The following is a 115343-nucleotide window of genomic DNA, read 5'->3' as shown; positions in this document are numbered from 1 at the left end:
CCGCGCGCAGAACGGCCAGAGCGAGAACCCGGCGATGGTGGCGAAGACGGTGACGCCGGACGTGTTGTTCCAGGCGCACTCGGCCTCGCTGGGCCTCACCTTCTACCGGGGCACCGCCTTCCCCGCGCGCTACCGCAACGGCGCCTTCGCCGCGTTCCGGGGGAGCTGGAACCGGTCGAAGGGCACGGGCTTCAAGGTGGTGTTCATCCCCTTCAACGCCCAGAACCGCCCCACGGGCGTCTACGAGGACTTCCTCACCGGCTTCCTCACCGACCCGAACGTGCCCACGACGTGGGCGCGCCCGGTGGGGCTGCTGGAGCTGCCGGACGGGAGCCTGCTGGTGACGGACGACAACCGCAATCGCATCTACCGCATCCGCTGGGTGGGCACGTCGTCCACCGGGGCCCCCGAGGAGGGGGCCACGCCGGCCGACACCGCGCCCGCGGACGCGAAGCCCTCCACGCCGGACGCGCCGGGGAAGGACGGGGACACGCCCTCGAGGTGACTCAGTCGTCCCAGGAGAGCGTGTACTCGCTGTCGAGCAGCGAGGTCTGCCGGCCCTCGACGCGGATGTCCTGGGCGCCCACGGCCTGGAGGGCGCCCTCGAGCATGCCCTCGTTGTAGGAGACGGGCGTGAAGATGCGGCGCATGTGGATGAGGCCGGCGCGGGAGCCGGTCCACTCCACCTGCAGCTCGCCGAAGTCGATGGCCATGCGGTACGCCTCCGGCAGCATGTTGACGAGCTGCTTCGGGTCGCCGCCCACCTGCTGGCGGACCTCCGTGCCGAACATGGAGCGCACGAAGGCGAGCGTGCCCTGCACGCCAATCTGGCGCATGGCCTCCTCGGCGCCGCCCAGCTGCGGGGACAGCAGCTTCACCGCGGCGAAGAACACCCGCAGGAAGGGGGGCACGGGATACAGCTCCGTCGGGTCCAGGTCCGCGGGGAAGTCTCCCTCGGCCAGGATGCTCTGCACGGCCTGCTCACCGCCGAGGAAGCGCACGGTGTCGAGCACCGCGGCGTAGTGCATGCCGCGGATGTGCTCGGACGACTGCACGAGGGCGAGCCGCGCCTCCAGCTCCCGCTGCACGTCTGCTGGCGAGTTCCACGTCCCACGGTCCATGAGCCACCTGTCGCCTGGAAATTCGCGCGACATGCTCTCACAGCTCGGCCACTCGCGCGAGCTTGTGGCGGGTCCTGCGTGACACGACCTACTGAGTGTCCTTGCGCAACTTCGCGTCGAGCAGAAAGTTGCCGAAGGGGACCAGCGACGCGCCGAAGGCCACCGCCACGCGGCCGAAGGACCAACGCAGCGCGATAGCCACCTCCATCAGCGCGAAGAGGTACAGGACGAACAGCAGGCCATGGGCCATGCCCGTGAAGCGCACCGCGAGGGGCATCTCCGCCGCGTACTTCAGCGGCATCGCGATGAAGAGGAGCACGACGAAGGACAGGCCCTCCGCGAGGGCGACGGCACGGAAGCGTCCGAGGGGGGTCTTCAACATGGGAGTCTCCACGGCCTGTCTCCCATCCCCGCCGCGCCGCGTCCATGCGTCAGGGTGACGCACCCGGTCGCGCGTGCCCGCCCGGCCGCTGACCACCGCGCCCGAAAAGTCGGCGGCACGGGCGCGGGCATGAGCCGCCCCGAGGCGACGGCGCGTCCCCCGCCTCGACGGCCCGCGAGCCCGAACCCCAGACCCGGGCCCGCTTGGAGCACCGTCGCTCGATGACCTGCTGGACCGCGAGTCCCAATCCCACACCCGGGCCCGCTTGGAGCACCGTCGCTCGATGACCTGATGGACCGCGAGCCCGAACCCCAGACCCGGGCCCGCTTGGAGCACCGTCGCTCGATGACCTGATGGACCGCGAGCCCGAACCCCACACCCAGGCCCGCTTGGAGCACCGTCGCTCGATGACCTGCTGGACCGCGAGTCCCAATCCCACTCCCGAGCCCGCTTGAAGCACCGTCGCTCGATGACCTGATGGACCGCGAGTCCCACCCCCGAGCAGGCGTCCGCCGCGGCGCGCCGCCGGTGCCCACGCGTCCTCGCTCCATCGCAATGGGCGCTCATGGCGTTCGCGTCCGCGCACGCACCACCCCGGGTCCTCCTCGGGAACACCTGCTCGTCGAGACACCGGGGCGCGACACCGCAGGCATCGCGAACGGGTCGGCCCTCAGCTCACCGGGGCAGCGACACCCCGTGCCGCGCGAGGTCCTCCGGCGTGTTCACGTTCGTCAGCGAGCGGAGCGTCGGATCCACCGCGCGCAGCGCCGCCTCGGGCAGCACCCGCGCGCGGCCGAGCGACAACAACTGGCGCAACGACGGGTCCTCGCGCAGCCGCGCCTCCCACGCCGGCGCCAACGACGCGCGATGGACCGCCAGCAGCGGCTCCACCCGTCCCGCGACCTCGAAGCACACCGAGTCCACCGCGTCGCCGCGCGCGTCGAGCAGCACGCGCAGCGCCTCGAACGAGACGAAGGGCATGTCGCACGCCACCGTCACCACCCACGGCGTGCGCGAGGAGACGAGCGCCGCGTGCACGCCTCCGGGAGCCCCCTTCTCCGGCACCACGTCCGCGACGGTGCGCAACCCGAAGCGGGCATACGGCGCGGGCACGTTGGCCACCAGCAACACGTCCCCGAGCGGCCGCGCGAGGTCGAGCAGGCGCGCCACCACCGGGCGCCCCTCCACCTCCAGCAGCCCCTTCGGCACGCCCGACAGACGCCGCCCCTGTCCGCCCGCGATGACCGCGAGCGTGACCTCCGGGTACACCGCGTCCTCGTACTCAGGTCCAAGAGGGCCCATCCGCGGCACACCGTAACCGCGTCCTCGCGCCGCGACGAGTCACTCGCCTTCTTGGAAGCGAAGACTCGAACACGGACCGGACAGGCGGAGGTCGCCCGAGCCGACAGAGAGCGGACAGACGGCCGGCGGCACCATGGACAACCTCCAGGGCTCGCGGCGTAGTCTGCGCGACCACGATGCCGCTCGTCCCCCTCGCCGCGGCTCGGGAAGCCGCGCTCGAGGCGATTGTTCCCGCGGCTCCCGAGTCCCTTCCATTGCTCGACGCCCACGGCCGCTTCCTCGCCGTGGACGTGAGGGCGTCGCGCTCGCTGCCCGGCTGCGACAACTCCGCGATGGACGGCTGGGCGGTGCGCGCCGAGGAGACCCGCGGCGCCAACCGCGACCGACCGACCCGCCTGCGCGTCGTCGACACCGTCTACGCCGGCAGCCTCCCTTCCCGCGCCCTGGCGCCGGGCGAGGCCGCCCGCGTCTTCACCGGCGCTCCCATCCCCACCGGCGCCGACGCCGTCGTCCGCCAGGAGGCCGCGCGCGCGGCCGACGACGGGCGGCACGTGGACCTCTTCATCGGCGTCGAGCCCGGCCACGACATCCGCCGCGCCGGAGAAGAGGTCCTCGCCGGCGCGCCCCTGTTCACCGCGGGACAGCGCGTGAGCGCCTCCGTGCTCGGCGTGCTCGCGTCGCTGGGCGAGACGACGGCCCGCGTGCGGCCCGCGCCGCGCGTGGCGGTGCTCGCCACCGGCGACGAGCTGGTCGCGCCGGGACGACCCGCCCAGCCACACCAGGTCTACGAGAGCAACCTCATGCTGGTGGCGGCGCTCGCGCGCGAGGCCGGCGCGGACGTGCGCCACCTGACGCGCGCGCGTGACGACGCCGAGGCCCTGCGCGAAGCGGTGCGCCAACTCTCACCCGAAGTTGACGTGCTCGTCACCACGGGCGGTGCCTCCGTGGGTGACAAGGACCTCGTGAAGCAGGTGCTCACCACGCTGGGCGCGCGGTTCTTCGTGGACGGCGTGGCACTCAAGCCGGGAAAGCCCGTCGCCGTGGCCAGGTTGGCAGACACAGCCATCGTCGTGCTGCCCGGCAACCCGGGCGCGGCGAGCGTCGCCTTCGACCAGTTCGCGCGCCCGCTGCTGCTCAAGCACCAGGGGGTCCTCGAGACGCGCCGCCGCGTGCGCGCGCGCCTGTCCGAGCCCCGCCACAAGCAGGCGGGCCTGACGTACCTCATTACCACCACGCTGGAGCCCGGCGACGACGGCGTGGTCGCGCGGCTGCGTCCCCAGGGCGCCGGGCAGATCCTCCAGAACGTGCACGGCGAGGGCTGGGCCCTCCTCCCTCCCGGCCGCGCCGACTTCGCCCAGGGCGACTGGGTGGACGTCGAGCTGTTCGACCGGCCCCGCCACGACGCGGTGGAGGCTCGCGCATGAGCCCCGTCCCCGCGTTCTCCATCATCGGCTGGTCCGGCGCCGGGAAGACGACGCTGCTCTCCCGCCTCGTCGCGGAGCTGACCTCGCGCGGGGTGCGCGTCGCGGCGGTGAAGCACTCGTCGGATCCCCACCCGCTCCACCGCCCCGGCAGCGACACCGCCCGCTTCCAGCAGGCCGGCGCCGCCCCCACCGGCTTCTCCACCCCCGACGGCACCCAGCTCACCTACACCCGCGACGCCCTGCCCGCGCTGCTCTCCCGGCTCGCGGGCACCGTGGACCTGGTCCTCGTCGAGGGCTGGAAGGACGGGCCCCTCCCCAAGCTCGAGGTCTGGCGCGAGGGCCTGGGTCCGCCCCTCGCCCCCACCCGCCCGGACGTGCTCGCCGTCGTCACCGACGCACCCGCACTCCCGGCAGAATTCGCGCAAGCAGCGCAATCCCTGCGCAAGCTCCCTTCCGGGGACGTCCCCGCGGTGGCGGACTTCGTGCTCGCCCTGTCGCGCCCGCGTCCCCCCGCACCCGCCGACACGCGGGGTGTGGGCACGCGCGGGGTCCGCCGCTGGGACGGGGACACGCTCGGGCCCGAACAGGAGGACGCGCTCGCCGTCGAGGAGCCGTTGGAGATCCGCGTCAGCGGTGAGCCCCTGGCCATCACCATGCGGACCCCCGGCCACGACCGCGAGCTGGCGGTGGGCTTCCTCCTGGCCGAGGGCCTCATCCAGCGCGCGGACGACCTGGGCGGGCTCGCCCACTGCGGGCGCCCCGGCGAGGAAGGCTGGGGCAATGTGATGGAGGTAACCCCAGCCCCAGGGGTCATCCTCGACCTGGAACGCCTGAGCGCCACGAGGCGGGGCACGCTCACCACCTCCGCGTGTGGCGTCTGCGGGCGACGCACCGTGGACGACCTGCTCGCCGTCCGGCGGCCGCTGCCACCCGGGCCGGTGCTGTCCGCGCGCGCCGTGGCCCGCGCCACCGAGCGGCTGCGCGACGCACAGCGCGCCTTCGCGCGGACCGGAGGCACCCACGCCGCCGCCGCGCTCGACGCCCGGGGCGAGGTGCTGGCCGCCTTCGAGGACGTGGGCCGCCACAACGCCGTGGACAAGGTGGTGGGGGCGCTCGAGCTCGCCCGCGCGCGCGCCACCGGGTCCGGCCTGACGCGTCAGGCCGTGGTGCTCGCCGTCAGCGGACGCGTCAGCTTCGAAATCGTCCAGAAGGCCGTCGCCGCCAGAATCCCAGTCGTTGCGGGGGTTTCCGCGGCCAGCACGCTCGCGGTCGACCTGGCCCTGCGTTCCAATCTGACGCTCGCCACGTTCGTCCGCGCCGGCCGCTTCAACGTCCATGCGGGCTCCGAGCGCCTCGCGCGAACGCAACCCCTTGAAACTCCAGCCTCGGCCCCGGATGAATCCGCGCCTCCGGGGACCGCCGTAGACCTCGGGTCAGACCGGCACCGTAGATGCAATGCTGTCGCGGCCTCGGATTTCCAGGACGGGAAGTATGGGGACTTCACGTGATGTTCGCTGGAACTCCGAGAGATGGGACGTCAGTTCGATGATCGCAAGATTTCACAGCATGTCCCGTCTTACTCAGCGTGCGGGGGTTGCAACGCACCGCACAACCGTGGCAAAAAGCAGTTCTTTCCGACTTGAAGATTTGCAGCCTCAACGGCATCCTCTGTCGAAACTGAACACTTGGGTTGGCAGAGGGGGGTGGACACGATGAGCAGCGCAAGTTCTGGTGCGGCGGTCGGGGCTCCTGGGTCGACATCTGCTCAGGGGAGTGGGGTGTTGGCGGAGGAGATGGTGTCGGCGCCCAAGCTGGCGCCCGGGTTCGCGGCGAAGCTGAACCTGTCGGTAGACCTGGTCCTGATGAGCGTGGTGCTGACGGCGTCGGCCTGGCTGGACGGGCTGCTGACGGCGTCGCCGGGCTGGCTGCTGCCGGCGCTCGTCGCCACGTCGCTGGTGGTGTGGATCATCACCGGCACCGCGCTGTGTCTGTATGACTCGCGCTTCGCGGAGCGCAGCAAGCTGGACCACGTGGCGCTCGTGTCGGTCACGACGCTGGCGGTGGTGACGGTGCTGGCGGTGGTGGACCTGGTCCTGCCGGACGCGCTGAAGGTGCCGAGCGTGGCGCCGCTGCTCATCCTGTTCTGGCCGGTGGCGCTGCTGCTGCGGCTGTTCGTGTTCCGTCCGGTGGCCTCGCAGGAGCGCCCCACGGACGCGGTGCTCATCGTCGGCACGGGGGCCATGGGCCGTTATTCGGGCGAGGACCTGGCCCGCAAGGGCCGCCGGCAGCTGCTGGGCTACGTGCGCTTCCACGACGACACGGGCTCCATCGGCGAGCTGCCCGCGAAGGTGCTGGGCACGGTGGACGACCTGGAGCACATCCTGCGCAACACCGCGGTGGACGAGGTCTACATCGCCGGCAACACGCTCAAGCAGGGCGAGGCGATGCAGGCGTCCATCAAGCTGGCGGAGCGCTTCGGCGTGCCCTTCGCGCTGCCGGCGCACACCTTCCGCCTGGACCGCGCGCGCCCGGTGGACACCCGCGCGGTGTCCGACGGCTTCCTGCACTTCGCCGCGGTGACGCCCAAGCCGCACCAGATGGCGATGAAGCGCCTGTTCGACATCTGCGTGTCCGCGGTGGCGCTGTGGATGCTGCTGCCGCTGCTGGGCACGGTGGCGCTCATCGTGAAGCTCACGTCGAAGGGGCCCATCTTCTTCAAGCAGTACCGCGTGGGCCTCAACGGCAAGCCGTTCTACATGCTGAAGTTCCGCTCCATGGTCGTGAACGCGGAGGAGCTGAAGGAGAAGCTCGCCGCGCTCAACGAGCAGACGGGGCCGGTCTTCAAGATGAAGAACGACCCGCGCATCACCGGCATCGGCCGGTTCATCCGCAAGTTCTCCATCGACGAGCTGCCGCAGTTCATCAACGTGCTGCGCGGGGAGATGAGCATCGTGGGGCCGCGCCCGCCGGTGCCCACGGAGGTGGCCAAGTACGAGACGTGGCAGCGCCGCCGGCTGTCGGTGCGCCCGGGCCTCACCTGCATCTGGCAGGTCTCCGGCCGCAACCAGATCTCCTTCGAGGAGTGGATGTACCTCGACATGCAGTACATCGACCACTGGACGCTCACCAGCGACCTGCGCCTGCTGCTCCAGACGGTGCCGGTGGTCATCACCGGTCGCGGGGCCAGCTAGGCACCCAGGCGGCCTGACACCTTCCTCGGGGGCGGCATTGACGTGCCGCCCCCGCTCGTCTTCTATGCACACGGGCACTCCGGCCGGGGCCGGGCGCCGCTCTCCCTCCCCACCACCGTGACCCACCCGAGCGAATCCACTCAGCAGGACGCCCAGGCGCGCGAGCGCTCCAGCGAGGCGATGGGCGCGGTGCGCAACGGGCTCCAGCTCGGCGGCTCGTTGCTGGTCACGTACGCCATCGCGTTCGGCATCCGGCCGCTGCTGACGCACTACCTGTCGCCGGAGGACTTCGGTCGCTTCAACTGGGCGGACAGCTTCTCCGCCATCTTCTTCATCGCCACCAACCTCGGCCTGGAGATGTACATCCGCAAGGAGGTGTCGCGCCGGCCCGAGCACGCCAGCGACTTCTTCGGCACCTCGCTGCTGCTGCGGTTGGGCCTCACGGTGGTGTTGATGGGCGCGCTGGCGCTCGTCATGGAGTACCGGGGTGACGCGCCCCAGATGCGCCACCTGGTCTACGTCTTCGCGGTGGCGCAGCTGCTCGTGATGACCAACGCGTCCATGGCCGCGCTGCTGCACGCCAAGGGCAAGGTCGCGGGGCTGTCCATCTCCAACGTCGTCACCAAGGTGGTGTGGGGCGGCGGGCTGTTCGCGGTGGGCGTGCTGCGGATGCCGCTGCCGTGGCTCGCGGTGCCGGTGGTCGCGTCGGAGGCCATCAAGTTCGCGGTGAGCTGGTACCTGGCGAAGCAGCACATGGGCCTGGCCTTCCGCGTGGACTTCCCGGCGACGTGGAGGGTGCTCAAGGCGGGCCTGCCCTACTTCCTCACCGCCGCGGCGCTCGCCACCAACGGGCGGCTGGACATCATGATCCTCGGGATGCTCGGCAGCCACGAGGAGGTCGGCTGGTACAGCGCCGCGTGGAGCATCTCCAACGTCACCTTCGCGCTCAACCCGGTGATGGGCTGGGTGCTCCTGCCGCTGATGTCCCGCGCGGCCGCGCGCTCCGAGGACGAGGTGAGCACCATCGCCCGCCGCGCGCTGGAGGGCACGCTCGCCGTCACCGTCCCCATGATGATGCTCATCGTCATGGGCGCGCCGCTCTGGATTGGCCTGCTCGGCAAGGACTACGCGCTCGCGGTCAACCTGCTGCGGCTGCAGTCGCCGCTGTTCGTGCTGGCCTTCGTGACGATGACGTGTGGCTCCTGGCTCACCATGACCAACCGCGAGTGGTGGGTGACGGGCACCAGCATCTTCGGCAGCCTGATGCTCAACCCGCTGCTCAACCTGTACCTGGTGCCGCGGCTGCACGACGCCTACGGCGACGGCGGTGGCGCGGCGGGCACGGCGCTGTCCATGCTGCTCATGGAGGTGGTCATCACCGTGGTGATGCTCGGCCGCATGGGCCGCGCCGCCGTGGACAAGCGCCTGCTGGTCATGATGGCGAAGACGGTGGTGGTCTGCGCGGCGGTGGTGGCGCTGGACCAGACGGTGTTCGCGCCGCTGGCGGCCTGGCCCCGGCTGGGCGTGGAGGCCTTCGTCTACGTCGTCGGCGTGCTGATGCTCGGCGCGGTGCGCCCCGGCGAGGTGCTGGCCGTGGTGAAGCTGGCGCGCCGCCGTGGGAACCCGGAGCCCGAAGCCGCCCCCGTCGCCGTCGCCCCCTCGCCGTAGAGGAAATCGCACGAGCATGTCGTCCACCACGTCCCGCGCCCGCCGCCCCGTCCTCGCCGCCCTGCCCCGCGCGCTCGCCTGCGCCGCGCTGCTCATGGCCTCCGCCTGTGGCGGGCTGGGCAAGTACGTCTGGGTGGACGAGTACCAGGAGAAGCCCCCGCCGCAGGACACCAGCTACCGCATCGCCACGGGGGACCTGCTCAACATCCGCGTGTGGAACCAGGAGTCGCTCACCACGCAGGCGCGCGTGCGCGACGACGGCCGCATCAGCCTGCTCTTCCTGGACGACGTGGAGGCCGCCGGCCACTCCCCGGCCATGCTGTCGCAGCAAATCCAGACGCGGCTGAAGGACTACATCAACCACCCCGTCGTCACCGTGGCGTTGGAGATGGCGCGCCCCATCAAGGTGACCATGGTGGGCGAGGTCAACCGCATCGGCCCGCTGGAAATCGACGTGGGCGCCAGCCTCCTCCAGGCGCTGGCCGGCGCGGGCGGCTTCACCGAGTACGCGCACAACGACCGCATCTTCGTCATGCGCCACGAGGACGGCACGCCGCAGCGCATCCGCTTCCGCTACCAGGACCTCATCCACGCCGAGGGGCGCGCGCCGGGCTTCCGCCTGCGCCCTGGTGACGTGGTGGTGGTGGAGTGAGCGGTGCTGGGGGCGGCGCTCACGTGCCTCGTGCTGGAGACGTCCGGCGCCGCCGTCACGTACAACGTGTCGGTGCGCGTGGACTCGCGCGTGCGCTCCAACGAGGCCGTCACCGAGGACGCCCCCACGCTCGCCGGTGACACGGACTTCACCCCCATCCTCGGCCTGGAGCGCCGCGACGGGAACACCACCCTCCAGCTGGACTACGCGCCGCGCATCAGCCTGCGCGAGCTGACGTCGCAGCCCCGGACGGAAATCCAGCACATCGGCCGCTTCGCCGCGAACTGGCGCCCCCAGCGGGGCCTGTCCTTCCGGCTGGGCGAGGAGCTGGTGCTGGGCCACGTCAACCTGCTCACCACGGACCCGCTGCCCTCGCTCGACCCGACCGACCCCACGGACCCGGACGGCCCGCTGCGCCCGCCGCAGGACGGCGGCCCGCTGCAGCCCCTGCCCCAGACGGACACCGTCTACTTCCTCTCCTCCGCCACCACGCTCACGGCGGAGTCCGGCCTGCTCGGGCGGCGCTGGCAGCTGTCCGGCTCCGCGGGCTTCTCCGTGAGCGGCGGCCTGGACGGCCCGGCGCGCCAGGCGGTGCCGCTGCAGTACGGCCCGCGCTTCGACACGTCCCTCAGCCACGCGCTGTCCTCGCTCAGCGCCATCACCACCTCCGCCGCCGTCACCCACGCGCGCTTCTCCACCGGCGCCAACAACACCGTGGTGACGCTGACGGAGAGCTGGACGCGCCGGGTGAGCCGCCGCACCTCGCTGGAGGCCGGCGCGGGCGCCAGCATCGTCCGCTCGCTCGAGGCCCCCGCCGCCACCCCCGACCCGCAGGCGCCCGAGGACGCGCCGCGCACGGAGCTGCTGCCCAACCTCACCCTCGCGGTGGGTCACCGCGTGCCGTCACGGACGGCGGACTTCGACGGCCGGCTGGGGCTGCGCGTGTCCCCCTTCACGGACCGGCTGACGGGCCGCGTGTATCCCCGCGCGGACCTCACGGCGACGGGCACCTGGGCGCTGGGCCCGCGCGTGCGCCTGTCCACCACCGCGGGCACGGCCTTCGCGGTGGGCGGGGCCGCCGGGGACCGGCTCGTCAACGGCGGCGTGACGGCCTCCTGGATTCTCAACGACTGGATGTCGGTGGATGCCGACACCCGGGGGACGTGGAGCCGCTCGCCCGAGCTGCCGGCGGCCCGGTTCCAATGGGCGGCGGCGCTCGGCCTGTCCTTGCGCCAAACTGGTATCCTCTGAGGACCGAAAGATGGCGAAGCTCATCCTGATGTCCGTCCTCATCCTCACCATCACCCTCCCCGCCATGGCGGCGAGGGATCCGCACCCGATGCGAGGACTGAAGAAGGCCATCCTGTGGGTGATCCTCTTCAACGCGGCATACACCTACGGCGTCATCGTCTGGGTGCCACGGCTCGGGTTCGGCTGAGCGCGACTCTCGAAGAAAGGCTGACGACGGATGGAGCCCCAACTGCACACGGTCCTCCTGGTGGAGGACGCGCCCTTCTTTCGGAAGATGCTGGGCGACTACCTGCGTGCCATGGGTTTCGCGAACGTGGTGGAGCTGCCCAACGGGCAGGCCGCGCTCAAGCACCTGGCGACCGCGGCGCGGCCGGACCTGGTGTGCCTGGACCTGACGCTGCCGGACATCTCCGGTTACGACCTGTGCGAGCACATCCGCCGGACGGCGGGCATGGCGGACGTGCCGGTGCTGGTGGTGAGCGCGCGTGATTTGCCGGAGGACAAGGCGCACGCCGAGGAGGCGGGGGCCAACGGCTACCTGGGCAAGCCCTTCACGCAGGACGAGTTCTCGCGGCGGGTGGAGCAGCTGCTCAAGAACAGCGCGGTGAGGAGCAGGTCGTGACGATGTCGGCCCCCGGGCCTCGTGGCCCGGCCCCAACACCCAGGCCGCAGTTCACGCCGGAGCGGGTGGAGACGAATGCCCCGTCGGACCTCATCGACTGGGGCTTCGCCATCGACGCGGTCTTCTATCTGAAGAACGCGGTGCTCCGGCATTGGTTCCTGGCGTTGGTGGTGATGGGGGTCGTGTCGGGGCTGGCCGCGGGGGTCAGCAAAATCATCCCCCGCAAGTACCACGTCGAGACGCGGATGCTCACGCAGCGCAACTTCATCATCGCCTCGCTGGCGAACCCGGGCCGCTCCATCCCGGTGGACGCGGACCAGCCCACGCGCGCGGCGTGGGAGATGGTGATGAAGAGCGACAACCTCAAGGCCATCATCCGCGACGCGAAGCTGGTGGAGTACTGGGACCTGCAGCGCTCGCCCATCAGCCACCTGAAGGAGAAGCTGCTGCACAAGCCGCCGGCGCCCATGTCGGACGTCGACAAGCGCGACGCGCTCACCGCCATGCTGGAGCAGGCGATGCTCGTCATGGTGGAGGGCGGCACGGGGACGGTGACCATCGGCGTGGACTGGGGCGACCCGCAGCTGGCGCTCAACATCGTCGAGGCGGCGCAGAAGAACTTCCTGGAGATGCGGCAGGCGGCGGAGATGGGCGCGGTGTCGGAGGCCATCACCATCCTCGACAAGCAGGTGACGGAGGAGGGCGAGGGCATCAAGAAGGCCATCGCGGACCTGGACGCGACGGTGAAGCGCGTGGAGGCCAGGCGCAAGCGCGAGGAGGCGCGGCAGGCGGCGAAGAACGGGCGCAACAACGGCGCGGCGGCGGCCAAGAACGCGGCCCTGGGCATCAACACCAACCACCTGCTGGCGCAGATGCGGTTCATGGTGCAGACCAAGCGCCGGGCCATCTCCGACGTGGAGGAGTTCCGCGCGCGGCGGCTGACGGAGCTGCGCAACCAGTTGGCCGAGCAGCGCGTCATCTACTCGCCGCAGCACCCCATGATCACCGACCTGGAGCAGCGCATCGTGGCGCTCCAGGAGGACTCGCCGCAGCTGGTGGCGCTGCGCTCGGAGCTCAACGAGCTCATCAACGAGTACATCCGCAGCGGCGGCGACCCGGGCGAATTGGAGCAGGGCACGACGGGGCCGCTGCTGGGCACAGGCACGCTGGGTGGGCCGGCGACGTCGGACAACCCGGAGGTGTCGGTGGCGGCGGACCGGGTGCGCATGCTGGTGATGCGGCACCAGGAGAAGATGCGACGGCTGGACCAGGCGAAGACGGAGCTGGAGATTTCGCGCGCGTCGATGAAGCACCGCTTCAGCGTGCTGGCGCCGCCGACGTTCCCGGAGAAGCCGTCCAAGCCGAAGGTGCAGCTCATCCTCGCGGCGGGCGTGGTGGGCGGGGTGTTCATGGGCATCTTCGCGGCGGTGGCGCTGGACATCATCCGCCGGCGCATCCTGGAGAAGTGGCAGGTGGAGCGAATCCTGAAGCTCCCGGTGCTGGCGGAGCTGGAGCGGCGCTAGCGCGCGCTCGGGGGAGGCAGTCGTGACGGTGTGGACCTGGGTGGACCTGGCGCTGTGCGTGGTGCTCGTCCCCGTGGCGGTGGCGTGTGGCTACCTGCTGCTCCTGACGCTGCTGTCGTGGCGGCGGGCGGCGCCGGTGCCTCCCGCGCCGACGCGGAAGTTCGACGTGGTGATTCCGGCGCACAACGAGGAGCTGGGCATCGCGCGCACGGTGGCGAACCTCTCCGCGGTGGACTACCCGGGGACGCTGCGGCGCATCCTCGTCATCGCGGACAACTGCTCGGACGCGACGGCGCAGAAGGCGCGCGAGGCGGGCGCCACGGTGCTGGAGCGGCAGGACGCGGAGAAGCGCGGCAAGGGCTATGCGCTCGCGCACGCGTTCGAGTTCAGCCAGAAGGACGGCTTCGCGGACGCGGTGGTGGTGGTGGACGCGGACACGGTGGTGTCGCCCAACCTGCTGCACGCGTACGGGCGGCGGCTGGAGGACGGGGCGCACGCGGTGCAGGCGCACTACGGCGTCATGAACCCCACGGCGTCGTGGCGCACGCGGCTGATGACCATCGCCCTGGGCATGTTCCACAAGGTGCGCTCGCTGGGGCGCGAGGCGCTGGGAGTGTCGTGTGGCCTGCGCGGCAACGGCATGTGCTTCACCCACGCGGTGCTGCGCGAGGTGCCGCACGACGCGTTCAGCGTGGTGGAGGATTTGGAGTACGGCATCCGCCTGGGCCGCAAGGGGCACCGCGTGCACTACGCCTGGGAGGCGGAGGTGCAGGGCGAGATGGTGTCGGCGGAGAAGCAGAGCCGCTCGCAGCGTCAGCGCTGGGAGGGCGGGCGCGCGCAGATGCGCAAGCTGCACGGGTGGCCGCTGCTGAGCGACGCGCTGAAGCAGCGCAGCGGGCTGCTGCTGGACCTGTCGATGGACGTGCTGGTGCCGCCCTTGAGCCAGTTGGTGCTGGCCACGGTGGGAGGCGCGGTGGCGGCGGCGGTGGTGGCGTGGCTGTCCGGGGGCACGGCGGTGGCGGCCAGCGCGATGGCGGGCTTCGGGATGATGTGCCTGGGCGCGTACGTGCTGCGCGGCTGGTGGGTGTCGGGCGTGGGGCCTCGCGGGCTGTTGGACCTGGCGTGGGCGCCCGTCTACGTGGTGTGGAAGGTGTGGCTGATGCTGCGCGGCCCCGGCGCGGAGAAGCGCGGCGAGTGGGTGCGCACCTCCCGCGAGGCCGAGCGGCCGTGACGTGCGGGGCGCCCTGATGCGGCGCCCGGTCGTGATGGAACGGTGACGGAACCGCGAGCCGCGGGTGAGGCTCGCGGCGGGTCGCGCCTCCGAGGCTGGGCATCTCGGCTCGGACGGAGGTGGACCTCGTGAAGACACGCATTCCTGGAGGGATGTTGCTGGCCTGTGGGTTGGTGGCGTCCGGCGCGGGAGCGCAGTCCTCGGACGGCGGCGGCCTGATGGGCACCGTCACCGTGGAGCGCGCCGACAGGCCGCTCGCGGACGTGGCCGTCCGCATCGTCTCGCAGGAACTCTCGGGGGAGCTGCGCGTCTGGACGGACGCGAACGGTCACTTCCATGTCCCGCGCCTGGCGCCCGGCCTGTACACCGTGCACTTCGAGAAGGAGGGCTTCTGGGATTGGGTCCCGGTTCGCGCAGGGGTCCGAGTCCAACTCGGGCGGACCACTCGCGCGGACATGGTGCTGCCTCCCGAGTATGCGTGCACCTGGCTCGACCTCTCGACCGAGGGCCTCGACACGATGTCCACCGCCACGGGCCTCCATGTGGGCCCGGACTTCTTCCGGCGCATCGCGGTCCGGTAGCGGCGCTCGCCGCGAAGCCCTCCGCGGAGAGGACATCCACCCCGTCACGCCCCACGCATCGACCCATCCTCCCGGGTAGGGCTCCCTGCCCGGGAGACGGGATGGAGGCCCGCCCCCCGTCACGGACCTGGACGGGTTCGCCGGAGGCCCCTCCGACACGCACTTGATGTGTGGGATTGACGCGACTGGAGGTTTGGGCGTCTCCTGACTCCAGAAGGCCGTGGTGACAACGCGACACGCAGCAGGGGGACTGCCGTGGACTTCGCTCGCGCCAAGAAGCCAGAGGTGAAGCCGGCGCCACGGACCGACAGGGCGCCCCGGGCGCAACCGGAGGTCGGCGCCACGGACACAGGCGTGCCGCGCTACCTGCGCGGGCTCCAGGGGGCCACGACGCCAGCGCCCGCCGGGCCCTCGGCCCCGGAGGCCGCCACCGACGAGAAGGCTCCGGACGTCCTCCCCCTGTACCTGCGCGGGGCGATGGGACCCGGCGCGGTGCCACCGGTGCAGGCCAAGCTGGCGGTCGCGCCCGCGAAGAGCACCTTGGAGGAGCAGGCGGACCAGGTGGCGCGCACCGCGTCCGCGCCACCCTCCAGCGCCCAGCCATCCACGGCGCCTCCCCGCGCGTCCGCGACCCCCAACCGCCTCACGGGCACCTCTGGCGAGCCGCTGAGTTCCCGGGTCCGCGAGCGCGTCGAGCCAGTCCTCGGGCGCGACCTCGCCGACGTGCGCGTCCATCAGGCATCGGACGACCGCGACGCCGCCGAGAGCATCCGGGCCCGCGCCTTCACCCACAAGGAGCACGTCTTCCTCGGCCGGGGCGAGAGCCCCGAGGACGTGGAGCTGCTCGCCCACGAGATGACCCACGTCGTCCAGCAGACCGAGGGCGACGCGCCCACGGTGCAGCGCAAGCCGGCTGACTACCGCCAACCCGGGGATGGCGCGGGGCCCGCCGCCCGGATGCAGGCGCGCATCGACGAGGAGCTGGGCGACGAGGACGTCCCGTCGGAGCGGCCCGACATCGACCGGGGTGACGTCTCCTCCAAGGGCCGCGTGCTCCAGCCGCAGGCGCGCCCGGACGTGGACAGGGCCGCGCAGGAGCGCCCGGGGGTGCAGGCCGCCGCGGGCGAGGCGGAGCAGACGGTCGACGCACCAGCCCAGGCCGAGGGTGAAGGCAAGGACGGCAAGCGCGAAGGCGGCGAGGCGGGCGGCGGCGAGGCCGCGGTGGGAGACGCGGAGCAGTCCGCGGCGCAGGACGCCTTCGCCACCGCGGCGGCGGCGCCGCAGGTCACCGTCCCCGACGCGGTCTCACCCGTTCCCCAGGTGACGCCCGTCGACGCGGGCGGCAAGCCGCTGACGCCGGTGGACAACGTGGACGCGGCCATCACGGAGATCGCCGAAGCCACCCAGGGCATGCGCGACGAGGGCACGAGCCTGCAGGAGGTCGCATCCACCGAGCGCGCCAACGCGCGCATCCTCGAGGGCAACCTCAACCTGGTCCGCAAGGGGGTGGCGCAGTCGGACCTCGGCGTCGCGACGTCGCAGGGCCACGCCGCGTACCGGCGCGGCGTGCTGGAGCAGGGACGCACCGCGCTGGGCGTGTCGCGCCAGAAGACCGCGTGGGTGGCGGAGCAGGCGCCCCAGCACCAGGGCAAGGCGGACGCGGGCCGCGAGGACTCCGAGGGGATGGCGCAGGAGTCCTCCGAGCTGTCGGCCGAGAGCGAGGCCAACACGCCGGACGACTCCGAGGCCGCCGAGAAGTCCGGCGAGCAGCGCGGCGAAATCGACCGGGCCGGCGGAGACGTCAACAACCTGGACCGCGCCTTCTCCGGCAGCCAGGAGCGGGCGCGCGGGCTGTCCGCCGACGCCGCGCAGGCCACGGGCCTCAACACCCAGGCCGAAGCGAAGCTCACCGAGAGCACCAGCGTCCTCCAGCGCACGGACGAGAAGCTGGGGCAGATGCGCGAGCAGACCGACGGGGCCCGCGCCCAGGTCGAGGCACTCGCCAGCCGGCCCGCGGAGATGGTCGCCCAGGCGGACGAGACCGAGGCCGAGGGGCGCTCCGTCGTCGAGACGTCCGTCGCCGTCGAGGAGCGCCTGCGCGCCGAGCAGGACACCCACCGCGAGAACGCGGCGGCCATCCCGGAGGAGACACCCCTCGAGCGGGCCATGCGCGAGGCGGAGGGCATCGAGGCGCCTCGCGTCGTCACGGCGCCGCCCGCGTCGCCCGTGCCCGCGACGGCCGAAGAGGGCGAGGCGCCGCCCGGCGCGGGCGGAGGACGGGCCGCAGCGGGGGCTCGCGAGCCGGCCCAGGGGGAGGAGGCGCAGGGAGGAGAGGCGCAGGCGGCGGCGCGGCAGGCACAGGACACCGCGGCGCAGGGAGGAGCGTTGCAACCCGTCGCGCCGCAACCGCCCGGCGGAGAGGGCGCGGAGACGGTGGTCCAGCGACAGCCCCAGGCGGGCTACGAGGACCGGTGGGACGTCGACCCGGCGGGGGCCATCGCGGGTCACATCCCGCAGGTGCTCGGCGGCTCGGCGCCGGGCGAGGGCGAGCAGCGGGAGGGCCACGAGGAGCACGAGGCACGGGAGCAGGAGCGGCACAGGACGGAGGTGCTCGAAATCCAGGAGATGGCGGGCAAGCCGTTCGAGCAGACCACGTCCTGGGAGCGCAGGCGCATCGCCCTGCGGATGGCCGGGCGGCACCTGTGGTCGGGGCTCTCCGGCATCCGCTGGCCGGGCTGGGGCACGCTGGCGCTCGGGCTGGTGAACCCGGTGACGCCGCTGCTGGGGGTGGTGTCGGGCTTCGGGATGATCGCCTCGGGGGCGGCGAACCTGGTGAACATCCAGGCCTGGAAGCGCGACCCCATCGGCAACCTGCTCAAGACCGCGGCCGACATCGCGACGGGCCTCACCATCATCCTGGGCTCCATCACCGCGCTGGCGGCCGTCATCGCCGCGCTGTGCACGGCGCTCATCCTGGTCAGCTTCGGGTTCCTGGGGCCCGCGCTGGGCCCAGTGGTCGCCTTCTGCGGCAGCGTCATGGTGACGACGGGGGGCTGGACCATCGCCGTCGGCAAGTGGGCGCTGCTCCTGCAGTTCCTCTGCTTCCTCAAGAACCTGTACGAGGCGGGCGTCGCACGGAACGCCACCGAGCTACAACAGTCTTCGGACCGCATCTCCAGCGACGTCTCGGCCGCGGGCAACGTCGTGCTGCAGATGGGCATGGCGAAGCTGGCCCAGGTCGGCGGCCGAGGGATGCAGCGGAGCATCCTCCGCGCCGGTGGAGGCGCGCGCTGGGGAGGCGGGCTGACCACGCGCTTCGGGACGGCGATCCGGAGCGCGGGGCGGAGTATCGGGCGGGGAGGCAACTTCGCGAGGATGGGCGCGGCCATCCGTCGGGGCCTGCCGCAGGTGCCCGGGGTGATGGGGCGTGGCGTCCGGAGCATCGGCGCGGGGATCCGCAACATGCCGGCGCAGGCGGTGGCGGCCGCTCGGGCACTGCCGGGCGTCATCCGCTCGCCGCTCCAGAGCATGCGGGGTGCGTTCGGCTGGGGGATGTCACGCGGCTATCTCCTGGGCCGCGGTGTGGCGCCCGGCCTCGCGGGGCTGCGCGCGGCGGGGGCGGAGGGCGCGCTGCTCGCCCGACTCGAGGCTGGGGGTGTGAGCGCCTCGGCCGCGCAACATGCCCTCCGGGTGTGGGAGCGTGAGGGCCTCGAGATGCTGCTCGCGGAGGGGCTGTCCGCCACGGAGATCCAGCTCCTCTCCCGAGTCTCCGAAGATGCCCTGCGGCGACTGCTCTTCCGGTACTCCGCGCGGGAACTCGTGGACACCGCGGCGCATGTCGGGCCACGAGGAATCGAGGTCCTGGCACGGCTCGACGAGGCGGTGACGCGGCCCCAGTTGGTCTGGGCGATGCAACTTCCTGCGACGGAAGCCGAGGCGTTGCTGCGTCAGCTCTCCGTGGCGGCGCGTACGGCCATCCTGGACATCTCCGCAACCGAGGCGCGCGACGTGATTGCGACCATCGGCATCGGGCGAGTGAACACCGCACTCGGCCAGGGAAGCGCGGGGGCGATGCGTGGGTCCCACCTGCGCGCCTTGCTCCAGCGGGTCCCGGTGCGCATGGCGGAGGACTTGCTCGACTCGGCGGGGGCCTCCACCGGTCGACTCGCACGCCTGGCGCGAGTCGCGGATGGCCTCGAGCCAGCAGAGGCGCTCCTACCGGGCGCGCCGGTGACCGCCGACACGACCATCCTGGACAGCAACGCGCGCATCGCCATCGACAGCTTGTTGACGCGCTTGAACTCGAAGACGGGGACACCCATCCTCCGATTCGCGGACCTGGACGCCAACTATCGGGACGCCATCAACGCCCTCCGGACCTCTCGGGGTCTCGGGCCTTATGTCGACCCTCCGGGCGGCGCGGCGCCAACCCTCGAATACATCGTCGGGCCCGCCGCGGACCTCCGCCTCTCACCCCTGGCGGGAGCAGAGGCCGTCGGTGGCCAGACACTGTCCGGTCGCCCGTCGCCCTCTCTCTCGAGCATCCAAGGAATCACGCCTGATCGCGCCAACCCCCGTTATCTCGCGGCCCTCGAAGACCTGATCACCGCGAAGATAGGAAAAGGAAAGGGCGGCGTGGACCGCGCGATCATCGCGGACGCGTTGTTCGCCGACACCACACCCGGCGCGATGCCGACCATCATCTCCGTGGACGAGGATCTCGCCGTACCCCTGGCTCGGCAATTCGGAGTGTCTCCCAGGACGTTCTCCCCCCGCTCCGGCGCCGAGTTCGCGGACCAGTTGGTCCAACGCTACCCCGAGGGCTACTTTGTCATCCAAGTCCAGGGCCGGAGCTTGAAGGTCGTCTTCGGCCCTCCAACAGGGCGTCCCCCTGTGCCTGCCAACTAGGAGTCCGTGATGGCCCACATCGTCTGGTTCCTGGCCCCGTTGACCTGCCTGCATTGTGGCGCGCATGCAGGCGAGCAGGAGACGCGACTGCATACCTCGGATCTCCATCGCGACCCGGAGAGCATCAGCGTCCGGCCGGGAGAGCTCCTGGAAGTAGGACTCCAGGAGTTCGACGACGCATATCTCAAGCTTCGAGCCCCCGTCGGAACAGAGGACGTTCGCGCGCTCGAACAGTGGGGTTGCCGGGTATGTCACTGGGCTCAGTGGGCGCGCATCGTCTTCCGATACGTGGACTCGGAGCACTATCGATTCATCTCGGCGGAGACGGTTGCCTTGACTCCGGAGGTGGTGCGCGATGCGCACTTCATCTCTCGCCACCTCGACTGGTGGGTGGAGACGCATCCTGGGGAGGAGCTGGAGCGCGTCCGCCCACTCATCAAGCACCTGCTCTCCTGAAACGAGTCGGCGCACGTGCCAGCGGAAACACGGCCCCTGGAGCTCGACGGATTCGTGTTCAAGTTTCCCGGCCACTCCCTCCGTCTCCGGAACGTCGTGGCCGCAGCCGATGTCACCGGCTTCGCGACGGCCCTGGATGCCATCGACGTGCTGCGCGCGGGATGGGAGCCACTCTCCGCCGAGACCGTCTTGACGTGTGTCGCCCCGGAGGGCACCGAGGACTGGCTCTCCGGTGCGCTCGCGTGCTGTGGTTGCGAGAAGCCTGACTGGAAGCCTGAGTGGCGGGAGCTTCGCTTCGATGCCCCTGGAGCGCGACGAGCAAGGCACCTGGCTCAGTGGCCCTCGCGACCCTGCCTTCGACCAGCCTCCATTGGCCGTCCACCTCTTGCAGCGCTGGCAGGCACTCACTCTCATCCTCACCGCGAACTACAGCTACTGGCTCGAGGATGGAGAGCCGTCCGCCCTCCGCTTCAAGGCGGCGCTGGAGCGACTGAAGGAGCTGGGCTGGGAAGAAGGCTGAACCCCGTGTTCGTCGAGCGCGCCCCGCATCACGCGGGGCGCGGTTCGTCGTCGCCATGGGCATCGAGCGGGAGTTGCCGTCACCGCATCAGTGGCGTGCTGAAACGATGACGGAGTCCGGAAGCACGCGTGCGATTCGCGCGGCGGGACTTCCAGAGGATGGCGTCCTCTCCTCACACGGAGGTCGCCGTCATGCCCCCCACCCTTCCTCGCATCCTGTGCGCCGTGCTGGCCCTGTCGGCCCCACGAGCACTTGCCCAGAGCAGCACCTTCGTCGGCACCGTCATCAATGCCGTGAGCCGTCATCCCGTCCCGGACGTCGTCATCACCGCGACCTCGCCCAACCTCGAGGGTGAGCAGACCGTGGTGACGGACGCACAGGGCAACTACCGCATCCCCCGGCTCCCACCCGGGGTCTACACGCTGCGGTTCGAGAAGGAGCAGTACAAGCCCTACGGTCGCTCCGACATCCAACTGCGCCTGAACCGCACCCGCCGCGTCGACGTGGAGCTGATTCCCGAGGGAATGCTCGGCGAGGTGGCGGCGCCTTTCGGCACGACACCGGAGCTCCACGCGAGTTCGACGGCCACGGGTGTCACCGTGGACCAGGAGTTCGTCAAGCGCATCGCGGTGTCCCGTTCCAGCGCCTCCTCGCCTGGCTCCGTGGGCAATGCGTCCGGTGCGGCCACGAGCGGGTCGACCTCGCCGGAGAACGGCTACGTGGTGGACGGCCTCTCGTTCGCCTCGGCATCACCATCCCTGGAGCAGGCCGCCCGCGTCCACGGCATCTACTCCAGCGTTCCACCGATGCAGCCCATGTCTCCGGCCCCGTGGCCCCAACCCGTGTCCGTGCCTTCGTACTCACCGCCTCCGCCACGGCTCATGCCCATCAACGGGGCCCGCTTCTTCGACATGTACTTCAAGGGCTACGGCGTGAACCCCACGGTGAACACCGAGGAAGAGCCCTTCTCCACCTTCTCCGTCGACACCGACACCGCCTCGTACGCCATGACGCGTGCCTACCTGGAACGCTCGGCGTTGCCGGACGAGGCCGCCGTGCGCGTGGAGGAGTTCGTCAACACGTTCGACTACGGCTACACGCACCCAGGCAACGCGCCCTTCGGGCTCCACGTCGAGGGCTTCCCGTCTCCGGTCCGCAAGGGCTACCAGGTGCTGCGCATCGGCATGAAGACGCAGGAGGTGGCTCAGTCCCGACGAAAGCCAAGCCACCTCGTCTTCGTCATCGACACCTCCGGCTCCATGGGAGGTGAGTCGCGGCTCGGGTTGGTGAAGCGCGCGCTGCGGCTGCTGGTGGATGCGCTGGATGAAAGAGACCGCGTCTCCCTCGTCGACTACGGCACCGACGCCCGACAGGTGCTCCCGCCCACGAGCATCGCGGACAAGTCCCGCCTCCTGTCCGCCATCGATGGGCTCGAGGTCGATGGGTCCACCAACGCGCAGGCCGGCATGGAGCTGGGTTACCGCATCGCCGCGAAGCACCTGATTCCGGGCGGCATCAACCGCGTCATCCTCTGCTCGGACGGCGTGGCCAACAACGGCGTCACCAGCGCGGACGGCATCTGGGCCCGTGTGAAGGAGCACGCGTCCCGAGGCATCACCCTGTCCACCGTCGGCTTCGGCATGGGCAACTACAACGACGTGCTGATGGAGCGGCTCGCGCAGGTGGGCGAGGGCCAATACGCCTATGTCGACCGACTCAAGGAGGCCCAGCGCATCTTCGTGGAGAACCTCGGCGGGACGCTCCAGGTGGTCGCCAAGGACGTGAAGCTCCAGGTGGAGTTCGACGAGAAGTCCGTCTCGCTCTACCGCCTGCTCGGCTACGAGAACCGGATGCTGACGAAGGAGCAGTTCCGCGACGACGCGGTGGACGCGGGTGAGGTGGGCGCGGGCCACGCCGTCACCGCGCTCTACGAGGTGAAGCTGCGCCCGTCGGCGGAGCGCGTCGGCACGCTGCGCATCCGCTACAAGGCGCCCGAGGGGGGCGACTCGAAGGAGCTGGAGCTGCCACTGCCGCTCACCTCGCTGCGCCCCAGCTTCGCGAAGGCAGCACCCGCCACGCGCCTGGCCTATGTGGCGGCGGCCTTCGCGGAGAAGCTCCGCGGCTCGTACTGGACGCGTCCGCTCACCTACGAAGCCCTGGCCGAACTCTGGGACGGCGTGGGCGCGCCGCTCGCGAAGCGCGAGGACGTCCAGGAGCTGGGCCAGCTCATCCGCAAGGCCGCCGACCTCGACAAGCGCAAGGACCGCTTCGAGGAGTTCGCGCCGCGGGACGCCATGGACTTCGACCGTCCCCCCGCGCCCCCCGAGTCGAAGACCGCCGATACACCGGAGACGCCCCCCACGCCGTAGCGTCAGCGCGCCCCCTCCTCCCCTGGGAGTTGGGGCTGCGCGTGCCCCGAGCGCAGCTCCAGGTAGCGACGGATGAGGCGCAGTCGGGCGCGCTCGAACCGCGCGCCGTCATCCGGCACCGCCCACGCATGCGGAATCAACTCCGTGGCCACGCGCCTGGCGAAGGCCGGGTCTCCCGCGTCGCTCACGCGCTTCAGCCACTCGTAGTCCTGGAGCCCCTGCCGGATGAGCTTGAGGCGGATGGACGGCAGGGGAATCGCCGTCGTCCCTCCGATGACCGAGGGCAACCCGGGATAGAAGAGCGTGCCGTCGCCGTTGCCGTTGAAGCGGAACTGCGTCGTCCAGGCGGTCGAGAGCAGGCCCACCGTCTGGTAGTACAGCTCGCCCCGCGCGCCCATGATGAAGTCCAGCCACTGCATGCCGCGCGCCTTCGCAGCGGAGCGGTCGACCATGTACGAGGGCCAGCCCTGCCCCGGTCGATTCTCCGGAGGCGGTGGCTCTCCAGCGGCACAGCCGTGGCTCATGCAGCTCTGGTACAGCCAGAGCTCGCGGTTCGGACGCGAGAGGAAGGCGTCGTACTTCGGCCGCTGGTTGCCCTCGTAGGGGGGCTGGGTGCCGTCGATGAAGTTCACCAGCACCGTGAGGACGTCGATGTCGTCCAGGGGGCCATGGGCCTCCACCTCCGTCACCGTGGCGGTGAGGAACGTGCGCAGGTCCGGGGCCGCCGAGCGCGTCAGCCGTGCCCGCTCGGCCACGGCCTCCCACGAGGTTCCATAGGGCGGCTCGTCGCCCACGTAGTCGAAGGCGCGGCCCAACCAGCCGCGCGCCCGGGCCTCCAGCTCGAAGGTCGAGAGGTCCGGCGCGGTGGCGGGCCCGAGGTACTGGAGGCTCGTCATCCGTGCGCCAGGCAGCCGGTTCGGCGCCGAGCCCTCCAGGAACGGGCCCCAGCGCTCGGCGAAGGTGTCGTAGTCCGGCAGGTCCCAGGTGGGCTGGTCCGGGAGCCGGGGGAACGCGCTCGCCAGGGTGATGCGGTGCTCCAAGGCCAGCCGGTGGAACTGCTTCAGCAGGTACACCTGCGTCTGTGCGGGACAGCTCGGGTCCCCCGTGAAGGCCCGACACACATGCGGCGGCCAGAGGAGGAAGGCCGTGCGCAGCGACGAGGTGCTCGGCAGCTCCGCGTCGACCACGGTGAGCGTGACGAGCACGTGCTCCCGGAGCCCCTGCCCCATCACCTCCACCACGCCCAGGTACAGGCCCGGGGATGCGTCCGAGGGGACTCGCACGTCCACCCAGATGGCGCGCGACTCACCCGCGGGCACGTCGAAGGGGAAGGCCGCGCGTTGCTCGCCCACGACCTCGTCCACGTCGGGGATGAGGCCATCGGGCCAACGCCCCGGCTCCGTCCCCGGTGGCGTGGGTTGGGTGATGTCCAGCAGCGCCTCGCGATAGAGGAGGAGGTTTCGCGCGTCGATGCGGCGGTGGAGTCCTCCGACCAGGGCGGGGAAACGGGCCGACACGTTGCGCAGCCCCTGGGCACCACCGTGGAGGGCCACCTGGAAGGAGAGCCACTCTCCCCTGGCGCCGACGAGCGGCACGACGGAGTCCCTCCGGGGTGTTGTCTGGGGACGGACCTTCACCATCGCGCTCTCCGCCCAGACCGCATGGGAGAGGGATTGGGCCGAGGCAGACACACTCGACAGCAGCAGCAACAGGACCGCGCCACGCGTGAGCAGACTCATGGCGACGAGGGTAATGACGCACTCGCGACTGTCTGCCATTCCGGCGGCGAGCAGACGGCCTCACGTTGAGAAGCCATCACATGCGGCCGCGGTGGAAGCGGGGCGTCATGCGGAAACCGTGATGAAGCGACGAGGCCCGCGTGACGTTCGCGGCATGGACCTCCAGGAGGATGGCGTCATCTCGTGACTCCACCGGGGTGGTCCATGTCGAAGCTCGTCGCGTCCTTCCTCCTCTGCCTGCTCGTGATGTTCGTCACCGTGCCCATCCTGGCCCAGGCAGAGGCGCCCCAAGCCACGCCCCCCGGCGTGTTCATCGGGACCATCATCGACGTGGCGACCCAGCAGCCCATCTCGGACGTGGCCGTCATCGCGACCTCACCGGAGTTCCAGGGCGAGCGCGCGGCCGTCGCGGATGCGCTGGGCCGCTACCGCCTGCCCCTGCTCCCCGCCGGCACGTACACGCTGCGCTTCGAGCACCCGGATTACGACACGTACTCGCGCTCGGACATCCTGTTGCGCGCCAACCGGACCGTGCGCGTCAAGGTGCAGATGCGCCACCTGCCGAAGCCCGTGGAGCAGGTCGCGAGGTAGCTCGCTCGCGGCGTGGGCCTCGTGATGAATCCATGATGGAACCACGAGGCCCTCATGTGACGGAGGAGGTGCTCCTCGGGGGACGCTCCGTCGTGACGAGGTGACCCTCCCGATGCGCTTTGCACGAACCGCACGCTGCTACGCCCTCTGGTTGTCCGCGGTCCCGGTCCTGGCACGGTCGGACGGAGGAGCCGGGAGCGGCATCCTCATCGGCACAGTCATCGATGCACTGAGTCGACAGCCTGTCGGCGACGTGGTCATCACCGCGACCTCTCCCGCGTTGATGGGGGAGCAGGTCGTGGTGACGGACGCGGCTGGGCGCTATCGGCTGCCGCGACGACCTCCTGGCCTCTACACACTCCGGTTCGAGAAGGAGCAATATGACCCGCTCGTTCGCGCCGACATCCTGTTGCCCGTCAGCCGCACGGTTCACGTGGACATCGAGCTGCCCCCCGGCAGCATTGGAGAGGTCTACGACTTTCACTGCGGCCGCGAATCCACCATCGATGTCTCCTCCAGTGGCACGAGCCTCTACGTGGACCACGAGTTCATCAAACGAATCGCGGTCCGGTGACACGGTGATTCATGTGTACGCGGGATGCCGCATCACACCTTGCCCGAAGGAGCCTCCCATGAAGCACCTCTTCGCCGTCGCACTGTGCATCACGACCCTCTCCGCCTCCGCGCAGGCATACGAGCCATCCGGAGACGAGGTCCCCAAGACTGGGACTCTCTTCGGTACCGTCATCGACTCACAGAGTCGACAACCCGTGGCGGATGTCATCGTCACGCTGAACCAGACGCGGTCCTCGGAGGCCGTGTACGCACGAACCGATGCTCAGGGAAGCTTCCGTTTTCCCCAGGCACCTGCGGGCACCTACGTCCTCCGCTTCGAGAAGGAGGAATACAAACCCTACGCCCGCTCCGACATCCTGCTCCGCGCCCACCGCACGGTCCGCGTCAACGTCGAGTTCCTCCCCGAATATCTCGGGCAGGTGGTCCTCCTCAGAGGGGATCCACCCGTCGTCGACCTGGGGTCCACCACCCAGGGAATCAAGCTGGACACCGAGTTCATGCGCCGCATCCCCATCCGCTGACACTGCGGCACGAAGAGAGCCCCGCCAGGGTCTCCCTCTTCCACGTCACCACGTGCATCACCCTGGCGCTGTGGGCCACCTCCGCCTCCGCGCAGCCGGACACGAGCGCCGAGCCCCGGAAGACCCCTCGTCCCGGCGCCATCGTGGGCACCGTCATCGACGTCAGGACCCGAGAACCCGTGGTGGACGTCGTCGTCTCCGCGCGCGCCCCAGGGAGCGACCGGCAATGGATGGCCGTCACGGACGCCAAGGGGGATTACCGCCTCCAGGACGTTCCCCCGGGCCACTACACACTCCACTGGGAGAAGGAGGTGTACGAGCCGCATGTCCTCTCGGACGTCCAGCTCCGCCCAGGGAGGAACCTCCGCATCCAGACCCGGCTCTACACCCGCTTTCGCTACCCACCCCGCGTGGAGCTGTTCACCGACTCACGCGTCGTGGACATGTCTTCCAGCAGCACGGGCATCCGCGTGGAAGCGAACTTCATCCGGCGCGTCCCCCTGCGCTGAAGGAGACGCGCCTGGCCCCGCTCAGTCCGCCAGGGGCATGCCCCAGTCGGGCTGGCCGCGCTCGCCCGTCACCCAGCGATACACCTCCACCACCTGCTCCGCCTTCGCCTTCCAGGTGAAGTGCTTGAAGATGCGCTCCCGCGCGCGCTCACCCATGGGGCGGATGACGGACGGGTCCGCCGCCAGCTTCGTCAACACGTCGCGCACGCCCGCGACAATCTGCTCCGGCGTCCCGATGGGAACCGTGAACCCCGTCGCGGGGCTGACGATCTCCCCCGGCCCGCCGTAGTCCATCACGATGGGCACCAACCCCAGCGCCATCGCCTCGCACACCACCGCGCCGCCGAACTCGCGCACGCTGGGGAAGCCGAACACGTGGTTCTTCGCCAGCCGCCCCTGCAGCTCCTGGTGCTTCACCCACCCGGCGAACGTCACCCCGGACTCGATGCCCTCCCGCGCCGCCTGCGCCCGGAGGTTCGGCATCTCCTGCCCGTCGCCGATGTACTCCAGCACCACCTTGCCCTCGCGGATGAGCGGCGCCGCCGCCTCCATCAGCATGGCCATGCCCTTGTACGGCACGAAGCGCCCCACGAACGCCACCCGCAGCGGCAGCTCCACCGGCCCCTCCGACTTCGCCGAGCCGAAGCGCTTCGGGTCGATGGCGTTCTCCGGCACGTACACCGTCTTGTGCTGCCACGGCTCCGCCACCTGCCCCCGCGTCGCCCGCGAGCCCGTGATGATGGCCGACGCGTTGTCCCGCGTGGACTTGTAGAAGGGCATCAGCTTGTACGCGTCCCGCACGTAGCTCAGCCACTCCTTCTCCCGCCGCCGCGCGCCCCCGAAGCCCTTGGGCCACGGCAACCCGCCGTTCAACGGCCCCATCACGAAGGGCACCCCGGCCGCCTTGCAGCGCGCCGCCAGCGTGCTCGGCGTCGTCGGGCTGATGGGCGTGTAGCGGTGCACCAGGTCGAACTCGCGCGCCTTGATGCGCTCACCGAAGCGGCGCCACAGCACCTCCTCGAAGTAGTAGTACGGCAGCACGCTCAGCGCCGTGGCCGTCGTCCAGCCGACACCCGCCGTGCCCCGCAGCAACTGCCCCACCTTGTCGAGCGGCTTCTCCACCGGCGTCGAATCCAGCGCCGTGAACTGCGAGCCCTCCTGCACCCCCTGCTTGAGGATGTTCTCCCGGTTGCGGACCTGGGTGACCAGGTGGACGTCCGCCACCTCGGCCAGCGCCCGGTAGAGCGACCAGCCCTCCAGCGGGACGCTGACCCAGTCGGGGTTGCACAGCTCGGCAATCAGGAGGACGCGGGGTCTGTGAGCAGGCATACGTGTGCCTTCACATCTATCCCAACCCGCCGTCCAGATGTAGCCTCCACCCGCCGTGACGTACGCCCCGGACCGCCCTCCCTATCTGCGCTTCGTGGCGCTCCTCGGCTTCCTGGTGCTGGCCACCGTGGGTGGGGCCGCCATCCATCCCGTGGTCGCGATTGCCCCAGTCCTGGCCGTCGCGGTGGTGTGGTTGGTGACCAAGGTCCCCGTCCGCTACCCGGTCATGGCCGTCACCTACCTGGTGCTCGCGGTGGACTACGTCCCGGAACGGCCCCAGTCCGGCTTCTGGCCCTCCCCGCTGTTTCCCCTGGGCGAGCTGATGTTCGCCCAGCTCAGCTACATCACCAAGATCGGCGCCCTGCGCTTCCCCCTGGTCGACGTGCTCATCGTGGGCCTGCTGGGCCTGGCCATCTACCGGCGGGTGACGAAGTCCCCCATCGACCCGCCCACGCTGCCCATGCCCCGGCCGCTGGTGGGCGTGGTGGCGCTGTCGCTCATCGCCATCCTGTTCATGGAGGTGCGCGGGGTGCTGCGCGGCGGGGACGTGAAGAACTCCCTGTGGCAGTGGCACCAGGCCGCGATGATGCCGTTCATCGTGGCCATGTTCCATTACGCCCTGCGCGGGCCCCAGGACTGGCCCCTCTTCGCGCGCACCGTCATCGCCGCGGGCCTCACCAAGTCCGCCGTCAGCGTCTACTTCGGCGCCGTCGTCGTGCCGTCCATGGGCGTGTTCGTCGAGTACACGACCTGTCACTCGGACTCGATGACGTTCAACTTCGCGCTGCTCGTCGCCACCATGCGCTTCCTGGAGACGCCCAAGAGCGCCCACGCGGTGCGCGGGTTGGTGCTCATCCTCCTCATCTTCCTGGGCATGATGTACAACGACCGGCGCCTGGCCTACGTCAGCTTCGTGGGCTGCCTGCTGGCCGGCTACCTCATCACCCCGTGGCCCGCCCTCAAGCGCACCTTCACCCGCAGCATGGTGCTGATGGCCCCGCTGGTGGTCGTCTACTTCGCCGTGGGCTGGAACTCCCACAGCGGCGCCTTCGCCCCCGTCCACAAGGTGCGCACGCTCATCGACGGCGAGGGCGGCGAGGGCAACCTGGACTACCGCGACATCGAGAACCTGGACGTCATCGCCACGTGGACGCAGTTCCCGCTGCTGGGCACCGGCTACGGCCACGAGTTCCTGGAGCCGATTCCGCTGCCCAACATCGCCTTCGTGTTCCCGCAGTACCGCTACCACCCGCACAACTCGCTGCTGGGGTTGTTCGCCTTCGGCGGGATGCTGGGCTACACGGGCGTGTGGATGTACCTGGTGGTCACCGTGTACCTCGCGGTGCGCTCGTACCACCGCTCGAACGTCAACGAGTACCGGGCGGCGGCGCTCATCATCGTGGGCTCCGTCATCTGCTACATCAACCAGGTGTTCGGGGACATGGGCATCATCTCGTACATCTGCACGTTCATCACGTCGCTGTGCGTGGTGGGCTCCGGGAAGCTGGCCGTGGCCACGGGCGCCTGGCCCATGCCGAGCACCACGCTGGTGCACGGCGCGCCCACCGCCCCCGTGCCGCCGCCCGGCGCCATCGTCTACCCCAACGAGGACGACGTCCCCGCGCGGGCGAAGCAGGCCTGAGCCGGGTTAGAGCAGCGTGCCGCGGAGGATGAGCTCGGCGGTGGTGAAGTAGATGACCAGGCCGCTGACGTCCACGAGCGTGGCGACGAAGGGCGCGGACGCGCTCGCCGGGTCGAAGCCGAGCCTGCGCAGGATGAACGGCAGCATGGAGCCGGACAGCGTGCCCCACGTCACCACGCCGAGCACCGCGAAGCCCACGGTGAAGGCCACCAGCGTGGCGTGCTCGCCGTAGCTGTGGAACAGGTGCTCCCACAGGAGGATGCGCATCAGGCCCACGCTCCCGAGCACCGCGCCGAGCACCAGCCCGGAGGCCAGCTCCCGCCGCAACACGCGCCACCAGTCGCGCAGGCGCACCTCCGCCAGCGCGAGCGAGCGGACGATGAGCGTGGAGGCCTGGCTGCCGGAGTTGCCGCCGGAGGAGATGATGAGCGGGACGAAGAGGCTGAGCACCACCGCGCGGGCGATCTCCGCCTCGTAGCGGGACATGGCGGTGGCGGTGAGCATCTCCGACACGAAGAGGATGAGCAGCCACCCGGCGCGCTTCTTCACCATGGTGAGGAAGCCCACCTCGAAGTAGGGCGCGTCGAGCGCCTCCATGCCGCCCACCTTCTGGATGTCCTCGGTGGCCTCCTCCTGGACGACGCTGACGATGTCGTCCACGGTGACGATGCCCTTCATCCGCCCCTGCGCGTCCACCACGGGGATGGCCGCGAGCGCGTGCTCGGAGAACAGGCGGCTGACGGCCTCCTGGTCGGTGTCCTCGGACACGGTGACCAGGTCCGTGCGCATCAGGTCGCGCACCAGCTTCCCGGGCGCGGCCTGGAACAGCTGGCGCAGCGAGACGACGCCCAGCAGGCGCTGCTCCGAGTCCAGCACGTAGCCGTAGTAGACGGTCTCCACCTGCTCGCGGGCCTGCTTGCGCAGGTAGCCGAGCGCCTCGTCGATGGTCGCCTCGGGCCGCACGCGCGCGAAGCGCGGGTTCATCAACCCGCCGGCGGCGTCCTCGGCGTAGGCCATGAGGACGAGGACCTCGCGGCGGAAGGTGTCGTCGAGCAGGGCGAGGTAGGCCTCGCGCTCGTGCGTGGGCAGCCACTGGATGACGTCCGCCGCGTCGTCCGGGGGGAGCAGGCGCATCCAGGTGCGGCGCTCGCCCGGCGTGAGCGTCTGGAGCAGGCCCGACTGGTCCATGGAGGACAGGGACAGGAAGAAGTCGTCCGCGCTGGCGGCGGGCAGGAGGCGGAAACCTTCCACGCGGTCACGCGGCTCGAGCACGGGCCACGCGTCCCGCAGTTCGTCCTCCTGGATGCGCTCCGACTCGGGGACCATGCCGCGCCCCTCCACGCCCGCGGGCCGGTCAGCGGCCTCGCCTGTGCCGCGCGTTCAATCACGGCGCCCGGCGGCGGGAAACCTCAAAAGGCACCCCCGCACGTCACGGCCGCGGGAACGTGGACTGCCGGGCAGGGAAGGCCGGGAAGGCGGCGCTCCCTGCATGGAAGCGGACGGCTCAGGGGAGGACGCCATCGCCGATGCGAGACGGCTTCACGAATCGAAGGGGCCTTCTCTCACGGCAACCGGTCCCGCAGCTTCAACCACTCCTGGAGCGCGCTGTCGTCGCGAACTCTCGGAGTCTCGGTGATGTTGCTCAGGACGCTGAGCGAGTTCTTGATGTTGCGGAGCTCGCGCACCGTCTCGATGGGAACCCCACGAAGGTCCATCGACGCAAGGCGAGAGGCTTCGTCGAAGGAGATGCGAGCGCACTTGCGGACCCACTGCACGAGGACCTCAGGGTCCAACACGGGGTCGCCGCGCTGCGCACCGAGTTCACGAATCATCCATGCACGCAGGTTCATTGCCGAGAACCAGAACGTATTGGCGGGGTCCGCGGAGTCGTGACTCGCCAGCGCTTCGTAGACGTGCAGGGCGATGTTGGCCCATGGGAGGTCTCGCTCCTTGCGCGCACGCGCGGCCGCGGTGAATGCGAATCCGTCCCAGTTGAAGGGCTCGCCATCCACCAGGGCACCGACTTCCCGACCTTCCAGCCAAAGAGCGACGTCTTTGGCTGGCCACGTCACGAGGACTCGCGAAGCATCGATTGAAGCGCCCATGGCCCCTCGAGTCTACGTCACGGGAAGATGATGCCTACCTTCGCGAAGGCCTGGCGACCGATCTCCAGCGCCTTGGCGCTCACGGCAGGCGGTGCGCGAAACAGGTAGTGCCCGCTTCGAGGGGTGATGAGGGTGCCCATGCGCATGGAACCATGAATCGCAACATCCGCTTCACCAGCAGCCAGAACGGGGTTACCTCCGCTCCCAGGGGCTCGTTGAGCCACCCCTGTGAGCCCGGAAGCGAGCCCACGGCGCCACGGGGTCCGGATCCAGCCTCTGGGCCCCTCAGCACCCGTGGGCGACGACGCACACTCGACGCGAGGACGCGGCCGGGCGGCGAGCTGCGCTCGTGCTTCGAGTCACGGACGCATCAGGGCACGTGGGCGACGACGCCCACCGGACGGGCCGCGGCGGGTGGGGGATTCGCGGCGACGTGCTCCAGCTCCAGGTCGATGTGCTTCGCCTCGGGGATGGCGCGGCGGATGTCGGCCTCGATGGCGTCGACCTCCTCGCTGAGGGCGCGGATGAGGTGGGCAGCGAGGCCATGGAGTGCCTGGGGCTCGCGCGTGGGCGGCAGGCCCGAGGCGGGCAGGGCCTCCGCGAGCCGCGTGGCGACGAAGGCCTCGCTGAAGCGGATCTCCGCCTTGAAGGTGAAGGTCTCCGGGGTGAGCTGGCGGGTCTTCACGTCGTGCACGTCGGCGACGCTGCCCCGGGCGAGGACGACCTCGACGAAGCGGCGCTCGGCCGTCTCCGGCGCGGCGCGGCCCAGCAGCAGGGTGCGGTTCTCGACGACGAGGTAGATGGCGACGAAGCCGAGCAACAGGCCCACGGTGATGGAGGCGACGGCGTCCCAGACGGGGTTGCCGGTGACGTGGGCCAGGAGGATGCCAGTGGTGGCGAGCACGAGGCCGAGCACCGCGGCGCCGTCCTCCAGGAGGATGGCCACGGCGGCGGGGTCGGCCTTCTCGCGCACGTAGCGGGCGAAGGGCATGCCCTGGGCGGACTTCAGCATCCCGCGCACGGCGAACAGGAGCACGCCGCCCTCCACGAGGAAGGAGAAGCCGAGCACCGCGAAGGTGACGACGCCGACCTCCGCCACGTGCGGGTGCAGGAGCGACTGGATGCCGTGGTAGACGGTGACGCCGCAACCGACGAAGAAGATGCCGGAGGCGGAGAGGATGCCGAAGATGAAGCGCTCTCCGCCGTAGCCGTAGTGGAAGCCCGCGTCGCGCTCGCGTGAGCCGCGCTTGAGGCCCAGGAACAAGAGCACCTGGTTGCCCGTGTCGGCCGCCGAGTGGATGGCCTCCGACAACATCGCCCCCGAGCCGGACAGCAGGAAGGCGACGAACTTCACGAGGGTGACGAGGAGGTTGCCGCCCAACGCGGCGATGACGGCACTGACGGACGAAGCAGGCGCGGCCATGGGTCCTGATGGAGTGGGTGTGGACCGGACGGTATCACGCGCAGGACGCATGAGCGGGCCGGCGAGCCCTAGACCTCCGTGAACTTCATGCCCGTGGCGCCCAGGCGCTCCAGCGCCTGCTTGAGGTCCTCGGAGACGATGAGCGGTCCGAGCCATCCCTCCACCCGAAAGACGTGGGCCTGACCGACGCGGCTCGGGTCGAGGTGCAGGTCACGGACGGACGCGTACTGGCCGACCTTCTCACCTCCGGCAGCCAGAACCGTACTCGCGAGGCGGACTCGTCGAGACAGGGGAAACGACGGGTCGCAACCAGGATGCAGTACTGGTCGGGCTGGCCATCGATGCTCACGGGCAGGAGTTGCACCTCGTCAGGCGCCAGTCCCAGGAACACGGGAACCGCTCGAACATGAATGACGGGGATGCTTGTTCCCGCCAACGTGAAGTCGAGAGGCCGCCCTGGCTCGTCGATGGGGATGCGCAATCCCTGGGTCTCGGAGATGGGACGGCCCTCCGTGAACTGCCATACGTCGCTCAGTTCGCGCGCCCCGCCATCCCTGGGGTCGGCGAGGTGCCACCGCCCCGGGGCATCGACATCGTCGTGCAGTTCGAAGTACCGGCGGTGCATGAGCAGGTTCTCTAGCGCAGCGGAGTCTGGGCGACGAGCAGGTTGAGCTCCGTCCCTGGGGTCGAGACCTCCCGCCCCAGCTTGGCGAGCATCGCTCGAAGCGCCCTGCGACAGTTCTCGACGGTCCGGCATCCACGCGTCGCCGCTTCCAACTCCTGGTAGATGATGCGGTGATATCGCTCGGGATGCGGCCCCGCGTGCCCCTTCACCGGCACGATGTCCTCCGGGTCCTTCAGCTCCATCCCCGCCTTCTTGAACAGGTTCCGGAACCTCGGCGTCCACGGCCCTCCCCTCGCCGTCGACACGCTGTTCTTGTCCGTCGCCAGGTGGTTCGCGTCGTCGAACAGCCCGTGGCCATCACGGGCACGCCGGGCATTCCAGCAGCGGACTCCGACACGTCACCTCGTCAGGAGGGGACCCACAGAGGATGAGGTGAAGGCCCCGCGTGCGGGCGACCTCAGGCTGTGGTTGTCGCGCCGCGAGGCCGCGGGCCCTTCCACAGGGCAAGCGCCAATACCGTCAACACGAGCCCGCCCGTGCAGACCACGGAGGCCTCGAGGCCATAGTCGCCACCCGTGAGCCACACCGGCATCCCGTTGAACACCGGCTTCCACATGCCGCCGAGGTCATTGCCGCTGACGCCGAACCCCAGGCAGTTCATCAACCAGTTCCATCCCAGATGGACACCGACCGGCAGCGCGAGGCTCGTCGTGCGCACGTAGCACAGCCCCAGCATCAGCCCCGCCAGGAACGTGTTCACCATCGCCAGGGTCCGCATGAGCGCGGACATCTCCCCGCCGAACGGATGCGCGAGGCAGAAGACCAGCGCCATCAAGCCCTGCGCCCACCAGCTCCCGACGCCCCGGATGAGCCGCTGGAAGAGGTAGCCACGGAACAGCAGCTCCTCGAACAGCGCGACACCGATCATCATCCACGCCGCACGCCCGATGACACCCAGTCCCGCGTTCGGAGTGCGCGCCAGCGAGAACCCTCCCGCGAGCCACACCGCGCCCACCACGAGCCCCAGCAACACCACGCCGCCCAGCGTCCCCACCGACACCTCGCGGCCCCACCGCCCATCCAACTTCAACCCCAGCGACGCCAGCGGCTCCCGCTCCAACCGCACGCACACCCAGCTCGCGAACAGCGTCCCGATGAAGGCCCAATGCGGCTGCGGCAACGCCCGCCGGACCTCCACGGGCAGCAGGCTTCGCACGAAGAACGCCCCCGCGACCATCGCCACGGTGAGCACGAAGCAGCCCAGCATCTTCCAACCGTTGCGCACACCACCGCTCGCGTCACGAAACACGGACCGCATGAGGATTCCTCTCAATGTCTTTCGGAGACCCGCGGCAGGAAGTCACCGCACCTGGCACACTGCGCCATCACCGCGTCGATTGCTTGCGCGCTTTCTTTCGCGATTTCTCCAGACGTTCCCGCGACTCCGCGATGCGCGCGCCGAAGGACTTCGTCTCCAACGCGTGAATGGCGGCGTCGAGCACCTCCGACAAGGGCGCCGGCAGCTCCGCGTCCAGACGCTCCGCCGCGTCCGCCGTCGCCGCCCACCGCACCCGCAGCCAGGGCACCAGCGCCCGTCCCGAGTCCGTGAGTCGAATCAAGCGCTGGCGCGCGTCGGAGGGCCCCGGCTCCGAGGAGAGCAGCCCCTCCTGAACCATCAACGCCACCGTCTGCGTCGCCGCGGGCTGCGTGATTCCCGCCGCCATGGCGATCTGCCCGACCGTCGACGGCTCCTGCTCCAACAACGCCCGCATCACCGGCGTGAAGCGCGGCCGATAGTCGTTCCCATCCGCCGCGTACGTCGCCTCCACCGCGCCATCCAACAGCTCCAACAGATGCCGGAGTCGCGTCCCCAACCCTCTCTCCATCCAGCACTTATATAAGCACGAATATAAAGTGTCAAAGGAGTGGGTTCCCGGAGGCCTTACGCCCCAGGCCCACGTCATGATGAAGGCTTCACCCGACGCCCGAGGTCGATGGAGCGAGGTTCCCGCCCTCACACCCAACCCACCAAACCCGAGGACGCGGGCACCCCGCGCCCCCCGCCCTGGAGGCACCTCCCGCCGCGCGCCGCTCAGACCACCGCGCGCTGGAGCATCCGCGCCAGCATGTCCGCGCTGCGCTCGCTGCTGAACGTCGTCTCCACCTTGCGACGCCCCGCCTCGCCCAGCCGCGCGGCCTCCTTCGCGTCCTTGGCCACCAGCTCCAGCTTCTCCGCGAGCACCTGCGGCTGCTGCGGCGGCACCAGGATGCCGTCCACGCCGTCGTCCACCAGCTCCGGCACGCCGCCCGCGCCCGTCACCACCACCGGCACGCGCATGGCCATGGCCTCCATGATGGCCACACCCAGCGGCTCCTGGAGGCTCGCCAGCGAGAAGATGTGCGCGCGCTCGATTTCGCCCCGCACCTTGTCCTCGCCCACCGCCCCCAGCAGCGTCACCGCGTCGCCCAGCTTCGTCTCCGCGAGCTTCGCCTCCAGCACCTTGCGGTACGTCGTCCCGCCCGCCTCGTCCTCGCCCGCGATGGCCAGCCGCGCGTCGATGCCCTTCTGCCGCAGCAGCCCCACCGCGTCGATGAGGTCCGCGTGCCCCTTGCACGGGTTCAGCCGCCCACACGCGAAGATGCGCAGCGGCCCCTCCCCCGTCCACGCCGAGTACGGCACCGAACGGTTGAACTTCGCCAGCTCCACGCCCATGGGCGCCAGCTCGATGCTCGACGGCAGGCTCCCCGCCAGCTCGTGGTTCACCTCGCCCAGCAGCTTCTTCGTGATGACGAACGCGAACTTCGCGTGCCGCCACTTCTCCCGCTGGTTCGGCCCGTAGTCGTCCAGCGGCCCGTGCAGCGTCATGCTGTACGACAGCCCCGACAACAGGTTCGCGAACATCGCCACGTGCGCCGCGTTCGCACACGAGTGCACGTGCACGTGCGTCCACCCGCGCTCCCGCGCCAGCGACGCCAACCGCCCCCCCATCACCGCGAAGGCCAACAGCTGCGCCCGCCCCTTGGCGTCCAGCCCCTCCGCCCGCGCGATGGAGAGCAGGCACCGCGCCCACCCCGTGGGCATCGCCCGCGCCACCTCCGCCGCCGCCTTCACCATGCCCAGCGGCCCCGGCGGCGCCAGATATTCAGTACGCGACATCGCCTCCCGCGCCCAACTGTGGGAGATGATGCGCGCCGGCGGCGGTCGCGTGGACACCAGCTCCGGCGTCACACCCTTCCCCGGCAGCGCCTGCAACTCGCGCCAGAAGAAGATGTGCGTCTGTCCGGGGAACTCGGGGATGAGATAGCCAATCTTCTGCACACCCCTCCCATAACACGCCCGACCCCACGCCCCCACGCTCGGGGGCCGTCTCTCGGCGGGCGCGAAAAGCAGGTCGAGAACCACCCGCTCCCCCGCCCGCCCGGGGAGGTCATTGGGCCAGCACCACGCGTTGCGCTATACCGGGCGCCGCTCCATGGCCGACTCCAGCGCACCTCCCACCCCCCCGGAAACAGACGTGGTCGACGGCACCGTGCCCTCCCCCGCGCTGCAACGGCTGTGGTTCGCGCTGGAGCGCTCCGGCTGGGCCTTCCTCACCGTGGTCCCCGCGCACCCAGGCGCCCCGGCCCTGGAGGCCGCCATGGCCATCCTGGAGGCCGGCGCCCCCTACGTGGCCACGCAGAAGATCCACCTCGAGGACGCCACCGACATCTCCCCCGCCGAGGCCCCCCGCCGCGTCCTCGCCCTGCGCGAGCGCGTCGCGCGGGGTGAGCGCGTCGTGGCCGTCATCGACTCGGTCCTCACCCGCCCCGCCAGCCTGCCGCTCGCGCTCGCCGCCGACGGCGTCCTGCTGTGTGTCACCCTGGGTGAGACGGACTTCGGCGCCGCGCGCAAGACGCTGGAGTTCATCGGCTCCGAGCGCTTCGTGGGCAGCGTCACCTTTCCCCGGCTGAAGAAGAAGGGCCGGGCCTCGTCGTCCAGGAAGAAGAAGCCATGAGCCCTCCTTCGCCCTCCGACGCACCCTCCCCCCGCCTCAGCGTCGTCATCGCGACCTACAACCGGCTCCCCCTCATCACCCGCCTGCTGGAGCTGCTCGGCGCCCAGACGCTGCCTGCGGACCGGTTCGAGGTCGTCGTGGTGGACGACGGCTCCAAGGAGCCCGTCCGCGAGCCGCTCTCCGCCCTGAAGACGCCCTACGCCCTGCGCGTGGAGGTCCAGGCCAACGCGGGCGCCGCCGCCGCGCGCCACCGGGGCGTGCTCGCCGCGCGGGGTGACATCGTGCTCGTCACCGACGACGACATGCAGGTGGCGCCCGACTTCCTGGAGCGCCACCTGGCGCACCACCCGGAGGGCTCGCGCCACGTGGTGCTCGGCCGCATCCGGCCGGATCCGTCCATCGGCGACATGCCGCTGTTCGAGCGCTGGTACGCCTACCTCAACCACCGCATGGCCGAGGAGCTGTCCACCCCCGGCGCCCGCGTCCGCGGCAACCACCTGTTCACCGGCAACGTGTCCTTCCACCGCGCGGACTACGTGGGCGTGGGCGGCTTCGACAAGTCCCTGGGCCAGTCCGAGGACGTGGAGCTGGGCGTGCGCCTGGAGAAGGCCGGCTGCGCGTTCGTCTTCGCCAGCGACGCGTACGTGTTGCACGGCAGCGACCACGTCTCCTTCGAGCGCTGGCTCAAGCGCGCGCACCGCTACGGCATGTTCGACACGCAGGTGGCGCGCAAGCACCCGGAGGTGCGCGGCCTCAACCCGTGGCGCCTGCTGTTCGAGACCAATCCGCTGGCGCGCCCGCTGCTCGCCGCCACCCTCGTCGCGCCCGAGGCCACGCGCGTGCTGACGCGCACGGTGATGCGCGCCGCCCAGGCCGCGGACAAGCTGGGCCTGGAGAAGGCCGCCTTCGCCGGCACCTCCGTGGTGTACGGCATGGAGTACCTGCGCGGCGCGCGCAACGAGGCCGGGGGTTGGACGGGCATCGCGCGCGAGGTCGCCCGCTATCTGCAGGGGGGAAGCCGGTGAACATCATGAAGAACAAGCGGTCGATGATTGGCGCGCTCGTGTCGGACGCGCTGGAGCTGGCGCGGGCCGCCAACGGGGACGCGGGCGCGAAGTCCATCGCGCAGGTGGTGCTCACCAGCGACTCGTACCGCATCACCGCGCTCAACCGCGCCCGCGAGGCCGCGCTCGACTACCGCATCCCCCTGGTCAACCACGTGCTGCGCGTGGCGCAGACGGCGGTGATGGGGATTGAAATCGGCAAGGACGTGACGCTGGGCCGGGGCGTGTACTTCGTGCACAGCCTGGGCATCGTCATCGGCGGGGACGCGCGCATCGGCGACCGCGTGCGCTTCTACGGCAACAACACCGTGGGCACCGCCAAGGACAACGGCTACCCCGTCATCGAGGACGACGTGTGGATCGGCGCGGGCGCGCGCATCCTCGGGCCGGTGCGCATCGGCGCCCGCTCGCGCATCGGCGCCAACGCCGTGGTCCTCCAGGACGTCCCGCCGGACAGCGTGGCCGTGGGCATCCCCGCCCGCATCTTCCCTCGCAAGGACACGGACGACGTGGTGCTGTGACGCGGCAGCGGGGGTCCTCATCCTCAGGGAGGTCGGTGTGATGCGTGCGCGGAGGAAGGCTGGCGCGGCGGTGGCGACGTGCGCGCTGCTCGCCGGTGGCTCGATGGCGGTGGCCGGGGGGCTCGCGGAGGAGACACCCGCGCAGGCGCCGGCTTCGGACAAGGGCGCGGAGAAGAGCACCGCGCCGGTGGCGCTCTACGACGGGGGCCTGGCGGCCGGGTGGAACGACATCGGCTGGGCGCCGCGCGAGCTGCCCCGGGGCGCACCCGCGCGCATGCGCCTGTTCAACTACGGCGGCTGGATTCTGTACCGGCCCAAGCTGGAGGGCACCTTCGGCGCGCTGTCCTTGCGCTTCAGCGCGCCGGAGTCCTACGGCGAGTTCCTCGAGGTGCGGCTGGACGCGCAGGGCGCGGTGTCCTTCCCGCGCATCCCCGTGACGGCCGACCTGCAGGTCCGCAAGGACGGCGAGTGGACGGAGGTGCTCATCCCCATGGAGCAGCTCAACCCGCGCGGCGAGGTGTTCGACCGCGTGGTGCTGCGCGCGTCCAAGGACGTGGGGCGGGACTGGGTGCTCTTCGACAAGGTGGCGCTGGTGCCGCTGCCGCCGGACGTCGCCGCCGCGCTCGCCGCGGGTGGCGGGCGCACGGGCCGGGGCAGCGGGCGCGAGACGTCGATGACCATCGACTGCACCGCGCCGGGCCACCGCATCAGCCCGCTCATCTACGGCATCGCGATGGACGGCCTTCGCGAGAAGAAGGACCAGCACCAGTTCAAGATGGGCGCCACCACGCGCCGCTGGGGCGGCAACCCCACGTCCCGCTACAACTGGAAGCTGGGCGGCGCGTGGAACACGGCCAACGACTGGTTCTACCAGAACGTGGACATCGGGCTGAGCTACACGGACTTCCTCGACGCCAACACGAAGCACGGCATGCAGTCCGCGCTCACCGTGCCGCTGCTCGGCTGGGTGGCGAAGGACACGTCCTCCGTGGGCTTCCCGGTGTCGCGCTTCGGGCAGCAGAAGGGCGAGGACCGGGACGCGGGCAACGGCCTGACGCGTGACGGGACGCCGCTCAAGCCGCTGCCGCCGTCGCAGACCAGCACCGAGGCCCCGCCCGAGTTCGTCGCCGAGTGGGTCCGCGCCATCCGCGCGCGGGACAAGGCCCGGGGCGGCGAGCGCAGCGTGCACATGTACATCCTGGACAACGAGCCCATGCTCTGGAACTCGACCCACCGGGACGTGTTCCCCGAGCCGCTCGGCTACGACGGCCTGATGTCGCGGACCATCGCGTACGGCTCCGTGGTCCGGAAGGAGGACCCGGACGCGCTCATCGCGGGTCCCGCCGAGTGGGGCTGGACGAACTTCATGTGGTCCGCCGCGGACTTCGCCGCGGGCAAGTCGCCGCACTCGGACCGGCGCGCGCACGGCGACCTGCCGCTCCTGGCGTGGTACCTGCGACAGCTTCGCGACCACGAGAAGAAGACGGGCGTGCGCATCCTCGACGTGCTGGACGTGCACTTCTACCCGCAGTCCAACGTGGGCGTGGGGTTGGAGGGCAACACCGACCCGGACACGAACGCGCGGCGCATCCGCTCCACGCGCGCGCTGTGGGACCCCTCATACAAGGACGAGTCCTGGATTGGCGAGCCCGTGCGGCTGCTGCCCCGCCTCAAGGAGTGGATCGCCCAGAACTACCCGGGCCGGCGCATCTCCATCGGCGAGTACAACTTCGGCGCCTTCGGACACATGAGCGGCGGGCTCGCGCAGGCCGAGGCGCTGGGGCGCTTCGCGCAGGAAGACCTCTACTCCGCCTACTTCTGGCAGTACCCCACGAACGGCAGCCCGGTGTTCTGGGCGTTCCGAGCGTTCCGTGACTTCGACGGGCGCGGTGGGCACTTCCAGGACTACTGGGTGCCGGCGAAGGCGCAGGAGGGCACCAGCGTGTTCGCCTCGCGCGACGAGTCGGGGAAGAAGCTGGTGGCGGTGCTCTTGAACTTCGACCCGGACCAGGCCGCGCAGGCGCGGGTCGAATTGAAGGGGTGTGGGACGCTCGAGGGTGCGCGCGTGCTGGGGTACTCGGGCGCGCCGGGTGGTTTCCTCGAGCAGACGCCCGGAACGAAGACGGCGGGGACGCTGACGCAGCGGCTGCCGCCCTACTCCATGACAGTGCTTGATTTGACGGTGAAGAAGCCATGAGCGTTGCGACTCCGCAGACTCCCTCGTCGTCTTTCTCCACCGGCCGACCGCGCCTGCACATCGGCCAGCTCGCCATCGACCAGCTCTCCTTCGAGGACGCCGTGCAGCAGATCGGCCTCCTCGTGGACTCGCGCCAGGGGGGCTACGTGTTCACGGCCAACGTGGACCACGTGGTGCTCGCCGAGGACAACGTCCCGTTCCGCGAGGCGTATTCGCGGGCGAAGATTTCGGTGGTGGATGGGATGCCCATCGTCTGGGCGTCGCGGGCGCTGGACGTGCCGCTGCCCGAGCGCATCGCGGGCTCGGATTTGATCCTCCCGCTGATGAAGCTGGGCGCGGAGCGCAAGTGGCGCGTGTACCTGCTCGGCGCGGGCCCTGGCGTGGCGGAGAAGGTGGGGCGCATCGTCTCGGAGAAGTACGGCATCGAGGTGGTGGGCTGGGATTCGCCCATGGTGCGCACGGACGGAGGGGACGCGCAGAACGACCCCATCGTCGCGCGCATCCGAGAGAAGGACCCGCACCTGCTGCTCGTCGCGCTGGGCAGCCCGAAGCAGGAGGTGTGGATCGCGCAGGTGTCCGAGAAGCTGGGGCCCACGGTGGCCATCGGCATCGGCGCGGGGCTCGACTTCATCGCCGGGACGGTGAAGCGCGCGCCGCAGTGGATCTCCAACGCGGGCTTCGAGTGGCTCTACCGGTTGGCGAACGAACCCAAGCGCCTGTGGCGCCGGTACATCCTGAACGACTCGCGCTTCGCCACGATCCTCGCTCGCGAGTTCTGGCAGCGGACGGGTGGCAAGGGCGGGTAGCCACGGAGGGACGTCGGCCCCAAGGTGGATCCGCTCGGCCGACCCTCGCGGTCCATGCCCCCCGTCCTCGGCACTCCACGTCGTGGCGCGTGGGCCTACAGTCGGACCTGGAGGCGCACGCCTGGCTGGAGCCAGAAGTGCAAGGTCGTCTCTTCGACGCTCCCAGAGAAGATGTCCTGGCCGTTCAGTCGCAACGCAGACCAGAAGTACATCCCCACGGCCCCCGAGAAACAGGGGCCGACCCTCACCCTGTCGGCGAGCACGAGGTCGATGCCCGCCTGGAGGTTCAGGAGTTCGAGGCCGGACTCGGTCACGACGGACTTCCCGACATGGCCCTCGGACGTCGTCCTCAACCGCTCGTAGCCGACGCCCGCGCCCACCCAGGGAGACCAGAACGTCGCTGTGGGGAAGTGGTAGCCGAAGCCCACCCCCAACCTCAGCACTCCACCCCGGCAGTCCTCGTCCGTGCAGAGGGACGAATACCGACCCACGCCGTACTGTCCCTGGAGCTCCACCGCGAGGTTGGGCGTGAAGAAATAGGAGAGGTCCAGCTGGGGCGCGATGACACCGTCGATGCGACCCGCCATCGGGATGTCCATGCGAGCGTCGCCGCGAGGATGGCCGTACGAGAGCCGGGCACCCACGGCGAAGCCCGTGGCCTCGGGTGAAGCGTCAGGGGGCGAGGTCTCCTGCGCGGAGGCTGGCAACGCCAGGAGCGCGAGCAGCGGGAGCAGGAAACGGAAGGACTGGAGACGCCGGGGATTCAGGAGGAGTTCGGGCATGGATTGCCGCCGCAATGTGAAGCGCCCCCGACCAGGCATTCGCATTTCAGCCGATGACACAGCCATGCACAAGACCTCAATGGTCAGGTGAACACCGGCCAAAGAGATACGGGTGAGGCCTTGGAAGCGAGATCGCCCGAGGCCGCCTCAGAGCACCTTGCCCGGATTCAGGATGCCGAGCGGGTCCAGCGCGCTCTTGATGCTCCGGTGCAGCCGCATCCCTTCTTCACCGAGCTGACTCGCCATGAAGGGCTGCTTCAACGCGCCCACGCCGTGCTCGCCCGTAATCGTCCCGCCCAACGCCAGCGCCGCGCGCAGGATGTCGTCGAAGGCCGCCTGGGCCTTCTCACGCGCCGCCGCGTCGCTCCGGTCGAAGACCACCGTGGGGTGCATGTTCCCATCACCCGCGTGACCGAACGTGCCCACCAGCACGCCCCGCTCCGCGGCGATGCGCTCCACCGCCTCCAGCAACTCCGGGATGCGTGACAGCGGCACCCCCACGTCGTCCAACAACGTCGCCCCCTGCTTCTCCAGCGCCGGATACGCCAACCGTCGCGCCGTCAGCAGCAGCTCCCCCTCCGCCTCGTCCCCCGTGTGCGTGACGAACGTCGCGCCCGCCGCCTCGCACGCCGCCGCCATCGCTTCGATCTCCGCCACGCCCTGCTCGCCCCCCGCGTCCGAGCGCGCCAACAGGAACGCCGCCGCCTCCACGTCCAACCCCAGCGGCTTGTAGGCCTCCACCGCTCGGCACGTCGCCCGATCCATCAGCTCCAACATCGACGGCCGCGTGCGCGCCATGATGGACGTCACCGCCGCCCCCGCCCCCGTCAGCGTCGGAAACGTCGCCACCAGCGTCGTCGCCTTCGGCGGCCGGGGACGCAGCTTCAGCGTCGCCTCGGTGATGACGCCCAACGTGCCTTCCGACCCCACGAACAGCCGCGTCAGGTCGTAGCCCGCCACGTTCTTCACCGTGCGCCCGCCCGTCCGCACCACCGCCCCGTCCGCCAGCACCACCTCCAACCCCAACACCGCGTCCCCCGTGACGCCGTACTTCACGCAGCACAACCCGCCCGCGTTCGTCGCCAGGTTGCCTCCCAGGCTCGAGAACTCCCAGCTCGCCGGGTCCGGCGCGTACCAGAGCCCCTGCTCCGCCGCCGCCGCCTTCAACTCCGCGTTCAACACCCCGGGCTGCACCACCGCCAACATCCCCCGCGCATCCACCTCCAACACCCGGTTCATCCGCATCAGCGACAACACGATGCAGCCGTCCAGCGCGTTCGCCCCACCCGACAACCCCGACCCCGCCCCTCGCGCCACCACCGGGACCCGTCGCGCGGACGCGACGCGCAGCACCGCGCGCACGTCCTCCGTCGACGTCGCGCGCACCAGCGCCGAGGGCCGCCCGGACGGCGCCCACTCCGCCTGGTCCCTCCGGTGCGCCTCCAGCACATCCCCGTCCGTGACGAGCGCACCTTCCGGCAACACCGCCGCCAGCTCCCGCAACAGCGCTTCCGTCGTGCTCATCGCGGCTCCCTCCCCCACGGGCCTCGGACGTCTTCCCCAGCGACCACGACCGCGGGCCTGCTCATCCGCCGTCCACCCGCTACCGCCTCGCGCCGCACGGGTGCCCGCCCCACCGTCCGGCTCCGGTACGAAGTGGCTCCCGTGAGCGGGCCATCCGCCCGAGCCTCCGAAACCCTCCCACCGGCATGCGCTGCCTCTCCCCGTGACGCCCAGTCCGCGGAGGAGGCCAGCGCTCGCTGCGCCACGCTCGAGGCGTCCACGTCCACGTGAGGGACATCCACGCGGGGCTCCGGAGTCATCCTCACTGGCTGCGCCATGCTCAGCGCAGCCGCGTCAGCGCATGGCCCCTCCACCCGCGACTCCGACACCGGAGCATCGCGATGCACCGGGCGCGCCTCTTCCGCGTCGGCTCGCAGGGTGTCGGCCGGCGACTCCGACACCGCACCGGCACGCGGCACACCCTCCGCCGCTTCGTGCCCGTCGCTCACCGCCCCACCGCCGCGGCCGGAGCCACCACCGACCCCTCGTAGAAACCCTGGATGTGCTCGCGCAACCGCTGCGACACACCCTCCGCGTCGCCTCGCTCCACCGCGTCCAGCAGCGCCACGTGCTCCTCCGCGAGCCGGCGCATCACGCCAGGCCCCGCCGCACGCAGCGCCTCCAACAGGTGCCTCGACATCGCGTCGCGCATCGCCAGCATCACCAGGTGCATCGCCCGGTTGCCCGACGCCGCCACCAGCTCGATGTGGAAGCGCACGTCCGCCTCGTGGAACGCCTCCACCGTCACGTCCGGCCGGCACATCGCCTCCAGCGCCTGCCTCGCCGCGTCCAGCCGCCCCGGAGCCCCGCGCCGCGCCGCCCGCTCCAACGCCGCCGCCTCCACCACGCACCGCAGCTCCACCAGGTCCTCCAACGACGCCAGCCGCAGCCGCACCACGTGCGTCAGCGCCTCGCTCAGCAGCCCGCTCGCCGCCCGGGCCACCAGCCCCTTTCCCTTCCCCTCCACCAGCCCCTGCGCCTGCAACGCCCGCAGCGCCTCCCGGATGGAGGCCCGGCTCACCCCGAACTGCTCCGCCAGCTCCCGCTCCGGCGGCAACGCGTCCCCCACCGCCAACCCACCACTCAGGATGGCCTCGCGGATCCGCTCCGCCACCTGGAGATACAAGGGGTTACGAACCACCGCCTGGAAGGGTCGCGCTGAAACCATGCCTCACAGACTACCTGATTGACTGATGGTCAGACCAGGGATGACGATAGCCGGGCTGTCGATGGAGACCCGATTGGGAGGCAACCGACCATGGCGAAAATCCTGATTCTAGCGGGCGATGCGGCCGAATCCCTGGAGGTGATGTACCCGTACCAGCGACTCCTCGAGGAGGGCTACGAGGTCCACATCGCCGCGCCGTCGAAGAAGAAGCTCCAGTTCGTGGTGCACGACTTCGTCGACGGCTTCGACACCTACACCGAGAAGCCCGGCTACACGTGGCAGGCGGACCTCGCCTTCTCCCAGGTGAAGCCCTCCGACTACGTCGCGCTCGTCATCCCCGGCGGCCGCGCCCCCGAGTACATCCGCAACGACGCCGACTGTCAGCGCATCGTCCGGCACTTCTTCGAGAAGAACCAACCCGTGGCCCACATCTGCCACGGCCCGCTGCTGCTCACCGCCGCGGGGGTCCTCAAGGGCCGCAAGAGCGCCGCCTACCCCGCCCTGAAGCTCGACGTCCAAGGCTCCGGCGCGGAGTTCATCGACTCGGCCGCCGTCGTCGACGGGCAGATGGTCTCCGCCCGCGCCTGGCCCGACCATCCGGCCTGGATGCGCGAGTTCATGAAGATCCTCCGCGCCAAGGCCCCCGCGACCTGAGCGGCGCGACGTCACCGCGACGCCGAGGCGCTCACTTCCGAGCGCTCGGCGTCTTCCCCGCGTGAGCCGCGAGCTGCTGGCCGGAGGCCGCGCCCCGCCAGCCCTCCTCCAGCAGCCGCGCGAGCACGCTCCGCTCCACCTTCGCCAGCCGGACGAGCAGGTACTCCGGATAGCCGGCGTAGTGGTCCGTGATGAAGAAGGTCTCCGGCTCCGCGCGCGTGAGCACCTCGCGCGCCTCCGGGTCCACCTTCACCACGAGCGTCTCGCCGTCCTCCTTCAGCCGCGCGATGAACTTCTTGCGCACGCGGAAGGACGGCGTCCCGTAGGAGGACCCCTCCTCCATCCCCGGCAACGCGAGCGCGAGCGCCCTCACGTCCTCGAAGGTGAGGCCTCGCGAGGAGCCACCCGCCGCGCCGGAGTGGGAAGGCGCGGAGCCCTGCCTGTTCGCGCCGCCCCCGCTCTCCGCGGAACGCTTTCCGCGTCTCGTAGCGACATGCGCCGCACCGGGGCTCACGTTCCGATTCAGGCGCGTGGCGCCGGTTCGAGGCGCCTCACCGCTCTCGCCCCGCTTTGCGCTCGCGGCGAGACCGCCTCGCTTCACGCCCGTGGCACCCGTACGAGCCACCTTGCCACCCTGGCCGCGAGGCCGCGCTCCTGCACCACCGCCTCGCTTCACGCCCGACCGCTTCGTCTCACGCGGACTCATTCACCCCCCCGTCGCCCACCCGAGCGTGACGCGCATCGCATCCGACGCCAGGCCCACGAGACTTCCACGCATGACAGCGCCCCCCTTCGCGGGAACGCCGCGCATGCTAGCGCGCCCCCGCGCTCAGCGCGTCTGGCCGTCGTGCTTCTGCCGGGCGATGCGCCGGCTGAGCTGGTTCTGCTCGCGGTTGATCTGCGCCCGCTCCTGCGCGTCCAGGTGGCCGTCGTCGCGGCGCGCCTGACGGATGTCCCGCTGGATTTCGCGGTGCTTGCGCTCCAGCCGCAGCGCCTCGCGGCCCGTGAGTTCCCCGCTCTTCACGCCGTCGACGATGCGCGCCTGCTGGCTCACCTGCCGCCGATCCGCCTCCGCCGCGCTCGCCGGCATCGCCGTCATCAGCCCGAACCCCATCATCGCCACCGCCAGGATGTTCTTCTTCATGTCCGCCTCCGGTTCGCGCCGGCCACCGCCGGTCATCGCGTCTGGAGACATGAACCCGGGCCCCGCCCGGAAGTTGCGGGCCCGTGTTGTCGCGGGGTTGCGCACCCCACTGCTATCCTCCCACCCACACTCCATGGCCGAGGACGCCCCCACCCCACCCGCGAGGACGCCCCGCGACGAGGATGACGACTACGCCGTCTCCCTCCCCCGCCTCGTCGTCATCCGGCTGAGCATCCTCGTCATCGAGTTCGTGACACGCCTGGGCGACCTCGCCGTGCTCGCCCTCCGCCCCCGCCTGCTCGGCCCCTACCTGGGCCTGTGGCTGCGCGAGGTGCTCGTCTCCCCCTATCGCCTGAGGCGCTCCTTCGAGCTGATCCGCCTCCTCCAGGCCAGCGGCCAACGCTTCAACGAGCTGATGTATGGCGAAACGCCCGTGCACACCGCCCTCTGGCTCTTCCGCAAGGCCGGACTCGGCCCCGGCGGCAAGCTGCTGGACCTGGGCGCCGGACGCGGACGCACCCTGCTCGCCGCGCGCTGGCTGGGCGCCGAGGCCACCGGTATCGAGCTGCTCGACTTCCACGTCGCGCTCGCCGCGAAGCCCCTGGCGAAGACCGGCGCCCGGCTCGTCGCGGGGGACGCAAATTGCGTCGTTCTCCCGGACGCGACCCACGTCTTCCTCAACTGGACCGCCCTCTCCCCCGAGACCCGCGCGCGCCTCGTCACCCGCCTGCGCGCCTGTCCCCCCGGCACCCGCGTGCTCACCGTCACCCGCCCCATCCAGTTGGAGAGCTTCGTCGTCCTCTCGCGCCACCACGTCCTCTTCACCTGGGGCCTCGAACACGTGTGGCTCCACGAGCACCAGCCCCACCCCGATACCAAGGTTTGAGATTTGAGAAGCAATCACACCTGCCCGGGGCACGAGCACATCCGACTCCGCGGTGGCTTCCGCTCACGGCGGCTCCATGCCTACGCTCGACGGCGCATGCCGGTCGCGCGCGTGGCCTCGGAGGAAGGGGCTCGGCGCGTCGCCGGAAGATTCCAGCGCCTGGCCCCCCCGGGCCCGGGCACACACAGGAGCGGTTTCAGATGAAGGCTTGGATGGCGGCGGCAGTGCTTGCGGTGTCCCTGGTCGGCTGTGGCAACTCGCGTGAGCTGACCCGCGCCAAGGCGGAGGCGAACATCGCGCGCTCGGACACCAAGAAGCTGCAGTCGGAGAACGAGGCCCTGAAGGAGAAGGTCACCGGGCTCGAGCTCGAGCTGGCCTCCATGACGAAGGAGCGCGACGAGCTGAAGGCCGCCGCCGAGGAGGCCGCGCAGCAGCCGGCCGTCGTCCCCGCCTCCGGCAAGAAGCGCAAGAAGTAGGTCCGGTCCCACGGGAAGCACGCCGATGACCGGGACGCGCACGACGGCGGTCCATGTCCACGAAGGCTGTGACGTGTACGTGGGCCGCGCCTTCCGCGCGTGGGCGAAGCCGAGCCCCACCAACCCCGTGCCCGGTCGCTTCGGCAACCCGTTCAAGCCCGGGGGCGTGGGCACCCCCGGCGCCATGCTGAAGGCCTACTTCGCCCCCTGGCTCACCGCGCTCCCCGAGCCCGAGCAGCAGCGCGTCCGCGACGAGGCCCTGCGCCGCATGGGGCCGGACGTGGACGCCTTCGAGTCCTACCGCTGGTACCTGGAGCTGCGCGCGCGCCACGACCCGACCTGGCGCGACGCCGTGCTGTCCCTGCGCGGCAAGCGCCTGGGCTGCTGGTGCAAGCCGGGCCCCTGCCACGCGGACGTGCTGGCCACCTGGGTGGACGCGCACGCCGCATAGCCGGGCGCCACGTCGCGCCTCACCCCGACCGGGACCAGGCGTCGCGGCCCACCCGCTCGCGGATCCGCGCCACCGCGTCCCGGTAGGCCCGCTGGGCCAGCCCGTTCGAGCGCAGGTCACCTCCCGCCGCCTCCGCCCGGCGCAGCGCCGCCCGCGCCTCCTGCGCGCCCGACACCCGCGCGGCGCGCATCGCCTCCGCCAGGCCCTTCAGCAGCTTCAACAGCGGCTCGTCGGGCGGAGCCTCCAGCCCCTCCAGCGCCTCGTCCAGCGCCCGCTGGGAGCCGCCCAGCGCCAGCAGGAAGGCACCCCACACGCGCAGGCTCGGCCGGGCGTGGTCCTCCGGCAGGCCCAGCCCGCGCTCCACGGCGTCCTCGGCCTCCTGCGTGTTGCCCAGCAGGTAGCCCAGCACCGTGACGTTGAGCAGCATCCACGGGCGCAGCTCGCGCACCGGGTACTCCCGCCAGTCGCTCATCCAGCGCCACGCCCAGCCCATCCACCCCATCTGCATCAGCGCGTAGCCCATGGCGCCCCAGAGGCGGACGTGGCGCCGCAGCAGGCCGCCGTGCATCCAGAGGAACAGCGGCATCAGGAAGACGCGGTGGAGCTCACCCAGCCGCTCCACGTACGCGCCCACCGCCTCCACCGCGCTGGCGCGCGAATCGAGCAACCCCCGCAGGCGGCCCCACACCCGCCACGCCAACGGCCGCTCCGCCTGACGCGTCCCCCAGTGCCGGGCCAGGGACTGGGGCAGCTCGCCCTCGCGCTCGTGGACCGCCAGCTCCACCGCCGAGTCCAGCGCGGACGTCCACCCCCGCTCCTTCACCACCTGCTTCGCGACGGAGAGCGGCCACCCGTTGTCGTCATCGAGCGTGAACACCATCCGCTTCAGGTGCACGCCCGCGGCCCGGGCATCTCCGCGCGCGGCGGCCAGTTGCAGGTGGCGCGCCTCGAACAGGGCCTCGTCGCAGAGCCCCTTCGCGCGCTCCAGCTCGGTGGCCGCCTCGTCCAGCCGGCGGTGCTTCAACAGCAGGTCGAAGGCCTTCAGCGACGGGATGCCACGCCGGGGCGCCAGCTCCCGCGCGAGCGCCCAGGCGGCCAGCGCGCCCTCCACGTCGCCCGCCCGCGCCCGCGCGTCTCCCATCCGCTCGCGCAGCGACGGGGACTCCGGACGCTGCGCCACCAGCGCCTCCAGCGCCCGGAGGTTCACCGCCGCGTCCTGGAGGGACTCGCCCCACTCCGCCAGCTGCGACCAGCCCCAGAGATAATCCGGGGACAGCTCGACCACCGTCGTCATGTCGCGGATGGCGGCGCGCAGGTCGCCGCGCTGGGCCAGCACCCAGGCCGCGCGGCCTCGCAGCGACGGCGGTGGGTTGCCGCCGTAGATGGCCGGCGAGCACGCCGCCAGCGCCTCCTCGTGACGCCCCGCCGCACACAACATCCGGGCCCGCGAGTCATGCGCGTCCGCCATGCGCGGCGCCGACTCCAGGACGGAGTCCAGCAGCGACAACCGCTCCGCCAGCGAGTCCTCGCCCTCCTGCAACTCCAGCAGCTCCGCCAGCTTCCACCGCGCCGCGACGGGGTTGTCGGGGCGCGCCGTCAGCTCGCGCGCCAGCGCCACGGCCTCCGGGAGCCGCCCCGCCTCCTCCGACCACTCCACCATCCGCTCCCAGCCCCAGCCATAGGCCACGTCCAGGCGCAGCGCCTGGGTGAGGTACGCGAGCGCCTCGTCCGGCGCGTCGGAGCGCCACATCAGCTCCGCCAGGAAGCCCAGCACCGTGCCGTCCAGCGGGTTCTCCCGCCGCAGCCGCTCCAGCACCGCGCGCGCCTCGTCCTTCTCGCCCTGGCGCTCCAGCAGCTCCGACAGCTCGCACGTCGGCCGCGCCCACCCGGGCGACAGCCGACACGCCCGCTCCAGCGCCGCGCGCTCCCCGGCGGCCTCCTTGCGCGCCCGGTGCACCAACGCCCGCTCCAGCCACAGCTGCCCCAGCAGCGGGAAGTGCGCGGTGGCCCGCTCCGCCAACGCCAGGGCCTCGTCCTTGCGGCCCTCCCTCGGCAGGTGACGCAGCCGCGCCACCCACACGTCCTTCGACTCGGGCCTGCGCGTCAGCAGCGCCTCGAGCCACGCCCCCAGCTCCTCCGGCGAATAGACCTGGCGGCCGTACTCCTCCACCACGAGCACCGTCTCGTCGATGACGGGCGCGTGCGCCAGCGTCTCCCGCACGAAGTCGAGCGACGCCCTGCGCTCGGCGGCCGTGGTCGCCAGCTCCAGCAGCGCCGCCGTCGCCGGGGGCGAGGGCAGCAGCGTCAGCGACTGGCGATAGGCCGCCGCGGCCTCGTCGCCCCGGCCCTCCGCTTCGAGCACCCGGCCCCGCGCGAAGGAGAGCGACGCGCTGCGCGGCTCCAGCAGCGCCACGCGGTCCAGCACCGCCAGCGCCTCCTCCCGGCGCCCCTCGCCCACCAGCAGCCGGGAGTGCTCGCGCAGCGCCCAGGGGTCGTCCGGGTGGACGGCCAGCATCGCCGCCACCGCGGCCGGGAGCGTCCCCGCGTCGTACTCCCGCGCCCACTGGACGCGCAGGCGCAAGAGGCCGTGGTGGTGCGGAAAGCGCGCGCAGGCCGTCTCCAGCCGCGCGCGCGCCGCCGGCACGCCCTTCAGCGCGGTGAGCAGGCGCACCCGCTCGGCGTGCGCGTCCTGCGCCAGCGGCTCCAGGATGAGCAGCAACTCCCATTCGATCAGCGCCGCCTCGAGCTCCCCTCGCGACGAGGCCAGCATGGCCGACGCGCGGAGCCAGGCCCCTTCCCGGACGTGGCGGGACGACTCCAGGAGCCGCTTCGCCTCCTCCGCCTGACCGAAGCGCGCGTGGAGCTGCGCCGTGAAGAGGGTCAGCTCCCCATCCTCGGGTCTCAGCGCGCGGGCGCGCTCCAGCACGGCGAACGCCTCCGCCGTCTGGTCCAGCTCCTCTCGCGCGCGGCACAGCGTCTGGGCGGGCCCCGCGTTGAGCGCCCCCAGCCGCTGGAAGCGGTCCGTCAGGAAGGCCAGCGCCCGCGCCGTGTCCCCCTGCGACTGGGCCGCGAGGAAGTAGCTCCAGGCGTGGCCCTCGTTCGTGTCCTCCAGGCAGGCCGCGGCGCGGTAGAGCCCGAGCGCCTCCGCGCGGCGCTGCTGCGTCCAGCGCAGGTTGGCCAGGGAGCGGTACGCGGGCGCGAAGGTGGAGTGGACGCGCAGGGTGCGCAGCAGCAGCCACTCGGCCTCCGCCTCGTGACGCGCGTCCGACAACAGGTCCGCCGCGAGCGAGTGCCAGATGAGCGGATGTGTCCGGGGCCCCCGCGCGCGCTCGCGCAGCACCGACAGGCGCTCCTCGCCCCGCCCCAGCTCCCCCAGGTGGCCCAGCCACGCGAGCAGGTAGTTGAGGTCGTCGGGATGGGCCGCGCGCAGGCCCTCGAGGGCGGCCAGCGCGTCCGGCGAGCTGTCGTCGTACGCGGCCACCGCGCGGCGGGACTCCCACACCAGCCGGTGGTCCGGCGCGACGCGCGCCATGGACTCGACGATGGCCAGCGCCTCCGCGCGCTCGTTGTCCACGAGCGCCGCGTCCATCCGGTGCACGTCGTCGTAGAGCGCGGCCTCCGGCAGCTCGATGGCGTCCAGCCGCGCCGCCTCCGCCAGGGGCACCATGGCCATGCCGCGCGGCCCACAGGACGCGAAGTGCACGAGCGACGCGTCGGTGTCGAACTCCACCAGGTGCGGCGTGGAGGGGTCCCTCACGAGCAGCGTCCCGCGCCGCTCGTCGTAGCCCACCACGGCCTGGAGGTGCGCGCTGCCCGGGGCGCGCGTGGTGAGGGTGAACGCGATGCCGGCGTCCAGCAGGGCGCGGGCGCTCTCCCAGGTGACGCGGAACTCGCGCACGTGCCAGCCCGTCGTCGCCGCCCAGTGGCGCTCCTGGTAGGCCGGGGTGCCGTCGTAGCAGATGGCCTCCGCCACCTGCAGGTGCGCCACGGGCACGTTCCACAGCGCCGCCACGGAGACGAGCGTCGCGGGCGCGCACGTCTTGTGGTGCTGGCGCACGAAGCGCACGGGCAGCAGGACGCGGCGGCCCTCCGGACGGGCCTCCAGCCGACGGGCCACGTTCGCGTGGAAGGGAGAGCCGCTCACCCACGCCAGGTCCAGGGCCAGCGCCACGTCGCCCCGGAGGTACGCCGTGTCGGAGCGCATCGCGGCCAGCATCCCGAAGGTCTTCGCGTCCAGCATCGGGGCCAGCACGAGCGCCCGCTCCCACTGCGCCCAGGCCTCGTCGTGCAGCCCCCGCTCACCCAGCATCAGCGCGAGCCGCCCCGACACCGAGGACACCTCCAGCGTCGCCGACGCCTCCCGCAGGAACGCCAGCGCCTCCTCGTCGCGGCCCAGCTCCGTCAGCAGGTCCGCCAGCGTCTGCACCGCCGGGCGGTACCACGGCCGCAGCGCCAGGGCCCGCCGACAGGCCTCCAGCGCCTCCTCGCGCCGGTCCTGCTCCTCCAACAGGTGGGAGTGCATGACGTGGCACCAGGGATGACGGGGCGCGAGCGCCAGCGCCTCCCTCACCCACCGCCCCGCGTCCTCGAAGTCGCGCAGGGCGATGAGGCACTCGGCCCGGCAGAGCAGCAGGTCCGCGCGCAGCTCCACGGACGCCGTCTCCAGGTCCACCGGGCCGTCGAGGAACGCCAGCGTCGGCAGCGGCCCGCGGCGCTTGAGCATCAGCGACGCGAAGTAGTACCGGACCTCCGGATCCCGAGGAGCCTCGCGCCAGGCGAGGGTCCACTGCAGCCGCGACGCGCGCACCGCGCCCAGGTGGTGCAGGAGCCGCCCCGCGAGGACCCGCGCCCGCGTCCCCGTCCACCGCGCCATGGGCACGCCCCCCTGCGTCCGCTGGAACGCCTGGAGGTACAGCCCCCGCTCGTAGAGGTCTCGCACCGCGTCGAGCAGTTCGGGGGTCGGCGAAGAAGCGGTCGGGGAGGGCGCGAGCGGGAGGAGCACGGAGGAGGAGTCAGCGGCCGGAACCTGGAGGCGCATGGCTCAAGGCGGACGCCACGCGAGATGCCCCCTGACAGTGACACGCCGGGGTCCCCGCCTCCACCCACCCCGCGCCTGGATCCGACGTGTCGACGTCGGCGGACCGACGTGTCGACACGGTGTGTCCCGCCCTTCGACGACGGGGTTCCCCCTCGGAGACCCAGGAGGTTCCCTCACGGCACGCTCGCTGCACTGACCCTCCGACGACGCGCGAGGCCATCCAGGCCTCGCACCGAACCCCCGTACCCGAGGAGCCCACCATGCCGAACGTTTCCCTCGACAAGCCCACCCAGCAGACGAAGGCCCCGCAGGACACGGAGAGCCTCACCGCCACCCTCGTCAACCAGACGTCGGGGGACCTGGTGCTGGTCAACTCCTCCACCGACGAGCAGTGGTCCATCCCCCCGCCGAGCGTCATCGCCTCGGGCCAGTCCGGCCAGTTCAGCAGCCCCGGGGACTTCAGCAACCCCTCCGCGGGCTCCGTCACCTACAAGGCCGTCGCGGTGAACGACACCACCTTCACCCTCCAGTGGACCATCCCCTCCGTGGGCCCCAACAACATCAACTGGCAGACGAGCCCGGGGCTGACCGCGAAGGAGTCCGGCTCGCTGAGCGGCTGGAACCTCTCCGCCTCGTGGTTCATCAGCGCAGGCTGAGCGCTCGACGGTGGGGACACCGTCCCGCGCTCCGGGCTGGACTAGAGTCGCCGACAGGCTCGCCATGTCCCCCTCGCTCGCCGATGTCTCCACCGCCGCCGTGCCGCCGAAGCGGACGGGGGGCCCCCAGGGGCCTCGCCTCGTCCCGGCCCTGACCGTCATCTCCCATCCGCTGCCCCGGCGCGTGGGGGAACGGCTGATGCTCGACGCGCTGCCCGCGGGCCGCGAGGTGGCCCTGTCGCGCAACGGGCCGGACTTCACCCGCCCCGGCGCCGCGCTGGGCCAACCCCTGAACGACCCGTTCATCAGCCGCAAGCCCCTGGTGCTCTCCCAGGGTTCGCGGCCCGGCGCGGTGCGACTGGCGAACACCGACGGGGGCACGCAGGTCTCCGTCGCGGGCTCGGCGCTCCAGGGCGTCTGGGAGTTGTCGGAGGACGAGGTGGTCTCCGGCGTGCCCCTCGAACTGGGCGAGCGCGTGGTGGTGCTGCTGCACACGCTGGAGCCGGACGCGACGACCCCCACGCACGACGCGCTGGGCATGGTGGGCGAGAGCACCGCCGTGCGGCGCCTGCGACAACACCTCGAGCGCGTGGCGGACCTCGACGTGTCCGTGCTCATCCGGGGCGAGACGGGCACGGGCAAGGAGCGCGTGGCCCAGGCCATCCACCAGCGCAGCCGGCGCCGCGCCGGCCCCTTCGTCAGCGTCAACCTGGGCGCCATCCCCAAGGAGCTCGCCGCCGCGGAGCTGTTCGGTTCACAGAAGGGCGCGTACACGGGCGCCACGCAGAGCCGCGAGGGCTTCTTCCGCGCCGCGCACGGCGGCACGTTGTTCCTCGACGAGGTCGGCGAGGCGCCGCCCGAGGTGCAGGTCATGCTGCTGCGCGTGCTGGAGACGGCGGAGGTGTACCCCGTCGGAGGCACCGCGCCCGTGAAGGTGGACGTGCGGCTGCTGGCCGCGACGGACGCGGACCTCGAGGAGCGCATCCGCGACGAGCGCTTCCGGGCGCCACTGCTGCACCGGCTCGCGGGCTACGACCTGCGCGTCCCGCCCCTGCGCGAGCGACGGGAGGACATCGGCCGCCTCTTCTTCCACTTCGCCCGCGAGGAGCTGTCCGCCCTGGGCGAGGCCCACCACCTGGACAACGACGACGCCTGGGCGGAGCCCTGGTTGCCCGCGTCGCTCGCGGTGCGCCTCGTGCGCTTCGGGTGGCCCGGCAACGTCCGCCAACTGCGCAACCTGGCGCGGCAGCTGGTCATCGGCAGCCGGGGACAGCCCCGACTGCACGCGGAGCCCCGACTCGAGCAGGAGCTGGCCGTGGCCGCGGGCCCACCGGGGCAGCCCGTGTCCGGCGCCACGCCCACGAGCCCCGTCACGACCTCCGTCGCCGAGCACGGGACCGAGACGCACGGTGGTCCGACGCCCCGACGCAAGGCCTCGCAGGTGACGGAGCAGGAGCTGCTCGCCGCGCTGCGCGCCAACGACTGGGACTTGAAGGCCTCCGCGGACGCGCTGGGGATTCCGCGACCGTCGCTCTACGACCTCATCGAGAGGAGCCCCCACCTGCGCACCGCGGGCGACCTGAGCCCGGAGGAGATTGCGCGCGCCTTCGAGGTCCACGCGGGCGACCTGGAGGCCATGTCCCGCCAGCTCGAGGTGTCACGGCGCGCGCTCGGGCGGCGGCTGAAGGAGCTGGGGCTGACGCCTCGCGAGTAGCACGCGGGCATCGGGTCCCACGGGTGCGTGCGCGGATGCTCGCGTGGCACGAGCCGTGCTCTACCCCGAGGGTCATTCGAGCCGTTCGGAGGGTGTGCACATGCGGAATGGAATCAGGGTCGTGGGGATGTTGCTCGTGGCGGGCGCGGTGGCCTGTGCGACGCGGGTGCGCGAGACGCCAGCCGCCGAGGTCGCGCAGGACGACCCCTGCGCGGTGGGGACCTGTCCAGGTGACGCGGGCACCTGCCTGGACCTGTCCGTCAACGCCGACGACCAGGGCAAGCACTTCAGCCCCGCGCCCGGCAAGAAGGGCTGGACGATGTGCTCGGGACAGGGCCTCGCGCTGAACTCGCTGGTGGACAAGGGCCTGTGCGTCGACCTGCGCGCCGTCCAGCACCTCGCGGATGGAGGCACCACGCTCACCGGGAGCATCGCGAGCAACGGCAACTGGCAGGACCTGGGCCTCCCCTCGGGCATGTACTGCCTCAGCGTCTGCACGAACAAGGACGGGGACTGCTCGCAGGGCTGCAAGGAGGCGGACTGCTCCGAGCAGGACGAGGAGACCATCCGCGGCAACCTCGACGTCGTCACCAAGGTCCCCGACCCGCACGAGGCACGCCGCTGACGGATGGGCGTCCGTGTCATCGCATTGGAGGGCCTCCGGCGGGCTCGCGGTGACTGGAGCGGTCCTCGAACGGTCCGTTCAGCTCCAGGAAGAGGGCCGCTCGGACAGCCCGTGCGCGGGGCCAGGCCGCTCGCCGTGACAGCGCCATGTCCGCGAAGTCCAGCCCGCGCCGCCACGTCTCCTCGGTCTTCTCCGGAGCCTGGCGCTTCCCCCACTTCAGCAGGAGGCGCGCAATCGCCAGGGGATGCTCGGGCTGGGCGGGCTCCAGCTCCATCGCCCGGCGATAGGCGGTCATCGCCTCACCGAAGACCTCTGGACGTGTCTCCCGGGAGGTGAGCGCCCGGAGCGCGTGGAGGTCCCCCAACAGGTGCCAGACCTGCGCGGAGTTCGGATTCAGGGAGTCCGCATGGAGGGCGTGGCGGAGGGCCTCGGCCAGCGTGGGGCCGGGCGTCCCCGTCCGCGCCGCCACGGCCTCCGCCTCCGCGAGGAGCGCGGCCGACAGGTTCACCCAGGGCTGCGCCAGGCCAGGGATGTGCACCAGCGCCTCCTCCAGGGCGGTCCGGGCCGCTCGCACCTCCGCGCTCGGAGACTCGCCTTGCACCACGAGCACGCTCGCATGCCACGCGTGGACCTCGCCCAGGTTGTTCTGCGCGAAGCCCTGCGCCGGCGCGATGCGGGCGGCCTCCCGGAAGGACTGGAGCGCGGACGTCAGCAGCGGTTCGGGGGATACGCCTCGCTCCCAGTTCGCCTTCGCCTGCTCGAACAACGCCGTCCCCACGCCGTTGTGGAGCGGAGGCAGCGCCGGATTCAGCGCGAGCCCCTGACGATAGGCGGCCAGCGCCGCCTCCAGCACCGGGCGCGGATCCTCCCCCGAGTCCCGCAGCCTCGCCCCCCGCGCCAGGTGCGCCTCGCCCAGGTAGAACCACGCCGCGACGTGGCCCGGGTTGATGGAGCGGGCGCGCTCCAGCGCCTCCACCGCGCGCGTCAGGTCCGCGTCCGCTTCCGGTGCCTGGGGATGCCCGGCGCGGGACAGCAGGTCGGTGCCCAGGTTGAGCCAGCCCTCCAACCGGGTGGCATCCAGCGCGATGGCCCGCTCACTGGCCTCGATGGCGCGCCCCCGGAGCGCGAGCGATTCACCACCGGTGCCCTCCTCGTGGTCGGCCCCGATGCGGAAGACCTGCCCGGAGTCCGAGTGGAAGTCGTAGTCACGGGCGTCCTCGGGGACGCGCGCGAAGGACTTCTCGGCCTCGAGCAACAGGTCGCGTGGATTCAGCCCCTCCTCCTGCCGGTGCCGGGCGGCCTGCGACGCGATGACGGCGCGCTCGTGGTGGAGGCGGGGCATGTCGGGCGCCAGCAGCAGCGCGCGGTCCACCGACGCCATCGCCTGTTCCAACAGTGACGAGACCTCGCTTCCCCGTCGGGACCGGTGCTCCGCCTGACGACGGAGGAAGCCCGCCTGGAGTTCGAGCGCCTCCGCGTCGTCCGAGGACAACTCGAGCGCCATGGCCACGGCCCGCATGCCGCGCTCCAGGGGCGCCTCCGCGTCGCCCTGGCCATAGAGGGCGATGAGCGACGCCCAGGCCTCCAGGCGCGCCAGCGCCCGGTACACGGCGGGCACGCTGCGGCCCACGTCCGTCGCCTGGGCATACGCGGCGCGTCCCGCGTCGAGGTCCACGAGCGCCCCTTCTCGGTCCCCGGTGTTCCAGCGGCGAGCGCCTCGCGCCACCAGGATGTCGCCGAGCAACAGCGGCGCCTCGTGGAACCAGGGACGCCGTGTCTTCAGGGCGGTCAGCCTCGCTCGCGCCTCCTCGGGTCGGTCCTCCAGGAAGTCGAGCAGCGCGGCGACGTACTCCGGGTCGGACACTTCCGCGTGCCCGACCCGGCGGAGGAAATCCCGAGCCGGGTCCCGGTAGAGCCGGACCACCTCTGCGAGATGAGCGTCGCGCGCCTTCGCGTCCCGCTGTCGCTCCGCGACCAGTCGCTCTCGCTGGTAGAGCTGCCCCAGCGAGAGGCCCAGCGCATACGCGACGCGAGGCGATGTGTCACCCGCGCGCCACGCCACCTCCAGATGTCCTCTCGCCGCGTCCACGTCATCCAACGCGAGGAAGCCTCGGCCCAGGGCGTACTGGCCAGGCCCCTCCGCCTCCGGGCCCACCTCGCGCATGGCTGCCTCGATGTCGCGCATGCGCGCGCGCAAGGACTCACGGTCCTCGCGCAGGTCGTGACGAGGTGCCGCGCCGGACAGACGGGCCTGCGCGTCCATTCGCTCCACCTGCTCGGTGAAGCGCCGAGCGAGGGCCTCGCGCGCGGCGACCTCGCGACGCGCGTGGACGGCCTGCCCCATCGCGAGCCCCACCACGAGCAACCCCGCCGTGCCCACGACCACGGGACGACGGTGCCGCCGCAGCCACCTGCGCGCGCGGTAGCCGAACCCGGTGCGCGCGAGCACGGGCGCGCCGTCGAGGAAGCGCGAGAGGTCCTCCGCCAGCTCCCTCGCAGAGCCGTAGCGCGCGGAGCGGTCCTTCTCGAGGCACTTGAGGGTGATGGCCTCCAGGTCCACGGGGATGTCGCGGTCGAGAGCGCGCGGCGGCCGGGGCTCCACCGTGGCGATGTTGCCGAGCACCTCCAGGCCATTGCCTCCGGGAATCGGAGGCTGTCCGGTGAGCAGGGCATAGAGCGTGGCGCCGAGGCTGTAGACATCCGCGCGTCGGTCCAGCCGGGCCACCTCACCTCGGGCCTGCTCGGGCGACATGTAGTGAGGCGTCCCGAGCACCGTGCCGGTGGCCGTGACGCCCTCCTTCCAGTCGCGCGCCAGACCGAAGTCCATGACGAAGGGTGACAGCACGCCCTCCGCTGAACGCTCCACGAGGATGTTGGCGGGCTTGATGTCGCGATGGACGAGCCCCGCGCGGTGGGCGGCGTGTACGCCCTCCGCCGCCTCGCGAACCAGGAGGACCTTCTGCTCCAGGCTGAGCGAGGCGGCCAGCGCCCCGAGCGACACCCCGTCCACGTAGCGCATGGCGATGAAGGCGCGCCCCTGGACCTCGCCCACCTCGTACACCTCGCAGACACGCGGGTGCGCCACCCGGGCCTGCGCGCGGGCCTCGGCGACGAAGCGCCGGCTCAACTCCGGCTCGTCGCCGCGCACGAACTTGAGCGCCACGTGACGACGCAGACCTGGGTCCCACGTGAGGAACACGCGCCCCATGCCCCCCTGCCCGAGGAAGCGCACCGGCTGGTAGCGCTCCCAACCTGGGACGGGGAACGGAGGTTCGGCGGTGGCGGCCTCGCCCGCGTCCGATACCGGGGGTGGACGCACGACACCTGTCTCGTGGTCCGGAGACGCCTCGCGAGGCAGAGTGCCGGGCTCCCGCCCACGCTGGAGCTTCGCGTCGGCGTTATCGACTTCGTCCGTCGCTTGCGCCGGAGCAGCCTCGCGAGGCAGAGTGCCGGGCTCCCGCCCACGTTGGAGCTTCGCGTCGGCGTTATCGACTTCGTCCGTCGCTTGCGCCGGAGCAGCCTCGCGAGGCGACGCGCCGGACGCTTGCCTGCGTCGGGCTTTCGCGTCGGCGTTATCGACTTCATCCGGCTCCTGCGCCGGAGAAGCCTCGCGAGGCGGCGCGCCGGGCTTCTGCTCGCGTCGGGCTTTCGCGCTGGCACGAGCGGCCCCCTCCTCCGTCACGCCCACCCCACGCGCGCCCCGGTGCACATCCACCTCGGGAGGGGACATCACCGCGTCCCCCGGCCTCAACAACCGGAGCGCCGACACATACGTGTCTTCGGACAACCGCCCCCGCGCGCGCAGCAAGTCGAGCGGACGGAGCCCCATGCGCGCCGCGTCCTCGCGAAGCGCCTGCGCCTCCTCGCGGGACACCAGCCCTTCGGCCAGCGCGTGACGCAGCTCGTTCTCGTCTTGCTCGCTCAACGAGGGGCGCTCCTCTCCACGTCAGCCACGCACGGAGCGTAGCCAGCCCCCCGGCCCCACCGGAACCCCACCCCGCCTCACACCGGGATGTCCTGCCACGGACGGATGCGCAGCTCCTGGCGGAACAGCTCGATGACCGCGTCCATCTCCCAGTGCGTCTTCGTGTCCCGCAGCGCATCCAGGTACAGGCACCGCCGCGCCACCGCCCCCAGGTCGAAGGCCCAGTACATGCTCATCAACGGGTTGATCCACAGCGTGCTGCCCCGCGTGCGCTCCGTGCGGTGCACGTCGCCATATGCCCCCTCCAGCGCCGACACCACCGACAGCGACACGATGCTGGGCGCGTGCGGCATCCGCTGGCACACGTACGTCACCGCTTCCTTGAACAGCGCCGCCTCCGGCATGGGCTCCAACAGCGCCGTGACGCCCAGGTACGCCCCCGCCTGGCTCAGCGCCGCGACGGACTCCAGGAAGTGCGCGTGGCACACGCCATGGTACCGGTCCACGCCGAACCCCAGGCACACCACCAGCTTGTCGCGCACCTTCAACGAATGCACCGCGCCCAGGCTCGCGATGTCCTCGTGCGGCGTGCCCAGCCCCGCCTCGTCCCCACGCATCAGGATGTCCGTGCCACCGTCCACCAACACCACCGTGTCGAAGTCCAGGAGCGCGCGCAGCGCCGCGTAGGCCTTGCGCACCGGCGCCATCCCCGTGCGCTCGAGGCAATACACCGGCACCTGCTCGCCACGAGACGCGAACCACTGGGACAAGAGTCCCTCCGGGAAGTAGTTCGCGGGCCCCGCCGTCGTCGCGTCCACACGCACCACGCCCGGCGCCACCGGCTCCGCGTCCACCCGCCCCAGGTCCGTGAAGCTCAGGTTGGCCAGCGACACCTTCTTCCCCTGCTCACGCAGCCGGAAGTACAGCGGCAGGCCGCTGAACACGTCGAAGCCACCACCTCCTCCGGCGATGAGCACATGGCGAGCCGGCGCGAGCCGCTCGAACAAGGGGGACGTAGACAAGTCCACGCTGCAGTCCTTTCACACGACGCCGGGACACGGCGGCACCCGGCCATCCGGGTATATAGCGTCGCCATGCCCACCCTCATCCTGACCGCCCGCGACATGCGCGGCCTCTACACCGTCGACCTCGGCCTGGAGGCCGTCGAGCGCGCCTTCCGCGCCCACGGCCGCGGCGAGTCGCTCATGCCGCCCAAGGTCTACCTGTCCCTCCCCAAGTACGACGGCGACTTCCGCGCAATGCCCGCCTACCTGGACGGCGCCGCGGGCGTGAAGTGGGTCAACGCCCATCCCCAGAACCCCAAGAAGCACCAGCTGCCCACCGTCCGCGCGCTCTACATCCTCAGCGACCCGGACACCGCCTCGCCCCTGGCCATCCTCGACGGCACCCTGCTCACCGCGTGGCGCACCGGCTGCGCCGGCGGCGTCGCCTCCCGGTTCCTCGCCCGGCCCCAGCCGCGCACGCTCGGCCTCGTCGGCTGCGGCGTCCAGGCCCGCGTCCTCATCGACGCGCACCGCGCCATCTACGGCGAGCTGGAGCTGCTCCTCGCCGACACCTCCGAGGCCGCCGCCAAGGCCCTCCAGGCCGAGAAGGGCGGCCGCGTCGTCAGCCTCCAGGAGGCCTCCGGCGCGGACATCGTCTGCACCTCCACCCCCTCGCGCACCCCCGTCGTGAAGCGCGAGTGGCTCACGGCCGGCGCCCACATCAACGCCATGGGCGCGGACGCCCCCGGCAAGCAGGAGCTGGACGCGCGCATCCTCACCGAGGGCCGCGTCTTCATCGACGACACCGAACAGGCCCACCACTCCGGCGAGGTCAACGTCCCCCTCCACGACGGGCTGCTGCGCGCGGACCAGATTGCCGGCACGCTCGGCGAGGTCGTCGCCGGCCTCCAGCCCGGCCGCACGGGCAACGAGGTCACCGTCTTCGATTCGACCGGACTCGCCGTGCAGGACCTCGCACTCGCGCGCGCCCTGTACGACAGGGCTCGCGCCCAGAGTGTTGGACAGACACTCGACATCGTCGGCGGATGAGCCATCCCCGCTTCCAGCCGCAACGGACGCGTCACGCGCGTGGGGGTCACATAAAACCCCGTTATCACTGAATCTGTCCGAATTTCGGCTACTGGACAGTTTCAATGAGATCGGAGTATTTCATCTCCACGCGCTGCCTGGGGGGACGCTTTTCATCACGTGGAAACACCCTTTCGGACCGGGAACCCTGGATTTCCCCGGCCCAAGAGGGCCGTCTTGCATCCCGACGAGTCCCCGGAGGTGTCGCGAGCACGCCCATGAAGGGCGCCTGCATCCACCCAAGGGAGTTCCATGCTTCGTCCCACCCAGACCCGGCACTGGCCGCGGCATTCCGCCCTCGCGGCGGTGATGGCGCTGCTGGTGTCCGTCCTGTCTTCGCCGGCGTCGGCGCAGACGCAGACCAATACCCAGGCCACCCAGCGCGCCATCAACTTCCTCAGTGGCGACGTGGCCACGTGGACGGCGGAGAACGGCTGCGTGGCGTGCCACCGCGCCGGCGCTTCGGCGTTCGGCCTGGCCGCGGCGCGCGCCAACGGCTACGACATGAACGCCGTCTCCAGCAACGGCCAGTCGAACGCGGCCAACCTGGAGTACCTGGGCGCGCGCATCAAGGCGCAGCAGCTGGCCAACGGCTCGTGGATCCACGACAACAACACGTTCCGCAACGAGAAGACGTCGTACGCGACGTTCGGCCTGGCCGGGTACGACCAGAACGTGTCCACGCAGTACAGCAGCTCGCTGGTGGCGGCGGCCAACTGGGCCGTGGCCAACCAGGAGGCCAGCGGCCGGTGGGCGTCCGACCACGCCAGCTTCCCGGTGGACCACGGCAGCGTGCCCACCACCGCGCGCATCATGACGGGCCTGTCGCAGGCCAAGCAGCGCGTGGACCCGGCGCGCGCCGCGCAGTACCAGACGGCGCTGGACCGCGCCGCGGCGTACCTGCGCGCCAACCTGGACAACAACGACACCACCGCCACCGGCAACGGCATGCCCTACACCTTCCAGGTGGCCTGGGCCGTGGTGGGCCTGAAGGCCGCGGGCCCCGGCCCCAGCGGGGAGAACACCGCCGCCATCACCACGCTGGCGAACCGGCTGCTCGCGCGCACCTCGCCGGGCAACCCGGGCTGGGGTGACCTGGCCAACGCCGCCGCCAACGACGTGGCGACGGGCAGCGCCATCTACGCGCTGTGCCTGGCCGGCCGCGAGCCCGCCACGGACACGCGCGTGCGCAGCAGCATCGAGTGGCTGAAGACGCGCCAGTCCGCGGACGGAAGCTGGCGCACGGGCTCCGCGACGTTCGACATCCCCACCACCTTCGCGTCGCTGGGCCTGTCGTGCTTCGGCGACTTCAGCGTGCAGGTCACCGTGGTGGGCGAGAACCGCAAGGAGCTGGTCATCGGCAGCGCGACCGCGCAGCAGGTCACCTTCACCTTCCGCGTGAAGAACCACGGCTACCAGGCGGACACGTACACGCTGAGCACCTCCGGCGGCATGCCCGGCTGGGCGTCCTTCCCCAACCCGGTGAGCCTGTTCCTGCCCGCCGGCGGCGAGGGCAACGTCACCGTCACCGTGCTGGCGCCCCCCAACCTGCTGCCCGCGCTCACGGGTGAAATCACGCTCACCGCGGCCTCCGGTGGCGCGCCCGGCGTGTCCGGCGCCGCCCGCGTCAACGCGTACACCCCGCCGCTGCCGCCCGTCACGGGCCTGGCCACGGTCACCACCATCCAGGCGCCCGCGGTCAACGCGCACATCACCATCGGCCTGGGCAACACGCTGTCGGCGCGCGTGCGCGACGCGAACAACAACCCCGTCGTCGGCCCCACCAACGGCGTGGTCACCTTCTTCGTGGCGGGCGTGCCCGTGGGCGCGGACGCGGACGTGGACGGCGACGGCCTGTTCACCTTCTCCTGGATTCCGCCCACCGACGCCTGGACCGTGACGGGCACGCAGGACTTCCGCGCGGTGTACTCCGGCATCGAGCGCCCGCCGCCCATGGCCAACCTGCTGGGCAGCACCGACTCGCGCACCGTCATCATCGACCCGTTCCCGCACCTGACGCCCATGGTGACCATCGGCAACCCGCCGGCGTTCACCCGCGAGACGACGCTCGACATCTGGGGCTACGCCACGCCGCGCGCGCCGGGCGCCACCGTCATCTACGCCGCGTTCATCATCAATGGCGGGGACCCCATCGTCCTGACGCCGGGCAACGGCGGCCTCATCTTCACCACCATCACCCTCTCCGAGGGCCCGAACATCATCCAGATGACGGCGCGCGACAGCTTCGGCGGCGTCACCACCAAGCAGGTGAACCTCACGGTGGACCGCGTGCCGCCGGTGCTCACCATCCTGGCGCCGGTCAACGGCGCGGCGCTCGGCTCGCTCCAGGTGCAGGTGACGTCGTCCGTGCAGGACACCACGCCGGTGCGCGTGGAGACGCAGTGGGTGGCCTCGTCCATCCTCGAGTTCGGCAACGGCACGGTGGAGCACACGGTGCCGGTGAACTACGGCGACCAGGTCATCCTGGTGCGCGCCACCGACAGCGCCTTCAACGTGACGGAGAAGCTCGTCTTCCTGTGGGTGGACCCCGGCACGCCGGTGGTGAGCACCAACCCGGGTGACAACCAGCTCTTCGGCCCGCTGCCGGGCCACTCGCTCAACTACACCATCAACGTGCAGTCGCTGTCCGCGACCACGGTGCGCATCAACAGCGGCGCGCCCTTCCAGTTGCCGCGCGGCGGCGGCGCGGTGCAGACGGCGCTGACGCTCACCCCGGGCGTCAACAACCTCTCCATCGTCACCACCTCCGAGACGGGCGTCTCCACCACCACCACGCGCCGCATCAACTACGACACGCAGGCGCCCAGCGCGACGATGGTGACCCCCGCCGTGGGCGCCACGGTGAGCGGCACCATCACCCTGCGCGCGCGCGTCACGGACAACTTCGGGCCGCTGAACAACATCGGCTTCAGCCGTGACATGTCCGGCATCCGCGCCGGCACGCTGCAGGCGGACGGCACGTACACCGCGTCGCTCGACACCCGCGAGCTGCTCAACGGCGCGCACACCGTCGACGTGTGGATGACGGACGGCGTGGGCAACTTCACCGTCCAGAGCTTCAACTTCTTCGTCAGCAACTGATGCCTTCCGGCTCCGGGGTGGCCGCGTCATGGGGCCACCCCGGTCCGCCGGAGGTGTCGCGGGCCGGATTCGCGGCCCGCGACGTAGCGTGGGGTTCGCGCGGCCGCCGCCCCTGAACGGGCGACGCCGGCACGGGACCTCGGGCCGCTGGGAGGTTCAGCGCGCGGTCGGCGCCCCGACGTGCGGCGCCAGCACTCCACCCCGGCCTTGCTTCGAGAGGGCTCGCGGGGGCGCCGCCCCGGACCTCAGGCCAGCTTCGCGGCGAGCTCCGCGTGGTCGGCCTTCCGGGCGCGGTCCGCGGCCGTCTCGCCGTTCGCGTTGCGCAGGGCGCGGTCGGCCCCCTTCTCCAGCAACAGGCCGACGATCCTGTCGAACCCATTGCGCGCCGCCGTGTGCATGGGCGTATTGCCATCCACGTCCGGGATGTTCGGGTCGGCGCCCTGCGCCAGCAGGTGGCCGACCGCGCCCTCGATGCCCTTCCACGCGGCGAGGAACAGCGGCGTGGCCCCGGACTCGTCGCGGGCGTTCAGGTCCAGCCCCGGCTGGTGCTGGAGGATGAGCTGCAGCGACGCGAAGCGCTTCATGGCCGCGTAGTGCAGCAGCGACTGGCCCTCGTGCTCGGTGAGCTTCGACGCATCGACGCCTCGCGCGAGCATCCGGGTGAGGACCTCGTTGGGCTGCTGGAGTCCGATGGCCATGGCCACGGGCGTGAAGAAGATGGGCTGCTTCGCGTCGCCCAACTGCACCCGCTCGTCGAGCGGCGAGCCCGCGTCGACCAGCGCGAGCACCAGCTCCGCCGGCAGGTGACCGATGAGCGCCTTCGCGAGCGCCGTCTCCCCCGCCGTGTCCCGCCCACCCGCGTCCGCGCCATGCGCCAGCAGGAGCTTCACCGCGTCCGTGGCCATCGCCTCGCGCGCGTCCTCCTCGTAGCCACCGTCCTTGCGCTGCTTGAACAGCGCGACGACGTGGTGCAGCGGCGTGTTCCCACCGGCCACGGGGGCGTTGGGGTTGGCGCCGGCCTTCAGCAGCGCCTCGACGATGCCCAGGTGGTGGGCGGAGAGCGCCAGCATCAGCGGGGTGATGCCGCGGTCCTGGCCGCTCCCATCCGGCTTCGCGCCGTGGGCCAGCAGCACCCGCACCGCGCCGAGCGCGTCCGGGAACGTGCCGCGCAGACACGCGTGGTGCAGCGCGGTCCAGCCCACCTCCTCGTCGTCCTCGGCGCCCTGCGCGGCGTCGACCGGCGCACCCGCCTCGACCAGGGCCGTGAGCACCTCCGCCGGGATGCTGCCCGCGCGAGAAGCCGCGACGCCCAAGGGCAGCCGACCGAACTCGCCCTTCTTCTGGAGGTCGGCGGGGGTGGCCAGCGAGCGGACGGCCGCGACATCTCCCTGGACGATGGCTTCGTGCAAGGTCGTGGACATGGAGTTCCTTCATCACCAGCGGGTGTGCGCGCCTCTTTGCCACGCTCCCCCGACGGCTGTCAGCGTGAAGCAGGCGAGCATCGGCCATGACGCGGCAGGCCGAGGAGGAAGTCGCGGATTGCGCGTGCGCCCACGGCCTTCCGTGTATCGGCCTCTCGGAGACCGAGAGCTGGGCGGCCGAGGGAGCACGTGCCAGACCTCGGGACGTCGCGGGTGTTGAACCCGTGTGAGCACTCGGCGGGCGGACACGGAGGGGGGGCTTCCGGGCGTGAGCGTCGCGCGGCGCTTCCACCACTCGGTGGGGGACTTCCTCCGCGGCCTCACGGCGGTGGAGAAGCGCTTCTGGGTGCTGGTGGTGCTGGTGGGCCTCATCGCCGGGCTGGGGGCCGTGGCCCTGCTCAAGGTGCTGCGCTTCACCCAGGGGGCGTTCTGGAGGAGCGGCTCGGAGGACTTCCTGGCGGGCGTGGCGGCGGCCCCCTCCTGGCGGCGCGTGCTCATCCCGGTGCTGGGCGGCGCGCTGGTGACGCTGCTGTCGCTCATCGTCGGCCAGCCGCTGCGAGGCCACGGCACCGCGGGCATCATCGAGTCCATCTGGGTGCGCTCCGGCCGGCTCCCGCTGCCCCGGGCGCTGCTGCGGGGGCTCGTCTCCATCCTCGCGGTGGCCATGGGGGCGCCGCTCGGCCGCGAGGGCGCGCTCCTGTCCACCGGCGCGGCGAGCGGCTCGTCGCTCGCCCGGGTGCTGCGGCTGGGGCCGGGCCAGGCGCGCCTGCTCGTCGCCTGCGGCGCGTCCGCGGGCATGGCCTCCGCGTACAACGTCCCCGTCGGCGCGGCCCTCTTCGGGCTGGAGGTGCTGCTGGGCAGCTTCGCGCTCGACCTGTTCGGCCCCATCGTCGTGTCGTGCGTGGTGTCGACGCTCGTCTCGCGGCTGCTCATCGCGGACCACCCCAGCTACGTCATCCCCGACTACGCGCTGACGCACCCGCGCGAGCTGGTGCTGGCCCTGGTGCTGGGCGCGGTGATGGGCGTGGCCTCGGCGCTCTACGTGCGCGGCATCAACGTCATGTCGGACCTGCTGGACCGGGCCGCCGGCTGGCTCGCGCCCTTCCTGCCGCTGCTGGCGATGACCGGGGTCGGCCTCATCTCGCTGTGGCTGCCGCAGCTGCTGGGCAACGGCTACGACGCCGTGAACAGCGCCCTGCTGGGCCACACGCCGCTGGTGCTGCTGCTCATCCTGCCCCTGGCCAAGCTCCTGATGACGTCGCTGTGCGCGGGCGCGGGGGTGCCGGGCGGGCTCTTCACGCCGTCCCTGTTCTACGGCGCGCTCCTGGGCGGCGCGTTCGGCATGCTCGCGGAGAGGCTGCTGCCGGGCAGCGCGCCGAGCGGGGCCTACGCGCTGTTGGGCATGGGCGCGGTGCTGGCGGGGACGACGCACGCCTCCGTGTCCGCCGTGCTGCTCATCTTCGAGCTGACGGGTGACTACCCGCTGGTGCTGCCGTTGATGCTCAGCGCCGTGGTGTCCGCCGCCATCAGCCGGCGCCTGGAGCCCGAGTCGCTCTACACGTCCGTGCTCAACCGCCGCAACGTGCGCATGCCGGCCACCATCCCCCACTGGCTGCGGCAGGAGGGGGCCCGCGCGCTGCTCAAGCCCATCCACCAGCGCGTGTCGCCGTCCGCGCCCTTCCAGGAGGTGGTGGCGGTGCTGCTGGAGCTGCGGCCCGGCGAGGACCTCTACGTCACGGACGACGCGGGGCGCTACCGCGGGGTGCTGGTGCTCGACGACCTCAAGGGGCACCTGCCGGACCACTCGCTGCTCCAGGCCACCATCGCCGAGGACATCATGGACACCGCCGTGAAGCCCATCACCCCGGAGCTGTCCCTGGGCGAGGTGGCGGCCACCTTCTCCGAGACGGCGCTGGAGCGGCTGCCCGTGGTGGACGGGTCGCGCCGCCTGCTGGGCACCATCTCCAAGGGAGACCTGCTGCGGCAGGGGACCTTCTGAGGCAACCACCATGGCCACCACGACACGACGGCCGACACTCGAAGGACCCGCGCGGACCTGGAGCATCGCGGCCTTGCTGCTGATGTGTGTCGTGCTGGGCTCCGTGCTGCTGTACCGGCCGGGCCCGTCCGTGCCCCACGACCGCCGCGCCCCGTCCCACCCCGCGCGCGCCGAGCCACGCGAAGCCCCGGGCGAGCGCCCCCTCTCCCCGGAGGAGCGCCGCTCCATGTACCGCGCCTGGCCCATGTTCGAGGGTTGGCCCCTGCCCCAACCTCCCGCCGGGGAACAGCAGCCCCCCGACGAGGGCACCCCCACGGAGCAGGGCTCCCAGCCAACACAGCGCCGCTGAGCGCATCACCCCCACGGATTCCGAGAGGTTGCACGGCGCCGTGACACCTGGGAGCCCCGACGGGGGCTCCTACCTCCCTGGTCACGGGATGTGGGCCCCTCCTGCTAGGGTGCCGACCCAGGAGGTCACAAGCCCTTGCTCCAACCTATTACTCGGGTCATGCTGGTGATTGCCACCTTGTCAGGTATGGCAGCGGTCGCGGGAGAAGCAGCGCTGGAGCCGAAGATGCGCAAGCGTCACATCACCCTGGCGGCGGACACGCCCGAGCGCACGCACGTGGTGGCGGTGGCCGGGGACACCGCCACGGTGCTGCTGTTCGACTCGCCCCTGGTGCCCTCCAGCGTGGAGGTGGGCGCGTCGCGCGAGCGCTTCGAGCGGCTGGAGGTCACCGAGCGCGCCCTCGTCCTCATGCCTCGCGAGGACCTCGCGCCCCGCGAGCGCGTGCTCGTCTCCGTGCGCTTCGCGGATGGCCTCATGCCCCAGCGCCTGCAACTGGCGCTCGTCAGCGACCCGGCCACGCTGGACCTCCAGTTGCGCGTCTCCCGCACCCCGCTCGCGCCGGAGGCCCTCCAGCAGCGCGTGCTCGACCTGGCCCGGCGCTGCGAGGAGACGGGCGGCTTCGGCGCCGTCCTCCACACCCAGGACCTGGGGGGAGCCCTCACGCAGGGGAGCTTCATCGTCGAGTCGTTCGACGGCGTCGCCACCCTCCAGCCCCAGGTCTCGGGTGGGCGCGTCTTCCGCTCCACCAGCTTCGCCGCGCTCGAGGTCCACCTGACACAGCCCTCGGACGCGGCGCCCTGGCGACTGGAGCGCATCGAGCTGGAGCACCGGGGAGCCCGCCTCCGGATCCACCCCCTCCAGGAGGAGGTGCCCATGCATCGCCCCCGGGCCGCGGGACGGATCCTCCTGGAGGTCCCCGCCCCAGAGGCCCTGGCCGACGGCGCGCAGCTCGTCCTCCACCTGTTCGACGGGGAGACCTCCCGACACGTCACGGTGAGGGGCCGGGTGGAGGTGTCGACCCGATGAACACGGACCATCCGCTCGGGCTCCGCCCCGGAATGCAGGTGGGCCCCTGGCGCATCCAGCGACAGCTGGGCGCCGGGTCCTTCGGCGCCGTGTTCCAGGTGGAGCACGCGGGTCAGCGTCACGCCCTCAAGTTCGCGCTGCGAGGCCCCGGCAGCGAGGACCTGAACCAGACGGACGCGCGCGCGGCGCGGGAGCTGGCGTGCCTGCTCCAGGCGGCCCACCCCAACGTGGTGCGCGTCTGGGCCCACGGCCGGTGGCCGGACGCGCGCACCGGCTACCACTACGTCGTCCTCGACTACGTCGAGGGCACCACGCTCGCCACCTGGGTGGAGCGCTCCGCGCCCTCCGCCCGCCGGGTGGCGCGCCTGTTCTCGAGGCTGGCGTGGACGCTCGGCGAGCTGCACGCGCGCACCGTCTTCCACCGCGACCTCAAGCCGTCCAACATCCTGGTGCGCGCCGACGACGAGGAGCCGGTGCTGGTGGACTTCGGCAGCGCGGACCACGCCGAATCGCGCCCCCTCACCGAGGGGCCGCTGCCGCCGGGCACGCCCCAGTACCGCAGCCCGGAGGCCCTGCGCTTCCAGCGCGAACACCACGCGCGCCCGGACGCGCGCTACCCGTTCCGCGCCACGGACGACCTGTACGCCCTGGGCGTGACGCTCCACGAGGTGCTGACCGGTGCGCCCGCGTACTCGCGCACCCTGCCGCGCGAGCTGCTCGTCGAGTACATCGAGACGCGCGACCCCGCGCCCGCGTCCTCCCTGAATCCGCGCGTCCCCCAGGCGCTGGAGGCCCTCGCGCGGCGGTTGATGCACAAGCAGTCCGAGGCGCGCTTCCCGGACGGCGCCGCGCTCCACGAAGCCCTCGAGGCGGCGCTGCGGGGAGCCACCGCGGAGTGGGACGTCCCGCTCCATCCCCGAGTCCCCGCCGCGACGGGGACCGTGCCCTCCTCGCCCCCGGAGTCCACGCCGCGCCACGAGACGCCCCCGACGCGCTCGCGGGGGGCCTGGGGCCTCTTGGGCGCGGTCGCCCTCATCGGCCTGTCGGGCCTCGTGGGCTGGAGCACCTCGGCGCGCCACCCAGGCCCCCCCTCCGCGTCCCCTCCGAGCCCGCGCGTCGCCGCCGTGGGCCCGGCGGGCGGTCCAGCCGGCACCACGCCCCTCGGGCCGAGCCTCACCGCGGCCCCCGTCGCCGCGACGAAAGCCCCGCCGTCACCCCCGGCCCCCCAGCCCTCCGTAGCGCCCACCCCACCCCCGAAGGAGCAGACCGTGAAGCCCTCCGCCAACACGCCCGCACACCCCAGGTCCCCTCCAGCCCCTCGCCGGCTGCGTGACACGCTGGCCCGCTGCACCGTGGGCATGGCCGCCGCCGCCAGCCTCCAGTGCGCGGGAGCGCCCGGCGCCGGTCCCGGCCCGGGAGAGCGGCCCCGCAGGGGTCCATGCCCGCCCGAGGTCCTGGAACGACAGACCGAGTGGCTCAGCGAGAACCAGTACTCGGGCTACCCCAAGGTCTTCTACCCGAACCAGCAGGACTGGCTCTTCGTCGACGCCTCCTGGGACGAGCGCAAGGGCTTCGACATCCCGCAGCCTCCCTACAAGCCGGGCCCCATCACCAGCCGGGTCTACGGCGGGCGGACCTTCCCCAAGGGCAGCCTGCTCACGGGCTGGGTGTACGCGGACGCCGCGGGGTTGGAGGTCCAATACACGGAGATCCAGGTCGTCCCGGACGCGCCCAACTCCACCCGGCTCCCCCGCGAGCTGTATCTCAAGAAGGGCTTCACCCTGCCCATCTGCGCGCGGCTGGGGACGCATACCCAGCGCAGGCTGCGCCCCCTGGACGACTCCGTCCCCGCGTCCGAGTTCATGTACTCGGTCAAGGCGGGGTTGTTCGTGGTCGACCACTGGTGAGGGGGTCGAGGCCTGGGAGGCGGGCTACTTCTTCTTCTGCTGCATCGCGGAGGCGACCAGGTTCATCAGCTTGAGCTGCACCGGGGACAGCTTGCGCAGGTTGCGCATCAGCCGGCGCATCTCCGGGGTGTCGTCCTCGCGGCCCTTCGGCCCGCCCTTGTCCTTCGCCGGCGGGGGCGCCGCCAGGTCGTCTCCCAGGCCGAGCAGCTCGTGGGGCGGGACGCTGAGCACCACACACAGCCGCCGCAGGTTCTGCACGCTGGGCAGCATGTGGCCACGCTCCAGGCGCCCGTAGACCTCCGACGCCATGCCGATGCGCTCGGCCACATCCGCTTGCGTCAGCCCCATCCGCACCCGGGCGGCCCTTGCCGCCGCTCCCAGCATGCTCGCCAGTTCTGTGTCCATGCGTGTGTCAGTCGTCCACGAGAGGAGGGCCCTGGCTCCAGGCACCTCGGTGGCCCCTAGATAACCCTGAAGGTCGGGTACTTTCACCATACCTTCAGCGTTTTTTCAAACGCGCGCGACGCAGCGCGACACCCTCGCGCGCACCTCCGCCGTGCCCCTCGCGAGGGCCTCGGGACACGACGCCGTGGACGGTCTGCCTCCTCGGGATTGGACGGTGGCGGGCCTCGCGGCGTTCCCTCCGCGCGCTCACGCCAGGGGCGTGTCTCCGCCCTCGCCCTCCATCACGTCCAGCAGCGCGCGACGGCGCTCCGCGGCGGTGAAGAACAGGGACAGCGGCAGGCCGAAGAAGACGGCGTGCACCACGATTTGGGGGAACTGGGGCACGTCGAGGAACCAGGGGAAGTAGCCGCGCGCCACGAACTGGAAGCCCACGAACCACACGGCGATGCCGAACAGCATCCCCACCGCGGCCTGGAACTCCCAGCGGCCACGGCCATCCGGCGGCAGCATCGCGTCCAGGAACGAGTAGAAGACGCCGGCGATGGCGGACAGGGCCAGGTGGACGAGCACGGCGGGGAGCACCAGGCGCCCCACCGGGTAGTCCGCGCCGAAGGCCGGCGGGCCCAGCACCATGCCCGCGGCCATGCGCACCGGCCGCGCCAGGCTCTCCCCCGCGGCGAGCGCCAGCACCACCTCCGACAGGGCCAGCACCACGCCCGCGACGATGCCGAACAAAAGCCCGTTGGTGGCAGACCAGGGGGTGTACCTCCGCCGTGCCATGGCTTCTCCTTGTCCGGGGCCACGCTCGCCCCCATGGAGCAACGTGGCCACGCGGGACGCGGGCGGGCAGCCGGGGCGCGGCGGCGGCTCGGGGCGCCGGCCCCTCCACGGCCGCGCGACCAATCCCCCACGCCCGCTCGCCTGTCGTTTCTTCCGGCCGCTCGCCTGCCCTGCTGTAACTCCTTCAGCCTGGCGCCGCCCCCGCCCGCACCTCCAGGCGAGTCCTCGCGCACTCAGGCGTGGGCACGCGACTGGCATGGGAGAACGGCTGATCATGCCGCAGCACGCCCGCCAGCGCCCACCGGGGCCCCACCGCATCCACTACTCGCCCCAGGCGTGGCGGGAGGTGGGGCGCATGCCCTCGGAGGCCTTCGTCGACCTCCAGGCGACGCTGGAGCGGCTGGGCGAGGCGTCCGTGCGCGGCGCCATCCCCACGGAGCCCGGCACCTTCCGGCACGTGCTCGCCCGGCACGGGCTGGTGCTGGACTACGCCTGGGACGAGCGCTCGCGCACGCTGACGCTGCTGGCGGTGGCGCGCGGGCCGTGAGGCGGGCGCGCGCGCGCCTCACGCGGCCATGGGCAGGAGCTGCCGCACGGCGTCCAGCAGCTCCTCCACGGAGAAGGGCTTGCGCAGGAGGCCGTTGGCGCCGGAGGGGATGTCCGTGGTGACGGCGGTGAGCACCATGACGGGCACGTCGCGCAGCCGCGCCTGGCCCTGGCGGTACGCGAGGAACTCGTGCCCGTTCATCTCCGGCATCATCAGGTCGAGCAGGATGAGGCTGGGCGCGTAGCGCGGGTCCTCCAGCTCCTCCAGCGCCTCGCGGCCGTTGGTGGCGATGGTGACGTCGTAGCCCTCGCCCTCGAGAATCTCCGCGATGGCCGCGCGGATGTCGTCTTCGTCTTCCACGACGAGCACACGGCTGTGCTTCTCGGCGCTGGCCATGGTCGGAGCATAAGGGCGCCCTCCCCCGGCCGCGACCGGCGCCCGGGCGGACACGGCGAAAGTGGACAGATAAGGCGGCCCTCCCGCGAGCGCGACGCGCGCCCTCCGGGGTCGACTCGCGCGCGCGCCGGCCCCGCGCCCCGCGTCGCGCGGCGGAGCGGACGTCACGGGTGCCGCGCGAGCGGACCGACGCGGCACCCGCCAAGTCGGCCTCCCGCCTGGGAAACGTACATTCCCGCACGGCGGCCTCCGGCCGTGGACGGCGGGGACTTACCTCCGCGCCGGAGCGCGCCCACCCTACGGACCGACATGTCCCTCATCGCGGATGAATGGAGCAGCGCGCCTCGCGCGGGCGTCGGAGCGGAGCCGGGGTGGAAGGCGCGCGCCTGGCGGGAGCTGTGCGCCGCGCGCGCCCGGCTGCTGGGCATGCTCGCGGGCCTCCCCGAGTCGACGCTGCTGCGGCAGCACTCGCCGCTGATGTCGCCGCTCATCTGGGACGTGGCGCACGTCGCCAACTACGAGGAGCAGTGGCTGCTGCGCGCCCTGGGAGCGCCGGCCCTCACCGACCCCGCGTTCGACCGCATCTACGACGCGTTCCAGCACCCGCGTGGCACGCGCGCCGCCCTGCCGCTGCTGCCGCCAGAGGACGCCTTCGCCTACGCCGCGCGCGTGCGCGAGGCCGTGCGCGAGCACCTGGCGGACGGCGTGCCCGAGCGCGGCGACACGCCCCTGCTCCGCGGCGGCTACGTCTTCGGCATGGTGGCGCAGCACGAGCAGCAGCACGTGGAGACGCTGGCCGCCACGCTCCAGCTCATGACGGAGGTGGAGTACCGCCTCCCGCCCACGAGCCCGCGGCCCCACCCGGGCCCGGTGCCGCGCCACGAGGTCTTCATCCCCGGCGGCGTGGCGCGCCTGGGCAGCGAACACCCGTGGGCCTACGACAACGAGCGGCCCGCGCACACGCGCGCGCTGTCGCCCTTCTTCCTCGACGCGCACCCCGTGACGAACGGCGAGTACCGCGGCTTCGTCGAGTCCGGCGGCTACGACGACGCGCGCTGGTGGCACCCGGAGGGCTGGGACTTCGTCCAGGCCGAGCGCCTGCGCCACCCGCAGTTCTGGATGGCCCAGGAGGGCTCGCGCTGGCTGCGCCGGCGCTTCGGCCAGGTGGAGCGGCTGCCGTGGGACGAACCCGTGCAGCACGTGTGCTGGTACGAGGCGGACGCGTACGCGCGCTGGGCCGGCAAGCGGCTGCCCACGGAGGCCGAGTGGGAGCGGGCCGCGCACGGGGGGGACGGCGTGGCGCGCGCGCACCCGTGGGGCGACGCGCCGCCCACCGCCGGGCACGCCAACCTGGGCGGAGACGCGTGGGGCCCGCGCCCCGTGGGCAGTCACCCGGAGGGCCGCAGCGCGGAGGGCGTCTGGGGCCTGCTGGGCGACGTCTGGGAGTGGACCGCGAGCGACTTCACGCCCTACGCCGGCTTCGAGGCGTTCCCGTATCGGGAGTACTCGGAGGTGTTCTTCGGCGACGGATACAAGGTGCTTCGAGGGGGGGCCTGGGCCAGCGCGCCGGTGGCGGTGCGCAATGGCTTCCGCAACTGGGACTTCCCCATCCGCCGGCAGATCTTCGCCGGCTTCCGGTGTGCACGCGACGGGAGGTGACGGGATGAGGGTGACGGTGCAGCCAGAGGAGATGCCGGGGAACGAGGTGCGCGGGGTCCCCGGGGTGAGGGTGGACGTCCACGTCCGGCCCGGCGACGCGAAGCGCGCGCTGCGGCAGGAGGTGCTGCGGGGGTTGTGCGGCTCGCCCAAGGAGCTGTCGCCCCGGTGGCTCTACGACGAGCGGGGCAGCCAGCTCTTCGACGACATCACCCGGCTGCCGGAGTACTACCCCACGCGGCGCGAGCGCGAAATCCTGCTCGCCCACGCGGGGGACGTGGCGCGGCTGAGCGGCGCGACGACGCTCATCGAGCTGGGCAGCGGCACCAGCGAGAAGACGCGCCTGCTGCTCGACGCCATGCTGGAGGCGGGGCAGTTGTCGCGCATCGTCCCCTTCGACGTGAGCGAGGGCTTCCTGCGCCGCGCGGCGGCGTCCCTGGCGCGCGAATATCCGGGCGTCGCGGTGCACGCGGTGGTGGGCGACTTCCACCACCACCTGGACCGCCTCCCGGAGGGAGGCCGCCGGCTGGTGGCCTTCCTGGGTGGCACCATCGGCAACCTCAAGCCGCCCGAGCGCGCGCGCTTCCTCGGGGAGCTGTCCGCGGGGCTGCGGCCGGGGGACGGGCTGCTGCTGGGCACGGACCTCATCAAGGACCGCGAGCGGCTGTACGCGGCCTACAACGACAGCGCGGGCGTGACGGCGGAGTTCAACCGCAACGTGCTGCGCGTGCTCAACCGCGAGCTGGGCGGGAACTTCGACCCGGACGCCTTCGAGCACTTCGCGCCCTTCGACGAGCACCACCACTGGGTGGAGATGCGGCTGGTGTCGCGGCGCACGCAGTCGGTGTGGCTGACCACGCTCCGCCGCCGCGTGGAGTTCGCGGAGGGCGAGGTGCTGCGCACCGAGGTGAGCTGCAAGTTCCAGCAGCCGCGCGTGGAGCAGGAGCTGGCGGAGGCGGGCCTGCGCCTGGCGGCGTGGTGGACGGACGAGGCGGGTGACTTCGCCTTGTCCCTGGCGCTGAAGGAGTGAGGAGGACCGGGCGCGTGGGCGGGCCGCCTTCCAGCGGCCACCGCTTCGCGCCTGCGTGTCCTGGCTCCGCGGTGCGGCATGAGGCGATGGCCCTTCCACCGGGCCATCGCGGTCTTCACGACGACGGGACTAGCGCCTGGGCTGGCGGCGCGAGGAGACGCGCACCGGCACCGGCTGGGCCACGGGGCGGGTCCACGCGTACCAGAGCGCGGCGAGGACGGTGACGGCCAGCCCCCCGGCGGCCAGCATCCGCTCCCCCACGGGGCTGAGGTCCACGGTGGCAAGGTGAAGGGGGAGCATTCCGGTGAACGACATGCGGGGACTCCTTGCGGGGCACTGCGTGGAGGTCCTGGATGGGAGGGAGCTCACCCATCACGGGCCGGGGAACTGCAGGTTATGGATTCGCGACGGATTCGGGAAGTCCCCGCGTGACGAAGGCGACACGGCGTGCACGGAAGTGCACCCATCGTCCCGAGGTCGGAGGCCACCGGTCCATCGTTTCTTCCATAACGCGTGAGACGCCCGGCGCCCGTCCGTTGTTCATCCGCGCCCCGCGCCTGCCTGCCCCCTCGCGCCGCGAGTCAACCGGGGACACCCGCCCGTGCGCGCGCCTCGAGGAGGCGCATCAGCTCCACCTTCATGCACCGGTCCTGCACCACGCGGATGCCCGCGCGGGCCAGGCGCTCGGCCGCGGCGTCGTTGCGGATGCCCAGCTGGAACCAGACGGCGCGGGGCCGCTTCGCCAGCAGGTCGTCCACGTGCGCGTCGATGTCCTCTGGACGACGGAACACCTCCACCACGTCCACCGGCCCGGGGATGTCCGCCACGGCCGCGTACACCGGACGCCCCAGGATGGGCTCCGTCTCACCGTGCACCGACACCGGGACGATGTCGTAGCCGTGGGCCTGGAGGAACGCCGGCACCGCATGCGCGGGCTTGTGCGCGAAGCGCTCGGAGCGGATGCCGAGCACCGCGACCCGGCGCGAGTGCGCCAGCACGTCCCGCACGCCCGCGTCGTCCTCGACGAGGTTCTGTCTCCAGTCGTCCATGACGCCTCCCGGGGGAAAGCTCGGCATCCCCACGCGCGACGGCGAGTCGCGCCTCCAGGAGATGCCCTCCGCGCCCGGACGTCGCGCGCCAGGGCAGGCGGGCACCCGGCGCTAGCGGGGCGCGGCCGTCTGGATTTCGATGGTGCGGCACGCCTCGGTGGCCAGGAGCACGTCCTCGCCGGAGGCGCCGGGCAGCGTGGCGCAGAGGAAGAGGTCCTGCCCCACGCGACGCGCGCCGAGCAGGGCGGGAGCCGGGGTGCCCAGCCCTCCGTCGCCCAGCTTGGGCGTCAGGGTGACGCGCAGGAGGGAATAGGTGTCCGAGGACTCTTCCTGGTCCAGCGACACCTCCATGCTCTTGGATTCGGCGCGCACGCGCTCCGCCAGCTCGTCGACCTTGGGGAGCTGCGCCCCCTGGCCGCGGCGGAGGTCCACGCGCAGCACCGGGCGGCCGGGCGGGCCCGCCTGGAAGCTGTCGTCCGGGGCCACCTGCGCGGACCAGCCGTCCGGCAGGGGCACCTTCACGCCCGAGCGTCCGGACGCCGAGCCCTCCGAGGAAGTGGCCGGGGAGGCCCCCTCCTCGTTGCAGCCCTTGCAGCCGGACAGCAGGCAGAGCGCCAGCGCGAGGGCGGGCGCGAGGTGAGCCCCCCGACCCACGGCCTACTTCTTCTCGCCGCCAGGCGGAGGAGGGCGGGAGGCGTTGCCCAGGTTCTCCATCTTGAGCGAACCCTCGAAGATGACGCCGCGGTCCATGGACAGCGACGGCGTCTCCAGGTTGCCCTTCACGCGACCCGGCGTCTTCAGCTCGATGATCTGCGTGGCCTTCACGTTTCCTTCGACCTGACCGTTGATGATGACGGTGCCGGCCTGGATTTCGGCCTGGACCTTGGCGCCATCACCAATGACGAGCACGTCCTTGGTGATGATCTGCCCCTGGAACTTGCCGTCGATGCGGACCTGCCCCTCGAAGGTGAGCTTTCCCTCGAACTCGCTCCCCTTGCCCAGGAGCGTATGAACCTCACCAGAGCGCTGCGACACGGATTCCTCCTCCCGCTTGAACAGAGGCTTGCTGGGTACTTCGTCTTTCTTCCCGCCAAGGAGCGCCACGCGCTACTCCTTCCTGAGCAGCTTCAACAGCCGGTCCAGGTCATCGTAGGAGAAGAAGTCCACCTCGATGGTGCCCTTTCCGGGGCTTCGCTCGGTCAACCGGACCTTCGTCCCCAGACGACGCTGGAGCTCCTCCACCAGCGACTTCACCTGCGGGCTCTGCTTCGGCGGCGTCTTGCCCGCATCCTTCTTGCCGTGGGTGCGACTCTGCTGGACCAGCCGCTCCGTGTCACGCACGGAGAGCTTCTTCTCCGCGACCTGACGGGCCAGGTTCTGCATTTCGGGCAGGCGGGGGACCCCCAAGAGGGCCCGGGCGTGCCCCATGCTGAGGGAGCCGTCCGCCACCATGTTCTTCACGTCCGCCGGGAGGGCGAGCAGGCGCAGCGCGTTGGCGACGGTGGAGCGGTCCTTGCCCACGCGCTGGCTGATCTGCTCCTGCGTGAGGCGGAACTCGTCCGTCAGGCGCTTGTAGCCCTCCGCCTCCTCGATGGGGTTCAAGTCCGCGCGCTGGAGGTTCTCGACGAGGGCGAGCTCGAAGGCCTGGACCTCCGTGACGTCCTTGACGATGGCGGGCACTTCCTTGAGGCCCGCGGCCTGGGACGCGCGCCAGCGGCGCTCGCCGGCGATGATGCGGTAGCCGTCACCGTCCTTGCGGACGATGATGGGCTGGAGGATGCCCTGGGCCTTGATGGACTCGGAGAGCTCCTTGAGCTTCTCCTCGTCGAAGTAGCGCCGGGGCTGGTCCTTGTCCCGGTGGATGGCCTCGATGGGGAGCTTGAGGACGCCGGCCTTGAGCGCGGCCTGTTCGGCGGCCTTGCCGGGAGCGGCCTGGGGGATGAGCGCGGAGAGCCCGCGGCCGAGGGCCCGCTTCTGCGTGTCGGGTTTCACCAAGAGATGACTCCAGCGCCGCGAGGGTGCTCACGGCGACCCTTCGGCGGCGCGCGAATGCTTCAGGCCACCCGCCTGCGAGGAGACTTGGGGGTATCGCGCTTCATCAGCTCACGACCGAGCGCGAGGTAGCTCTCGCAGCCCTTCGACTTGATGTCATAGAGGATGATGGGCTTTCCGAACGACGGGCACTCGGACAGGCGCACGTTGCGCGGGACGACGACCTGGAAGACCTGGTCCTTGAAGAACCCGCGCACCTCCTCCACGACCTGGTGCGCGATGTTGGCGCGCGCGTCGAACATGGTGAGCAGGATGCCCTCCATCTTCAGCGCCGGGTTGAGGCCCTGCTTCACCAGGTCGATGGTGTGCGTCAGCTGCGACAGCCCCTCGAGCGCGTAGTACTCGCACTGCAGGGGGATGAGCACGGAGTCCGCGGCGGACAGCGCGTTGAGCGTGAGCAGGCCGAGCGAGGGCGGGCAGTCGATGATGATGTAGTCGAACTCGGCGGCGAGCGGGCGCAGGGCGTCGCGCAGGCGGAACTCGCGGTTCTCCTGGCCGACCAGCTCCACCTCGGCGCCGGTGAGGTCGGGCGTGGCGGGGACGACCTGGAGGTAGCGCAGCTCCGTGGGGTGGAACAGCTCCTTCATGGGGCGGCCGTTGAGGAGCGCGTCGTAGATGGTGCCGTGGAGCTTGTCCTGCTTGAGGCCCAGGCCGCTGCCGGCGTTGCCCTGCGGGTCCATGTCCACCAGGAGCGTGCGCCGCTCGGCGGAGGCCAGGCTCGCCGCCAGGTTGATGGCGGTGGTGGTCTTGCCCACGCCGCCCTTCTGGTTGGAGATGCAGATGATTCGACCCACGAGGCCCATCCTCTCTCGCCCGGCAGGTGCCGGGGCGCCGCGCGAGATGCGGTGCGCGGTTGCGCGCTGATCCCGCTGCTAGCACGCGGTTTGGTGTTGGATCAAATTCACGGCACACCTTGCTCGGCTACTCTTTTCGCGCCGGTTTTCGTCCCACGAAGCCGAGTGATTCACGGCACTTGGATGGCGGGCGAGCGGGGAGGCGCGCGGTCCGCGAGGCCGTGTCGGACCCCTCCGGTATGGTGCCTGGAAGCCCCCTATATAAGGAGGCGGACGTCACGGCCGGGTGTCGGGTCGGCGGAGCGGGGTTGGATCGGGCGGAAGACGCCCCCGCGTGGCCCCGGGGCCGCACGGTGCGTTCGTGGGCGGAGTGGGTGTCCGCGTTCCACGAGGAACAGGGGCTCCGTGGTCGACGTGGGTTTGCTTCCGCGCTTCCGTGCACACGGGCGGGTTCTCAATCGCCACCGGGTTGCATTCGGGTTCATGTGCGTGCGCCGGAGGCCGTGGGCCCGTGGTCGGTGCGGGTTCATGACTCACGACTCGTTCATCTTCGCGGGGCCTCTCGGCTTCGCGTTCCACATGGAACCTGGTGAGGCGAGCAGCTCCCATGGCGCCGGCGAAGTGCGCGCCACGGGCTGCAATCTCCATCGGACTGACGGGGCCGACCTGGGCATGGATGACCGCGCCGTCCATCGACTCCGCCCTCGAGCCCCTGGTCGACAGCGGCACGCATCGCTGGGCTCGGCATTCAACTCGTTACTCGCTCCTCGCGGAGGTCATCGGGTCGACGTCCATCCACCGGGCATCGGCACCGTGGGACCACATCCATGCATGGGGTGGTGAGGGAGCGCTCGCGGGTGACGACCACGTCCGCGTTCCGGATGCACTGCGGACTCCACGCCTCCACATTGGTTGTGACCACACGCCGATTCCTCCTGGTCTTCGCGCATCGGTGATGCGCTGCACCTGGTTCTCGCGTGATGGTGAGCAGGTTCCACCATCCACCGGGCATCGACGCCTCATCGACGCTTCCGAGTGGTGAGCGCGATGCCGATTCATCTCCAATAGTCCCCTGCTGCGTGTCCCGCATGACGCAACGGACGCCACACAGCACCTGGTCCAAGTGGAACGAGGCACCTGTCCCTGCATCGCGTCGACCACGCATCGACAGCGTGTTGCGCACCCAGTCCGTGGCGCGGCTGCACGGCACTGAGCACGAGCGTCCGACGACTCTCTCTTCATGGTCCGTGGTGAGCCCACAACGTCAACCTCGCCACCACCGGGAGACACTCCACCAGCGTCATCGTGTCTATACGGAGCGCGCAGCCCCCATTACTCAGCAACTTCATGCGGAGTCCTCGCCACGGTCGGAGCGGGCACACCATCCCCATGAGCATCTCGTTCCGCATGGGGCACGCGGGCCCGAGCCTTCATCGAGCGCAGGTCCTCTTCATGCCCTGAACTCGAGGCCTCGGGAGTTCCACTCCAGCTCTCCGTGGAGCGCGATGGGCCACATCACCACCGACCGCGCGACGACTTCACGCCGCACTCCGCAGCCACGGTCGAGCCGTCCGCGTCGCCATCACTCCGTATCGCAACGCTCGTTCCACATCGGGGATCGGCATCACCTCACGCCCCCAAGTGCATGGCCGAGGAACTCGCATCTCCGCATCGGAGCTTCGCGCTCCATGAGGAACGCGCATGCCCCCCCATTCACCGCGTCGACGTCATCCATCCTCGATACCCAAGCTCGGGCTCCACATGGGGGAACTCACCGGCATGCACAGCGCATCGGATTCACGACACGCGCCCAAGCCATGGCCGTGGATGCACGCATCACCACTTCGCGCGCCGCACTGAACGCGGAGCACCTGACCAACAGCCACCTCACATCGGCTTCCTGTCGCGCCCACCCAAGCCGGAGCCGAGATGCGTCCATCGACATCCCCGCGTCCGAGTTCTCGTTCCCCATGGAACCCGGAGCACATCACCCTGAAGCCACCCCATCCCCACGCGTGCAGAGACCGGGATGCGCTCATCGCCACTGCTCGTTCCGCGCCGAACGAGGGGCACCTCGCCAGCGGCCATCACGCATCGACTTCGTGGCACGCGCCCAGGCCGTGCCCAGGACGTGCTCATCGCCACTGCTCGTTCCGCGTCGAACGCGAAGCGCCACGCTGACACCCACCACGCATCGACTTCTCAGAACGCCCCCGGATCGTGACTGGCATGCGCTCACCGTCACTTCGCGTTCTGCGTCAAACCCGAAGCACCGCGCCGCCCCCCACCACGCATCGACTTCGCGGCACGCGCCCAGACCGTGACCGGCACGCGCGCACTGTCACTTCGCGGTCCGCGTCGAACGTGGGGCACCTCACGCGGCACGTGCCCAGGCCATGACTGAGAGGTGCTCGTCACCACTTCTCGTTCCATGTGGAACCCGGGCACGTCACCAGCGGCATCTCGTATCGGCTCCGCGGCACGCGTCCGGACCGTGACCGGCATGCGCTCAGCGCCACTTCTCGTTCCGCGTCGAACCCGAGGCACGTCACCAGCGGCCACCACGCATCGGCTTCGCGGGACACCCGGGACCGTGACCGGCATGCGCAGCGCCACTTCTCGTTCCGCGTCGAACCCGAGGCACGTCACCAGCGGACACCACGTATCGGCTTCGCGGCACGTGCCCAGGCCATGACCAAGAGGTTCGCATCACCACTTCTCGTTCCACGTGGAACACGGAGCACCTCAGCGACGACCGACACCCATCCGCATCACCGCACCCGCCCAGCCCGTGACCAGGAGGTGCGCATCACTGCTTCACGGTCCACGTGGAACACGGAGCACCTCAGCGACGACCGACACCCATCCGCATCACCGCACCCGCCCAGCCCGTGACCAGGAGGTGCGCATCACTGCTTCACGGTCCATGTGGAACACGGAGCACGTCACTGCGAGCCACCTCGCATCGGCTTCGCGGCACGCGCACGAACCATGACCGGCATGCGCTCAGCGCCACTTCTCGTTCCACGTGGAACGTGGAGTGCCGCGCGAGCCTCCACCTCGTTGTCGTCATGCCGCTCGCCCATGTCGTGGTCGCGATGCGGTCACCACCACCGCACCACTGCTTCCTGTTCCACGTGGAGCGCGGAGGACCAGCGCCCCTCCACATCGTCGACGCGATGCCACCGCGCACCGGAACCGTGGTCGGGATGCGCCTGGCGTCGTCCTTCGTCCCTCCGCGTTCGCGTTCCACGTGGAACGCGGAGGGACTCGCCAGCCCCCATCACGCATCGCTTCCGCGCCCATCCACGTCATCGCCGCGATGCGCTCAACCACCACCGCATCACTTCTTCCTGTTCCACGTGGAACGCGGAGGGCCACGCCAACCTCCCGCCTCCACCACGTCATCGCCGGGATGCGCTCACCACCACCGCATCACCGCTTCCTGTTCCACGTGGAACGCCAAGTCCCCCCAGCGGCATCTACCCGCGCTCATCCACGTCATCGCCGCGATGCGCTCACCACCACCGCATCGCTGCTTCCTGTTCCACGTGGAACGCGGAGGGCCACGCCAACCTCCCGCCTCCACCACGTCATCGCCGGGATGCGCTCACCACCACCGCATCACCGCTTCCTGTTCCACGTGGAACGCCAAGTCCCCCCAGCGGCATCTACCCGCGCTCATCCACGTCATCGCCGCGATGCGCCCACCACCACCGCATCGCTGCTTCCTGTTCCACGTGGAACGTGAACACGCCCCCTCAGCGCCATCCACTGCGCCTCACTTCCGCGCTCATCCACGTCATCGCCGCGATGCGCTCACCACCACCGCATCGCTGCTTCCCGTTCCACGTGGAACGCGGAGGGCCACTCCAACCTCCCGCCTCCACCACGTCATCGCCGCGATGCGCTCACCACCACCGCATCGCTGCTTCCTGTTCCACGTGGAACGCCAAGTCCCCCCAGCGGCATCTACCGCGCTCATCCACGTCATCACCGCGATGCGCCCACCACCGCATCGCTGCTTCCTGTTCCACGTGGAACGTGAACACGCCCCCTCAGCGCCATCCACTGCGCCTCACTTCCGCGCTCATCCACGTCATCGCCGCGATGCGCTCACCACCACCGCATCACCGCTTCCTGTTCCACGTGGAACGCGGAGGGCCACGCCAACCTCCCGCCGCCACCACTCATCTCCGGTGCACCACCAGCGAGACGTTCCACGTGGAACCCGAACGCCCTCAACGCCCCACCACTCATCGCTTTCTGGTCGCGCTCGCAGCCCAGGCCGGGATGCGCTCACCACCACCGCATCACCGCTTCCTGTTCCACGTGGAACGTGGCGAACCGCGCTGACCTCCAGCACGCTTCACCTCAGCACCAGGCCACGCCATCGCAAGGAGGGCTCGCCGCCATCCACCTTCTTGTTCCTCGTGGAACGCGGATGGCCACTTAGAGGTCCACCACGCATCGCCTCCTGCCGCGCTCCCGCAGCCGTCGCGATGCTCCCCCATCACCAGCCACGCGGAACGCGGCCAGCACACCGCCCATCACCGCGCATCGCCTCCACGCGCATCCAACATCGCCGCGATGTGCTCACCGCCATCCGGCTTCGCGTTCCACGTGGAACGCGCCATCAGCGACCGCGCGTGGTGGCACCTTCGCCGGCTCACCGCGTTCCACGTGGAACACCCCGTGCGCTTCGCCGCCCGGTTTCGCGGACCGCTGCGCCAACGCCGCAACGGGTCTCTTGGAACGACAAGCCGCACGGCGATGAGGTCGTCGACATCGACCGCGCACGCCTCCGCATTCCACATGGAACGAGCACGCGGGCGGGCCCCGAAGAGCCGGCGTCCGGACCCGACCAGGGTTCCACGTGGAACACGGTGCGGACCACATCGGTGCCTTCCGGCCTCGCCCACGAACAGCCAGCGCAGCCCCATCCACTGAACCCCATGAGGCAGGGCGACCAGGTCCCGTGCTCACCTCCTGTTCCACGTGGAACCCATCAATGAGTTCCATCCCGTCATCCTCATGTGCCGCGATGCGACTTCCACGTGGAACGGGGCGACCATCGAACGATGTGCTTCGCGGGTATCGGGGCGGCGCCGGATGCGTGCCGCGAGGCCTCCCTCCACCCCAGTCCTCAGGGTCTGGGCTCGATGCGCGTTCCACCTGGAACCCGACCGCTCCAGATGCATGAACGCGGTCGCGCCATCAGGCCTCACCGGTCAGCCACTTCAGGGGTTCGCGCCACGCGGTGAGCCGCACCTCGCATCGCGGACTCGGACCCGGACCGTGATGCGAGTTCCACGTGGAACGCGAAGCCCCAGTTCCCGCATCCGTCCGGCACCTGTTCGAAGGTCCCGGTGGCGGCGCCTCCCGTTGTCTTGGGAAGCACCGACCCGTTCCACGTGGAACCCGCCGGGAGTCGGCGCGCCGCCCATCCAACTGTCCGCACGGTCGACTCCGGTTGGTGGCGGCGCCGACATGCGGTCGGACGCCACTTGGGTTCGCGGCATGCCCATCCACAGGTTCCACGTGGAACCGGGAGGAAGCCCCCGAGGCCTCGCAGCCACCCGCTATCGACACGACCCGCGATGGGTCCGAGGTCGGCGGATGCAGGTGCGCGCAGGTGTCGGCCCGTTCCACGTGGAACGCGGAGGCGAGCCATGTCCCCCTTCCTTCCACCTGCCCCGGACAGGAAGCCGGCAAGCGCATCGCGATGCGCAGCCACCGCCACGCAGGTCCGGCACGGAGGCACCCGCTCCACGCTGAACGCAGGTCCGGCCAGCGGACCTCTTCGCACCTGCCTGCGAGTTCGAGGTCGGTGGCCGCACAACCCGGGGGCAGCCCTCCGCGCGACACCGGTCCGAGTTCAGCGGAGGCATCACCGATGAGAAACTCACGAACAGGTCTCCTCCCCCCTCGTGGACCTCCAGGTCAGGGTCGGCGGTGGCACCGCGATGTGGCGCCATGCCCGGCGAACCAGCAGCCAGGCATCAGCGCGTTCCACGTGGAACGCATCCACCGTCAGGCCGGAGGTCGGGAGCGGAAGTGGCCACCGTTGGGGCGCCACCGCGACCCGTGGGGGGCAGCCAACCGTCGCCACCCACGGGAACCCGGAGGGAGCATCGGCGCCGCGAATCCAGCCCGAGGTCAGTCGCCGCACGGCCTCCACTTCGACTGCGCCTTCGCCGGATGGACGAACTCGGAGCGCCCCACACGGCATGCGGCGACCCGGCTCGGGGCCGAGAACCACGAGACCCGCATCACCTTCATCGCGGCGCCACCCCAACCCCGAGGTGAATCGTTCCAGGTCCCGACTCGAACTCATGCATGAGGGACCTGTCCCCAACATCGGACCCCGCACCCGTTCGCCATCACAAGCCGGGCAGGTCGCCCAGCCCCACGGGCCACATGGACCCCGGCACCTCTCGCCGCCCGCATGCGCCGCACCCCAGCCATCACGAGTCGCCCGCACCCAGCACGCGAAGTCGCGCACCGTCGGACCCCGACGCCATGGCGGCACGACGTCAATCGACGGCGGACATGCTCCGGCTCCTCATGGAACCGCGCTCACGGGCCCGCATCCGTGCCGATGCCACGCCCGGCAGTTCGGTTGTTCGGATGGGTGCGGTGGCATCCCTCGGCGACTGGACTCCACGACCCCACCGCTACCGCGCGACCCTTCGATGACGGAGGGGTCGAAGACCTCCCCATCGACCTCGGCACCCATCAGTCCCGGTCGGACGGCGATGGGTTCCATGTGGAACCTGGTGGAAGCGCGCTCCCAGATGAACCGCCCCACGAACCGCACGGAGTCATCGCAGTCCCCGATGAAGGCGCGCATCGTCCGTGGGCCACCGCGCAGCCACCCGCAGCCGTCACACCCTCGTGCATGGGGGGCGACTGGATGCTCGGGCGATATGCACTCACTCGACCGGGTCTGGAGGGAGCAAGCATCCGCCCCAAGCGCTCCGCCCCGAGCACAGCGTCGCCCGAGTTCGCCCGCAGAAACCCAAGGAAGGACCCGACGCCCGTCCCCTCCCCTCCCCGGCTTGTCCCCCAGCGCCCCTCCCCTCCCCTTCTCATCATGAGGATGACCCTGCGCCAGGAGCGTCGTCTCCTTGGAACCCGCGCATCATTCATCCCCATCGAGCGCTGGGCCGCTTCCTCACTCCAGTCCATCCGCGGCCTCGCTCCGTGACCCAAGCGCTCACTCCCGCAGACGCTGAGCGCGCGGACGTGAAGGTGCCCGCTTGCTCGTGAAGAAGAAGCCGACCCAGGCACCGCTTCGCCGTCAGGCCGGCCACCAGTGTCGCGACACTGCTCTCATGTCGCTCGCATGGAGCCCCGTCCCACGCGTCAGTCACCCCGACCGGAGGGCGCTGCACCTCGCGACCTCCACGCGGAAACGAATCCAAAATGGTTCGGCACCGCGAGCGTTCAAGCCTCCGTCCACACCGAGCACGGAGAGGACACATGCGTGAGTCGCCCGAGCTGGATGCGTTGAGGCACTACCTGACGACGGACACGCGAGCGCGACTCGCGGACTGGGTCTGGGGGTTGTCGCGTTGGGGCAAACAGCCGCTGGTGCTCGCGGCGTTCGGTGTCGCCGCGCCCTCCCTCGCGCTGTGGAGGAGCGGCGTCCCTCAGGACGAACGGTGGCAACGCGCCTTCGCGCGCTCGCCCATCACCGAGCACGCGTTCACCACCCTGAAGGACTGGCTGGACGACCCCACCGAGCACACGACGCTCACGCTGCGCGCGCATCACTCGCGGCTGCGTGGACACCTCTCCGCCGCGGAGCTGTACGCGGATGAGTCCCTCGGCTCGCGGTCCGTGTGCGAACGCAGGACGCGGTGCGTGGGCGCGGGCCGCGTGATTCTCGCGGCGCTCGAGGCGGCGCTGTGGACCGCGACGCAAGCAACCCGCGGCGTGGCCGACGAAGCCGAGCGTCAGGCCATCGCGAGCGCGGGCCCCGCGTTGGAGACGTGGACCGCGGTGCGCGAGTACCTCGCCTGCGCACCCGGAGCCGCCGAGCCAGCGCTCCGCGCGCTCATCCGCGACGCGCTGTCGGCCCTGCAACCCATGTGAGCGCGCGAGGCCGAAAAACCGGCCTCGGAGCGCTCAACGCGTCCACGCTCCTTGATAGAGCACGACGCGGTAGCCGTCCGGATCCTCGAACGTCACGCCGCTCGCGTCCCAGTACGGATTGCGCGAGCGCACCGGCTCGAAGCCCGCGTCACGCATGCGACGCACCCGCGCCGTCCACTCAGCGCGCTCCGGGAGATAGAAGACGAGCAGGTTGTCCTCGGATGGCGCGCGCGGCGAGGCGTGTCCCCGCTCCACCGTGAACTCCAGGTGGTACGGCGCGCCCCGGTGCCCGAGCATCACGCCATCGAAGCCCGCGTGGTCCTCGAAGCCACCCAACAGCTCGAAGCCCAATCCCTCTCGATAGAACCGCACCACTTCCGCCAGGTTCCGCGTCGGCCGAGCCACGCGCAGCTTCACCGTGTCCATGCACCCACCTCCGCGCGTGAGAGCGGCTCGCGCGCTCCCTCGAACTCACACATCTCCGCGCGCTCCTCATCCTCCATGACGAAGCCCTGGAGGAAATCCATTCCACCGTCACCGCCCTTTCGCGCCAACTCACGCCGGGGACGGACAATCCCTGCCTCCGTTCAGAGCGGCGTGAGGTCCGCGAAAAACCTTCAGGTCGCAACGACTTGCGTGAAGGCCCCGCGAGAGGTCCGACACGCCGTGAGCAATGAATAGAGTGAGGGGTCTTCCACGAGCGAGGGCGCGTGCCGTCGCAGGCGACAGGCGCCGCGAATCCATGAGCCAATCCCCATCCATCACCCTGTGCGGTGTGCTGCTCGCGACCTGCGTCGGCATGGCATGCGTGGGCCCCTCCTCGTCGCCTCCGGAGGACGATGTGCCTCCTGCGACGCGGAGCCAGCTCGGTCCCCTCGTCCTCCACACGCCGCATCTGGTGAAGGACGTCGCAACCGGCGCCTCCGCCCCAAGCCTCTCTCCCTACATGCCGTCTCGCAGGGGCTTCGTCACGCTCGGGCCCCTCACCTTCTTCACGGCGATGAACCAGTTCAACGACATCGAGGTGTGGAAGTCCGATGGAACCCTCGAGGGAACCTCGCCGCTGCGCGACCTCGTCCCCGGTCCGTGGCCGTCCCATCCCGGCAACTACACGGTGATGGGTGGGGCCCTCTACTTCACCTCGCGGACGGCGGACCTCCTGGACACCGTCGCGCTCTGGCGGACGGATGGAACTCCAGAGGGCACCCACATCGTCAGCATGCTCAACGACAGGCCCGCCTTCGTGACGGCGCGAGGCACCACCCTCTATGTGATGGCGAATGGCAACGGCGGCGAGGATGGCTTCACACTCTGGAAGACCGATGGCACCACGTCAGGCTTGACGCAGGTGTACGCCCACAGGACTCGCTCCTCCTACGCCTACCCCAACGCCCCGGGGTTCCAGAGCGCCTTCGCCTGGATGGGCGACACGCTCTTCTTCATCGCCAGCACCCCACCCCTGGGCAGCGAGGTGTGGAGGAGCGACGGCACCACCGCGGGCACGCGAATGGTCGTGAATGCCTTTCCGGACGACGGCGCTCGGGGACCAGGCGCCTTCGATGTCGTCGCGTCCGGTGACCTCGTCTACTTCAAGACCCCCGGTATCGAGGACGACCGGCTCCTGTTGTGGCGCACCGACGGCACCCCCGAAGGCACCTTCTCCGTGCTGCACCTCCAATCCCCCTCCGACACACCCCACGACGCCCGACCGGTAGATGTCTCGGGAAGGCTCTTCTTCGCGCGGTGGGATGCCCAGACGGGGCCGGAGTTGTGGTCGACGGACGGCTCGTTGGCGGGGACATCGAGAGTCGTCACGCTCGACGCCGACACGAAGCAGGCCCTGCCTCGCGACCTCGTGTCGAGCCAGGGCCTGCTGTGGTTCACCACCCAGGACGTCGAGCAGCGTGAGCAGGTCTTCGTGAGCGATGGCACTGCCGGAGGCACGCATCAGGTCACCGGCCTCGTGTCCGGTGACCCGGCGTCGTCGCGCGTCGTCGGCGCCAGTCCCCACGGTGTCTACTTCGCGCGAAGCACGCCCGCGGAGACTTCCGTTTGGACGACCGATGGCACCGGGGAAGGCACGCGGAAGCTGCTCGTCCCCCCGCCTCTCGCCAGCAGCCTCGACTATCATCCGACGGGCGAGGGACACCTCTTCATCTCACGACCCGAAGGGTACCTGTGGTCGACCGACGGCACGCCCGAGGGCACCACCTCGCTCGGCGTCACCCAATTCCCAGTGAACGGAGTGGGTGAGCTCACGGGTATCAACCTGGGGGGCAGGTTCGTCTTCCCGCTGCCTAGCAGTGTGGACCCCACCCAGCCCTTCGGAGATCTGCTGTGGGGCAGCGATGGGACACCGGAGGGAACCGGGCGACTCGCGACCCCTCCGCTGTCGCGTTCGACCGCGCAGGTGTCTCTCGGCATCGTCGGTGGCCAGGGCTTCGTCTGGAGATACATCTCCGCCGTCCTGGAGCCCGGCGTCCTGGTCAGCGAGCTGGTGAGACTGGATGGGAGTCCAGACGGGACGGAGGTCCTGAAGACGGTACGGCTGCCGCCGCATACGTATGACGTCTTCCACCCACCTCCCGCCATCGCGTTCCAACAGCAAGTCTTCTTCGTCAATCCCCAGACGCCCTTCTGGCCCGGCCCCTCCACGCTCTGGAAGAGCGACGGCACTCCGGAGGGCACCGTCGCGGTGACCCCGCTGCTCGACCACGAGTCCCAGAGTGTGTTCCCCCGGCTCTTCGCCAGCACCGGAGAGCGGTTCTTCTTCGTCGCGGGAGCGAGCCCCGCGCGTGAGTCGTTGTGGGTGAGCGATGGCAGCGCGGAGGGAACCCGGCCGGTGCATGAGTTCGCCGTCACGGCGTCCACGAACTCCTCGCTCCGGCCCGTGCTCCACCTGCTCCCCCTGGGCCGACAGGTCCTCGTCTGGACCGAAACCCAGGAGGAAGGCCCCACGCTGTGGGTGAGCGACGGCACCCCGGAAGGCACGCGTCTGCTGCGAACGTTCGAGGGACCGGGGCCTCATCTGGCGCAAGGTCCGGAGACCACCGCGGTGGTCGGAGCGCAGTGCTTCTTCATCACCCAGGCCGGCGGGGCGCCCGCGCAACTGTGGAAGACAGACGGCCGCTCGGCCACGGTCGTCGCCACCTTCCAGGCCTTCACCCCCGAGGCGACGCCCACGCACCTCACGCCCTTGCGAGGCGCGGTGTGGTTCTGGGCGAACGACGCCGCGCATGGCTACGAGCTGTGGACGAGCGACGGCACGACAGAGGGGACCCGGCTCGTGAAGGACATCGCCCCGGGGCCCGAGAGCGCGACGGGGAGACCCGGGCCGCTCGTGTCGCTCGGACCGGACGGGCCGCTCGTCTTCGCGGCCTCAGATGGACCGTCCGGCGAGGAGTTGTGGCAGACGGATGGAACAGCGGAGGGCACGGTGCGCGTGGCGGACATCGCGCCGGGCCCCCTCTCTTCCTCACCGTCCCACTTCTTCACCGCGGGACGGCAGGTCTTCTTCCTCGCGTGGACGCCCGAATCCGGAAGGGAGCTGTGGGCCCTGGAGCGCCCCGTCCAGGACATCACTCCGCCCGTGCTGACCTGCCCCCCGTCACAGGTGGTGGAGGCCACGGGCCCCTTCGGCCAACGCGTGCGCCATCCCCGCGCCACCGCGACGGATGAGGGAGGCTCCGAGCCGCTCGTCCGTTACAGCTCCTATTGGGGAACCATCTTCCCGCTGGGCACGACGGAGGTGCGGGTCACCGCGGCGGACGACGTCGGCAATCGCGCCACCTGCGCGTTCGACGTCACCGTGCGCGACACACGACCGCCCTCCCTCTCCTGCCCCGCCAACCAACGGCTGGTCGCCGATGACGACCAACACGCCACCGCCACCTGGCCGACCCTCGACGCGCGGGATGTCGTCACCGACGTGGTGCTCGAGACCTCGGTCGCGCAGGGGACCCGCCTGCCCGTGGGGACCCACTCCGTGACGGTCACCGCCAGGGACCTCCACGGCAACACCGAGCGCTGCACCTTCTCCGTGGTCGTCGTGAAGTCCGGAGGCGGAGGGTGTCAGCAGGCCGGCGACACCCGCCCGCTCGGCCTCGGACTGGCACTGTTCACCTTGTGGTGGATGAAGCCTCGTCGCCGGCGCGGCGCGGGCTCCATCCCCTGACGTCGCGCGGACACCCAACGCCCGCCGGCGAAAAGCAGACACCCAGGCCTTCGTCTCCGCCGGTTCCACGAACCACGCCTGCTTGGGTCGTGGCCCCAATTCGAGCGCCGCCGCCAGTTCGCGCGCGCGGCGCTCGTTCGCAATCACAACCACCCAGGTGCGCTTGCCGCGCTCCTTTCGCCCACAGCCCAATGAACCCTTGCACCCACCAGCGGACTGCTGGCGACGTTCACGGGGGTTCTCGCTCGCGACGGGCACGCGGCTGACGCAAGGCGTCCACGTCGTGACCGTCATCGCGGGAGACCCGGCAGGTCACGGCCGGAGCTGCACGTGCTCCACCATCGTGCCCCTGTCCCCGACGCTCGCGGCCCCCGAAGACAGCGGGTGCCGGGCGCGCGGCTCGGGCGCGCACCATCGTCGGCGCGACGAGGCGTAGGCCACCCCGTCGAGGTGTGTCTCGACGTTCACGCCGTCCGGTTCACGTGCTGCCCCATGCACACACCGGGCATCCCCGGGGAGGGCCGTGAGCGGCACACCGTGGCATCTCCGCCACGCGCGCGGGGCATCCGTCACTCGAATGCATTGGCATGGGAGCTGCTAAATCCTCTCCACGCAGGCCCCGTTTCTCCACACATCCCCCATGACCACACCCAAACCCATCACGCTCACGAGCGCGTTGCTGGCCTCGTTTCTCGGCGCCGCTTGCGCGGACACGTCCGAGTCCGCGGCCCCTCCCACGCCCCCCACTCCGCTGGAGCAGACACGCGGCGCGCTCGTCATCGGCACGCCGTATCTGGTGAAGGACCTGCTCCCGGGTGAACTCCCCGTGGACGCGTCTTCCTTTCCGAGCTTCGCCCCCGAGGGCTTCGTCACGCTCGGCGCGCACACGTTCTACGCGGCGAACGACGGCACCGACGACGTCGAGCTGTGGAAGACGGATGGGACGCTCGAGGGGACATCCCTCGTGCGTGACGTCCTCCCAGGCCCCGCGCCGTCCTATCCGTCGAACCTCACCGTGCTGGGAGGCCAGCTCTACTTCACGGCTCGCACCGCGCCGAGCTACGCCACCCAGGCGCTCTGGCGCACGGATGGAACGACGGAGGGCACGTCGCTGGTGGCGTCGATGCCCGGCGGCGTCACGTTCATGACGGAGCACGGCGGCGCCCTCTACCTCATGACGTCCTCCGGCGCGCCGTCGCGGAGCTTCGAGCTGTGGAGGAGCGATGGCACCACCGCCGGGACCTCCCGCGTCGTGATGGGGGGTGGGAACACCCGCGCGGAGCCAACCTTCGCCTGGGTGGGTGACACGCTCTTCTTCGTCGCCACCGACTCCACGAACGGACGGGAGCTGTGGAAGAGCGACGGGACGCAGGCCGGCACCGTGATGGTCAAGGACGTGATGCCGGACAACGCCGACGGGTACGACGGCCCCTTCGAGCTGCTCTCGACGGGCACCCTGCTCTACTTCAAGACCCAGGGCATCGAGGACTACCGCTACCTGCTGTGGCGCAGTGACGGGACGGCGCAGGGCACCTTCCGACTGCTGTCGCTCCAATCCTCTCCGAGCACCTCGGGTGGCGTCCCCCACGTGGTCGTCGACGGGACGCTCTACTTCGCCCAATGGGACGCCCAGACGGGACAGGAGCTGTGGAGGTCCGACGGCACCGTGGCCGGCACCACGCGCGTCACCGACCTCCGCCCCGGCACGCAAGACTCCCTGCCACGCAACCTGGTGGCCCAGGGCACGCGACTCTGGTTCACCGCCGACGATGAAAACCGCCGCGCCCAGGTCTGGGTGAGCGACGGCACCGCGCAAGGCACGCGGCGGGTGACCACCTCGTCACCCGACACCTTCTCCACCGGCACCGTCGTGGCGGCCACTCCCGACGGCGTCTACTTCTGGTCGAGCAGCACCGTCGAGTCCTCGCTGTGGAAGACGGACGGCACCGTCGCGGGAACCCAGAAGCTGCCGATCCCCGGCAACAGCTACTCCAGCTACCGGGTGCATCCCCTGGAGGGAGGGCGCCTCTTCATCTCCAGCTTCCGGGGCGCCTTGTGGCGCAGTGACGGCACCGTCGAGGGGACCGCGTCGCTGGGTCGTGTCATCCGCACCCAGAACAGCGCGATGCCTCGGCAGGGCCTCAACGTGGGCGGCTCGCTCGTCTTCGCCGTGAAGGATGGCGACACGTTCAACCCGCTCGACGAGCGGCTGTGGATGAGTGATGGGACGGCGCAGGGCACCACGCGGCTCGAGGACTTCTCGAGCACCCCCGGCACGAGCTTCCGCGCCATCGACACCACCGGGGGGCAGGTCTTCATCTGGCGTCAGGACGAGGGGGGACGGGACGCCGCGGACCACAGCGGCACCCTGCTGCGCACGGATGGGAGCCCCCGGGGCACTCGCACCCTCCAGCGAATGAAGCTGCCGAAGTCCGCCTATGCCGCCAGCCAGCCACCCCCCGCCGTGGCGCTCGGCCAGGAGCTGTTCTTCGGCTTCACCGGGTCGCAGGCGAACGGCCCCTCCGCCCTGTGGAAGACGGACGGCACGCCGGAGGGCACGCGCGCGGTGGCGACGGTGCAGGACAGCTTCTTCAACCTGAATCCCCGCCTCCTCGTCAACGCCAACGGGCGCCTCTTCTTCGCCGCGGGCATCGGCCTGGGCAGCGAGTGGCTGTGGACGAGCGACGGCTCCGGGCCGGGCACGCAGAAGGTGAAGGTCTTCACCTCCAACAACGCCTCCGCGCCCGCCATCCGTCACATGGTGGCGCTGGGAAGCCAGGTGCTCTTCTGGGCCGAGACGCAGGCGGATGGGTATGCGCTGTGGACGAGCGACGGCACCGTGGCGGGCACGCGCCTGCTGACGCGCTTCGAGGGCACCTCTCCCCTCGCCACGAGCCCGCTCACCTCGGCGGTGGTGGACGGACAGGTCTACTTCGTCACCCAGGCGTCCAACACGCCGACGCGGCTGTGGAAGACGGACGGTGGCGCGGCGGTGCTGGTGGCCAGCTTCGGCGTGCTCGACTCGCTCACCCTGCCCACGCGGCTCACCGCGTTCCAGGGCGCGCTCTGGTTCTGGGCCTTCGACGCCGCGCATGGCTACGAGCTGTGGACGAGCGACGGGACACAGGCGGGCACGGTGCGGGTGACGGACCTCAACCCCGGCGCGGCGAGCGCGGTGGGCACGCCGGGGCCGCTCGTGCCGGTGGGGCCGGACGGGCCGTTGCTCTTCGCGGCGTCCGACGGCGTGTCGGGCCTCGAGCCGTGGCAGACGGACGGCACGACGGAGGGCACGGTGCGCGTGGCGGACCTGGCCCCGGGGCCGGACTCGTCGTCGCCCACGGACCTGGCCGTCGCGGGCACGCATGTGTTCTTCCAGGCGTGGACCCGCGGCGCGGGCGCGGAGCTGTGGGCGATGAAGCGCGCCGTCCAGGACACCGAGCCGCCCGTGGTGACGTGCCCCGCGGCGGTGACCGTGGAGGCCACCCAGACCTACGGGCAGACGGTGACCTTCCCTCGTGCGACGGCGACGGACACGCGTGATGCGTCGCCCGTGGTCCGCTACAGCCATCCGTCCGGCGGCTCCTTCTCTCAAGGCACCACGTCCGTGGGGGTCGCCGCGCTGGACGCGACGGGCAACAGCGCCACGTGCTCGTTCGACGTCACGGTGCGGGACACGCAGCCGCCGACCATCACCTGCGGCGAGCCGTCGCTGCGCAGGGAGGCGTGGGACTCGCGCGGCAACCATGTCCACATCCCCTTCGGAATGGTGACGGCGACGGACGTGGCCTCCACGCCGGAGGTGACCTACGACCCGAGCTCCGGCGGGCTCTTCCCCCTGGGGACCACCTCCGTCACGGCCACCGCCAGGGACGGCGCGGGCCACACGGCGTCGTGTGTCTTCGACGTCATCGTGGAGGACACGACGCCGCCCATCCTCGGAGAGTGTCCGAAGGGCTTCGTCAGCGAGGCGACCGGCCCGGACGGCGCCGCGTTGTCCTTCGACTGGCCGTACACGTCGGACGCGGTGTCCACGCCCAGCCTGAGCAGCACTCCCGCGCAGGGCGAGCGCGTGCCCCTGGGGACGCGCGAGGTCACGGTGACCACGCGCGACTCCGCGGGCAACCAGAAGCAATGCACCTTCTCCGTCGAGGTGCGGGACACCCTCCCGCCCGACCTCACCTGTCCCGACACGCAGCGACTGCTCGCGGACACCGCGGACGGGAAGGCGGCGGCGACGTGGCCGGACATCACGGCGGAGGACCTCGTCAGCGAGGCGACCCTCTCGTTCTCCGTCGAGAAGGGCACGCGCCTGACGGTGGGCACGTACACGGTGACGGTCACCGCGAAGGACCAGCTCGACCACCAGCGGAGCTGCACGTTCTCCCTCATCGTGCAGAAGCCGGGCACCCCTCTCGAGCCGGAGGAGCCCTCGCAGGGACGGGGCGGTGGGTGCCAGGCGGGCGGCGCGGGCGCGAGCAGCCTGGGCGCGGTGATGCTGGGACTGTGGCTGCTGAGGCCCCGTCGTCGTCGGGCGGTGGGGGTCGTCCGCTGAGCCTCGCCCCCGTGGCGGGGCGGTCGCGAGCGGGGACACCCTCCCCCGCTCGTGGCGTCCGCTCGCGCTGCGACGCTCAGCCCTTCGTCTCCGCCGGCTCCACGAAGTAGGCCTGCTTGTGTCGAGGCTCCGCCTCGAGCGCCGCCGCCAGTTCGCGCGCGCGGCGCTCGTTCGCAATCACAGCCACCTCGGCCCGGTTGCCGTGCTCGTCCTGCCGGATGACGAACCACCCGTCGCGGGGGCGCGGCGGACGGAAGGGCGGTGCTCCCCGCAGCTCCACGCCGTACCACTGCTTGTGCGCCCGGGCCTCCATCAGCCGCGCGAAGCACTCCGCGTGGGGACGGCTCGCCATCACACAGACGTCGTGGCGGTTGCCCGTGTCGTCCTGTCGGTACACCGCCCAGCCCAGCTTCCGGCGCGGCATGTGTTCGTCCAGTCGCCACCGCACCTCGCCGCGCCACCAGTCGAGGTGGGCCAGCGCGTGGTCCAGCTCATCCACCGCGGCGAAGATGCTGAAGGTGTCCTCGTCGCGCAGGTAGCGGACGAAGAACTGGAAGCCACAGGGCGCGCGCCAACCCCAGAACTCCTCCGGCCCCAGCCCCTTCCCTTCCAGGTCGCTGGCATGCGGTGGCCCCCAGCGTCGCTCGAACTCGACTCGCGACAGCAGGGCCTCCGCGATGGGTCCATCCCAGGGAGCGTCATCTCCCCAGACGAAAGCGCCGTTCACGGGCAGCGGCTTCATGCGTGTCCTCCTCCGCCGCGGAGCCTACCGAGCGAGGAAGCCGCCTCGCCCTCGTGCTCCAGGACAAGACATGCTCACCCCTGAAGCCCGACACAAGTTGCCCGCATGGCGTCACGCAATCCTTGCGCGGCGCGAGACTCCCCGTGGAATCACGCGCCGGATTTGCGTCGCCCGCTACGCCTTCGCGAACACCGCGACCTGGCGCTCGGCGCCGGAGAACGGCAGCCGGTACGCCCGCGCGGAGACGACGCGGAGCTGACGCTCGGCCGCTCGCGCTGCCAGCTCCGCGTCCGGCTGCGCCTTGCCGAGCATCGCCACCACGCGCCCCCCCGGCTCCACGTACGCGGGCGCCAGCGCAAGCCAGTCCGACAGGTCCATGAACGCGCGGGCGATCAACACCTCCGCGCGAGGGATGCCCTCCTTCTCCGGAGAACCCTCCGCGCGCGCATGCAGCCCCCGCACACCCTGCAACCCCAGGCTCGCCGCCGCCGCCTTGATGAAGGCGACCTTCTTGCCCACCGTGTCCACCAACGTCACGCCCAGCCCCGGCAGGGCAATCCTCAACGGGATGCCCGGGAAGCCCGCGCCCGCGCCCAGGTCCAGCAGCGACGCCGCGCCCGTCACCTCCGGCAGCACCGCCAGCGAGTCCAGGAAGTGCTTCTCCAGCACCTCCTCCTCCGCGGTGATGGCCGTCAGGTTCACCTTGGCGTTCCACTTCAGCAGCTCCCCCATCAGCCGCTGCAACCGGGGCCCCACGTCCTCCCCCACCTGCACGCCCAGCGCCCGGCAGCCGGACGCCAGCAGATCTGCGAACCGCGTGTTATCCACAGCGCCTCCACCGCCAGGGGTCCCATAACCCACTGGAATCATTCAGGGGATTCATCTCCCCAGAGTTTCCCACACGTTGTCCACAGCCCCTGTTCTGATCATCCACGGGCTATGCACAGCCCTCCGGCTGCCCCGCACCGCGCTTGAGGGCGACCAGGAGCAGGGACACGGCGGCGGGCGTCAGGCCCGGAATCCGGCGCGCCTGGCCCACGGTGGAGGGCCGGTGCGCGGTCAGCTTCTCCGCCGCCTCCGTGCTCAAGCCGCGCACCTCCTTGAAGCGGAAGCCCTCCGGAATCACCCACCGGTCCGTGGACTCCGACTCGCGCGCCGCCGCGCGGGCCGCCTGGGCGATGTAGCCCTCGTACTTCACCTCCACCTCCACCTCCTCGGCCACGTCCGGTGACACCGCGGACTCCCCTCCCCTCCCCTCCTCCACCAGCCCCGCGTACGTCACCTCCGGCCGGCGCAGCTTCGCCGCCAGCCCCGTGCGCTTGAGGCGCGCCACCTCGTCCGTCACCGCGCGCTGACGCGCCTCGGCCCGCTCCAGCGCCTCGCGCGGCAACAGCCCCACGCGGTGCCCGTGCCGCGCCAGCCGCAGGTCCGCGTTGCCCTCGCGCAGGCGCAGCCGGTGCTCGGAGCGGCTGGTGAACATGCGGAACGGCTCGTCCACGCCCTTCGTGACGAGGTCGTCCACCAGCACCGCGCCGTGCGCCTCGTCGCGGCCGAGCAGGAGCGGCGGCTCGCCCTTCACCTGGAGGCCCGCGTTGATGCCGGCCCACAGGCCCTGGAAGGCGGCCTCCTCGTAGCCGGACGTGCCGTTGAGCTGCCCGGCGAAGAACAGGCCCGCCACGGCCTTCGTCTCCAGCGTGGGGTGGAGCTGCGTGGGCGGCGCGTAGTCGTACTCGACGGCGTAGCCGTAGCGCACGACCTCCACCGCCTCCAGGCCGGGGATGGTGCGCAGGAAGTCGAGCTGCACGTCCGCGGGCAGGCTGGTGGACAGGCCCGCCGGATACACCAGCGGAGAGGCGGGACCCTCCGGCTCCAGGAACACCTGGTGCCGTTCACGGTCCGCGAAGCGCACCACCTTGTCCTCCAGCGACGGGCAGTAGCGCGGCCCCCGGCCGACGATTTCGCCCTGGTACAGCGGCGAGCGGTGCAGGTTGTCGCGCAGCACCCGGTGCGTCGCCACCGTGGTGGAGGTGAGGCCGCAGGTGACGGCGGGCTGACGCGGGAACGGGACGCCCGCGGCCCACTCCTCGCGCGTGCGCCAGGAGAAGGGGCGCGGCGGGAAGTCACCGGGCTGCGGCTCCACCGCGTCCCAGTCGATGCTCGCGCGCGCGAGCCGCGCCGGCGTGCCCGTCTTGAAGCGGCCCAGGGTGAAGCCGAGCGCGCGCAGCGAGTCGGACAGGCCCTTCGCCGCCTCGTCGCCCAGCCGGCCGCCGACCTCCTTCTTCTCCCCCACGTGCATCAGCGCCTGGAGGAAGGTGCCCGTGGTGAGCAGCACCGCGGAGGCGGCGACGTACGTGCCGTCTCCCAGCGAGACGCCGGTGATGCGACCGCCCTCCGCGTGGAGCGTGGAGACCTCGCCCTCGCGCACGGTGAGGTCCGGTTCGGAGAAGAGGACGGCCTGCATCTGGGCCGCGTAGGCGTCGCGGTCGCAGAGGATGCGCGTGGCCTGCACCGCGGGGCCCTTGGAGGCATTGAGCGTCTTGAAGTGCGTGCCCGCCAGGTCCGCCACCCGGCCCATCCGCCCGCCGAGCGCGTCCAGCTCGCGCACCAGGTGTCCCTTGGCGGTGCCACCCACGGCGGGGTTGCAGCTCATCACCGCGGAGCGCTCGCGCTTGAGGGTGATGCCCAGCGTCGAGAGGCCCATGCGCGCGCAGGCGAGCGCCGCCTCGCAACCCGCGTGTCCCAGCCCCACCACGATGACGTCGTACCGGAGTCCCATCGCTCACGCGGGGTCGCTGGGGGTGGCCGGGACCTGACCGGCGTACCGCGACCCGCGGCGTCCGTATGTCTCCGGCGGACGCCCTTGGCAAGCACGGGGAAGGTTTACGGGAGCGCGCGAGGCGGGCAGTGGGAGGGGTTGAGGAGCTGCCTGCCTCGCGCGCACCGGCCATCCTCCGGAAGGTGGGTGCCCACTCCACGTGGGCGCGCCCTCCAGCCTGGATGGCAATCCGACGAAATGGTGTCGCACACACGGAGGACGGACCCAGGCCGTGCGGTGAGGGCGCGACGGAGGACCCGAGCTCGGGATTTCCCAAGGGTCCGACGCCCTCCGTGTGCGCGACGGGTGAATGAATAGCCGAGGGGTCTGACATCCGGGCCTTCGCCGGGTGGGCTCCCCTCCCCTGCCTTCAACTGGCTGGATTTCCATGGGTTTTCCCGCCGTGGAGGCCAGGTGGGCGGGCGGGGCCGCGCGCCGGGGCCCGCACCGGGGGCGACGGGCTGGCTCTCCCGGGCCCGCACCGGTATCCAGCGGACGACGATGACGACGCCCCGCAACGCCGCGCGCCCCGCCCGTGCCCACCCGAGCCACCCCGGCCCGGTGGCGGCGCGCCCCGAGCGGCCCGTCCCCTCCCCTCCTCCCCCCGGGAACCCATGAGTCCTCCGTCGAAGAAGCCCACCGCGTCGGGAACGCTCTCGTTGGAGCTGCTGCTGGGGACGCTCACCGCGTTCGCGCCGCTGTCCATCGACATGTACCTGCCGGCGCTGCCGCGCATCGCGCTGGAGCTCCAGTCCTCGCCCGCGGCCATCCAGCTCACGCTCGCGTCGTGCTTCGCGGGGCTGGCGTTGGGGCAGCTCTTCACCGGGCCGCTCATCGACCGCTTCGGGCGCACGCGTCCGCTGTACGTGGGGCTCGCGGTGTACGTGCTGGGCTCGCTGGGCTGCGCGCTGGCGCCCACGGCGACGGCGCTGGTGGCGATGCGCTTCGTCCAGGCGCTGGGCGGCGCGGTGGCGCTGGTGGCGCCGCGCGCGGTGGTGCGCGACCTGTGGTCCGGCGCGGACGCGGCGCGCACCATGTCCCGGCTGATGCTGGTGGTGGGCGTGGCGCCGGTGCTCGCGCCGCTGTTGGGCGGCTTCGTGCTGGAGCACACGGGGTGGCGCGCCATCTTCGTGGTGTTGTCTGGCATTGGCGCGGTGGCGCTCGTCGCGTCGCTGCGGGTGCTGCCGGAGACGGCGCCCGCGCACGTGGCGGGGCGCTCCATGCGCTCGCGCGTGGGCGCGCTGTTGAAGGACCCGGACTTCGTGGGCCCCGCGCTCGCGGGCGGCTTCGCGTACGCGGGCATGTTCGCGTACATCGCCGGCTCGCCCTTCGTCTTCATCTCGCTGCACGGCGTGAAGGAGCAGGACTTCGGCTGGTTCTTCGGCGCGAACGCGGTGGGGCTGGTGTTGATGGCGCAGCTCAACCGCAAGCTGCTGGGGATGTTCGCCCTGCCCCGGCTGCTGCGGCTGGCGCTGACGCTGACGGCGGTGACGGCGCTGGGGGTCATGGCCGTGACGTGGAGCGGGGTGGGCGGGCTGTGGGGCATCGCCGCGTCGCTGTTCCTGTTCGTGCCCACGATTGGCCTGGTGGGGCCCAACTCCGCGGCCATCGCGCTGGAGCGGCACGCCGCGCACGCGGGGCTCGCGTCCGCGCTGCTGGGCGCGCTCCAGTTCACGTCCGCCGCCGCCGCGTCGTGGGCGGTGAGCGCGCTCGAGGACGGCACCGCGCGCCCCATGGGTGGCGTGGTGGCCGCCGCCGGAGCGCTGGCGTGGCTCGCGGCCTTCCTCGGTCAGCGCGCGCGCACGCAGCAGGCGCAGGCCTCCACGCTGGAGGGCACACCCCGCGAGGCGTGAGCCGCTGGGGATGGAGCCTCCGCCCCCTGGCGACGTGCTCCAGCGGAGTTCCCCACGGAGACCGTCGACGGCGCGTGGCTCACGGGAGCGCGGCCATCCCGAACCTGGGGAAAGGACTCGCGTGGCACGTTGGGCACGGGCCTCCCCGCGCCCTCGTCCTTCCCGCCACCGGGTGGTCCCCGCCAGCGGAAGCGGACAAGAAAAGCCCCGGGGCGCCGACTCGCGCACCGGGGCTCCTCACGGCTGTCTGTGATTGCGCGGGGCCGGTGAGGGCCCCGCTCGGACGTCAGGGCGCGGCGGGGGCCTTCACGGGGGCCTTGGCGCGCTTCTCCGCGCCGACGAAGTCACCGGCCTTCACGCGCGTCACCTTGTCCCAGTCCAGGTGGCGCGCCATGGCCTTGCGCACGTCCTCCGGCTTGAGCTTCGCCAGGCTCTGCTCCAGGGTCGCGTCGAACGCGAGGGTGCGGCCCAGGAACAGGTAGCTGGAGAGCTTGCGGGCCAGCGCCCCGTCCTGCGCGCGCGCCGCCTGCCGGTACTCGAGCAGCCCCGCGCGGGCCTTGTTCAGCTCGTCGTCGGAGTAGCCCTTCTGCAGCACGCTGGTGATCTCCTCGCGCATCGCCGTCTCCAGCCGGCTGGCGTTCTCCGGCGCGTAGATGGCGTACGTCATGAACAGGCCCACCGCGTCCAGGTCTCCCGGGTCGATGTTGCTGCCCACGCCGTAGGACAGGCCGTCCTTCTGGCGGATGCGCGTGGCGAGCCGCGAGTTGAGGAAGCCGCCGCCGAGCATGAAGTTGCCCAGCATCAGCGCCGGCCAGTCCTGGTCGTCCTCGCGCAGTTGCAGCGGCTGGCCCGCGAAGTAGAAGGCGTTGGCCTTGTCCGGCGTCTCCACGGAGAGGGGCTTGCCGCCGACCGCCGCGAACACCTCCGGCACGCGCTGGTAGGGCGCCGGGCTCTTCCAGCCGGCGAAGAGCGTGCCCGCCTGGGCCACCAGGTCCTTGGGCTCGAAGTCGCCCACCACGGCCAGCTCCGCGTGGGACGCGCCGTAGAAGGCCTTGTGGAAGGCGCGCGCCTGCTCCACCGTCGTGTCCCGGATGCCGGCGATGCGCTCGTCCAGCGTGGGCACGTAGTTCGGGTGCCCCTTCGGGTAGTGCGCGTACAGCGTGCGGTACAGGGCGATGGAGGCCTGCATGTCCGGCTCGCTGCGCTGCGACTCCAGCTCCGCCAGGCGCTCCTGCTTCAGCAGCGCGAACTCCTTGGCGTCATAGGAGGGCTCGCGCAGCACCTCCGCCACCAGCTCCAGCACCTGCGGCAGGCTGGCGCGCGGGCACTCGATGGAGACCGACCCGCCCGTGAGGCTGCCGTCCACGCCCACGCGCGCCTTCAGCTTGTCGAAGGCGTCCTGGAGCTGCTGGCGCGTGTGCTTCGTGGTGCCGCGCATCAGCATCTTCCCGGCGTACGAGGCCGCGTCCACCTTGCCGCGCAGCGCCTCCTCCGTGCCCCAGTGCAGGTTGATGGACACGCTCACCATCTCCCCGCGCGTCTTCTTGGAGAGCAGCGCGTACTTCATGCCGCCGGGCAGCTCGCCGCGCTGGGTGCGCGCCTCCACGTTGGCGGGAGACGGGTCGAACACCTCGCCCTGCGCCACCGCGGCGCGGCCCTTGTAGCCGTCCATCATCTTCGCCACGTCCACCGCGGCCGGCATCTCCGCGCGGTCCGGCTTGGGCGTGGGCAGGAAGGTGCCCAGCGTGCGGTTGCTGGACTTGAGGTAGGTGGCCGCCACGCGGGTGACGTCCTCGGGCTTCACCGCCTCCACGCGGTCGCGGTGCAGGAACAGCAGGCGCCAGTCGCCGGTCGCGGCCCACTCGGAGAGCTGGATGGCGGCGCGCTCGGAGTTGTTGAGCATCAGCTCCGTGGCCTTGAGCAGCGCCGTCTTCGCGCGGGTGACCTCCTCCTCCGTGAACGGCGTGCGCGCGGCGTCCTCCACCGTCTTCAGGAGCACCTCGCGCGCCGCGGCCACCGGCTGGTCCTCGCGCATCTCCGCGCTGAAGACGAGGGCGCCCGGGTCGCGGAGCTGGAGGTTGTACGCGCCCGCGTTGGACGCCTTCTTCGCCTCCACCAGCGCCTTGTAGAGGCGGCCGGAGGGGTGGTCCCCCATCACCTGCGTCAGCACGTCGACGGCGGCGAAGTCCGGGTGCGCGCCCTCGGGCACGTGGTACACGCTGGTGAGGACCGCGGTGTCACCCACGCGGCGCAGCGTCACCTCGCGCTCGCCGTCCTGCGTGGGCTCCGCGGTGTACGTCGCCGGCAGCGGCTGCGCGGGCTTCTTCAGCTTGCCGAAGGTCTCCTGGATGAGGCCCAGCGTCTTCGCCTCGTCGAAGCGGCCGGCCACCACCAGCATCGCGTTGTCCGGCCGGTAGTACTTCCGGTAGAAGGCCTGGAGCCGGTCGATGGGGACGTTCTCCAGGTCGGAGCGCGCGCCAATCGTGGACTTGCCGTAGCTGTGCCAGATGTACGAGGTGCTCAGCGTGCGCTCGAGCAGGATGTTGCCCGGGTCGTTCTCCCCGGACTCGAACTCGTTGCGCACCACCGTCATCTCGCTGTCGAGGTCCTTCTTCGCGATGAAGCTGTTGACCATGCGGTCGGCTTCGAAGGACAGCGCCCAGCGGATGTTGGCGTCGTTGGACGGCAGCGTCTCGAAGTAGTTGGTGCGGTCCAGCCACGTGGTGCCGTTGGGCCGCGCGCCGCGCTCGGTGAGCGCCTGGGGCACGTTCTTCGTGGTGGGCGTGCCCTTGAACATCAGGTGCTCGAGCAGGTGCGCCATGCCCGTCTCGCCGTAGCCCTCGTGCTTGCTGCCCACGAAGTAGGTGACGTTCACCGTCACGTTGGGCTTGGTGGGGTCGGGGAACAGCAGCACGCGCATGCCGTTGGACAGGCGGTATTCGGTGATGCCTTCCACGCTCGTCACCGGGACGAGCGCCGTCCCCTTCGCGCTCGCGGGCGCGGCCTTCGCGGAGGCCGTCTTCGCGGTGGGAGCAGGGGCGGGAGTCTGCGCCCAGACTGGCGTGGCCGTGGCCAGCAGCAGGGGCGTCATCAAGGAAAGCGGGGTACGACGCTTCATGCGGTCCTCGCGGGTCTTCGGGAAGTACTCGGCGCTTCTAACCCGGTATGCCCCCTCCGCCATCCCGGAAGCCGCCACTTCCCGCCGCCCGCCCCCGTCCCGCCCGCGCGGCCTCCGTCCCCTCCCTCCTCGCAGGAGGGCCCTGGCGACCGGATGTCCTGGAGCGGACGCTCCCCCGAGCGCCGGGGCGTCGCGAGGGACCCTGCCTTCCGCTCGTCCCGGGGGAACGCGCCGGCGTGGGGGACCTTACGCGGCCCCCCACCGGGCTCACGCGTGGGCGTCCGCCTGGGGCGCCTGGGCGCGGCGCTGGAAGTCCTCGAGGTCCCGCACCTCGTCGGGGGTGAGCCGGAGGTCCCCGGCGTGGATGAAGCCGTCCACCTGCTGCGCGCTCCGGGCGCCGACGATGGCGCCGGTGACGACGGGGGCTCGCAGCGCCCACGCGATGGCGACCTCCCCGGGCGAGCGTCCGTGCCGCTGCCCCACCCGCCGCAGCAGCTCCACCAGCGCGAGGTTGCGCGACAGGGCGGGCTCCTGGAAGTCGGCGCTGCCCCGGCGCCAGTCGTCCCGGGGGAAGCCGGCGACGCGCTCGCGCGTCATCGCGCCGGTGAGCAGGCCGGAGGCCATGGGGGAGTAGGAGATGACGCCCACACCGTTGCGTCCGCACCAGGGCAGCTGCCGGGCCTCGATGTCGCGGTGGAGCAGGGAGTAGCGCGGTTGCAGCGACGTCACCGGGGCCAGCTTCTGGATGCGCTCCAACTGCTCCACGCTGAAGTTGCACACGCCGATCCACCGCACCTTGCCCTCGCGTTGGAGGGCCCTCATGGTGGTCCAGCCCTCCTCGAGTTCGGCCACGGACTCCACGGGCCAGTGGAACTGGTAGAGGTCGATGGTGTCCACGCGGAGGCGGCGCAGGGAGGCCTCGCATTCGCGGCGCACGGAGTCCGCCTTCAGCGAGCGGGTGATGCGCCCCTGCGCGTCCCAGACCATGCCGCACTTGGTGAAGAGGTAGGGGCGCCGGTCCCGGCCCTCGAGCGCGCGGGCCACCACCTCCTCGGAGTGGCCCAGGCCGTAGACGGCCGCCGTGTCGATCCAACCGATGCCCAGCTCCAGGGCGCGTTGGATGGCCGCGATGGACTGCGCGTCGTCCTGGGAGCCCCAGGCGAACTGCCAGCCTCCTCCGCCAATGGCCCAGGCGCCGAAGCCCAGCGGGGTGATGTCCAGGTCGGAATTGCCCAGCCGCCGTGTCTGCATGGTTGCCTCCCCATCGTTTGGGTCCCCGCCCCCCTCGGGTGGGGGACGTCGCCGCGAGCGACCCGGAGAGGATGGTGACGGTGGGGGGCGCGACGGCACCGGGCGCGGACGGGCGCTCCGCCGCATGGTGGCCGGGGTGCAAATGTCACGCGGACGGCGTGCGGGCGGGGGAGGGCACGCAAGCATCGTCTCCCGGGCGCGTTAAGTAGTAGGACGCGCCTGCCGGGGCGCTTTTCCGCCCGGCTTCCAGGACCCAGGAGTCCCTTCGGATGAAACGCTTCCTCGTCGGCGCGCTCGCCTTCATCGGCGCCATGTCCCTCCTCTTCTTCGCCGGGTTGGTGGCCCTGTTGGTGCTCGCCGCCATGAGCCGCCCGGGCGTGCCGTCCAACCTGGTGTTGGAGCTCGACCTGGAGAAACCGCTGAAGGAGCACTCGGGCGCGGACTCGCTCGCCGGCGCGTTCGGCGGGGAGGAGCCGTCCCTGCGCGACGTGGTGGACGCGCTGGAGCGGGCGGGGAACGACGCGCGCGTGAAGTCCCTCATCGCGCGCATCGGCAACCCGGGCAGCCCCGCGACGACGCAGGAGCTGCGCGACGCGGTGAAGGCCTTCCGCGCCAAGGGGAAGAAGGCCGTGGTGTTCACGGACTCCTTCGGCGAGGTGGGCAACGCCACCGGCGCCTACTACCTGGCCTCCGCGTTCGACGAGGTCTACATGCAGCCGTCGGGCGCGATGAACATCACGGGCCTGTCCTTCGAGACGCCCTTCGCCCGCGACGCGCTGGCGAAGCTGGGCGTGCTGCCGCGCTTCGACAAGCGCTACGAGTTCAAGAACGCCGTCGACACCTTCACCGAGCAGGACTTCACCGGGCCGCACCGCGAGGCCATGGACCGGGTGGTGGCCAGCCTCTACGGGCAGATGGTGAAGGGCATCGCCGAGGACCGGAAGCTGTCCGAGGACACGGTGCGCGACCTCATCGACCGGGCGCCGCTGCTCGCCCCGGAGGCGCTGGACGGCAAGCTGCTGGACGGGCTGCTCTACCGCGACGAGGTCTACGCGAAGGTGAAGCAGGACGCGGGCGAGGGCGCACAGTTGCTCTACGCCAACAAGTACCTGCAGCGCACCTCCAAGCCCAACGGCCTGGAGAAGGACACCTTCGCGCTGGTGTACGCGGTGGGCACGGTGATGCGCGGCAAGAGCGAGGGCAACCCGCTGACGGGCGAGGAGGCGCTGGGCGGCGACAGCGTGGCCGCGGCGCTGCGCAAGGCCTCGGAGGACCCGAGCGTGAAGGCCATCATCTTCCGCGTGGACAGCCCGGGAGGCAGTTACGTGGCCAGCGACACCGTGCGCCGCGAGGTGCAGCGCGCCCGCGAGGCGGGCAAGCCCGTCGTCGTCACCATGGGCACGTACGCGGCCAGCGGCGGCTACTTCATCGCGCTCGACGCGGACAAAATCGTCGCGCAGCCCGGCACGCTCACCGGCAGCATCGGCGTGTACACGGGCAAGTTCGTCACCACCGGGCTCTGGGACAAGCTGGGCGTCAACTTCGACAGCGTGTCGCGCGGGCGCAACGCCAACATCTCGAGCAGCAATTCGGACTACACGCCGGAGGAGCACGCGCGCGTCAACGCGGAGCTGGACCGCATCTACACGGACTTCACCCAGCGCGCCGCGGCCGGCCGGAAGATGCCCCTGGACAAGCTCCAGGCCGTGGCCAAGGGCCGCGTGTGGACGGGCGAGGACGCGCTCGCCAACGGGCTGGTGGACTCGCTGGGCGGCTACGCCCAGGCGCTCGTCGTGGCCAAGGAGCTGGCGAAGCTCCCCGCAGACGCGCGCGTCCGGGTCGAGGAGTACCCGCGCCGCAAGTCCCCCACGGAGGTGCTGTCGCGGATGCTGGGCGAGACGGGCGACAACAGCGACGACGTGGGCGCGGAGGTGCTGCTGATGACCCCGTGGGCGCCGCTGGTCGAGGCCGCGCGCGCGGTGCACGTCATGGGCGTGCAGGTGGGCCTCCTCGGCCCCGAGCGGGGGGCGCTCTTCACCCCCATGCCCCGGACGAGTTGGTAGCCCGGGGCCGCGCGCCCGCGTGCCACCAGGACGCGCGGGCGTGATGGCCGGACGCCCCGGCGCACGGGGTCGTCCCGGAATGACGTGACCCGCCAGAGGTGACGCGCCGTGGGCCCCGCGCTTGCAGTTGGCGTGGATCCGGAACTGTCTGTCGCGGGTGGACAAACCCCCGCGCGGGCAGGCGCGTAGAAACCTTTCAAGTTTCCTGGACGTTCACGTTCCCAGGGCAGGTGGCCGCGGTGGGGGGCCTGAGGAGCAAGTGCCATGAAGAAGCGATTGGGGGACATCCTGTTGAAGCGCGGTGTGGTGGACGCGCTGCAGCTGCACTCGGCCCTGGCGTATCAGCGCAAGTGGGGCGTGCCGCTGGGACAGGTGGTGGTGGATCAACGCTTCTGCACGGCGCAGCAGGTCCTGGAGGCGCTGGCCGAACAGGTGGGGCTGGAGACGGTGGACCTGGACGCGCAGCGTCCGGAGGCGGGGCTGGCGCGGCTGATTCCGGAGAAGGTGGCGCAGACGCACCGGGTGGTGCCGCTGCGGCTGGAGGGCCCGGGCCCTCGCGACACGCTGGTGGTGGCCATGGCCGCGCCGGCGAGCCTGGCGTCGCTGGACGCGGTGAAGAGCGTGACGGGCCGCTCGCGGGTGGTGGCGAGGCTGGCCACGGACGCGGGCATCCAGCGCGCCATCGGCTGGCTGTACCGGGGTGAGACGGGTGAGGTGACGCGGCGGCCGGGCATGGAGGGCTTCTCCCTGCCGGACGTGGATGACGCCATGCCCCTGGTGCTCAGCGGCAGCATGGCGGAGCTGACGCACATGCCCGCCCCCTCCGAGGAGGCGGAGCTGCCCCGGCTGTCCTCGCTGGAGGAGGCGACGCGGCGGCCCGGGGTGTCCCGGGCGACGACGCGCGCGGCGCTGCCCACGGTGACGGCGGCGCGGCCGGAGCGGGTGGAGCAGGTGCTGGTCTACGGCTGGGGCCAGGAGGCGTCCGCCGGGCTGGTGCAGGTGCTGAGCGACGCGGGCCTCGTCTCGCGCGTGGCGAGCACGGAGGACCTGCTGGCGGCGACGGAGGCGCAGGTGGTGGTGACGCCGCTGCCGTCGCTGGAGGCGCTGGGCCGCAAGGTGCGCGCGCAGGTGGTGGTGGCGGCCAAGTCGCCGGAGCTCGACTTGTCCCGGGCGCAGGCGGTGGGCGCGCGCGGCTTCCTGGCCGCGCCGGTGGATCCAGACCTGATGCTGAGGGCGGTGCGCCGGCTGGCGGGTCCGGTCGGCGCCACGTTTCTCAGGCGCGCTGGCTGAGGGGCGCCCGGAGCCTCACGGCACGGCGGCGAGCAGCGAGCCCAGGCCGACGTCCTCCGCCAGCCAGAGCGACTCGAGCTCCAGCGTGGTGGAGGAGAAGGGGTCGGCGCGCACCAACGCGTCGGACTCGTAGGCGCCGGTGAGGAGCCAGCCGCGCTTGACGCGCTGGTACGTCTCCAGCGTGCGCGCGACGGGGTCCACCAGCCACACGTGGCCCACGCCCTGGCGCGCGTAGAGGGGCAGCTTGCGCGTGCGGTCCAGCGCGGCGGTGGACGGGGAGAGCACCTCGCAGACCCAGTCCGGCGTCAGCGTGAGGAAGGGGACGTCCGGGTCGAGCGGCTCGGCCACGCGGTCGCGGCGCCAGCCCGCGAGGTCCGGCACGAGCACGTCGTGGCCCAGGCGAAGCTCGGGGGCGCGCAGGAAGCACCAGCGCCCGCTGCCGCCCCGGCGCCGGTCGAGCTGCTCGCCCAGCTCCACGCCCAGCATGAAGGCCGCGCGCGTCTGGGCGGGAGACAGGCGGGGCGAGGCCACCAGCTCCTCGTCGAGGACCTCGCCCACCCAGCCCGAGGGCAGGGACGTCAGCAGGGAGTTGTTCGCCAGGTGGATGATGCCTTCCGTCACAGCGCCTCCGAAAGTGCGTCGGTTGAGCGCGGCATTCTAGGAAGGGGTCTGACATCGCCCCGGGGGGCGGGAAGGTGTCACTTCCCGATGCAGAACCGCTGGAAGATTGCGTCGATGAGGGCCTCGGAAGCGGAGGTGCCGGACACCTCGCCGAGCGCCTCCAACGCGAGCGCGACCTCGCCGGAGACGACCTCGAGGGTGGACAGGCGCGACGCGGACTCCGCGCGGGAGAGCGCCTCCGACGCGCGACGCAGGGCATCGGCGTGACGCTCGGAGACGAGCGCGACCGCCGACGGCGTGTTCGTGCCCCACAGCCGTGTGAGCAGCGCCTCGCGCAGCGCGTCCACGCCCTCGCCCGTGAGGCCGCTGACGCGGGGGCGGGGAGGGGAGGGCGGCGAATCCAGGGGCGGGGAGGACACCGCGACAGCCTCGTCCCGTGAGGCGGGCGCCCCGTCCGCGCGCGCTCCATCCTCCCGGGCCCCGACGTCGCACTTGCCGTCGACGCGCAGCACGGGCGTGGCCCCGGCGTCGCGGCCCCAGCGCTCCGCGTCCTCGTCCGGCGTCCCGGGGGGCAGCACCAGCACCGCGAGGTCCACGCCGGAGAGCAGCGCGCGGGTCCGGGCGATGCCCAGCGCCTCCACGCGCCCCGGCGTCTCGCGCAGGCCCGCCGTGTCGAACAGCGTCACGCCCAGGCCGCTCCACTCGACGCGCGCCTCCAGCGCGTCGCGCGTCGTGCCCGGCTCGTCGTCCACCAGCGCGCGCGCCTCGCCCACCAGGCGGTTGAACAGCGTGGACTTGCCCGCGTTGACCGGGCCGTACAGCGCCACGCGCGCGCCCTGACGCACCAGCCGCCCGTGGCCCGCCTCGGCGATGAGCGCCTCCGCTCGCGCCCGGAAGGCGCTCACGCGCGACGCCGCGTCCTCGTCCGCGCCCTCGGCCTCGTCCGGGAAGTTGAGCACGCCCTCCAGGTCCGCGTGCAGCGCCCGCAGCGGCGCCTCCAGCCCCCGCACGCGCGTGGCCAGCGCCCCGGAGAGCCCCGCCGCGGCGGCGCGCACGGCGGCCTCCGAGTCCGCGGCCACCAGGTCCGCCACCGCCTCCGCGCGCGTGAGGTCGATGCGCCCGTTCAGGAAGGCGCGCCGGGTGAACTCGCCCGGCGTGGCGGGCCGCGCCAGGCCGTCCTCCAGCGCGCGCGCCATCAACAGGCGCAGCAAGCGGGGGCCGCCATGCGCCTGGAGCTCCACCACGTCCTCGCCGGTGAAGGACGCGGGCGCGCGGAAGTAGAGGAACAGGCCCTCGTCGAGCACGCGGCCGTCCGCGTCCACGAAGTGCGCCAGGTACGCGTGGCGCGGCGTGGGCGACGCGGGCACGCCGGGAGCCAGCCTCCGGCCCACCTCCAGCGCGGCGGGGCCGGACAGGCGGAGGATGCCCACGGCCCCCGAGGCGGGGGCGGTGGCCAGGGCGACGATGGTGGGGGAGTCAGGCGTCATGTCGACCCGGAGGGCAGCGCTCGGAGCGCCGCTCGCCTCCGTTCAGCGGGGGAGCGCGGGCGCGCTCACCGGGGCCCCATGGGGGGCGTGGAGCCACGCGCGGCCTTCTCCACCGCCTCGCGGTTCTCCTCGATGTACTTCTCGACCGCGGCGTCCTCGAGCTCCAGGTCCCTCAGCACACCCGGGTAGACGAAACGGAAGGCGGGAGACTCCTCGTCCCCCCGCAGACGGAAGCTCATCTTGAGCACCGCCGCGCCGTACAGCTTGTCCTTGAGTCCCTTCGCCTTGCCCATGCGTCGTCCCCCTCACTCGTCGAAGTCGTCCTCGTCGTCGTCCGGCAGCAGGCTCCGCTTGGGCAGCGGCGCGGGCTTCTCAGGAGTGAACACGACGCGGCGGTTGCGGCCCTCTCCCTCGGCCGCCACCTTCACGCCCGCCGTGCCCTCCGCCGCCTTCAGGACGCGCGCGCGGTCATCCTGCTTCATCGCGGCGAGCGCGTAGAAGCGCCCCAACTGGGAGGACTTCTCCGCCAACTGCCGGGCGGCCTCCCGCAGCGCCGCATCCTCGTCCACCGCCAGGGCCCGCTCGTCGGAGGCCTCCGCGCGGGGCGCGGGTGCCTGCCGGGCGGCGGCCTGCTGCGGCCCACGCCCCTGCTTCTGCTGCGGCCCGGACGCCTGCGGCTGCGCGGGGGCGCGGGGCTGGGCCTGCTGCTGCGGCTGCGCGGCGGGGGCCTGCGGCTGCGCGGCGG

At 71.3% G+C, this 115343-nt stretch carries 88 protein-coding genes and 2 pseudogenes (1 of these 90 running past the window's edge); 48 read left to right on the top strand and 42 right to left on the bottom strand.

The window, feature by feature from the left end:
* Window positions 1-505 carry the end of a PQQ-dependent sugar dehydrogenase gene (locus tag LZ198_RS29700; RefSeq protein WP_253975470.1) on the top strand. It extends 923 nt beyond the left edge of the window, so 505 of the gene's 1428 nt are visible here — the last part of the coding sequence; its start codon lies beyond the left edge, outside the window; its stop codon occupies window positions 503-505.
* Between the two features lies 1 nt (window position 506).
* On the opposite strand, the gene LZ198_RS29695 is transcribed toward LZ198_RS29700, so the two are convergent.
* The 3 genes from LZ198_RS29695 to mobA form a co-directional block, all read right to left on the bottom strand.
* On the bottom strand, window positions 507-1121 hold the full coding sequence (locus tag LZ198_RS29695) for a TIGR02265 family protein (RefSeq protein WP_253975469.1): 615 nt from the start codon (window positions 1119-1121) through the stop codon (window positions 507-509).
* 88 nt (window positions 1122-1209) lie between these two features.
* On the bottom strand, window positions 1210-1503 hold the full coding sequence (locus tag LZ198_RS29690) for a DUF3817 domain-containing protein (protein ID WP_253975468.1): 294 nt from the start codon (window positions 1501-1503) through the stop codon (window positions 1210-1212).
* Between the two features lie 675 nt (window positions 1504-2178).
* Complete coding sequence (gene mobA, locus LZ198_RS29685; protein WP_253975467.1) at window positions 2179-2805, bottom strand: molybdenum cofactor guanylyltransferase; 627 nt, start codon at window positions 2803-2805, stop codon at window positions 2179-2181.
* 176 nt (window positions 2806-2981) lie between these two features.
* Here mobA and LZ198_RS29680 point away from each other — a divergent pair, with 176 nt between their 5' ends.
* From LZ198_RS29680 to LZ198_RS29610, 15 genes are all read left to right on the top strand, one after another.
* Complete coding sequence (locus LZ198_RS29680) at window positions 2982-4229, top strand: molybdopterin molybdotransferase MoeA (RefSeq protein WP_253975466.1); 1248 nt, start codon at window positions 2982-2984, stop codon at window positions 4227-4229.
* Window positions 4226-5737, top strand: coding sequence for a formate dehydrogenase accessory sulfurtransferase FdhD (gene fdhD, locus LZ198_RS29675; protein ID WP_253975465.1), 1512 nt, complete (start codon window positions 4226-4228; stop codon window positions 5735-5737). Before LZ198_RS29680 ends, fdhD begins: the two co-directional genes overlap by 4 nt.
* A 195-nt stretch (window positions 5738-5932) precedes the next feature.
* A complete protein-coding gene (gene epsZ / locus LZ198_RS29670) occupies window positions 5933-7420 on the top strand; it encodes an exopolysaccharide biosynthesis polyisoprenyl-phosphate hexose-1-phosphate transferase EpsZ (RefSeq protein ID WP_253975482.1) in 1488 nt (495 codons plus the stop codon).
* Window positions 7421-7462: 42 nt separating this feature from the next.
* On the top strand, window positions 7463-9088 hold the full coding sequence (gene wzx, locus LZ198_RS29665) for an exopolysaccharide biosynthesis flippase (protein WP_253975464.1): 1626 nt from the start codon (window positions 7463-7465) through the stop codon (window positions 9086-9088).
* A gap of 16 nt (window positions 9089-9104) precedes the next feature.
* Complete coding sequence (gene epsY / locus LZ198_RS29660) at window positions 9105-9740, top strand: exopolysaccharide export protein EpsY (protein WP_253975463.1); 636 nt, start codon at window positions 9105-9107, stop codon at window positions 9738-9740.
* A gap of 3 nt (window positions 9741-9743) precedes the next feature.
* Window positions 9744-10991 carry an exopolysaccharide export protein EpsX gene (gene epsX, locus LZ198_RS29655; RefSeq protein ID WP_253975462.1) on the top strand — a complete coding sequence of 416 codons (1248 nt, stop codon included), beginning with the start codon at window positions 9744-9746 and terminating at the stop codon, window positions 10989-10991.
* Window positions 10992-11001: 10 nt separating this feature from the next.
* Window positions 11002-11178: a hypothetical protein gene (locus LZ198_RS29650; protein WP_253975461.1), complete on the top strand. Its 177-nt coding sequence runs from the start codon at window positions 11002-11004 to the stop codon at window positions 11176-11178.
* Between the two features lie 30 nt (window positions 11179-11208).
* Window positions 11209-11613, top strand: a complete 405-nt coding sequence (epsW, locus tag LZ198_RS29645; protein WP_253975460.1) for an exopolysaccharide biosynthesis response regulator EpsW — start codon at window positions 11209-11211, stop codon at window positions 11611-11613.
* Between the two features lie 2 nt (window positions 11614-11615).
* Complete coding sequence (gene epsV / locus LZ198_RS29640; protein WP_253975481.1) at window positions 11616-13136, top strand: PCP family exopolysaccharide biosynthesis protein EpsV; 1521 nt, start codon at window positions 11616-11618, stop codon at window positions 13134-13136.
* A gap of 22 nt (window positions 13137-13158) precedes the next feature.
* Entirely contained in the window at window positions 13159-14367 is a 1209-nt protein-coding gene (epsU, locus tag LZ198_RS29635) for an exopolysaccharide biosynthesis GT2 family glycosyltransferase EpsU (protein ID WP_253975459.1), read from the top strand.
* Window positions 14368-14495: 128 nt separating this feature from the next.
* Complete coding sequence (locus tag LZ198_RS29630; protein ID WP_253975458.1) at window positions 14496-14948, top strand: carboxypeptidase-like regulatory domain-containing protein; 453 nt, start codon at window positions 14496-14498, stop codon at window positions 14946-14948.
* 255 nt (window positions 14949-15203) lie between these two features.
* Complete coding sequence (locus tag LZ198_RS29625; protein ID WP_253975457.1) at window positions 15204-19856, top strand: eCIS core domain-containing protein; 4653 nt, start codon at window positions 15204-15206, stop codon at window positions 19854-19856.
* A 9-nt stretch (window positions 19857-19865) separates the two neighbouring features.
* Window positions 19866-20312 (top strand): hypothetical protein, encoded by a 447-nt coding sequence (locus LZ198_RS29620; protein WP_253975456.1) that lies wholly within the window; start codon window positions 19866-19868, stop codon window positions 20310-20312.
* 298 nt (window positions 20313-20610) lie between these two features.
* On the top strand, window positions 20611-20832 hold the full coding sequence (locus LZ198_RS29615) for a hypothetical protein (protein ID WP_253975455.1): 222 nt from the start codon (window positions 20611-20613) through the stop codon (window positions 20830-20832).
* Window positions 20833-21023: 191 nt separating this feature from the next.
* Window positions 21024-23201, top strand: coding sequence for a YfbK domain-containing protein (locus LZ198_RS29610; RefSeq protein WP_253975454.1), 2178 nt, complete (start codon window positions 21024-21026; stop codon window positions 23199-23201).
* A gap of 2 nt (window positions 23202-23203) precedes the next feature.
* Here the strand turns inward: LZ198_RS29610 and LZ198_RS29605 are convergent, their stop codons facing one another.
* Window positions 23204-24940 (bottom strand): DUF4091 domain-containing protein, encoded by a 1737-nt coding sequence (locus LZ198_RS29605; protein ID WP_253975453.1) that lies wholly within the window; start codon window positions 24938-24940, stop codon window positions 23204-23206.
* 204 nt (window positions 24941-25144) lie between these two features.
* Here LZ198_RS29605 and LZ198_RS29600 point away from each other — a divergent pair, with 204 nt between their 5' ends.
* The 4 genes from LZ198_RS29600 to LZ198_RS43000 all read left to right on the top strand — a co-directional run bounded on the left by LZ198_RS29600 (window position 25145) and on the right by LZ198_RS43000 (window position 27137).
* Entirely contained in the window at window positions 25145-25531 is a 387-nt protein-coding gene (locus LZ198_RS29600; RefSeq protein ID WP_253975452.1) for a carboxypeptidase-like regulatory domain-containing protein, read from the top strand.
* A gap of 112 nt (window positions 25532-25643) precedes the next feature.
* On the top strand, window positions 25644-26105 hold the full coding sequence (locus LZ198_RS29595) for a carboxypeptidase-like regulatory domain-containing protein (protein ID WP_253975451.1): 462 nt from the start codon (window positions 25644-25646) through the stop codon (window positions 26103-26105).
* A 58-nt stretch (window positions 26106-26163) separates the two neighbouring features.
* Window positions 26164-26628 (top strand): carboxypeptidase-like regulatory domain-containing protein, encoded by a 465-nt coding sequence (locus tag LZ198_RS29590; protein ID WP_253975450.1) that lies wholly within the window; start codon window positions 26164-26166, stop codon window positions 26626-26628.
* 143 nt (window positions 26629-26771) lie between these two features.
* Window positions 26772-27137 carry a carboxypeptidase-like regulatory domain-containing protein gene (locus LZ198_RS43000; protein ID WP_323383014.1) on the top strand — a complete coding sequence of 122 codons (366 nt, stop codon included), beginning with the start codon at window positions 26772-26774 and terminating at the stop codon, window positions 27135-27137.
* A gap of 21 nt (window positions 27138-27158) precedes the next feature.
* Here the strand turns inward: LZ198_RS43000 and epsH are convergent, their stop codons facing one another.
* Window positions 27159-28466 carry an exopolysaccharide biosynthesis glycosyltransferase EpsH gene (epsH, locus tag LZ198_RS29580; protein WP_253975448.1) on the bottom strand — a complete coding sequence of 436 codons (1308 nt, stop codon included), beginning with the start codon at window positions 28464-28466 and terminating at the stop codon, window positions 27159-27161.
* A 55-nt stretch (window positions 28467-28521) separates the two neighbouring features.
* On the opposite strand from epsH, the gene wzy reads away from it, so the two are divergent.
* On the top strand, window positions 28522-30108 hold the full coding sequence (gene wzy, locus LZ198_RS29575) for an exopolysaccharide repeat unit polymerase (protein ID WP_253975447.1): 1587 nt from the start codon (window positions 28522-28524) through the stop codon (window positions 30106-30108).
* Between the two features lie 6 nt (window positions 30109-30114).
* On the opposite strand, the gene mgtE is transcribed toward wzy, so the two are convergent.
* The 9 genes and pseudogenes from mgtE to epsE form a co-directional block, all read right to left on the bottom strand.
* On the bottom strand, window positions 30115-31434 hold the full coding sequence (gene mgtE, locus LZ198_RS29570) for a magnesium transporter (protein WP_253975446.1): 1320 nt from the start codon (window positions 31432-31434) through the stop codon (window positions 30115-30117).
* A gap of 236 nt (window positions 31435-31670) precedes the next feature.
* Window positions 31671-32213, bottom strand: coding sequence for a hypothetical protein (locus LZ198_RS29565; protein WP_253975445.1), 543 nt, complete (start codon window positions 32211-32213; stop codon window positions 31671-31673).
* A 17-nt stretch (window positions 32214-32230) separates the two neighbouring features.
* Window positions 32231-32359, bottom strand: coding sequence for a hypothetical protein (locus tag LZ198_RS42995; protein ID WP_256560005.1), 129 nt, complete (start codon window positions 32357-32359; stop codon window positions 32231-32233).
* Window positions 32360-32583: 224 nt separating this feature from the next.
* Complete coding sequence (locus tag LZ198_RS29560) at window positions 32584-33636, bottom strand: cation diffusion facilitator family transporter (RefSeq protein ID WP_253975444.1); 1053 nt, start codon at window positions 33634-33636, stop codon at window positions 32584-32586.
* Between the two features lie 68 nt (window positions 33637-33704).
* The gene (locus LZ198_RS43495) at window positions 33705-33845 is read right to left on the bottom strand and encodes an imm11 family protein (protein ID WP_323383025.1); all 141 of its coding nucleotides are present in this window, start codon (window positions 33843-33845) and stop codon (window positions 33705-33707) included.
* A 427-nt stretch (window positions 33846-34272) separates the two neighbouring features.
* Window positions 34273-34599 (bottom strand): annotated as a pseudogene (locus LZ198_RS29550) (AHH domain-containing protein); the annotation flags it as partial.
* A 119-nt stretch (window positions 34600-34718) separates the two neighbouring features.
* Window positions 34719-35579 carry a CPBP family intramembrane glutamic endopeptidase gene (locus LZ198_RS29545; RefSeq protein WP_253975442.1) on the bottom strand — a complete coding sequence of 287 codons (861 nt, stop codon included), beginning with the start codon at window positions 35577-35579 and terminating at the stop codon, window positions 34719-34721.
* Window positions 35580-35646: 67 nt separating this feature from the next.
* Window positions 35647-36135 (bottom strand): MarR family winged helix-turn-helix transcriptional regulator, encoded by a 489-nt coding sequence (locus LZ198_RS29540; RefSeq protein ID WP_253975441.1) that lies wholly within the window; start codon window positions 36133-36135, stop codon window positions 35647-35649.
* A 218-nt stretch (window positions 36136-36353) separates the two neighbouring features.
* Complete coding sequence (gene epsE, locus LZ198_RS43490; RefSeq protein WP_253975440.1) at window positions 36354-37580, bottom strand: exopolysaccharide biosynthesis GT4 family glycosyltransferase EpsE; 1227 nt, start codon at window positions 37578-37580, stop codon at window positions 36354-36356.
* A gap of 196 nt (window positions 37581-37776) precedes the next feature.
* Here epsE and LZ198_RS29530 point away from each other — a divergent pair, with 196 nt between their 5' ends.
* The 5 genes from LZ198_RS29530 to epsA are packed head-to-tail and all read left to right on the top strand — an operon-like array spanning window position 37777 to window position 42844.
* Window positions 37777-38256: a hypothetical protein gene (locus LZ198_RS29530; RefSeq protein WP_253975439.1), complete on the top strand. Its 480-nt coding sequence runs from the start codon at window positions 37777-37779 to the stop codon at window positions 38254-38256.
* A complete protein-coding gene (gene epsD, locus LZ198_RS29525) occupies window positions 38253-39281 on the top strand; it encodes an exopolysaccharide biosynthesis glycosyltransferase EpsD (protein WP_253975438.1) in 1029 nt (342 codons plus the stop codon). The genes LZ198_RS29530 and epsD overlap by 4 nt, the downstream gene beginning before the upstream one ends.
* 5 nt (window positions 39282-39286) lie before the next feature.
* A complete protein-coding gene (gene epsC, locus LZ198_RS29520) occupies window positions 39287-39841 on the top strand; it encodes a serine O-acetyltransferase EpsC (protein WP_256560003.1) in 555 nt (184 codons plus the stop codon).
* Between the two features lie 40 nt (window positions 39842-39881).
* Window positions 39882-42038, top strand: coding sequence for a GH44 family glycoside hydrolase EpsB (gene epsB / locus LZ198_RS29515; RefSeq protein WP_253975437.1), 2157 nt, complete (start codon window positions 39882-39884; stop codon window positions 42036-42038).
* Window positions 42035-42844: an exopolysaccharide biosynthesis glycosyltransferase EpsA gene (gene epsA, locus LZ198_RS29510; RefSeq protein WP_253975436.1), complete on the top strand. Its 810-nt coding sequence runs from the start codon at window positions 42035-42037 to the stop codon at window positions 42842-42844. The genes epsB and epsA overlap by 4 nt, the downstream gene beginning before the upstream one ends.
* A 95-nt stretch (window positions 42845-42939) precedes the next feature.
* On the opposite strand, the gene LZ198_RS29505 is transcribed toward epsA, so the two are convergent.
* From LZ198_RS29505 to LZ198_RS29495, 3 genes are all read right to left on the bottom strand, one after another.
* Window positions 42940-43626, bottom strand: a complete 687-nt coding sequence (locus LZ198_RS29505; RefSeq protein ID WP_253975435.1) for an outer membrane beta-barrel protein — start codon at window positions 43624-43626, stop codon at window positions 42940-42942.
* A 147-nt stretch (window positions 43627-43773) separates the two neighbouring features.
* Window positions 43774-45150 (bottom strand): FAD-binding oxidoreductase, encoded by a 1377-nt coding sequence (locus LZ198_RS29500; RefSeq protein WP_253975434.1) that lies wholly within the window; start codon window positions 45148-45150, stop codon window positions 43774-43776.
* 484 nt (window positions 45151-45634) lie between these two features.
* Window positions 45635-46357, bottom strand: coding sequence for a FadR/GntR family transcriptional regulator (locus tag LZ198_RS29495; protein WP_253975433.1), 723 nt, complete (start codon window positions 46355-46357; stop codon window positions 45635-45637).
* Between the two features lie 90 nt (window positions 46358-46447).
* Here LZ198_RS29495 and LZ198_RS29490 point away from each other — a divergent pair, with 90 nt between their 5' ends.
* Complete coding sequence (locus LZ198_RS29490) at window positions 46448-47011, top strand: DJ-1/PfpI family protein (RefSeq protein ID WP_253975432.1); 564 nt, start codon at window positions 46448-46450, stop codon at window positions 47009-47011.
* A gap of 31 nt (window positions 47012-47042) precedes the next feature.
* On the opposite strand, the gene LZ198_RS29485 is transcribed toward LZ198_RS29490, so the two are convergent.
* Window positions 47043-47384: an MmcQ/YjbR family DNA-binding protein gene (locus LZ198_RS29485; protein WP_253975431.1), complete on the bottom strand. Its 342-nt coding sequence runs from the start codon at window positions 47382-47384 to the stop codon at window positions 47043-47045.
* 456 nt (window positions 47385-47840) lie between these two features.
* On the bottom strand, window positions 47841-48155 hold the full coding sequence (locus tag LZ198_RS29480) for a hypothetical protein (protein ID WP_253975430.1): 315 nt from the start codon (window positions 48153-48155) through the stop codon (window positions 47841-47843).
* A 133-nt stretch (window positions 48156-48288) separates the two neighbouring features.
* On the opposite strand from LZ198_RS29480, the gene LZ198_RS29475 reads away from it, so the two are divergent.
* The 3 genes from LZ198_RS29475 (at window position 48289) to LZ198_RS29465 (ending at window position 49968) form a co-directional block, all read left to right on the top strand.
* Complete coding sequence (locus LZ198_RS29475; protein ID WP_253975429.1) at window positions 48289-49041, top strand: SAM-dependent methyltransferase; 753 nt, start codon at window positions 48289-48291, stop codon at window positions 49039-49041.
* A 200-nt stretch (window positions 49042-49241) separates the two neighbouring features.
* Window positions 49242-49517, top strand: coding sequence for a putative periplasmic lipoprotein (locus LZ198_RS29470; protein ID WP_253975428.1), 276 nt, complete (start codon window positions 49242-49244; stop codon window positions 49515-49517).
* A 25-nt stretch (window positions 49518-49542) separates the two neighbouring features.
* Complete coding sequence (locus tag LZ198_RS29465) at window positions 49543-49968, top strand: DUF4326 domain-containing protein (RefSeq protein ID WP_253975427.1); 426 nt, start codon at window positions 49543-49545, stop codon at window positions 49966-49968.
* A 19-nt stretch (window positions 49969-49987) separates the two neighbouring features.
* Here LZ198_RS29465 and LZ198_RS29460 read toward each other — a convergent pair whose 3' ends face one another.
* Entirely contained in the window at window positions 49988-55006 is a 5019-nt protein-coding gene (locus LZ198_RS29460) for a tetratricopeptide repeat protein (protein WP_253975426.1), read from the bottom strand.
* Window positions 55007-55266: 260 nt separating this feature from the next.
* On the opposite strand from LZ198_RS29460, the gene LZ198_RS29455 reads away from it, so the two are divergent.
* From LZ198_RS29455 to LZ198_RS29445, 3 genes are all read left to right on the top strand, one after another.
* Complete coding sequence (locus LZ198_RS29455; RefSeq protein WP_253975425.1) at window positions 55267-55662, top strand: hypothetical protein; 396 nt, start codon at window positions 55267-55269, stop codon at window positions 55660-55662.
* 64 nt (window positions 55663-55726) lie between these two features.
* Entirely contained in the window at window positions 55727-57376 is a 1650-nt protein-coding gene (locus LZ198_RS29450) for a sigma 54-interacting transcriptional regulator (RefSeq protein ID WP_253975424.1), read from the top strand.
* 100 nt (window positions 57377-57476) lie between these two features.
* Window positions 57477-58001 carry a hypothetical protein gene (locus LZ198_RS29445; protein WP_253975423.1) on the top strand — a complete coding sequence of 175 codons (525 nt, stop codon included), beginning with the start codon at window positions 57477-57479 and terminating at the stop codon, window positions 57999-58001.
* 16 nt (window positions 58002-58017) lie between these two features.
* On the opposite strand, the gene LZ198_RS29440 is transcribed toward LZ198_RS29445, so the two are convergent.
* Complete coding sequence (locus LZ198_RS29440) at window positions 58018-61926, bottom strand: protein kinase domain-containing protein (protein ID WP_253975422.1); 3909 nt, start codon at window positions 61924-61926, stop codon at window positions 58018-58020.
* A gap of 77 nt (window positions 61927-62003) precedes the next feature.
* Window positions 62004-62954, bottom strand: a complete 951-nt coding sequence (locus LZ198_RS29435) for a DUF1152 domain-containing protein (RefSeq protein WP_253975421.1) — start codon at window positions 62952-62954, stop codon at window positions 62004-62006.
* 66 nt (window positions 62955-63020) lie between these two features.
* Between LZ198_RS29435 and LZ198_RS29430 the strand changes: the two genes are divergently transcribed.
* Both LZ198_RS29430 and LZ198_RS29425 read left to right on the top strand, forming a co-directional pair.
* Complete coding sequence (locus LZ198_RS29430; protein WP_253975420.1) at window positions 63021-63980, top strand: ornithine cyclodeaminase family protein; 960 nt, start codon at window positions 63021-63023, stop codon at window positions 63978-63980.
* Between the two features lie 291 nt (window positions 63981-64271).
* Complete coding sequence (locus LZ198_RS29425) at window positions 64272-67121, top strand: Ig-like domain-containing protein (protein WP_253975419.1); 2850 nt, start codon at window positions 64272-64274, stop codon at window positions 67119-67121.
* 245 nt (window positions 67122-67366) lie between these two features.
* On the opposite strand, the gene LZ198_RS29420 is transcribed toward LZ198_RS29425, so the two are convergent.
* Window positions 67367-68542, bottom strand: coding sequence for an ankyrin repeat domain-containing protein (locus tag LZ198_RS29420; protein ID WP_253975418.1), 1176 nt, complete (start codon window positions 68540-68542; stop codon window positions 67367-67369).
* 268 nt (window positions 68543-68810) lie between these two features.
* On the opposite strand from LZ198_RS29420, the gene LZ198_RS29415 reads away from it, so the two are divergent.
* The 4 genes from LZ198_RS29415 (at window position 68811) to LZ198_RS29400 (ending at window position 73823) form a co-directional block, all read left to right on the top strand.
* On the top strand, window positions 68811-70541 hold the full coding sequence (locus tag LZ198_RS29415) for a chloride channel protein (protein WP_323383011.1): 1731 nt from the start codon (window positions 68811-68813) through the stop codon (window positions 70539-70541).
* A 10-nt stretch (window positions 70542-70551) separates the two neighbouring features.
* A complete protein-coding gene (locus tag LZ198_RS29410) occupies window positions 70552-70890 on the top strand; it encodes a hypothetical protein (RefSeq protein ID WP_253975417.1) in 339 nt (112 codons plus the stop codon).
* Between the two features lie 159 nt (window positions 70891-71049).
* On the top strand, window positions 71050-71916 hold the full coding sequence (locus LZ198_RS29405) for a DUF2381 family protein (protein ID WP_267145491.1): 867 nt from the start codon (window positions 71050-71052) through the stop codon (window positions 71914-71916).
* Entirely contained in the window at window positions 71913-73823 is a 1911-nt protein-coding gene (locus LZ198_RS29400; protein WP_253975416.1) for a serine/threonine-protein kinase, read from the top strand. The genes LZ198_RS29405 and LZ198_RS29400 overlap by 4 nt, the downstream gene beginning before the upstream one ends.
* Before the next feature lie 24 nt (window positions 73824-73847).
* Here the strand turns inward: LZ198_RS29400 and LZ198_RS29395 are convergent, their stop codons facing one another.
* Both LZ198_RS29395 and LZ198_RS29390 read right to left on the bottom strand, forming a co-directional pair.
* Complete coding sequence (locus LZ198_RS29395) at window positions 73848-74228, bottom strand: helix-turn-helix domain-containing protein (protein WP_253975415.1); 381 nt, start codon at window positions 74226-74228, stop codon at window positions 73848-73850.
* 246 nt (window positions 74229-74474) lie between these two features.
* Window positions 74475-75008 (bottom strand): hypothetical protein, encoded by a 534-nt coding sequence (locus LZ198_RS29390; RefSeq protein WP_253975414.1) that lies wholly within the window; start codon window positions 75006-75008, stop codon window positions 74475-74477.
* Between the two features lie 274 nt (window positions 75009-75282).
* Here LZ198_RS29390 and LZ198_RS29385 point away from each other — a divergent pair, with 274 nt between their 5' ends.
* On the top strand, window positions 75283-75555 hold the full coding sequence (locus tag LZ198_RS29385) for a hypothetical protein (RefSeq protein WP_253975413.1): 273 nt from the start codon (window positions 75283-75285) through the stop codon (window positions 75553-75555).
* 18 nt (window positions 75556-75573) lie between these two features.
* Here the strand turns inward: LZ198_RS29385 and LZ198_RS29380 are convergent, their stop codons facing one another.
* Entirely contained in the window at window positions 75574-75951 is a 378-nt protein-coding gene (locus LZ198_RS29380; protein WP_253975412.1) for a response regulator, read from the bottom strand.
* Between the two features lie 309 nt (window positions 75952-76260).
* On the opposite strand from LZ198_RS29380, the gene egtB reads away from it, so the two are divergent.
* Window positions 76261-77610 carry an ergothioneine biosynthesis protein EgtB gene (gene egtB, locus LZ198_RS29375; RefSeq protein WP_253975411.1) on the top strand — a complete coding sequence of 450 codons (1350 nt, stop codon included), beginning with the start codon at window positions 76261-76263 and terminating at the stop codon, window positions 77608-77610.
* Window positions 77611-77614: 4 nt separating this feature from the next.
* Complete coding sequence (gene egtD, locus LZ198_RS29370) at window positions 77615-78637, top strand: L-histidine N(alpha)-methyltransferase (RefSeq protein ID WP_253975410.1); 1023 nt, start codon at window positions 77615-77617, stop codon at window positions 78635-78637.
* Between the two features lie 129 nt (window positions 78638-78766).
* On the opposite strand, the gene LZ198_RS29365 is transcribed toward egtD, so the two are convergent.
* The 6 genes from LZ198_RS29365 to LZ198_RS29340 form a co-directional block, all read right to left on the bottom strand.
* Window positions 78767-78952 (bottom strand): hypothetical protein, encoded by a 186-nt coding sequence (locus LZ198_RS29365; RefSeq protein ID WP_253975409.1) that lies wholly within the window; start codon window positions 78950-78952, stop codon window positions 78767-78769.
* Between the two features lie 266 nt (window positions 78953-79218).
* On the bottom strand, window positions 79219-79686 hold the full coding sequence (locus LZ198_RS29360) for a CoA-binding protein (protein ID WP_253975408.1): 468 nt from the start codon (window positions 79684-79686) through the stop codon (window positions 79219-79221).
* Between the two features lie 111 nt (window positions 79687-79797).
* Complete coding sequence (locus LZ198_RS29355) at window positions 79798-80340, bottom strand: hypothetical protein (RefSeq protein ID WP_253975407.1); 543 nt, start codon at window positions 80338-80340, stop codon at window positions 79798-79800.
* 3 nt (window positions 80341-80343) lie between these two features.
* Window positions 80344-80790, bottom strand: a complete 447-nt coding sequence (bacM, locus tag LZ198_RS29350; protein ID WP_253975406.1) for a bactofilin BacM — start codon at window positions 80788-80790, stop codon at window positions 80344-80346.
* A 3-nt stretch (window positions 80791-80793) separates the two neighbouring features.
* Entirely contained in the window at window positions 80794-81681 is an 888-nt protein-coding gene (locus tag LZ198_RS29345) for a ParB/RepB/Spo0J family partition protein (protein WP_253975405.1), read from the bottom strand.
* 59 nt (window positions 81682-81740) lie between these two features.
* A complete protein-coding gene (locus LZ198_RS29340) occupies window positions 81741-82532 on the bottom strand; it encodes a ParA family protein (protein WP_253975404.1) in 792 nt (263 codons plus the stop codon).
* 7485 nt (window positions 82533-90017) lie between these two features.
* On the opposite strand from LZ198_RS29340, the gene LZ198_RS29335 reads away from it, so the two are divergent.
* The gene (locus LZ198_RS29335; protein WP_253975403.1) at window positions 90018-90632 is read left to right on the top strand and encodes a hypothetical protein; all 615 of its coding nucleotides are present in this window, start codon (window positions 90018-90020) and stop codon (window positions 90630-90632) included.
* A 33-nt stretch (window positions 90633-90665) separates the two neighbouring features.
* On the opposite strand, the gene LZ198_RS29330 is transcribed toward LZ198_RS29335, so the two are convergent.
* Window positions 90666-91058: a VOC family protein gene (locus LZ198_RS29330; protein ID WP_253975402.1), complete on the bottom strand. Its 393-nt coding sequence runs from the start codon at window positions 91056-91058 to the stop codon at window positions 90666-90668.
* A gap of 316 nt (window positions 91059-91374) precedes the next feature.
* On the opposite strand from LZ198_RS29330, the gene LZ198_RS29325 reads away from it, so the two are divergent.
* Window positions 91375-94806, top strand: a complete 3432-nt coding sequence (locus LZ198_RS29325; RefSeq protein WP_253975401.1) for an ELWxxDGT repeat protein — start codon at window positions 91375-91377, stop codon at window positions 94804-94806.
* 640 nt (window positions 94807-95446) lie between these two features.
* Window positions 95447-99358, top strand: coding sequence for an HYR domain-containing protein (locus tag LZ198_RS29320; protein ID WP_253975400.1), 3912 nt, complete (start codon window positions 95447-95449; stop codon window positions 99356-99358).
* 76 nt (window positions 99359-99434) lie between these two features.
* Here the strand turns inward: LZ198_RS29320 and LZ198_RS29315 are convergent, their stop codons facing one another.
* The 3 genes from LZ198_RS29315 to mnmG all read right to left on the bottom strand — a co-directional run bounded on the left by LZ198_RS29315 (window position 99435) and on the right by mnmG (window position 102876).
* Entirely contained in the window at window positions 99435-100100 is a 666-nt protein-coding gene (locus tag LZ198_RS29315; RefSeq protein WP_253975399.1) for a hypothetical protein, read from the bottom strand.
* A 174-nt stretch (window positions 100101-100274) separates the two neighbouring features.
* Window positions 100275-100928, bottom strand: a complete 654-nt coding sequence (gene rsmG / locus LZ198_RS29310) for a 16S rRNA (guanine(527)-N(7))-methyltransferase RsmG (RefSeq protein WP_253975398.1) — start codon at window positions 100926-100928, stop codon at window positions 100275-100277.
* A gap of 109 nt (window positions 100929-101037) precedes the next feature.
* Window positions 101038-102876 carry a tRNA uridine-5-carboxymethylaminomethyl(34) synthesis enzyme MnmG gene (mnmG, locus tag LZ198_RS29305; RefSeq protein ID WP_253975397.1) on the bottom strand — a complete coding sequence of 613 codons (1839 nt, stop codon included), beginning with the start codon at window positions 102874-102876 and terminating at the stop codon, window positions 101038-101040.
* A gap of 653 nt (window positions 102877-103529) precedes the next feature.
* Here mnmG and LZ198_RS29300 point away from each other — a divergent pair.
* Window positions 103530-104768, top strand: coding sequence for a multidrug effflux MFS transporter (locus LZ198_RS29300; protein WP_253975396.1), 1239 nt, complete (start codon window positions 103530-103532; stop codon window positions 104766-104768).
* Window positions 104769-105054: 286 nt separating this feature from the next.
* Here the strand turns inward: LZ198_RS29300 and LZ198_RS29295 are convergent, their stop codons facing one another.
* Both LZ198_RS29295 and LZ198_RS29290 read right to left on the bottom strand, forming a co-directional pair.
* Entirely contained in the window at window positions 105055-107886 is a 2832-nt protein-coding gene (locus LZ198_RS29295; RefSeq protein WP_253975395.1) for a M16 family metallopeptidase, read from the bottom strand.
* Window positions 107887-108153: 267 nt separating this feature from the next.
* Complete coding sequence (locus tag LZ198_RS29290; RefSeq protein ID WP_253975394.1) at window positions 108154-109137, bottom strand: aldo/keto reductase; 984 nt, start codon at window positions 109135-109137, stop codon at window positions 108154-108156.
* A gap of 269 nt (window positions 109138-109406) precedes the next feature.
* Between LZ198_RS29290 and sppA the strand changes: the two genes are divergently transcribed.
* Both sppA and LZ198_RS29280 read left to right on the top strand, forming a co-directional pair.
* Window positions 109407-111200, top strand: coding sequence for a signal peptide peptidase SppA (gene sppA, locus LZ198_RS29285; RefSeq protein WP_253975393.1), 1794 nt, complete (start codon window positions 109407-109409; stop codon window positions 111198-111200).
* Window positions 111201-111464: 264 nt separating this feature from the next.
* Complete coding sequence (locus LZ198_RS29280; protein WP_253975392.1) at window positions 111465-112490, top strand: GspE/PulE/PilB domain-containing protein; 1026 nt, start codon at window positions 111465-111467, stop codon at window positions 112488-112490.
* Window positions 112491-112505: 15 nt separating this feature from the next.
* On the opposite strand, the gene LZ198_RS29275 is transcribed toward LZ198_RS29280, so the two are convergent.
* From LZ198_RS29275 to LZ198_RS29260, 4 genes and pseudogenes are all read right to left on the bottom strand, one after another.
* A complete protein-coding gene (locus LZ198_RS29275; protein WP_253975391.1) occupies window positions 112506-113111 on the bottom strand; it encodes a Uma2 family endonuclease in 606 nt (201 codons plus the stop codon).
* A 77-nt stretch (window positions 113112-113188) separates the two neighbouring features.
* Complete coding sequence (locus LZ198_RS29270) at window positions 113189-114598, bottom strand: tRNA modification GTPase (RefSeq protein WP_253975390.1); 1410 nt, start codon at window positions 114596-114598, stop codon at window positions 113189-113191.
* 65 nt (window positions 114599-114663) lie between these two features.
* A complete protein-coding gene (locus LZ198_RS29265) occupies window positions 114664-114891 on the bottom strand; it encodes a hypothetical protein (RefSeq protein WP_253975389.1) in 228 nt (75 codons plus the stop codon).
* 12 nt (window positions 114892-114903) lie between these two features.
* Window positions 114904-115343 (bottom strand): annotated as a pseudogene (locus LZ198_RS29260) (hypothetical protein); the annotation flags it as partial.

The organism is Myxococcus dinghuensis (assembly GCF_024198235.1).
GTDB classification, from domain to species: Bacteria; Myxococcota; Myxococcia; order Myxococcales; family Myxococcaceae; genus Myxococcus; species Myxococcus dinghuensis.
The sequence above is the reverse complement of the archived record's forward strand: the minus strand, read 5'-3'. Positions and strand labels throughout refer to the sequence as shown.

Bases quoted from the DNA above. Each gene is read 5' to 3' on its own strand.
- LZ198_RS29695 (WP_253975469.1), bottom strand. From the start codon at position 1,121: ATGGACCGTGGGACGTGGAACTCGCCAGCAGACGTGCAGCGGGAGCTG.
- LZ198_RS29690 (WP_253975468.1), bottom strand. From the start codon at position 1,503: ATGTTGAAGACCCCCCTCGGACGCTTCCGTGCCGTCGCCCTCGCGGAG.
- mobA (WP_253975467.1), bottom strand. From the start codon at position 2,805: ATGGGCCCTCTTGGACCTGAGTACGAGGACGCGGTGTACCCGGAGGTC.
- LZ198_RS29680 (WP_253975466.1), top strand. From the start codon at position 2,982: ATGCCGCTCGTCCCCCTCGCCGCGGCTCGGGAAGCCGCGCTCGAGGCG.
- fdhD (WP_253975465.1), top strand. From the start codon at position 4,226: ATGAGCCCCGTCCCCGCGTTCTCCATCATCGGCTGGTCCGGCGCCGGG.
- epsY (WP_253975463.1), top strand. From the start codon at position 9,105: ATGTCGTCCACCACGTCCCGCGCCCGCCGCCCCGTCCTCGCCGCCCTG.
- LZ198_RS29650 (WP_253975461.1), top strand. From the start codon at position 11,002: ATGGCGAAGCTCATCCTGATGTCCGTCCTCATCCTCACCATCACCCTC.
- epsW (WP_253975460.1), top strand. From the start codon at position 11,209: ATGGAGCCCCAACTGCACACGGTCCTCCTGGTGGAGGACGCGCCCTTC.
- epsV (WP_253975481.1), top strand. From the start codon at position 11,616: ATGTCGGCCCCCGGGCCTCGTGGCCCGGCCCCAACACCCAGGCCGCAG.
- LZ198_RS29620 (WP_253975456.1), top strand. From the start codon at position 19,866: ATGGCCCACATCGTCTGGTTCCTGGCCCCGTTGACCTGCCTGCATTGT.
- LZ198_RS29615 (WP_253975455.1), top strand. From the start codon at position 20,611: ATGCCCCTGGAGCGCGACGAGCAAGGCACCTGGCTCAGTGGCCCTCGC.
- LZ198_RS29610 (WP_253975454.1), top strand. From the start codon at position 21,024: ATGCCCCCCACCCTTCCTCGCATCCTGTGCGCCGTGCTGGCCCTGTCG.
- LZ198_RS29605 (WP_253975453.1), bottom strand. From the start codon at position 24,940: ATGAGTCTGCTCACGCGTGGCGCGGTCCTGTTGCTGCTGCTGTCGAGT.
- LZ198_RS29600 (WP_253975452.1), top strand. From the start codon at position 25,145: ATGTCGAAGCTCGTCGCGTCCTTCCTCCTCTGCCTGCTCGTGATGTTC.
- LZ198_RS29595 (WP_253975451.1), top strand. From the start codon at position 25,644: ATGCGCTTTGCACGAACCGCACGCTGCTACGCCCTCTGGTTGTCCGCG.
- LZ198_RS29590 (WP_253975450.1), top strand. From the start codon at position 26,164: ATGAAGCACCTCTTCGCCGTCGCACTGTGCATCACGACCCTCTCCGCC.
- epsH (WP_253975448.1), bottom strand. From the start codon at position 28,466: ATGCCTGCTCACAGACCCCGCGTCCTCCTGATTGCCGAGCTGTGCAAC.
- mgtE (WP_253975446.1), bottom strand. From the start codon at position 31,434: ATGGTCCCCGAGTCGGAGCGCATCCAGGAGGACGAACTGCGGGACGCG.
- LZ198_RS29565 (WP_253975445.1), bottom strand. From the start codon at position 32,213: ATGGGCGCTTCAATCGATGCTTCGCGAGTCCTCGTGACGTGGCCAGCC.
- LZ198_RS42995 (WP_256560005.1), bottom strand. From the start codon at position 32,359: ATGCGCATGGGCACCCTCATCACCCCTCGAAGCGGGCACTACCTGTTT.
- LZ198_RS29560 (WP_253975444.1), bottom strand. From the start codon at position 33,636: ATGGCCGCGCCTGCTTCGTCCGTCAGTGCCGTCATCGCCGCGTTGGGC.
- LZ198_RS29545 (WP_253975442.1), bottom strand. From the start codon at position 35,579: ATGCGGTCCGTGTTTCGTGACGCGAGCGGTGGTGTGCGCAACGGTTGG.
- epsD (WP_253975438.1), top strand. From the start codon at position 38,253: ATGAGCCCTCCTTCGCCCTCCGACGCACCCTCCCCCCGCCTCAGCGTC.
- epsC (WP_256560003.1), top strand. From the start codon at position 39,287: ATGAAGAACAAGCGGTCGATGATTGGCGCGCTCGTGTCGGACGCGCTG.
- epsB (WP_253975437.1), top strand. From the start codon at position 39,882: ATGCGTGCGCGGAGGAAGGCTGGCGCGGCGGTGGCGACGTGCGCGCTG.
- epsA (WP_253975436.1), top strand. From the start codon at position 42,035: ATGAGCGTTGCGACTCCGCAGACTCCCTCGTCGTCTTTCTCCACCGGC.
- LZ198_RS29505 (WP_253975435.1), bottom strand. From the start codon at position 43,626: ATGCCCGAACTCCTCCTGAATCCCCGGCGTCTCCAGTCCTTCCGTTTC.
- LZ198_RS29500 (WP_253975434.1), bottom strand. From the start codon at position 45,150: ATGAGCACGACGGAAGCGCTGTTGCGGGAGCTGGCGGCGGTGTTGCCG.
- LZ198_RS29495 (WP_253975433.1), bottom strand. From the start codon at position 46,357: ATGGTTTCAGCGCGACCCTTCCAGGCGGTGGTTCGTAACCCCTTGTAT.
- LZ198_RS29490 (WP_253975432.1), top strand. From the start codon at position 46,448: ATGGCGAAAATCCTGATTCTAGCGGGCGATGCGGCCGAATCCCTGGAG.
- LZ198_RS29480 (WP_253975430.1), bottom strand. From the start codon at position 48,155: ATGAAGAAGAACATCCTGGCGGTGGCGATGATGGGGTTCGGGCTGATG.
- LZ198_RS29475 (WP_253975429.1), top strand. From the start codon at position 48,289: ATGGCCGAGGACGCCCCCACCCCACCCGCGAGGACGCCCCGCGACGAG.
- LZ198_RS29470 (WP_253975428.1), top strand. From the start codon at position 49,242: ATGAAGGCTTGGATGGCGGCGGCAGTGCTTGCGGTGTCCCTGGTCGGC.
- LZ198_RS29465 (WP_253975427.1), top strand. From the start codon at position 49,543: ATGACCGGGACGCGCACGACGGCGGTCCATGTCCACGAAGGCTGTGAC.
- LZ198_RS29460 (WP_253975426.1), bottom strand. From the start codon at position 55,006: ATGCGCCTCCAGGTTCCGGCCGCTGACTCCTCCTCCGTGCTCCTCCCG.
- LZ198_RS29455 (WP_253975425.1), top strand. From the start codon at position 55,267: ATGCCGAACGTTTCCCTCGACAAGCCCACCCAGCAGACGAAGGCCCCG.
- LZ198_RS29450 (WP_253975424.1), top strand. From the start codon at position 55,727: ATGTCCCCCTCGCTCGCCGATGTCTCCACCGCCGCCGTGCCGCCGAAG.
- LZ198_RS29445 (WP_253975423.1), top strand. From the start codon at position 57,477: ATGCGGAATGGAATCAGGGTCGTGGGGATGTTGCTCGTGGCGGGCGCG.
- LZ198_RS29430 (WP_253975420.1), top strand. From the start codon at position 63,021: ATGCCCACCCTCATCCTGACCGCCCGCGACATGCGCGGCCTCTACACC.
- LZ198_RS29425 (WP_253975419.1), top strand. From the start codon at position 64,272: ATGCTTCGTCCCACCCAGACCCGGCACTGGCCGCGGCATTCCGCCCTC.
- LZ198_RS29420 (WP_253975418.1), bottom strand. From the start codon at position 68,542: ATGTCCACGACCTTGCACGAAGCCATCGTCCAGGGAGATGTCGCGGCC.
- LZ198_RS29410 (WP_253975417.1), top strand. From the start codon at position 70,552: ATGGCCACCACGACACGACGGCCGACACTCGAAGGACCCGCGCGGACC.
- LZ198_RS29405 (WP_267145491.1), top strand. From the start codon at position 71,050: ATGCTGGTGATTGCCACCTTGTCAGGTATGGCAGCGGTCGCGGGAGAA.
- LZ198_RS29400 (WP_253975416.1), top strand. From the start codon at position 71,913: ATGAACACGGACCATCCGCTCGGGCTCCGCCCCGGAATGCAGGTGGGC.
- LZ198_RS29395 (WP_253975415.1), bottom strand. From the start codon at position 74,228: ATGGACACAGAACTGGCGAGCATGCTGGGAGCGGCGGCAAGGGCCGCC.
- LZ198_RS29390 (WP_253975414.1), bottom strand. From the start codon at position 75,008: ATGGCACGGCGGAGGTACACCCCCTGGTCTGCCACCAACGGGCTTTTG.
- LZ198_RS29385 (WP_253975413.1), top strand. From the start codon at position 75,283: ATGCCGCAGCACGCCCGCCAGCGCCCACCGGGGCCCCACCGCATCCAC.
- LZ198_RS29380 (WP_253975412.1), bottom strand. From the start codon at position 75,951: ATGGCCAGCGCCGAGAAGCACAGCCGTGTGCTCGTCGTGGAAGACGAA.
- egtB (WP_253975411.1), top strand. From the start codon at position 76,261: ATGTCCCTCATCGCGGATGAATGGAGCAGCGCGCCTCGCGCGGGCGTC.
- egtD (WP_253975410.1), top strand. From the start codon at position 77,615: ATGAGGGTGACGGTGCAGCCAGAGGAGATGCCGGGGAACGAGGTGCGC.
- LZ198_RS29365 (WP_253975409.1), bottom strand. From the start codon at position 78,952: ATGTCGTTCACCGGAATGCTCCCCCTTCACCTTGCCACCGTGGACCTC.
- LZ198_RS29360 (WP_253975408.1), bottom strand. From the start codon at position 79,686: ATGGACGACTGGAGACAGAACCTCGTCGAGGACGACGCGGGCGTGCGG.
- LZ198_RS29335 (WP_253975403.1), top strand. From the start codon at position 90,018: ATGCGTGAGTCGCCCGAGCTGGATGCGTTGAGGCACTACCTGACGACG.
- LZ198_RS29330 (WP_253975402.1), bottom strand. From the start codon at position 91,058: ATGGACACGGTGAAGCTGCGCGTGGCTCGGCCGACGCGGAACCTGGCG.
- LZ198_RS29325 (WP_253975401.1), top strand. From the start codon at position 91,375: ATGAGCCAATCCCCATCCATCACCCTGTGCGGTGTGCTGCTCGCGACC.
- LZ198_RS29320 (WP_253975400.1), top strand. From the start codon at position 95,447: ATGACCACACCCAAACCCATCACGCTCACGAGCGCGTTGCTGGCCTCG.
- LZ198_RS29315 (WP_253975399.1), bottom strand. From the start codon at position 100,100: ATGAAGCCGCTGCCCGTGAACGGCGCTTTCGTCTGGGGAGATGACGCT.
- mnmG (WP_253975397.1), bottom strand. From the start codon at position 102,876: ATGGGACTCCGGTACGACGTCATCGTGGTGGGGCTGGGACACGCGGGT.
- LZ198_RS29300 (WP_253975396.1), top strand. From the start codon at position 103,530: ATGAGTCCTCCGTCGAAGAAGCCCACCGCGTCGGGAACGCTCTCGTTG.
- LZ198_RS29295 (WP_253975395.1), bottom strand. From the start codon at position 107,886: ATGAAGCGTCGTACCCCGCTTTCCTTGATGACGCCCCTGCTGCTGGCC.
- LZ198_RS29290 (WP_253975394.1), bottom strand. From the start codon at position 109,137: ATGCAGACACGGCGGCTGGGCAATTCCGACCTGGACATCACCCCGCTG.
- sppA (WP_253975393.1), top strand. From the start codon at position 109,407: ATGAAACGCTTCCTCGTCGGCGCGCTCGCCTTCATCGGCGCCATGTCC.
- LZ198_RS29280 (WP_253975392.1), top strand. From the start codon at position 111,465: ATGAAGAAGCGATTGGGGGACATCCTGTTGAAGCGCGGTGTGGTGGAC.
- LZ198_RS29270 (WP_253975390.1), bottom strand. From the start codon at position 114,598: ATGACGCCTGACTCCCCCACCATCGTCGCCCTGGCCACCGCCCCCGCC.
- LZ198_RS29265 (WP_253975389.1), bottom strand. From the start codon at position 114,891: ATGGGCAAGGCGAAGGGACTCAAGGACAAGCTGTACGGCGCGGCGGTG.